The sequence below is a fragment of the Terasakiella brassicae genome, from assembly GCF_014641495.1.
In the GTDB taxonomy this organism is placed as follows: domain Bacteria; phylum Pseudomonadota; class Alphaproteobacteria; order Rhodospirillales; family Terasakiellaceae; genus Terasakiella; species Terasakiella brassicae.
The window spans coordinates 171,645-257,881 of the sequence record NZ_BMHV01000001.1; the positions used below are offsets into that span (position 1 = coordinate 171,645).

85 protein-coding genes, 3 tRNA genes and 1 pseudogene (1 of these 89 only partly in view) are annotated in these 86,237 nt (G+C 48.6%); 70 read left to right on the top strand and 19 right to left on the bottom strand.

Translation table 11 applies throughout. The annotated features are described in order from the left end of the window. The 25 genes from lon to IEW74_RS00905 form a co-directional block, all read left to right on the top strand. Window positions 1-1,506: the 3' portion of an endopeptidase La gene (lon, locus tag IEW74_RS00785; protein ID WP_188660038.1), read on the top strand. It extends 906 nt beyond the left edge of the window; the window shows 1,506 of its 2,412 coding nt (coding positions 907-2,412); its start codon lies off the left edge, out of view; its stop codon occupies window positions 1,504-1,506. A 287-nt stretch (window positions 1,507-1,793) separates the two neighbouring features. Then, the gene (gene hbs, locus IEW74_RS00790; protein ID WP_069185710.1) at window positions 1,794-2,066 is read left to right on the top strand and encodes a non-specific DNA-binding protein Hbs; all 273 of its coding nucleotides are present in this window, start codon (window positions 1,794-1,796) and stop codon (window positions 2,064-2,066) included. Between the two features lie 136 nt (window positions 2,067-2,202). Beyond that, window positions 2,203-2,279, top strand: a tRNA-Val gene (locus IEW74_RS00795). A gap of 30 nt (window positions 2,280-2,309) precedes the next feature. Beyond that, window positions 2,310-2,386: transfer RNA gene (locus IEW74_RS00800), tRNA-Val, on the top strand. Between the two features lie 343 nt (window positions 2,387-2,729). Next, window positions 2,730-2,806 (top strand) — tRNA-Asp (locus IEW74_RS00805). Window positions 2,807-3,061: 255 nt separating this feature from the next. After that, window positions 3,062-3,427, top strand: a complete 366-nt coding sequence (locus tag IEW74_RS00810) for an NADH-quinone oxidoreductase subunit A (protein ID WP_188660041.1) — start codon at window positions 3,062-3,064, stop codon at window positions 3,425-3,427. Further along, window positions 3,418-3,972 (top strand): NuoB/complex I 20 kDa subunit family protein, encoded by a 555-nt coding sequence (locus IEW74_RS00815; protein ID WP_188660045.1) that lies wholly within the window; start codon window positions 3,418-3,420, stop codon window positions 3,970-3,972. Before IEW74_RS00810 ends, IEW74_RS00815 begins: the two co-directional genes overlap by 10 nt. 18 nt (window positions 3,973-3,990) lie before the next feature. Next, complete coding sequence (locus IEW74_RS00820; protein WP_188660048.1) at window positions 3,991-4,599, top strand: NADH-quinone oxidoreductase subunit C; 609 nt, start codon at window positions 3,991-3,993, stop codon at window positions 4,597-4,599. Beyond that, window positions 4,599-5,789 (top strand): NADH-quinone oxidoreductase subunit D, encoded by a 1,191-nt coding sequence (locus IEW74_RS00825; RefSeq protein ID WP_188660051.1) that lies wholly within the window; start codon window positions 4,599-4,601, stop codon window positions 5,787-5,789. Before IEW74_RS00820 ends, IEW74_RS00825 begins: the two co-directional genes overlap by 1 nt. Then, a complete protein-coding gene (gene nuoE / locus IEW74_RS00830) occupies window positions 5,786-6,379 on the top strand; it encodes an NADH-quinone oxidoreductase subunit NuoE (RefSeq protein WP_188660054.1) in 594 nt (197 codons plus the stop codon). The genes IEW74_RS00825 and nuoE overlap by 4 nt, the downstream gene beginning before the upstream one ends. After that, the gene (nuoF, locus tag IEW74_RS00835; protein WP_188660057.1) at window positions 6,379-7,662 is read left to right on the top strand and encodes an NADH-quinone oxidoreductase subunit NuoF; all 1,284 of its coding nucleotides are present in this window, start codon (window positions 6,379-6,381) and stop codon (window positions 7,660-7,662) included. The genes nuoE and nuoF overlap by 1 nt, the downstream gene beginning before the upstream one ends. 11 nt (window positions 7,663-7,673) lie before the next feature. Next, the gene (gene nuoG, locus IEW74_RS00840) at window positions 7,674-9,722 is read left to right on the top strand and encodes an NADH-quinone oxidoreductase subunit NuoG (protein WP_188660060.1); all 2,049 of its coding nucleotides are present in this window, start codon (window positions 7,674-7,676) and stop codon (window positions 9,720-9,722) included. Further along, entirely contained in the window at window positions 9,715-10,722 is a 1,008-nt protein-coding gene (gene nuoH, locus IEW74_RS00845; RefSeq protein WP_188660063.1) for an NADH-quinone oxidoreductase subunit NuoH, read from the top strand. Before nuoG ends, nuoH begins: the two co-directional genes overlap by 8 nt. Window positions 10,723-10,735: 13 nt before the next feature. Continuing rightward, a complete protein-coding gene (nuoI, locus tag IEW74_RS00850; RefSeq protein WP_188660065.1) occupies window positions 10,736-11,224 on the top strand; it encodes an NADH-quinone oxidoreductase subunit NuoI in 489 nt (162 codons plus the stop codon). A 75-nt stretch (window positions 11,225-11,299) separates the two neighbouring features. Then, window positions 11,300-11,914, top strand: coding sequence for an NADH-quinone oxidoreductase subunit J (locus IEW74_RS00855; RefSeq protein ID WP_188660068.1), 615 nt, complete (start codon window positions 11,300-11,302; stop codon window positions 11,912-11,914). Then, window positions 11,914-12,225: an NADH-quinone oxidoreductase subunit NuoK gene (gene nuoK / locus IEW74_RS00860; RefSeq protein WP_188660071.1), complete on the top strand. Its 312-nt coding sequence runs from the start codon at window positions 11,914-11,916 to the stop codon at window positions 12,223-12,225. Before IEW74_RS00855 ends, nuoK begins: the two co-directional genes overlap by 1 nt. 9 nt (window positions 12,226-12,234) lie before the next feature. Beyond that, window positions 12,235-14,190 (top strand): NADH-quinone oxidoreductase subunit L, encoded by a 1,956-nt coding sequence (gene nuoL / locus IEW74_RS00865; RefSeq protein WP_188660074.1) that lies wholly within the window; start codon window positions 12,235-12,237, stop codon window positions 14,188-14,190. 7 nt (window positions 14,191-14,197) lie between these two features. After that, window positions 14,198-15,712 carry an NADH-quinone oxidoreductase subunit M gene (locus IEW74_RS00870; RefSeq protein ID WP_188660076.1) on the top strand — a complete coding sequence of 505 codons (1,515 nt, stop codon included), beginning with the start codon at window positions 14,198-14,200 and terminating at the stop codon, window positions 15,710-15,712. A gap of 12 nt (window positions 15,713-15,724) precedes the next feature. Next, entirely contained in the window at window positions 15,725-17,215 is a 1,491-nt protein-coding gene (nuoN, locus tag IEW74_RS00875; RefSeq protein WP_188660079.1) for an NADH-quinone oxidoreductase subunit NuoN, read from the top strand. Beyond that, window positions 17,215-17,985: a biotin--[acetyl-CoA-carboxylase] ligase gene (locus IEW74_RS00880; RefSeq protein WP_188660082.1), complete on the top strand. Its 771-nt coding sequence runs from the start codon at window positions 17,215-17,217 to the stop codon at window positions 17,983-17,985. The genes nuoN and IEW74_RS00880 overlap by 1 nt, the downstream gene beginning before the upstream one ends. Window positions 17,986-18,008: 23 nt before the next feature. Beyond that, complete coding sequence (locus IEW74_RS00885; protein ID WP_188660085.1) at window positions 18,009-18,785, top strand: type III pantothenate kinase; 777 nt, start codon at window positions 18,009-18,011, stop codon at window positions 18,783-18,785. Beyond that, window positions 18,782-20,449 carry a ribonuclease J gene (locus IEW74_RS00890; protein ID WP_188660088.1) on the top strand — a complete coding sequence of 556 codons (1,668 nt, stop codon included), beginning with the start codon at window positions 18,782-18,784 and terminating at the stop codon, window positions 20,447-20,449. Before IEW74_RS00885 ends, IEW74_RS00890 begins: the two co-directional genes overlap by 4 nt. 20 nt (window positions 20,450-20,469) lie before the next feature. Further along, a complete protein-coding gene (gene mce, locus IEW74_RS00895; RefSeq protein WP_188660091.1) occupies window positions 20,470-20,874 on the top strand; it encodes a methylmalonyl-CoA epimerase in 405 nt (134 codons plus the stop codon). A 49-nt stretch (window positions 20,875-20,923) separates the two neighbouring features. After that, the gene (locus tag IEW74_RS00900) at window positions 20,924-21,157 is read left to right on the top strand and encodes a hypothetical protein (protein WP_188660094.1); all 234 of its coding nucleotides are present in this window, start codon (window positions 20,924-20,926) and stop codon (window positions 21,155-21,157) included. Then, window positions 21,154-21,711: a DNA-3-methyladenine glycosylase I gene (locus IEW74_RS00905; RefSeq protein WP_188660097.1), complete on the top strand. Its 558-nt coding sequence runs from the start codon at window positions 21,154-21,156 to the stop codon at window positions 21,709-21,711. Before IEW74_RS00900 ends, IEW74_RS00905 begins: the two co-directional genes overlap by 4 nt. Here IEW74_RS00905 and IEW74_RS00910 read toward each other — a convergent pair whose 3' ends face one another. Then, window positions 21,712-21,951, bottom strand: coding sequence for a histidine kinase (locus tag IEW74_RS00910; protein WP_188660100.1), 240 nt, complete (start codon window positions 21,949-21,951; stop codon window positions 21,712-21,714). A 96-nt stretch (window positions 21,952-22,047) separates the two neighbouring features. On the opposite strand from IEW74_RS00910, the gene IEW74_RS00915 reads away from it, so the two are divergent. From IEW74_RS00915 to IEW74_RS00930, 4 genes are all read left to right on the top strand, one after another. Continuing rightward, a complete protein-coding gene (locus IEW74_RS00915; protein ID WP_188660103.1) occupies window positions 22,048-22,452 on the top strand; it encodes a hypothetical protein in 405 nt (134 codons plus the stop codon). A 73-nt stretch (window positions 22,453-22,525) separates the two neighbouring features. Further along, a complete protein-coding gene (proS, locus tag IEW74_RS00920) occupies window positions 22,526-23,839 on the top strand; it encodes a proline--tRNA ligase (RefSeq protein ID WP_188660106.1) in 1,314 nt (437 codons plus the stop codon). A 44-nt stretch (window positions 23,840-23,883) separates the two neighbouring features. Continuing rightward, window positions 23,884-25,128 (top strand): lipoprotein-releasing ABC transporter permease subunit, encoded by a 1,245-nt coding sequence (locus IEW74_RS00925; protein WP_188660108.1) that lies wholly within the window; start codon window positions 23,884-23,886, stop codon window positions 25,126-25,128. After that, on the top strand, window positions 25,121-25,801 hold the full coding sequence (locus IEW74_RS00930; RefSeq protein ID WP_188660111.1) for an ABC transporter ATP-binding protein: 681 nt from the start codon (window positions 25,121-25,123) through the stop codon (window positions 25,799-25,801). The genes IEW74_RS00925 and IEW74_RS00930 overlap by 8 nt, the downstream gene beginning before the upstream one ends. Before the next feature lie 73 nt (window positions 25,802-25,874). Here IEW74_RS00930 and IEW74_RS00935 read toward each other — a convergent pair whose 3' ends face one another. The 5 genes and pseudogenes from IEW74_RS00935 to IEW74_RS00955 form a co-directional block, all read right to left on the bottom strand. Next, window positions 25,875-26,276, bottom strand: a complete 402-nt coding sequence (locus IEW74_RS00935) for a CBS domain-containing protein (protein ID WP_188660114.1) — start codon at window positions 26,274-26,276, stop codon at window positions 25,875-25,877. Further along, on the bottom strand, window positions 26,273-26,623 hold the full coding sequence (locus tag IEW74_RS00940) for a P-II family nitrogen regulator (protein ID WP_188660116.1): 351 nt from the start codon (window positions 26,621-26,623) through the stop codon (window positions 26,273-26,275). The genes IEW74_RS00935 and IEW74_RS00940 overlap by 4 nt, the downstream gene beginning before the upstream one ends. Next, window positions 26,620-27,422, bottom strand: a pseudogene (locus IEW74_RS00945) (DUF1538 domain-containing protein). The gene IEW74_RS00940 and the pseudogene IEW74_RS00945 overlap by 4 nt, the downstream one beginning before the upstream one ends. After that, entirely contained in the window at window positions 27,422-28,102 is a 681-nt protein-coding gene (locus IEW74_RS00950; RefSeq protein WP_229734191.1) for a DUF1538 domain-containing protein, read from the bottom strand. Before IEW74_RS00950 ends, IEW74_RS00945 begins: the two are co-directional and overlap by 1 nt. A 122-nt stretch (window positions 28,103-28,224) precedes the next feature. Next, window positions 28,225-30,060 (bottom strand): adenylate/guanylate cyclase domain-containing protein, encoded by a 1,836-nt coding sequence (locus tag IEW74_RS00955; RefSeq protein ID WP_188660122.1) that lies wholly within the window; start codon window positions 30,058-30,060, stop codon window positions 28,225-28,227. Window positions 30,061-30,179: 119 nt separating this feature from the next. Here IEW74_RS00955 and dnaE point away from each other — a divergent pair, with 119 nt between their 5' ends. From dnaE to gloA, 18 genes are all read left to right on the top strand, one after another. Continuing rightward, entirely contained in the window at window positions 30,180-33,686 is a 3,507-nt protein-coding gene (gene dnaE / locus IEW74_RS00960; protein ID WP_188660124.1) for a DNA polymerase III subunit alpha, read from the top strand. A 2-nt stretch (window positions 33,687-33,688) separates the two neighbouring features. Continuing rightward, entirely contained in the window at window positions 33,689-34,267 is a 579-nt protein-coding gene (locus IEW74_RS00965; RefSeq protein ID WP_188660127.1) for a hypothetical protein, read from the top strand. 160 nt (window positions 34,268-34,427) lie between these two features. After that, window positions 34,428-35,219, top strand: a complete 792-nt coding sequence (rpsB, locus tag IEW74_RS00970) for a 30S ribosomal protein S2 (protein WP_188660130.1) — start codon at window positions 34,428-34,430, stop codon at window positions 35,217-35,219. Window positions 35,220-35,326: 107 nt separating this feature from the next. Then, window positions 35,327-36,250, top strand: a complete 924-nt coding sequence (gene tsf, locus IEW74_RS00975) for a translation elongation factor Ts (protein ID WP_188660133.1) — start codon at window positions 35,327-35,329, stop codon at window positions 36,248-36,250. 162 nt (window positions 36,251-36,412) lie between these two features. Continuing rightward, on the top strand, window positions 36,413-37,132 hold the full coding sequence (gene pyrH, locus IEW74_RS00980; protein ID WP_188660135.1) for a UMP kinase: 720 nt from the start codon (window positions 36,413-36,415) through the stop codon (window positions 37,130-37,132). Window positions 37,133-37,147: 15 nt separating this feature from the next. Then, window positions 37,148-37,717: a ribosome recycling factor gene (gene frr, locus IEW74_RS00985; protein WP_188660138.1), complete on the top strand. Its 570-nt coding sequence runs from the start codon at window positions 37,148-37,150 to the stop codon at window positions 37,715-37,717. 5 nt (window positions 37,718-37,722) lie between these two features. Further along, the gene (gene uppS / locus IEW74_RS00990) at window positions 37,723-38,457 is read left to right on the top strand and encodes an undecaprenyl pyrophosphate synthase (RefSeq protein WP_188660141.1); all 735 of its coding nucleotides are present in this window, start codon (window positions 37,723-37,725) and stop codon (window positions 38,455-38,457) included. Then, the gene (locus tag IEW74_RS00995; RefSeq protein WP_229734192.1) at window positions 38,450-39,262 is read left to right on the top strand and encodes a phosphatidate cytidylyltransferase; all 813 of its coding nucleotides are present in this window, start codon (window positions 38,450-38,452) and stop codon (window positions 39,260-39,262) included. The genes uppS and IEW74_RS00995 overlap by 8 nt, the downstream gene beginning before the upstream one ends. Further along, window positions 39,253-40,419: a 1-deoxy-D-xylulose-5-phosphate reductoisomerase gene (locus tag IEW74_RS01000; RefSeq protein ID WP_188660143.1), complete on the top strand. Its 1,167-nt coding sequence runs from the start codon at window positions 39,253-39,255 to the stop codon at window positions 40,417-40,419. Before IEW74_RS00995 ends, IEW74_RS01000 begins: the two co-directional genes overlap by 10 nt. Window positions 40,420-40,461: 42 nt before the next feature. Further along, entirely contained in the window at window positions 40,462-41,592 is a 1,131-nt protein-coding gene (rseP, locus tag IEW74_RS01005; RefSeq protein WP_188660146.1) for an RIP metalloprotease RseP, read from the top strand. Between the two features lie 29 nt (window positions 41,593-41,621). Continuing rightward, window positions 41,622-43,901 carry an outer membrane protein assembly factor BamA gene (bamA, locus tag IEW74_RS01010; protein WP_229734193.1) on the top strand — a complete coding sequence of 760 codons (2,280 nt, stop codon included), beginning with the start codon at window positions 41,622-41,624 and terminating at the stop codon, window positions 43,899-43,901. A 10-nt stretch (window positions 43,902-43,911) separates the two neighbouring features. Continuing rightward, window positions 43,912-44,466 (top strand): OmpH/Skp family outer membrane protein, encoded by a 555-nt coding sequence (locus IEW74_RS01015; protein ID WP_188660150.1) that lies wholly within the window; start codon window positions 43,912-43,914, stop codon window positions 44,464-44,466. A gap of 4 nt (window positions 44,467-44,470) precedes the next feature. Continuing rightward, window positions 44,471-45,484, top strand: coding sequence for a UDP-3-O-(3-hydroxymyristoyl)glucosamine N-acyltransferase (gene lpxD / locus IEW74_RS01020; protein WP_188660153.1), 1,014 nt, complete (start codon window positions 44,471-44,473; stop codon window positions 45,482-45,484). 14 nt (window positions 45,485-45,498) lie between these two features. Next, a complete protein-coding gene (gene fabZ / locus IEW74_RS01025) occupies window positions 45,499-45,954 on the top strand; it encodes a 3-hydroxyacyl-ACP dehydratase FabZ (protein WP_188660156.1) in 456 nt (151 codons plus the stop codon). Continuing rightward, window positions 45,954-46,739 carry an acyl-ACP--UDP-N-acetylglucosamine O-acyltransferase gene (lpxA, locus tag IEW74_RS01030; RefSeq protein WP_188660159.1) on the top strand — a complete coding sequence of 262 codons (786 nt, stop codon included), beginning with the start codon at window positions 45,954-45,956 and terminating at the stop codon, window positions 46,737-46,739. The genes fabZ and lpxA overlap by 1 nt, the downstream gene beginning before the upstream one ends. Window positions 46,740-46,741: 2 nt before the next feature. Continuing rightward, window positions 46,742-47,557, top strand: a complete 816-nt coding sequence (locus IEW74_RS01035) for an LpxI family protein (RefSeq protein WP_188660162.1) — start codon at window positions 46,742-46,744, stop codon at window positions 47,555-47,557. Beyond that, the gene (gene lpxB, locus IEW74_RS01040) at window positions 47,554-48,714 is read left to right on the top strand and encodes a lipid-A-disaccharide synthase (protein WP_188660165.1); all 1,161 of its coding nucleotides are present in this window, start codon (window positions 47,554-47,556) and stop codon (window positions 48,712-48,714) included. Before IEW74_RS01035 ends, lpxB begins: the two co-directional genes overlap by 4 nt. Before the next feature lie 3 nt (window positions 48,715-48,717). Further along, complete coding sequence (gene gloA, locus IEW74_RS01045) at window positions 48,718-49,116, top strand: lactoylglutathione lyase (RefSeq protein ID WP_188660168.1); 399 nt, start codon at window positions 48,718-48,720, stop codon at window positions 49,114-49,116. 39 nt (window positions 49,117-49,155) lie between these two features. Here gloA and IEW74_RS01050 read toward each other — a convergent pair whose 3' ends face one another. After that, the gene (locus IEW74_RS01050; RefSeq protein WP_188660171.1) at window positions 49,156-50,055 is read right to left on the bottom strand and encodes a LysR family transcriptional regulator ArgP; all 900 of its coding nucleotides are present in this window, start codon (window positions 50,053-50,055) and stop codon (window positions 49,156-49,158) included. A 102-nt stretch (window positions 50,056-50,157) separates the two neighbouring features. Between IEW74_RS01050 and IEW74_RS01055 the strand changes: the two genes are divergently transcribed. Next, a complete protein-coding gene (locus tag IEW74_RS01055; protein WP_188660174.1) occupies window positions 50,158-50,757 on the top strand; it encodes a LysE/ArgO family amino acid transporter in 600 nt (199 codons plus the stop codon). 62 nt (window positions 50,758-50,819) lie between these two features. Here IEW74_RS01055 and gltA read toward each other — a convergent pair whose 3' ends face one another. Both gltA and gltX read right to left on the bottom strand, forming a co-directional pair. After that, window positions 50,820-52,118, bottom strand: coding sequence for a citrate synthase (gene gltA, locus IEW74_RS01060; RefSeq protein WP_188660177.1), 1,299 nt, complete (start codon window positions 52,116-52,118; stop codon window positions 50,820-50,822). A 109-nt stretch (window positions 52,119-52,227) separates the two neighbouring features. Continuing rightward, complete coding sequence (gene gltX, locus IEW74_RS01065) at window positions 52,228-53,640, bottom strand: glutamate--tRNA ligase (protein WP_188660179.1); 1,413 nt, start codon at window positions 53,638-53,640, stop codon at window positions 52,228-52,230. A gap of 52 nt (window positions 53,641-53,692) precedes the next feature. Here gltX and IEW74_RS01070 point away from each other — a divergent pair, with 52 nt between their 5' ends. Next, on the top strand, window positions 53,693-55,807 hold the full coding sequence (locus tag IEW74_RS01070; RefSeq protein ID WP_229734194.1) for a ComEC/Rec2 family competence protein: 2,115 nt from the start codon (window positions 53,693-53,695) through the stop codon (window positions 55,805-55,807). Between the two features lie 3 nt (window positions 55,808-55,810). Here IEW74_RS01070 and lexA read toward each other — a convergent pair whose 3' ends face one another. The 6 genes from lexA to IEW74_RS01100 form a co-directional block, all read right to left on the bottom strand. Then, a complete protein-coding gene (gene lexA, locus IEW74_RS01075) occupies window positions 55,811-56,536 on the bottom strand; it encodes a transcriptional repressor LexA (protein WP_188660183.1) in 726 nt (241 codons plus the stop codon). Between the two features lie 104 nt (window positions 56,537-56,640). Further along, window positions 56,641-57,861 (bottom strand): molybdopterin molybdotransferase MoeA, encoded by a 1,221-nt coding sequence (locus IEW74_RS01080; RefSeq protein WP_188660186.1) that lies wholly within the window; start codon window positions 57,859-57,861, stop codon window positions 56,641-56,643. Then, window positions 57,858-58,337 carry a cyclic pyranopterin monophosphate synthase MoaC gene (gene moaC, locus IEW74_RS01085; RefSeq protein ID WP_188660188.1) on the bottom strand — a complete coding sequence of 160 codons (480 nt, stop codon included), beginning with the start codon at window positions 58,335-58,337 and terminating at the stop codon, window positions 57,858-57,860. Before moaC ends, IEW74_RS01080 begins: the two co-directional genes overlap by 4 nt. 30 nt (window positions 58,338-58,367) lie before the next feature. Continuing rightward, complete coding sequence (trpC, locus tag IEW74_RS01090; protein WP_188660190.1) at window positions 58,368-59,159, bottom strand: indole-3-glycerol phosphate synthase TrpC; 792 nt, start codon at window positions 59,157-59,159, stop codon at window positions 58,368-58,370. A 4-nt stretch (window positions 59,160-59,163) separates the two neighbouring features. Continuing rightward, window positions 59,164-60,183 (bottom strand): anthranilate phosphoribosyltransferase, encoded by a 1,020-nt coding sequence (trpD, locus tag IEW74_RS01095; RefSeq protein ID WP_188660193.1) that lies wholly within the window; start codon window positions 60,181-60,183, stop codon window positions 59,164-59,166. Window positions 60,184-60,188: 5 nt separating this feature from the next. Beyond that, window positions 60,189-60,767, bottom strand: coding sequence for an anthranilate synthase component II (locus IEW74_RS01100; RefSeq protein ID WP_188660197.1), 579 nt, complete (start codon window positions 60,765-60,767; stop codon window positions 60,189-60,191). 206 nt (window positions 60,768-60,973) lie between these two features. On the opposite strand from IEW74_RS01100, the gene IEW74_RS01105 reads away from it, so the two are divergent. From IEW74_RS01105 to IEW74_RS01125, 5 genes are read left to right on the top strand one after another with little or no spacing between them, the layout of a single operon-like run. After that, entirely contained in the window at window positions 60,974-63,088 is a 2,115-nt protein-coding gene (locus IEW74_RS01105; protein ID WP_229734195.1) for a heavy metal translocating P-type ATPase, read from the top strand. After that, window positions 63,085-63,504: a Cu(I)-responsive transcriptional regulator gene (gene cueR / locus IEW74_RS01110; protein ID WP_188660203.1), complete on the top strand. Its 420-nt coding sequence runs from the start codon at window positions 63,085-63,087 to the stop codon at window positions 63,502-63,504. The genes IEW74_RS01105 and cueR overlap by 4 nt, the downstream gene beginning before the upstream one ends. Next, window positions 63,479-64,657, top strand: coding sequence for a divergent polysaccharide deacetylase family protein (locus IEW74_RS01115; RefSeq protein WP_188660205.1), 1,179 nt, complete (start codon window positions 63,479-63,481; stop codon window positions 64,655-64,657). Before cueR ends, IEW74_RS01115 begins: the two co-directional genes overlap by 26 nt. 11 nt (window positions 64,658-64,668) lie before the next feature. Then, window positions 64,669-64,875: a heavy-metal-associated domain-containing protein gene (locus IEW74_RS01120; RefSeq protein WP_188660208.1), complete on the top strand. Its 207-nt coding sequence runs from the start codon at window positions 64,669-64,671 to the stop codon at window positions 64,873-64,875. Then, complete coding sequence (locus IEW74_RS01125) at window positions 64,872-65,153, top strand: TMEM165/GDT1 family protein (RefSeq protein ID WP_188660211.1); 282 nt, start codon at window positions 64,872-64,874, stop codon at window positions 65,151-65,153. Before IEW74_RS01120 ends, IEW74_RS01125 begins: the two co-directional genes overlap by 4 nt. Before the next feature lie 66 nt (window positions 65,154-65,219). Here IEW74_RS01125 and trpE read toward each other — a convergent pair whose 3' ends face one another. Together trpE and IEW74_RS01135 are read right to left on the bottom strand one after the other, a co-directional pair. Further along, window positions 65,220-66,740: an anthranilate synthase component I gene (trpE, locus tag IEW74_RS01130; protein WP_188660214.1), complete on the bottom strand. Its 1,521-nt coding sequence runs from the start codon at window positions 66,738-66,740 to the stop codon at window positions 65,220-65,222. Window position 66,741: 1 nt separating this feature from the next. Continuing rightward, window positions 66,742-68,601 carry a SurA N-terminal domain-containing protein gene (locus IEW74_RS01135; RefSeq protein ID WP_188660217.1) on the bottom strand — a complete coding sequence of 620 codons (1,860 nt, stop codon included), beginning with the start codon at window positions 68,599-68,601 and terminating at the stop codon, window positions 66,742-66,744. 273 nt (window positions 68,602-68,874) lie between these two features. Between IEW74_RS01135 and tpiA the strand changes: the two genes are divergently transcribed. The 14 genes from tpiA to IEW74_RS01205 all read left to right on the top strand — a co-directional run bounded on the left by tpiA (window position 68,875) and on the right by IEW74_RS01205 (window position 83,125). Continuing rightward, window positions 68,875-69,642: a triose-phosphate isomerase gene (tpiA, locus tag IEW74_RS01140; RefSeq protein ID WP_188660219.1), complete on the top strand. Its 768-nt coding sequence runs from the start codon at window positions 68,875-68,877 to the stop codon at window positions 69,640-69,642. Window positions 69,643-69,737: 95 nt separating this feature from the next. Then, window positions 69,738-70,088: a preprotein translocase subunit SecG gene (gene secG / locus IEW74_RS01145; RefSeq protein WP_188660222.1), complete on the top strand. Its 351-nt coding sequence runs from the start codon at window positions 69,738-69,740 to the stop codon at window positions 70,086-70,088. 107 nt (window positions 70,089-70,195) lie between these two features. After that, window positions 70,196-71,827 carry a CTP synthase gene (gene pyrG, locus IEW74_RS01150; RefSeq protein WP_188660225.1) on the top strand — a complete coding sequence of 544 codons (1,632 nt, stop codon included), beginning with the start codon at window positions 70,196-70,198 and terminating at the stop codon, window positions 71,825-71,827. Window positions 71,828-71,842: 15 nt separating this feature from the next. After that, entirely contained in the window at window positions 71,843-72,706 is an 864-nt protein-coding gene (gene kdsA / locus IEW74_RS01155; protein WP_188660228.1) for a 3-deoxy-8-phosphooctulonate synthase, read from the top strand. Between the two features lie 195 nt (window positions 72,707-72,901). Next, window positions 72,902-74,179 (top strand): phosphopyruvate hydratase, encoded by a 1,278-nt coding sequence (eno, locus tag IEW74_RS01160; RefSeq protein ID WP_188660231.1) that lies wholly within the window; start codon window positions 72,902-72,904, stop codon window positions 74,177-74,179. Window positions 74,180-74,332: 153 nt separating this feature from the next. After that, on the top strand, window positions 74,333-74,647 hold the full coding sequence (locus IEW74_RS01165) for an FtsB family cell division protein (protein ID WP_188660234.1): 315 nt from the start codon (window positions 74,333-74,335) through the stop codon (window positions 74,645-74,647). A 13-nt stretch (window positions 74,648-74,660) separates the two neighbouring features. Beyond that, complete coding sequence (locus tag IEW74_RS01170; RefSeq protein WP_188660238.1) at window positions 74,661-74,993, top strand: antibiotic biosynthesis monooxygenase family protein; 333 nt, start codon at window positions 74,661-74,663, stop codon at window positions 74,991-74,993. A gap of 581 nt (window positions 74,994-75,574) precedes the next feature. Further along, on the top strand, window positions 75,575-76,588 hold the full coding sequence (gene pdhA, locus IEW74_RS01175) for a pyruvate dehydrogenase (acetyl-transferring) E1 component subunit alpha (protein WP_188660241.1): 1,014 nt from the start codon (window positions 75,575-75,577) through the stop codon (window positions 76,586-76,588). Window positions 76,589-76,613: 25 nt separating this feature from the next. After that, window positions 76,614-77,987 (top strand): pyruvate dehydrogenase complex E1 component subunit beta, encoded by a 1,374-nt coding sequence (locus tag IEW74_RS01180; RefSeq protein WP_188660244.1) that lies wholly within the window; start codon window positions 76,614-76,616, stop codon window positions 77,985-77,987. A 22-nt stretch (window positions 77,988-78,009) separates the two neighbouring features. Then, window positions 78,010-79,311 carry a pyruvate dehydrogenase complex dihydrolipoamide acetyltransferase gene (locus IEW74_RS01185; protein ID WP_188660247.1) on the top strand — a complete coding sequence of 434 codons (1,302 nt, stop codon included), beginning with the start codon at window positions 78,010-78,012 and terminating at the stop codon, window positions 79,309-79,311. A gap of 19 nt (window positions 79,312-79,330) precedes the next feature. Beyond that, window positions 79,331-80,734, top strand: coding sequence for a dihydrolipoyl dehydrogenase (gene lpdA / locus IEW74_RS01190; RefSeq protein ID WP_188660250.1), 1,404 nt, complete (start codon window positions 79,331-79,333; stop codon window positions 80,732-80,734). Window positions 80,735-80,854: 120 nt separating this feature from the next. Next, window positions 80,855-81,691, top strand: coding sequence for an arsenite methyltransferase (locus IEW74_RS01195; RefSeq protein ID WP_188660253.1), 837 nt, complete (start codon window positions 80,855-80,857; stop codon window positions 81,689-81,691). Between the two features lie 32 nt (window positions 81,692-81,723). Then, the gene (lipA, locus tag IEW74_RS01200; protein WP_188660256.1) at window positions 81,724-82,668 is read left to right on the top strand and encodes a lipoyl synthase; all 945 of its coding nucleotides are present in this window, start codon (window positions 81,724-81,726) and stop codon (window positions 82,666-82,668) included. A gap of 16 nt (window positions 82,669-82,684) precedes the next feature. Next, window positions 82,685-83,125: a type II toxin-antitoxin system RatA family toxin gene (locus IEW74_RS01205; protein ID WP_188660259.1), complete on the top strand. Its 441-nt coding sequence runs from the start codon at window positions 82,685-82,687 to the stop codon at window positions 83,123-83,125. Here the strand turns inward: IEW74_RS01205 and IEW74_RS01210 are convergent. Both IEW74_RS01210 and IEW74_RS01215 read right to left on the bottom strand, forming a co-directional pair. Next, window positions 83,107-83,592 carry a CinA family protein gene (locus IEW74_RS01210; RefSeq protein WP_188660262.1) on the bottom strand — a complete coding sequence of 162 codons (486 nt, stop codon included), beginning with the start codon at window positions 83,590-83,592 and terminating at the stop codon, window positions 83,107-83,109. The two genes, IEW74_RS01205 and IEW74_RS01210, sit on opposite strands and share 19 nt — an antisense overlap. Before the next feature lie 4 nt (window positions 83,593-83,596). Beyond that, window positions 83,597-84,091, bottom strand: coding sequence for a phosphatidylglycerophosphatase A family protein (locus tag IEW74_RS01215; RefSeq protein WP_188660265.1), 495 nt, complete (start codon window positions 84,089-84,091; stop codon window positions 83,597-83,599). A gap of 254 nt (window positions 84,092-84,345) precedes the next feature. Here IEW74_RS01215 and IEW74_RS01220 point away from each other — a divergent pair, with 254 nt between their 5' ends. Continuing rightward, entirely contained in the window at window positions 84,346-85,656 is a 1,311-nt protein-coding gene (locus IEW74_RS01220) for a M23 family metallopeptidase (protein WP_188660268.1), read from the top strand. Then, on the top strand, window positions 85,640-86,101 hold the full coding sequence (locus tag IEW74_RS01225) for a bactofilin family protein (protein WP_188660270.1): 462 nt from the start codon (window positions 85,640-85,642) through the stop codon (window positions 86,099-86,101). The genes IEW74_RS01220 and IEW74_RS01225 overlap by 17 nt, the downstream gene beginning before the upstream one ends. The last annotated feature ends 136 nt before the right edge of the window (window positions 86,102-86,237 follow it).

Sequence of the window (86,237 nt, forward strand, 5' to 3'; positions counted from 1 at the left end):
AAAAAACGTTCAAAAATCAAAAATGATCTCGAACTTGCCGAAAAGATTTTGGATGAAGATCACTATGGCCTTGAAAAAGTCAAAGAACGCATTCTGGAATATTTGGCTGTCCAACAACGTACCAAGAAAATGAAAGGTCCGATCATGTGTTTGGTCGGTCCTCCCGGTGTCGGTAAAACCTCCCTTGGCAAATCCATCGCGCGCGCAACCGGGCGAAAATACGTACGCATGGCCCTTGGCGGTGTGCGTGACGAGTCTGAAATTCGGGGACACCGCCGGACTTATATCGGGTCCATGCCGGGTAAAATCGTTCAAGGGATGAAAAAAGCCAAAGCATCCAACCCGCTTTTCCTGCTTGATGAGATTGAAAAAATGGGCAACGACTTCCGGGGCGACCCGGCATCCGCCCTGTTGGAGGTTCTGGACCCGGAACAAAACAGCAAGTTTCAGGATCACTATATGGAAGTGGACTATGATTTGTCTGATGTCATGTTCGTGACAACAGCAAACTCATTGAACATGCCGCAACCGCTTTTGGATCGTATGGAGATTTTGCGTTTATCTGGTTATACAGAAGACGAAAAGGTCGAAATTGCCAAACGTCACCTGATTACAAAACAAATGAAGGCCGCAGGTTTAAAAGATGAGGAATGGTCTATTTCCGAATCAGCAATCCGTGATTTAATCCGTTATTATACCCGCGAAGCCGGTGTACGGAATTTAGAACGCGAAATCGCTATGCTTTGCCGCAAAGCAACCCGTGATATTCTATTAAAGAAAGCGGATAAAGTTGCATTAACAACCCGCAATCTTGAAAAATACGCCGGTATCAAAAAATTCCGCTATGGCGAAGTCGAAGAACAAGACCTTGTCGGTGTGGTTACCGGACTTGCATGGACCGAAGTCGGTGGTGAGATTTTATCGATCGAAGCCGTTGTGACACCGGGTAAAGGGGCGGCCCTCTTTACCGGGAAGCTTGGCGATGTGATGAAAGAATCTATTCAGGCCGCGACAACATATGTTCAGTCGCGCTGCCTGACTTTCGGGATTGAGCCAACGGTTTTTCGCAAAAAAGACATCCACGTGCACGTGCCGGAAGGTGCCACCCCGAAGGATGGTCCCAGTGCAGGTGTCGGCATGGTCACATCTGTGGTCTCCGCCTTAACCGGGATTGCCGTTCGCAAAGATGTCGCCATGACGGGCGAGGTGACTTTGCGGGGTCGCGTTCTTCCCATTGGCGGATTAAAAGAAAAACTTTTGGCGGCACACCGGGCTGGTATTAAATTGGTCCTCATTCCTAAAGATAATGAAAAAGACCTTAAGGAAATCCCGGATAATGTAAAACGGGGCCTTGAGATCGTGCCGGTCCAATGGGTCGATGAAGTTCTTGAAAAAGCCCTTGTCGCACCCTTGGTGCCCATCGAATGGGATGAAGAAAAAGAGAATCAAGCCGAAATTGCAGCGGCAAAACAGGATGAAGATGCCAATGGCGTTGTAACTCACTGAAATTCTAACTATGATTCTTAAAGAGAAGCCGCCTGAAAAGGGCGGCTTCTTTGCGTTTGGACGGGAAATTCAACCCCAGCATGATGGATTAGCCTCCTGGTTGTGCCCCCTAGGCAACATCCTGCATTGCAACAACGCAAAAAAGTGAAAAAACTGCGATTTTCTGCGCATCTCCGATTGACTGTAGGAATATGCGTCAGTAAACTTTGCCCGTCTTCGACAATTGGATGGAAACATCTAAGAGTCTTCGCTTTTTAAATAATAACCAACTTTTATAGGGGGCCCAGGTGAACAAGAACGATCTTGTGGCTGCAGTTGCTTCTGGCACCGGTCTGTCAAAGGCTGATGCATCAAAAGCAGTTGACGGCGTTTTCGGCGCTATCACTGATGCACTAAAATCTGGCGATGAAGTTCGCCTCGTAGGTTTCGGCACTTTCTCTGTTGCACAACGCGCAGCATCTGAAGGTCGCAACCCGCGTACAGGTGAAAAAATCCAGATTCCGGCTTCTAAGCAGCCGAAATTCAAGGCTGGTAAAGGCTTGAAAGACGCTGTGAACTAAGAATTTTTAGTTCTGGAATCCTGTAAAACCGGTTGTCTGTTGGCAGCCGGTTTTACTTTTTAAAAAACATGTCATTTTTTATAAAAATAACTGTTGCATCGCTAAAAAATTCGATTATAAACACGTCAACTTCTTGGGGCGACTAGCTCAGCTGGTTAGAGCACCTCGTTTACACCGAGGGGGTCGGGAGTTCGAATCTCTCGTCGCCCACCATCATCGCAAGATGAAAATATATACCTGAGAGGGCGACTAGCTCAGCTGGTTAGAGCACCTCGTTTACACCGAGGGGGTCGGGAGTTCGAATCTCTCGTCGCCCACCACTCAGGATACAAACCGCCAATCCGGCGGTTTTTTTGTGCCTTAAAAACAGCTTAAGCGGCTCTTGCGAACCATTCCTAAGGACTCGCATTTTATTCGACAAATGCTTAATCCCATCATTTCGGTGTCATTTCCCAACGATATTTAAAAAATAATTTTCCTAAAACCTTCATATAAAACAAATTTAAATATTAGGGTTTTCTTTTATAGTAACGGTATCAACGCTTTTCCCAACATCACGCATTTTTTGCAGGAAAGGACAATTGGTCACACCAAAAACCTACGTTTTCCATTTACTTGACAGTGGTTATGGCTTCATCTAAAACCCCAAATCACTGCGTATGCGGGGGTGTAGCTCAGTTGGTTAGAGCGTCGGCCTGTCACGCCGAAGGCCGCGGGTTCGAGTCCCGTCACTCTCGCCAGTTTATTATTGCCGGTTTGCCTTTTTATATTTGAGGTAACGGCGCAACGAGAACGCATATCTTGCGTTGAAGTAGAAAGGGGAGGTTCTTACTTTTCAAAATTTGCTTGTTGCGACGTTTGATCACCGGATTTCTCTTTAGAAATTTATTTGTTTGTTAAACGGCCTTGCACGGTTGCCCCCCTTTGAACGGGTTCCCATATGAGGGGACTTAGTTTAAAAGATCGGTCTGTCAAGGCATTAAAGGAACGCTACAATGGAAGCACTCCTGCAAGAATATATGCCGATTATCATTTTCCTCGTAATTGCCATCGGGCTTAGCGCGGTATGTATCGGCGGTTCCTATCTCGTGGTGCCACAGCGCCCGGATACGGAAAAGAACGCCGCCTTCGAATGCGGCTTTGCAGCCTTTGAAGATGCACGTACGAAATTCGACGTTCGTTTTTATCTGGTTGCCATCCTTTTCATCATCTTCGACCTTGAAGTCGCCTTTTTGTTCCCGTGGGCTATCTCGCTGGGATCGGTTGGCGTTTTCGGTTTCTGGTCCATGATGGTGTTCCTTGGTGTTCTCACCATCGGTTTCGTTTATGAATGGAAGAAAGGAGCTTTGGAATGGGAGTAAATTCCAAGCCCGGTTCTCAAGCTCTTGCCCCCATCCCGCAAGGGACGGAACAAGACGTACTTTTGAAAGCGGTAAGCGACGAAATCCAGGATCGTGGTTTCGTCGTTGCGCAATTGGACAAAGTGGTGAACTGGGCCCGTACCGGTTCGCTTTGGCCGTTGACTTTCGGTTTGGCCTGCTGTGCGGTTGAAATGATGCACGCCGGTATGTCACGTTATGACCTTGACCGTTTTGGTATGGTTTTCCGACCAAGCCCGCGTCAATCTGATGTGATCATCGTGGCCGGTACTTTGACCAACAAAATGGCTCCGGCGTTCCGGCGTGTTTATGACCAAATGGCAGAACCGCGTTACGTGGTTTCCATGGGGTCTTGTGCCAACGGTGGTGGTTACTACCACTATTCCTATTCTGTCGTGCGCGGTTGTGACCGCGTTGTTCCGGTCGATATTTATGTGCCGGGCTGTCCTCCAACCGCTGAAGCACTGCTGTACGGTCTTCTTCAATTACAGAAGAAAATCCGCCGTACTGGCACGCTGTTCCGTTAAGGGAAGGGGGTAAACGCTATGAGTGAAGCCTTAAAAGAACTTGCCGAAATCATATCGGCAAAACTGGCACAGGAAATTACATCTACGGAAATTCAAAACGGCGAGTTGATCCTCAACGCACGCCGTGATGCCGTTTGTAAGGTTCTGACTTTCTTGCGCGACGATGCAAACTGTCAATTCAAACTGTTGATGGATGTTTGCGGTGCGGATTATCCGGCACGTGATGAACGTTTTGATGTGGTCTACAACCTCCTTAGCATCAGATATAACCTGCGTGTGCGTGTTAAAGTCACCACGGATGAAGATACGGCTGTTCCCAGCGTAACGGATGTTTTCAGCGCCGCTGGCTGGTTTGAGCGTGAAACCTGGGATTTGTTTGGCATTTATTTTGACGGACACCCGGACTTACGCCGCATTATGACCGATTACGGTTTTGAAGGTCATCCATTGCGCAAAGATTTCCCTCTCACAGGGTATGTCGAATTGCGCTATGACGACGAACAGAAACGTGTTGTCTATGAACCGGTTAAATTGACACAGGATTTCCGCAGCTTCGACTTCCTGTCACCGTGGGAAGGCATGCAAGGCCAACTGCCGGGTGATGAAAAAGCGGAGGGCAATGCCTAATGTCAAACAATCAGATCAAAAACTATAACCTGAACTTCGGTCCGCAACACCCTGCGGCTCACGGGGTGTTGCGTCTTGTTCTCGAACTGGACGGCGAGGTTATTGACCGCGCAGATCCGCATATCGGTCTTTTGCACCGGGGTACGGAAAAGCTACTCGAAAATAAAATCTATATTCAGGGCACGCCGTATTTCGATCGTCTTGATTACGTTGCGCCGCAAAACCAGGAACATGCGTTCTGTCTGGCGATTGAAAAGCTGACCGGTATGGAAGTGCCCAAACGTGCACAATATATCCGCGTTCTTTATGCTGAAATCGGTCGTATCCAGAACCACCTGATGAACATCTGTTCCTACGCGATGGACGTTGGTGCGATGACCCCGTTCCTGTGGGGCTTCGAAGAACGTGAAATTCTTTATGAATTCTGCGAACGCGCCTGTGGTGCCCGTATGCACATGAACTACTTCCGTCCCGGCGGTGTCGCACAAGACATTCCGGCTGGCCTGACGGATGACGTTCGGGCATGGGCGGATCGTTTCCCGCAAGTCGTTAAAGATATTGAGACACTGTTGACGGAAAACCGTATTTTCCGCCAGCGTACGGTTGATATCGGCGAGATTTCGCTGGAAGATGCACAGGACTGGGCTTTTTCCGGCCCGAACCTGCGCGGCTGTGGTGTTCCGTGGGACTTGCGTAAAAGCCAGCCTTACGATTCTTATGAAGAATTTGATTTCGACATTCCGGTCGGCAAAGGTAAAAACGACTGTTTTGCCCGTTACTACCTGCGCATGCTGGAAATGTACGAAACCTGCAAAATCATCAAGCAAGCCTGTGACAAACTGGATGCTTGTGTCGGTGAACCGATCAAATGCACAGACAATAAATTCACACCGCCCAAACGTGCGGAAATGAAAACGTCTATGGAAGCGTTGATCCACCACTTCAAACTGTTCACCGAAGGCTTCAAGGTGCCTGCGGGCGAGACATACTGCGCGGTTGAAGCACCGAAAGGCGAGTTTGCCGTTTATCTCGTTTCTGATGGAACCAACAAACCTTATCGTTGCCACATTCGCGCACCGGGGTTTGCTCACCTTCAGGCTATGGATTTCCTTTCCAAAGGGCACATGCTGGCCGATATTACGGCTAACATCGGTTCTCTGGATATCGTTTTCGGTGAGATTGATCGATGAGTAATATGAATATTCAACAACCGGACAGTTTCGAGTTTACGCCGGAAAATCTGGAACTTGCCAAGCAACACATTGCTAAGTATCCGGAAGGTAAACAACAAAGCGCCTGTATGCCGCTGCTGGATCTGGCACAACGCCAGTACGGCTGGTTGCCGACTGCCGCAATGGATGTCGTTGCCGACATGCTGGGCATGGCACCGGTGCGGGTTTATGAGGTTGCAACCTTTTACACCATGTTCAACAAAGAACCTGTCGGGAAACATCATGTACAGGTTTGCACCAACATTTCATGCTGGCTGCGTGGGTCTGACGATATCGTCAAGGCCATTCAGGAAACAGCAGAAATCCAGACAGGTGAAACATCGGTCGATGGCCTGATCACACTGGCTGAAGTGGAATGTCTGGGGGCCTGTTCGAACGCACCGATGATGCAAATCAACGACGACTATTACGAAGACCTGACAGGTGAAGATGCCGCCCGGATCATTAATGATCTGCGTTCCGGCAAAACACCGAAGCCGGGCCCGCAAAATGGTCGTAACGGGGCTGCACCGCTTGGTGAGCCGACCAGCTTGACGGGAGATGCTTAATGCTTAGTGATAAGGATCGCATTTTCACGAATATCTATGGCCTGAAAGACAAAAGTCTTAAAGGCGCGCAATCCCGCGGTTGCTGGGACGGCACAAAAGGTATTCTTGAAAAAGGAAAAGACTGGATCATCGACGAAATGAAGGCTTCCGGTCTTCGTGGGCGCGGTGGCGCAGGCTTTTCAACTGGTATTAAATGGAGCTTCATGCCGAAAGAAGTCGGTGATCGCCCGCATTATCTGGTGATCAACGCCGACGAAGGTGAGCCCGGTACCTGTAAAGACCGCGAGATCATGCGTAATGATCCGCACACTTTGATCGAAGGGGCTTTGATCGCTTCCTTCGCTATGCAGGCACATGCTTGTTATATCTACATTCGTGGTGAATTTGTCCGTGAAGCAGAAGCTTTGCAGGCCGCAATCGACGAATGTTATGAAAACAAACTGATCGGTAAGAACAACGTTCACGGATGGGATTTCGATTTCTACGTACATCGCGGTGCCGGTGCTTACGTTTGCGGTGAAGAAACCGCCCTGATCGAAAGCCTGGAAGGTAAAAAAGGTCAACCGCGCCTGAAACCGCCGTTCCCGGCAGGTTCCGGTCTTTATGGTTGTCCGACGACTGTAAACAACGTTGAATCTATCGCGGTTGCCCCGGAAATCCTGCGACGCGGCGCGTCCTGGTTTGCCGGCATTGGTCGCCCCAACAACTCCGGTACCAAGCTTTACGGTATTTCCGGTCATGTTGAACGCCCCTGTGTTGTTGAAGATGCAATGGGGATTACCCTGCGTGAACTTCTGGAAAAACACTGTGGTGGCGTCATCGGCGGTTGGGACAATCTGATGGCTGTTATTCCGGGTGGGTCCTCCGTTCCGGTCATGAACAAGGAACAATGTGATAACGCAATCATGGATTTCGATGGTCTGCGCGAACATGGTTCCGGTCTGGGGACAGCAGCTGTCATCGTGATGAAGAAAGACACTGACGTGATCAAGGCGATTACCCGTTTATCTGACTTCTATCATCACGAAAGCTGCGGTCAGTGTACACCGTGTCGTGAAGGTACCGGCTGGATGCAGCGTATGATGCACCGCATGGTCATTGGCAATGCCACAGTGGAAGAAATTGATTTGCTCGAAGCTGTCACACGACAGGTTGAAGGCAACACGATTTGTGCCCTCGGCGATGCCGCTGCCTGGCCGATCCAAGGTCTTATCAAGCATTTCCGTCCGGAAATGGAAGCTCGTATTGCTGCCTATCAGGCAGCAAAGAACGCAGCAGCTTAGGAGATTAATGAATGCCCAAGCTGACAATTAACGGTAACGAAATCGAAGTCGAAAACGGTTTGAGCGTGCTGCAAGCATGTGAACAAGCCGGTATCGAAGTTCCGCGTTTCTGTTACCACGAGCGTCTCTCCATTGCAGGTAACTGTCGTATGTGCCTGGTTGAAATGGAAAAAGCGCCGAAACTAATTGCCTCCTGCGCGATGCCGGCAGGCGAGGGGATGGTCATCAACACCGATAACGAACGTGTCAAAAAAGCACGTGAAGGTGTGATGGAATTCCTGTTGATCAACCACCCGCTTGACTGTCCGATCTGTGATCAGGGCGGTGAATGCGACCTGCAGGATCAGGCGATGGCTTACGGCGGCGATAAAGGCCGCTACACAGAAGCCAAGCGTGCGGTGCCGGATAAAGACTTCGGTCCGATTATCCGTCCCTTTATGACCCGTTGCATTCACTGCACACGTTGCGTGCGTTTCACCGAGGAAGTCGCCGGTACATCCGATATGTGCGGCACCTACCGTGGTGACTACACCGAAATCGGAACGTATGTAGAAAAAGCAATTGAAACGGAATTGGCCGGTAACCTTGTTGACCTGTGCCCGGTTGGGGCCTTGACCAGCAAGCCTTACTCTTACACCGCCCGTCCGTGGGAATTGAAGAAAACCGAAAGTATCGACGTGTTCGACGCTGTTGGGACAAACATCCGACTGGATGCCCGCAGCAACGAGGTTCTGCGCGTTCTGCCGCGCTTGAACGAGGACGTCAACGAAGAATGGCTGGCTGATAAAGGCCGTTACGCCATTGACGGTTTGACCAAACAACGCCTTGATCGTCCGTATGTACGCAAAGACGGTAAGCTTCAGCCCACGACATGGGAAGAAGCCTTTGCGGTTATCGCGGACAAATTAAACGGTCTGGATGGATCCAAGTTTGCTGCACTGGCCGGTGATATGGTTGATGCAGAAGCCATGTTCGCGCTGAAACTTCTGGCCGAATCATTGGGTTCTAAAAATATCGATTGTCGCCAAGATGGTGCGAAACTGGATGCAAGCGTTCGCGCAAGCTATCTGTTCAACACCACCATCGCCGGAATTGATGAGGCGGATGCCTGCCTGATTATCGGGTCCAACCCACGTTGGGAAGCACCGATTATCAATGCACGCCTTCGCAAACGTTACATCAATCACGGTTTCAAACCGGCCGTTGTTGGCCCGAATTTCGATCTGACATACAAAACAGATTATCTGGGTGACACAGCAGACGTTCTTCAAGCTATTCTGGACGGGTCCAACCCGTATGCGGAAACCTTGAAAAACGCATCCAAGCCGATGTTGATCCTTGGTCAAGGTGCACTGGCCCGCGAAGACGGCGCTGCAATCCTCGCCTTGGTTAAGGAAATTGCCGATAAATATGGCTTTGTCAGTGATGAGTGGAACGGCTTTAACGTTCTGCACACTGCAGCAGCCCGTGTTGGTGGTTTGGAAATGGGCTTTGTGCCTGCAGAAGGTGGATTGGATACCGCCGCAATCGTCAATGGCGGTGCGGAAGTCGTTTACCTGCTGGGTGCCGATGAAATCGACACAACGAAGCTTGGCAATTCTTTCGTCATCTATCAAGGTCACAACGGGGATGCTGGTGCACAATGCGCAGACGTTATCCTGCCGGGTTGTGCCTATACGGAAAAAGACGGGACTTACGTCAATACCGAAGGCCGCATGCAATATGGTTACAAGGCCGTCTTTGCACCGGGTGAGGCGAAAGAAGACTGGACGATCCTGCGAGCACTGTCCGAAGTCATCGGCAAAAAACTGCCGTTTGATAATCTGGTACAGCTTCGCGCCAAGCTGGTAGAAGTCAGCCCGACATTTGCAACCCCGGATGAAGTTCAGCCCGCAAAGTGGGAAAACTTCGGTGTCAAAGGCGATATCGCGGCAACACCGCTGACTTCACCCATTCATAACTATTACATGACGGACCCGGTCAGCCGCGTTTCCAAAACGATGGCAGAATGTACCGAGGCCCTGATCAACCCGAAACAAAGGACTGGTACAAATGGCTGAGTTCTGGGACGGTTATCTTTGGCCGACGGTCTGGACCGTTATTAAGGTTCTGGCCATCGTTCTTCCGCTGTTGGGTGGCGTTGCTTACCTGACATTGGCTGAACGTAAAGTCATTGGCTCCATGCACCTGCGTCGCGGTCCGAACGTTGTCGGCCTGTGGGGCTTGCTGCAACCGCTGGCCGATGGTCTGAAACTTTTCCTTAAGGAAATCGTTATTCCGACCGGCGCCAGCCGTGGCGTCTTCATCATCGCACCGATGTTGACCTTGATTTTGGCCCTGATTGCCTGGGCGGTTATTCCGTTCAGCGATACTTTGGTCCTGTCAAATATCAACGTGGGTGTCCTTTACCTGTTTGCGGTTTCCGGTCTGGGTGTCTACGGCATCCTCATGGCGGGTTGGGCTTCTAACTCCAAATACGCCTTCCTCGGTTCGCTTCGTTCAGCTGCGCAGATGGTCTCTTACGAAGTCTCTATGGGCTTCATTATCATCACCGTGTTGGTCTTCACCGGTTCTTTGAACCTGAATGACATTGTCGAAGCACAACGAGGCATGTGGTACATGTTCCCGCTGCTGCCGATGGCTGTTATCTTCTTTATCTCCGTTCTGGCGGAAACCAACCGTCACCCGTTTGACCTTCCTGAAGCGGAAGCCGAACTGGTCGGTGGGTATAACGTTGAATACGGCGGGATGGCATTTGCCCTGTTTTTCCTGGGTGAATACGCCAACATGATTATGATGGCCGGGTTCACTGCTGTTCTGTTCATGGGCGGTTGGTTGGCACCGTTCGGGATGGATTTCATCCCCGGTCCGATCTGGTTGATCCTGAAGGTCTGCTTCTTGCTGTTTATCTTCATCTGGGTTCGTGCGGCTTATCCGCGTTATCGTTACGACCAACTGATGCGTCTGGGCTGGAAAGTCTTCCTCCCGACTTCGTTGATCGGTGTCATCTTTTATGCCGGCGTTGCCTTCTATGGCGGTTTCGCACCGGGTATGCAGTAAGGAGAACTGAAAGATGAGTTTAATGTCTCGTACAGCTCGCGCGTTCTTCATGAAAGAACTGCTCGAAGGTCTGTGGATCACTTTTCGCTATATGTTTAAGCAGAAAGTGACGCTGAACTATCCGTTTGAAAAAGGTCCGTTATCACCGCGTTTTCGCGGGGAACACGCCCTTCGTCGTTACCCGAATGGTGAAGAACGCTGTATTGCCTGTAAATTGTGTGAAGCGATTTGCCCGGCACAAGCCATCACCATCGAAGTTGAACCGCGTGACGATGGCTCTCGTCGCACCACGCGTTACGACATCGACATGACAAAATGTATCTACTGTGGTTACTGTGAAGAAGCCTGTCCCGTAGATGCCATTGTCGAAGGTCCGAACTTCGAATTCGCCACCGAAACACGTGAAGAACTGATGTATAACAAACAGAAGCTTCTTTTGAACGGTGAGCGTTGGGAAACTGAACTTGCAGCCCGCATCTCCCTTGATGCGCCGTATCGCTAAGAAGGGGGTTGGGAAAAGAAATATGATTTTATTTGTAAATATCCTGAATAGCCGGAAAACCGGCCAGGGGGTCGCATGGTAGTACAAGCGCTCGCTTTCTATCTTTTCGCGGCGATGACCGTGGCAAGTGCCGTCATGGTTATCACTGCGAAAAACCCGGTTCACTCGGTTTTGTTCCTCGTTCTCGCCTTTTTCAATGTGGCCGGCCTGTTCGTCCTCTTGGGCGCTGAATTCCTCGCCATGTTGCTGGTTGTCGTTTATTGCGGCGCGGTCACGGTGTTGTTCCTCTTTGTGGTTATGATGCTCGACATCAACTTCGTGGAACTGCGCCAAGGCTTCTTGCAATACATGCCGTTGGGGGCAACGATCGGTATTATTCTGCTGGCTGAAATTGCCGTTGTTGCCGGGGGTTGGCATTTTGCGCCCGAAGCTGCAAAGGCGGCAGCAGCCCCCATACCGGCAATTGAAACCATGACCAACACACATGCGTTGGGTGCGATCATTTATACGGACTATGTCTATCTCTTCCAATCTGCCGGTTTGATCCTGCTGGTTGGGATGATCGGCGCAATCGTTCTGACACACCGCAAACGCGCAGGCGTTCGCCGTCAGGTTATTGCCGATCAGGTGAACGTTAATGTTGCTGATGTGGCCGAGTTCAAAAAGGTCGAAACTGGAAAGGGTGTATAATGTTTGAAATTGGTCTCGCACATTATCTCAGCCTTGCAGCTATCCTTTTCACACTTGGGGTACTTGGTATCTTCCTGAACCGGAAGAATATGATTGTTATCCTCATGTCCGTGGAATTGATCCTCTTGGCCGTGAACATCAACCTGGTTTCCTTCTCCTCATTCCTTGGGGATCTGGTTGGGCAGGTCTTCTCGATTTTCGTTCTGACTGTTGCTGCTGCCGAAGCTGCGATTGGTCTGGCGATCCTTGTAGTCTTCTTCCGTAACCGTGGTTCTATCGCGGTCGAAGATATCAACGCGATGAAAGGGTAGGGCTAGGGTATGTATACTGCAGCTATTTTCCTGCCTCTCGTCGGCTTCTTGATCGCAGGCACGCTTGCGCTCTTTACGCCGGAAGACGAGAAAAAGCGAAAAGCAAATGACCGTTTGGCGCAGATCGTGACCTGTTCAGGTATGTTGATCTCTGCCGCACTGTCTATTGCGATCTTCTTCGACGTTGGCCTTCACGGTAACGCGAAGACGGTTCATCTTTTCACATGGATTCAATCCGGTACATTCGACGTTTCATGGGCTCTGCGTTTCGATACGCTGACAGCTGTTATGATGATCGTTGTCACCGGTGTCTCCTCTATGGTGCATGTTTATTCTTGCGGCTATATGTCGCATGACCCGAACATCCCGCGTTTCATGGGGTATCTGTCCCTCTTTACCTTCTGCATGCTGATGCTGATCACAGCCGACAACCTGCTGCAACTGTTCTTCGGTTGGGAAGGTGTAGGTCTGGCCTCTTACCTGTTGATTGGTTTCTGGTATCACAAACCGTCTGCAAACGCGGCGGCGATGAAAGCTTTCCTCGTCAACCGTGTGGGTGACTTTGGTTTCTCTTTGGGTATTTTTGCAACCTTCCTGTTGTTCGGTTCTGCCGATTTCGACACAATCTTTACAGCTGTTCCTGAACATGCCGATACGGTTATCACCTTGTTTGGTACCGAATGGCACGCCATGACAATCATCTGTCTGCTGTTGTTCGTCGGTGCTATGGGTAAATCAGCCCAGCTAGGCCTGCATACATGGCTGCCCGATGCGATGGAAGGTCCGACACCTGTGTCTGCCTTGATCCACGCGGCAACAATGGTTACGGCCGGTGTCTTCATGGTCGCGCGTCTGTCGCCGATGTTTGAATATTCAGACACAGCGCTGAACGTGGTAACCATCGTTGGGGCTTCAACCGCGTTCTTCGCTGCGACAATCGGTTGCGTACAGAACGACATCAAACGCGTGATTGCCTATTCCACCTGTTCGCAGTTGGGTTACATGTTCTTCGCCTGTGGTGTTTCTGCTTACTCTGCTGGTGTGTTCCACTTGATGACGCACGGCTTCTTCAAGGCGCTGTTGTTCCTGGGTGCAGGTTCTGTCATTCACGCCATGTCCGACGAACAGGATATGCGTAAAATGGGCGGTATCTGGAAAATGATCCCGGTGACTTACGCATTGATGTGGATCGGTAACCTTGCTTTGGCTGGTATTCCGCCCTTTGCCGGTTACTTCTCCAAAGATATCGTGCTCGAAGCGGCTTATGCCTCTCACACTTCCGTTGGCGTTTTCGCTTACTGGATGGGGATTGGCGCGGCCTTTATGACGGCTTTCTATTCCTGGCGTCTGCTCTTTATGACCTTCCACGGCAAATCCCGTGCAGACGAGGTCGTCTTGGCCCACGTTCATGAAAGCCCGAAAATTATGATCCTGCCGTTGATCCCGCTGGCAGCCGGTGCCTTGTTTGCCGGTTGGTTGGGGTACGAAAACTTTGTTGGTCACAATGCGACCGAGTTTTGGAACAACGCCATCTTGATCTTGCCGTCTCACCCGGGTCTTGAAAATGCGCACCATGTGGCTGCGTGGGTTAAATACCTGCCGCTGGTTGTCGGTGTGATCGGTATCAGTCTGGCTTATGTCCTGTATCTGGCTGCACCGGGTCTTCCGGGAAAACTGGCCAGTACGTTCTCCGGCCTGTACAGGTTCCTGCTCAACAAATGGTACTGGGATGAATTGTACGACTTCCTGTTTGTCCGTCCGGCCTTTTATCTGGGTCGCGGCTTCTGGAAGGGCGGTGATGAAGAACTTATCGACGGTGTCGGTCCCAACGGCTTTGCCCGTGCGACAAAGGCGATTGCCGGTAAGGCATCCCGACTGCAAACCGGCTACCTCTACCACTATGCATTTGTCATGCTGGCAGGTGTCGCTATCCTGATCACCTGGTATCTGTTTACGAAGGGCTGAAAGTAAGATGAGCAATATTCCTCTTCTCAGTGTTATCACCTTTCTGCCTCTCGTAGGTGTCGCGCTGATCCTGTTACTGGTTCGCGGCGATGTAAAAGATGATAGCAAAAGCGCAAAACAAATTGCGCTTCTGACCACAGTCGCAACGTTCCTGATCTCTTTGGGGATCTGGACAGGTTTCGACAATTCAACGGCGGATTTCCAGTTCGTTGAAAAAGCCGAATGGCTGCCGGGTGTCGGTGTGAACTATCACATGGGTATCGATGGTATTTCCATGCTGTTTGTGCTGCTTTCCACTTTGCTGACACCGATTTGTATCCTGTCAGCTTGGGAAGCTGTTACCAAACGCGCCAAAGAATATATGATCTCCTTCCTCATTCTTGAGACGATGATGATCGGTATGTTCTGTGCCTTGGATATGATGCTGTTCTACATCTTCTTCGAAGGTGTCCTGATCCCGATGTTTATCATCATCGGTGTTTGGGGCGGTCAGAACCGTATCTATGCGGCATTTAAACTGTTCCTCTACACCTTGTTGGGATCCGTTTTGATGCTGGTTGCCATGATGGCGATGTATTGGGAAGCCGGCTCTTTCGACATCCCGACATTGATGGCTTATAACTTCCCGGCACAAATGCAAACATGGATCTGGCTGGCTTTCTTCGCATCTTTCGCGGTGAAAGTCCCAATGTGGCCGGTTCATACATGGTTGCCGGATGCACACGTACAAGCCCCAACAGCCGGTTCCGTTATTCTGGCTGGTGTGCTGTTGAAAATGGGTGGTTACGGCTTCCTGCGTTTCTCCATCCCGATGATGCCGTTGGCCAGTGCAGACTTCACACCGTTGATTTACACTTTGTCTATCATTGCCGTGATCTATACCTCGCTGGTTGCCCTGGTGCAGGAAGATATGAAAAAGCTAATCGCTTATTCCTCTATCGCCCACATGGGTTTTGTCACCATCGGTTCTTTCACAGGCACGGTACAGGGTGTTGAAGGCGGTATCTTTACCATGCTGTCACACGGTATCGTTTCTGCCGCGCTCTTCTTGATCGTCGGCGTCATCTACGACCGTATTCACACCCGTGAAATTTCTGCTTATGGCGGTCTGGTTGATCGCATGCCGAAATATGCATTGATTTTCATGCTGTTTATGATGGCCTCTGTCGGCCTGCCGGGCACATCCGGTTTCGTCGGCGAGGTTCTGGTTCTGGTCGGTGTTTTCCAAGTTGATCAATGGGTTGCCGCCTTGGCTGCAACCGGTGCTATCCTTGGTGCGGCTTACTCGCTGTACCTCTATCGCCGCATCGTTTTCGGGACACTGACCAAAGAAAGCCTCAAGGCTATTTTGGATATGAACCGCCGCGAAGTTCTGGTTTTCGCACCGTTAATCATCCTGACGATTTATGCGGGGGTTTACCCGCAGCCGTTTCTGGATGTGATGCATGCATCTGTCGAAAACCTCGTCAACAACTACCACGCTGCTTTGGACGCTGCAGGCGTTCAAGTGGCCACCCAATAGGAGTAGGCATCCATGAGTGAGCTTCCAAATCTCACCCCGGCCTTGCCGGAAATCTTCATGGCAGCCGTTGCTATGGCCCTCTTGATGGTGGGCGTCTTTATGAAGGCCGAAGCCAAAACGGTTACCCGTACGGTTTCTTACCTTGCAACAGGCGCCATGATACTGGCGTTGTTGTTGGTGACGACTTTCAGCACGCAAGCAGGGACAACGTTTAACGGTCTGTTTATAACCGGGACTTTCAGCGCCTTTGCCAAGGTGCTGATCCTTGGTGCCAGTGCCCTGACATTGTTGATGTCACGCGATTTCTTTGATCGCGTGAACGTCAGCCGCTTTGAATATCCGATCCTCGCAATTCTCGCGACTTTGGGTATGATGATGATGGTTTCTGCCAACGACCTGATTGCCCTTTATATGGGGCTGGAACTGCAATCCCTGTCTCTGTATGTAATGGCTTCCATTATGCGCAATGACCTGCGTTCCACAGAGTCGGGCTTGAAATACTTCGTCCTTGGCGCTTTGGCTTCCGGTATGTTGCTTTACGGGTCCAGCCTTGTTTATGGCTTTGCCGGTACAACAAACTTTGAAGTTATGGCGGACATCTTTGCAAATCAACATGGCGTACATGGCCCCAGCACGGGCTTGATCTTCGGTATCGTCTTTGTCATGGTCGGTCTGGCATTTAAAGTTTCCGCCGTACCGTTCCATATGTGGACACCGGACGTTTACGAAGGTGCCCCGACACCGGTTACGGCCTTTTTTGCGGCTGCACCAAAAGTTGCTGCCCTTTCGCTGTTTATCTCTGTGATGGTTGGTGCGTTTGGCGAACTGGCTGGGCAATGGCAACAAATCATTATTTTTGTTTCCGTTGCTTCTATGGCGTTGGGCGCATTTGCCGCTGTTGCACAAACAAATATCAAACGTCTGATGGCTTATTCATCCATCGGTAACGTGGGTTATATGTTGATCGGTCTGGCGGTCGCCGGTTCGGTTGCCAGTGGTGCAGAAACACAGCAAAGCGGTATTGAAAGCATGCTGGTCTATCTGACCATTTATGTGATTATGACGTTGGGCACATTCGGCTGCATTTTGGCTATGAAACGCAATGGTCAAAACGTTGAAAACATCAGCGATTTGGCTGGTTTGTCCAAATCCAATCCTTTGATGGCCGCTGCTTTGGCGATCTTTATGTTCTCAATGGCTGGTATTCCGCCGCTTGCCGGTTTCTTCGGTAAGCTCTATGTCTTCCTAGCTGCCTTGGAAGCAGGGTTGGTTACGCTGGCCGTTTTGGGTGTCTTGACTTCCGTTGTCGGTTGTTTCTACTATATCCGTCTCATTAAAATCATGTATTTCGATGATACGGAAGAAGCATTGGACCGCAAGGTTGGTACGGAGATCAATATGGTTGTTGCTGCGGCTGCAATCGTAATTCTGGCCTTCTTCATCTATCCGTCCCTGATTACAGACGGTGCGGCGGCTGCCGCAGCTAGCCTGTTTGCCGGATAATGAAGACGTCGAACTTTTTCGAACTCAAAAAGCCGTCAGCGTTTACGCTGGCGGCTTTTGAGTCTCTGGACAGCACCAATGATGAACTACGCCGCCGCGCTATAAATGGGGCTGATGCCTATAGTGTTGTTTGCGCATTGGAACAAACCAAGGGCAGGGGACGGCGTGGTCGCACATGGGTTTCGCAATCGGGAAATCTGTTTTGTTCGATCTTGATGAAACCGCGCGTCCCCATTGCAGAAGCATCCAAATCAAGTTTTGTCAGTGCATTGGCTATTCACGATGCCATCCAGGAAGCTGTTCAAGGTTTTGATTGTGATGTTGCCTGTAAATGGCCCAATGATGTGTTGATCGACGGCTATAAAGTCTCCGGTATTTTACTGGAAACACAGGCACAACCTAAATCGATTGAACCGGATTGGCTTATTATTGGAATCGGAATAAATCTCGCGCATTCTCCCGCTGATACACCTTATCCAAGCGGATATATCAACGCATACCGCGATCAGGTGATCAAAGCCCCTGAAATGCTTGAAATCCTGCTTCGACATTTCCAGGTCTGGTGGGAACGCTGGGAAACATTGGGGTTTCAGGCTATTCGCAATGCATGGCTGGATCGTGCAAAAGGGGTTGGCGAAGAAATAATCGTCAATTTAAGCACTGAGTGTATTAGCGGAATCTTTGAAAGCCTTGACCACGATGGGGCGCTTGTCTTACGAACCACAGAAGGACAACGCCATATCACAGCTGGCGATGTCTTTTTTAAATGAGAAAATAATAAAGGTTTCAGTCCATGTTACTGGCAATCGATTCAGGAAACACCAATACGGTCTTTGCCGTTTTTGATAAAGAGGGCAAAGTGCTCGGGGAATGGCGCAGTTCCACCAACCCGAACCGTACCGCCGATGAATATGCCGTTTGGCTGTCTCAGCTTATGAGCTTTGAAGACATCAAACCTGTCGATATTACAAATGCAATCATTGCAACGGTTGTCCCGGCTATGTTGTTTAATTTAAAAACACTTTGCCGAAAATACTTCAAAGTCGACCCGTTAATCGTTGGTGACGAAAACGTCGATCTGGGCATCAAAGTCTTTTTGGACCGTCCCGAAGAAGTCGGGGCAGACCGTCTCGTCAACGCGATTGCCGCCCATGAAATGTTTAGCGGCCCGATGATTGTGATCGACTTTGGAACGGCAACCACCTTTGATGTTGTCGATAAAGATGGTAATTATTGTGGAGGCGCAATTGCCCCCGGGATTAACCTTTCGCTGGAAGCCTTGCACATGGCAGCCGCAAAATTACCGCGTGTCGCCATTGGAAAACCGGACAAAGCAATCGGGAAAGGCACGACAACAGCGATGCAATCAGGTATCTTCTGGGGATATATCGGCATGATCGAAGGATTGACCCAGCGTATGAAAGAAGAATTCGGCTCAGACATGACCGTTATTGCAACAGGTGGTCTGGCAGCCCTGTTTGCAGAATCTACTGATGTTATTCAACATAACGACACCGACCTGACCCTGCGTGGTTTGCTTGCCATTTACAAAAGAAATCAAAACGTATGAAGAATAAAGAAGAGCTTATCTTCGTTCCGCTAGGCGGGGCAGGGGAAATCGGTATGAACCTCAACCTCTATGGCTATGGAAAGCCGGAACAGGAAGACTGGATCATCGTCGATTTCGGCATTACATTCGGTGACGATATGGCACCGGGGGTTGATGTTATCCTCCCCGATCCAACCTTTATTGAACAGCGCCGCGACCGCCTGAAAGGGATGGTCATCACCCACGCGCATGAAGATCATGTCGGCGCACTTGCCTATATATGGGACCGCGTTCAGTGTCCGGTCTATTGCACACCGTTCACCGCCCATATTGCCCGTGAAAAACTAAAAGAAGCCGGGTTCGGTCATCTTGATATCGTCAAGGAAATTCCCTTGGGCGGTCGTTTCCAACTCGGCCCCTTTGATGTGGAATTCATCACCTTTACCCATTCTATTCTGGAACCCAACGCCCTTGCTATACGCACACCAAAAGGCACCATCGTTCACACCGGGGACTGGAAACTGGATGACGGCCCTGTTGTCGGGCGTACAACAGATACAGACGCGCTTGACCGCTTGGGCAAAGAAGGCGTTCTGGCAATGATTTGCGATTCAACGAATGTCTTCAGCGAAGGCAAGACCGGATCGGAAGAAGACCTTGAACCCAGCCTGATAGAACTGATCAGCCGTTACGAAGGTAAAGTCTGCGTCACCTGTTTTGCCTCCAACCTTGCACGTCTGCACACCATTGCCGTTGCCGCCAAGGAATGCGGGCGTCAAATCGTTGTGTCCGGTCGCTCCTTTGGGCGCATGATGGATGCCGCACATGCCAACGGATATATGCTCGATACCCCCGATTTTTTACCGGAAGACGAAGCCCATCATATACCTGATAATGAATTACTGATTATCTGTACCGGATCCCAAGGCGAACCACGCGCAGCCCTTGCCCGTATTGCCAGTGGTCAACATAAAAACATCTCGCTTGGGGATGGCGATGTGGTGATTTTTTCCTCCCGCACCATTCCGGGCAACGAAAAATCCATCTATCGCATCCAAAACGAATTGGCCCGCAAAGGTATTGAAATCGTCACCTCGCATGATCATTTCGTTCATGTATCCGGTCACCCGGCACGTGATGAACTGCGCGAACTTTTCCGCCGTGTCCGTCCGCAATATGCTGTCCCGGTTCATGGTGAATTCCGTCACCTGCAAGCCCATGCGGCGTTGGCAGAGGAATGCGGTGTGCAAAAAGCCTTCGTCATTGAAAATGGCCATGTGGTTAAACTTGAAAAAGAAATGCCCTGCATTATTGATGAAGTTGAAACCGGACGTTTGGCATGGGAGGGTCGCCGCGCTGTCCCGATGAAATCCGAAGTCGTCCAAAGCCGCAAACGCGCCTTATTCAATGGTTCTGCCGTTGTCTCGATTGCCGTAAACAAAGACGGACATATCCTGAGCGAGCCCATTGTCACCACTGAAGGCTTACTTGATCCCGATGGGGATGATGATCTATGGGATGCCTTGTTCGATATTATCTATAATACTGTTGAAAGTATGCCCAAGCGTGACCGCACAGACGACGTGGTTTTGGAAGAAGCCTTGCGCCTGAACGTGCGCCGCTGGTTTAGAAACATTTTCGCAAAACGTGCTATCACCCATATTCACCTTATGAGAATAAAATAAATAGAAGGAGTTCAAGAAACATGATTGGTCGTCTTAATCACATTGCAATCGCCGTTCCTGATTTGGAAGCTGCTGCCAAAACCTATTCCCAGACATTGGGGGCAAAGGTCAACCCGCCGCAGGACGAACCCGACCACGGTGTCACTGTTGTTTTTGTGGAACTTCCCAACACAAAGGTCGAATTGCTGTACCCGTTGGGTGAAAATTCCCCGATCCAAGGTTTTTTGGATAAAAACCCGGCTGGTGGCATCCATCATATCTGTTATGAAGTCGACGATATCATCGCTGCACGCGACAAGCTGAAAGCAGCAGGCGCACGCGTTCTGGGCAATGGGGAGCCGAAAATCGGTGCCCACGGCAACCCGGTTCTGTTCCTCCACCCCAAAGATTTCAACGGGGCTTTGGTTGAACTGGAACAAGCCTAAGACAAAGGTGCCCCTGTGAGAGCAGGGGCTTTTCCTTAAGGGGAATGCAATGACTTTCGGTCAAACAGAAGCCATCCTGCTGGTTGCCTACCTCGTCTTATGGTGGCTGTTCTATTTCGGCGTCAAAATGCGTGCCGATCAGAAATATCTGCAAAGCGATCTTGCTGAAGATATGCGCCCGTGTCAGGGCTGTATCATCACCCAATCAGCCATGATGGCTGCTGCCACACTCGCCATTATTTATGGGGCGATTTTAATGGACTGGATCGGGATTAAACAATGAACTGGTATTGTGACGTTGCACCGGGACACGAATTTCACGGCCCCTACCATGAAAACGAATACGGTTTTCCTATTGATGATGACAACAAGCTGTTTGAACGGCTCTGCCTTGAAATCATGCAAGCCGGATTATCATGGCTCACAATCCTGAAGAAAAAAGATAATTTCATCAAAGCGTTTGATGGTTTCAATCTGGATATCGTTGCGGCTTACGGAGATGACGATATTACCCGTTTACTTGATGATGCGGGGATTATCCGCAACAAATTAAAAATCAATGCCATTATTGAAAATGCGCGCCGTATTCAAACATTACAGGCAGAATACGGCAGTTTCGCCAACTGGATTGCCAAACAGCACCCAAAGCCAAAGTCCGATTGGGTCAAACTGTTTAAAAAGACCTTTAAGTTTACCGGTGGCGAAATCACTGGCGAATTTCTAATGAGTATCGGCTACCTGCCGGGCACCCATCGCACAGATTGCCCGGTCTATGACGAGATTGCAAAAATCAACCCACCCTGGATGCAGGTTGATCCGATGGTTTATGAGGCATAATCACCCCTGATTTTTCCCATAAATGCGCTGCATCACTGCAGAAGAGGCCTCGGCATGGGCGATAATTTGTTCCATTAGGCCCAAAATATACATGTTGTTTGCCATAACTTCCTGAATTTCGGGGTTATGATCATCTTGCATGTCATTGCAGCGTTTTAAAATATCACCACGGATCATGCGAAAAACCGCTTCCAAGGTATGACCGTTGGGATTGTCTTTCGATACGAGTAATTTTGTCATCTTTTCCTCCCTAAAAAATCAGGAATGACTATATACTGTAGAACATTACTTTTTTCTTACTTGGGGTTTTATGCCCTTCATTGAAAGGAAAGTTTCATGCGCCTGTTTTTCTTTACTCTTCTCTTGATCTCCGGTCCGGTGATGGCACAGGATGTGGAAAGTGCGCTCAGCATTACGCAAAAAGAATGTATGAAACTCATTCGCATGAATACCGTCAATGGGGCAGATTATGTGCCCGGGGTCGATGCGCATGGCAACAAGGTTGTCGGGGCTGATGTCCATGAAGACAGCAAACTGGACCTGCCCGAAGAAATTACCTTTGATCTCGGAATCGATCTGGCCGAAAAATATAATTTTGGCCCCGGGTTTCAGGGGAAAGCCAAATTGGGGGAGGTCAAAATAAAGGGCCGGGATGTCTATTGGAACGGCAAAAAACTCTATAAAGACGAAAATCAAGCTGTTCTGGATGCCTGTTTGGCGCAATATGGACAAAAAGAATAACGATTTCGTTGCGTTTGTGCGGTGCATTAACTAAAGTCAGTCCAACATAAATTAACCTGTTTTGAGGACGACTATGCGCCTTTCGCAATATTTTCTGCCTACACTAAAAGAAAACCCTTCCGAAGCCCAAATCGTTTCGCACCGTTTGATGTTGCGCGCCGGTATGATCCGCCAGTCTTCTGCCGGTATTTATTCATGGCTGCCGATGGGACTGCGCGTCTTGCGCAAAATCGAACAGATCGTTCGTGAAGAACAGGATCGGGCCGGTTGTCAGGAAGTTCTGATGCCGACCATTCAACCGGCTGAGCTTTGGCAACGCAGTGGCCGTTATGACGATTACGGCAAAGAAATGCTCCGCATCAAGGATCGCCATGACCGCGATATGTTGTATGGGCCGACAAACGAAGAACAAATCACCGATATCGTAAAGATGGAATGTCAAAGTTACAAAGACATGCCCAAAATGCTTTATCATATTCAGTGGAAGTTCCGCGACGAGGTTCGCCCGCGCTTTGGGATTATGCGCGGTCGCGAGTTTTTGATGAAAGATTCATATTCTTTCGACATGGATTATGAATCCTCCAAACGCGCCTATAATAAAATGTTTGTCGCTTACCTGCGTACGTTTGACCGCCTTGGGATCAAGGCTATTCCCATGCGTGCAGATACAGGCCCGATCGGTGGTGACTTGTCCCACGAATTCCTTGTTTTGGCTGAAACAGGTGAGTCCGGCGTTTTCGTTCATAAAGATGTTCTGGAATTTGATATTCCGGGCGAAGATATCGATTACAATGGTGATTTGCAGCCGATTGTCGATAAATGGACGTCCCTGTACGCCGCAACCGATGAAAAACACGAAGAAAGCGCCGAAGCTGAACTTGGCGACAAACTGTTGGCCGCGCGTGGGATCGAAGTCGGTCATATTTTCCACTTCGGGACTAAATATTCCAAACCGATGGGCGCCACCGTTACCGATAAAGACGGCAATGAGATTGACTTGCAAATGGGGTCTTACGGCATTGGGGTTTCCCGCCTGATCGGGGCGATTATCGAAGCCAGCCACGATGACGGCGGTATTATCTGGCCCGAAAGTGTTGCCCCCTTTAGCGTTGGTCTGATCAACCTGAAATCCGGTGATGCCGATTGCGATAAAACATGTGCAAAACTGTATTCTGATTTGAATGCCGCTGGTGTGGAAACTTTGCTGGATGATACAAACGAACGGGCCGGTGCCAAGTTCAACAATATGGATTTGATCGGTTTGCCGTGGCAGGTTGTCATCGGTCCACGTGGTTTGAAAAACGGTGTTGCGGAAGTTAAAAACCGCAAATCCGGCGAAAAAGAAGAAATCGCAATTGATCAACTGGTTGCGAAATTTTCTGCCTAAGCACATATCACGACAGCCGATAAAATACACACAGGGAAAACCGTATGTTCAAAGCATTTGAATGGATGATGGCGGCGCGCTATCTCAGGGCGCGACGACGCGAAGGTTTCGTTTCCGTCATCGCATGGTTTTCCCTGTTGGGTATTGCCTTGGGGGTTGCAACCCTGATTATCGTCATGTCCGTTATGAATGGATTTCGCGAAGAATTACTGAGCCGTATCCTCGGCATCAACGGTCATATCAATGTCTATGGACAGACGCGTGACTTAACGGATTACACGTCACTTAGTGAGCGACTTTCTCAAATCGATGGTGTCGTCAGCGTAACGCCAACTATCGAAGGGCAGGTCATGGCAACCGGGCAGGGCGCATCCAGCGGTGCAATGGTTCGCGGATTAACCGGTGACGATTTCAAGAAACGCAAACTCCTGTTTGATAGCCTCAAGGCCGGGTCGATGGACCTTTTCAATCAGGATCAAGGCGTTATTGTCGGGGCGAGATTAGCCCAAAAATTAGGATTATGGGTCGGTGACAAAATCACCCTGATTTCCCCTAAAGGCAATATAACCGCCTTTGGAACCGTGCCGCGCATGCGCAGTTTTACAATTGCCGCAACGTTCGATGTCGGCATGTATGAATATGACAGCAGCTTTATCTTTATGCCCTTAAACGCTGCGCAAAATTATTTCCGCATGAAAGGTGTTAATTACCTTGAGGTCATGGCCCCCAATGCCGACAGTACGGATCAGGTCACCTATAATATCATGACAGAACTGGGTCGTTTCGGTGTCAATCCAATTGATTGGAAGCGTACAAATTCCAGCTTCTTCAATGCGTTGCAGGTTGAACGCAACGTCATGTTCATGATCTTGACCCTGATTATTATTGTTGCGGCCTTCAATATTATTTCCGGTCTGATTATGCTGGTTAAAGATAAAGGCAAGGATATCGCCATCCTGCGTACAATGGGGGCAAGTCGGGGCAGCATTATGCGTATTTTCCTGATTGCCGGGGCAAGTGTTGGTGTCTTTGGCACAATCCTTGGTTTTATTTTGGGCCTCGCCTTTGCCGAAAACATCGAAACCATCCGGCGTTGGATTGAAACCCTAAGCGGTAATGACCTGTTTGCGGCTGAAATCTATTTCCTGTCCAAACTACCCGCAATTGTTGATTATGGCGAAGTCAGTCTGGTTGTCGCAATGGGATTGGGCCTGTCTTTCCTGGCAACTCTTTACCCATCGTGGCGGGCCGCCCGTCTCGACCCGGTGGAGGCATTGCGTTATGAATAAGGCTGTTCTCGAACTTCAACGCCTCAATCGTAGCTTTTTACAAGGCCATGATCGGCTGGATATCCTGAAAGAAGCCAGCCTTACGATCCATCCCGGTGAAATTGTGGCTTTGGTTGGTCCAAGCGGGGCCGGGAAATCCACCTTGCTGCAAACCGCAGGCTTGCTGGAACGCCCGGACAGTGGCGAAATTTTGATTGATGGTGTGGAAACTACAAAACTGAGCGATCGTGAAAAAACCCGACTTCGCCGCAATCATTTGGGGTTTGTCTATCAATACCATCACCTGCTGCCCGAATTTTCGGCTCAGGAAAATATTGTTATTCCGCAAATGATCAATGGCAAAACGAAGCAAGAAGCGCAAATCCGCGCACAAGAACTGCTGGAAGCGGTTTCCTTGGCCAAAAGAGGGCAACACCGCCCTGCTGAACTATCGGGTGGGGAACAACAACGTATTGCGATTGCGCGTGCCCTTGCCAACAAGCCGAAGCTTTTATTAGCAGATGAACCGACGGGAAACCTTGACCCGGCAACATCTGATCATGTGTTTAACCTGTTGCTGGATGAAGTACGCAAAGAAGGCCTCGCCGCGCTGATTGCAACACATAACCCGACCTTGGCGCAACGCATGGACCGGATTGTAAAACTGGAAAACGGTAATCTCATCACACAATAAGATCAGATAAACAAAAGGCGGCTTTCAAAGAAAAACCGCCTTTTTCTATTCAGGTCCATCAGTGATAAGTTTATCAATCTTCCTTATAACCCAGTACCATATCGCGTAACGTGATAATCCCGATCGGATTGCGTTCGTGATCAACAACAACTGCACGTGACACCGCATATCGCACCAACAGGCGCACCGCGTATTTGATATTCATTTCCGATGCAACGGTCAAAACCGGCTTGGTCATAATCTCATAGACACTGGTGCGCATCGCAGGGCGATCCGTTGCCACAACTTCACGGGCAATATCGCGAATGGTCAACATGCCGAACTCATCACTTTCGTCATGGCGTTCCACAATCAGGGAGCTAACCCCTTCATCCCTGATGATATCAATGGCTTCGGCAATGGTTGCAACGCGCCCGATTGTTTTGACATTCGGGGTCATAATATCGCTTACGCTGACATAACTTTTCTCAGTCATACTTCACCTGCAATTTCTTCCATGATTTTAGGCAATTGGGTCTTCAATCCGACTGCATCTTCAAGATCAATCTGAAAAGCCAGTCCTGTTCCCGGTTCCTCATCAAATTTACCGGCAGTACAAATGGCTTCCAGAATTTTACGCGCTTGTGTCCCGGCAACTAAAAACAGGATAACGTCACGCTGGGCGGTTAACTCCAATCCCATAAATCCTTTTTCCGGTGTCAGGCCTTCGCCGCGCACAGAACTGATGGTTGTGGCACCTGTCGCACCCGCTTCACGGGCCGCATCAATCACGGTGTTTGTGATCTCATCGGCCACCATCGCAACAATAAGTTTTAAATTCATGCTTCACTCCCTGATGAAGACGCGACCTTTTTGGTCTTCGCACGCTTTGCCACTTTTTCGGCAATCAATGCATAGGCCAAAACGGACATAATTGGAAAAACACTCGCAAACGCAATTAAACCAAAACCGTCCAGCAACGGACTTCGCCCCGGTACAGTCGAAGCCAACCCAAGACCAAGGGCGGCAACCACGGGGACCGTCACAGTCGAGGTTGTTACCCCCCGCTGTCATAGGCCAGAGGAATAATTGTTTTGGCAGCAAAAAATGTCTGGAGAATGACGATTATATATCCAACCATAATATAGATGGGCAGGGGAGTCCCCGAAACGATACGATAGGCCCCCAGCGAAACCCCAATCGCAACCCCGATTGCCACAGCGGCACGTAACCCCCATGCGCTGATACTGCCCCCTGAAATTTCCTCCGCCTTAATCGCAACGGCAATTAACGACGGTTCCGCAACGGTTGTCGAAAAACCAATGGCGGCGGCAAAAATATAAACCCAGTAATAATCATGCCATTGCAAGGTTTCAGGCTGGCCTTTTGCCCCCAGAAAATCGGGATCTGATAATTGGGTTGCCATTGTTTCGCCCAGTGGGAACAACGCTTGTTCCAATCCGACAAGGAACAAGGTCAAACCAAGCAGTACATAGACAAAACCAATAATGATTTTTTTAAAATTCGGGACTTTTTTACGAATGACCAGAAACTGAAAGCCCAGCAAAATAGCAAGGATCGGCAACACATCCCGCCCGGTCGAGATAGCAGCATGAGCAATATTTATAATCCAATCCAGCATCACATAATCATCCCGAACAAAAGGACAAAGATCATGGGCGTGAGGCTGGCGAAAGCAATCAAGCCAAACCCATCAATCATGGGATTGCGCCCCTTAATGGTGGAAGCCAGCCCAACACCAAGTGCTGTTACCAAGGGCACCGTCACGGTCGAGGTTGTCACCCCGCCGCTATCATAAGCAATGCCGACAATTTCCGGTGGGGCAAAATTTGTAATCACAATAACAAGAATATAACCGCCAATAATGAAATACTGAATGGGCCAGCCTTTTAAGATACGATAGACACCAAGAATAATGGCGCATCCCACAGATAGGGCCACAACCATGCGTAGCTCAAAAGCATACGTGGCCTGCGCTTCTGTTGTTAAAGGTATCTGCCCCCCTTTAGCGGCAATCTCGGCGGCTTCTGCCGCGACAGCGATCAAGGCCGGTTCAGCCACAGTTGTCCCAAACCCCAAACAGAAAGCAAAAGCCAGCAGCGCGATTAAGCTGCCCTTACGTGCAAACGCATTGGCCATTGATTCACCAAGGGGGAACAACCCCATCTCAAGTCCCTGAATAAAAAGGGCCAGACCCAAAACAACAAATAACAGACCCGGAATAACTTTATCCAGATTTGGAAAGGGTTGCTGTAGAACGATAATTTGGAAAAAGGCAATAACCAGAATAATGGGTGCCAAATCGCGCAAAGCCCCCACAAATAAACCTAAAAATCTTTTTAATCCGGGATTCATAAATCTATTTCGCGCCCCCTGTTTTTATCATTACATATGTCTTAATGTATCCAACGACAAAGAACAAGTTACGTTTTTGGAACATAAAGACGAACCCGGCCATTTAGACCACGCACTGTGGTTGTTCCAATCGTGCGCAGTTCAATGTTTTTCACATTCTGGGCAGTGGCTTCAGAAATAAGGATATTTGTCCCAAATTCCTTGTTCAGATTTTCAATTCGCGAGGCCAGATTTACAGCATCCCCATGAACCGTATAATTCAGGCGGCCTTGCGCACCAACGGCCCCGGCCACCACAGTTCCGGTGTTCAATCCAATTCGGCTTTTTAAATAAATACCATCAAATGTTTTTGTATCGAGTGTGTTGCAGATTTCCAAGGCCGCACGCAACGCACATTCCGCATGATCCGGTGCTTTAATCGGGACATTAAAGGTTGCTAGTACCGCATCGCCTTGAAACTGCGTTACAACACCGCCATAACGTTCCAGAATCTCAACCACTTGTGAGAAATATTCATTCAGGATCGCCACAATGCGTTCCGGCCCGACTTCTTCGGTTAATTGGGTAAAGCCTTCCAAGTCAGAAAACAGAATTGTGGCCTGTGTCGAAATCGGTTTCAGCTCTCCGCTTTCCTGCATTAAAGAAGCCGCAACCGATTCAGGAACGTAACGACCAAAAACTTCGCGGATCATGTCGCGTTCGCGCATTCCTTCGACCATTTCATTAAACGCCAAAGCCGCTTGGTCCAGTTCGCGCAAACGGCTGCGGGGTAAGGGTTCTATATCTTCAAACTTCCCAGAACGGACCTTTTTCGCCGTATCTGCCAATCGAATAATGGGACGCGCCAGTTTTTTACCGACCTTCAGCGATAGAACAATCGAAATCACAAGGATAAGAAAACCGGCCCCGGCCATTTCAAACAACTGTGTCCCCGCATTTCGATCCGACTTTTCGGTATTGATGTAAACCCCGGTAATCCAGGGTGTTTCCCCAAAACGTTCCAATTTACGCGTTGCAACGACATAAAGATCATCTTCAATACGTGCCCGGTTTACCTCGACATCCTGGATCGGTGTAATCAACCCGGCCTTGATAACCGGCCCGGCAATCAATCGATTAAGCTTGCTGTCCTGAAAATCGACCAAACGGGGCAGGGGAACTTCACTTTTACCTTCCAGCCAGTCGGTCCCCCGGCCAATTTCATCAGACACTGTACTGCCATGCGTTAACAGTGGATGTGCCAATAAATGTTTCGTACCGTACAAAATAAAAGGGGTCAGAAACTCGTCTGTAGAGGTCGTAAGAATGGTCTTTGACAGATCGGCAACCGTCACACCAATAAATAAAACGCCTTTTAGTTCCCCGTTTTGATAAAGGGGGGCACGCATATTCACAACCGTTTGTTTGCGTTCTTCATACCAGAAAAAACGGCCCCAAACATTTGTTTTGACCTTATCCATCAGTTGGAAAAGCTTAACGGTTTCCTCCGGCGTTGCGTCCAGATCTTCGCGCCAAACATTTTCATCGCGCAGCAGGTATCTGGCAACACCATCAGGGTACTGGATCCCCACGCCGGTCACGTTTGGGGTGGCACTGATAACACCCCTGAAAAACGTTTGTACCTGAGCATGGTTTTCAATATCAAGATTCCCGATCTTAACTTGATCGCTTATCCAACGGGCCTGATTTTCAACAGGGAATAACAGGTTTTCAACCTCATCAGTTAGCCTGTTGAGCGCCGTTTCGATCAAAAGATGATTGTAATCTTTTGTCAGTTTTGTCGTGAAGTTCAAACCCAGATATAAAACATGCGCCACAGCAAACAGAATCAAACCACCGAAAGCGAAGAATAAAACGCTTCGGATAGGTTGCCTTGGAAAAGTGATTTTTTTCCATAAATTCATAAGCTTACAATCACCTTTTAAGGCAAATTCATAAAAACAAACTATTGGCCTGCGTGAAAAACATGTTTAGGATAAGGAGTCTGAGCATAAAGTTTCTCTCTTCACAAGTTTTTATAGCCATGTCCCACGCAGATTTCATCCACTTGCGCATTCATACCGCTTACTCTCTATCAGAAGGCGCAATTCGTATCAAAGAGCTTCCCAAGTGGGTTGAATCTGAACGTATGCCTGCCATCGCGATGACGGACACAAACAATATGTTTGGCGGGTTGGAATTCTCCCAAACCATGTCCGGGGCGGGAATCCAGCCGATTATCGGATGTCAGCTCTCGTTGACACCGCAAGACAAAGATGAGCAGTCCGGCGGATTAAAAGGGCGCAGCGTTGGACCGGCCGCACCGGAACCTATTGTCCTGATTGCCCAGAACGATCAAGGCTATCGTAACCTGATGCATCTGGTCAGCCGTGCCTTTTTAAACTCACCTGAAGGCCACGACCCACAAGTTCCTCTGGATGATGTGCTGGATTTCCATGAGGGTTTGATCCTTCTCACCGGGGGGCATCTTGGCCCGATCGGGCAACTTCTTCTTGATGGTAAAAAAGAAAAGGCTGAATCGTTATTATCTAAAATAAACAATAAATTAAAAGGAAGAGTTTACGTTGAACTTCAACGTCACAATCTGCCGGAACAAGACCAAATCGAAGAAGACTTTATTGACCTTGCCTATAAACTGGATATTCCGCTCGTTGCAACGAACGAAGCCTTTTTCCCGGACCGCAAGATGTATGCGGCCCACGATGCCCTGATTTGTATCGCGGCAGGTAGCTATGTCGATCAAACAGATCGACGGAAACTCACACCCGAACATTATTTAAAATCCGCCGCAGAAATGCGCGAGCTGTTTGCAGACATCCCCGAAGCCTGTGATAACACCCTCGTTATTGCCAAACGATGCGCCATCAAGGTTGAAAATATTGACCCGATCCTGCCACCTTTTGACTGCGGGGAAGGACGAAACGAAGAAGACGAGCTGCGCAGAATGGCTGAAGACGGCCTGAAATTACGCCTTGAAGAAGGTGTTTTTGAAGAAGCCATGCCCCCGGAAGAACGCGATACAATCGCCAAACCGTACTGGGAACGTCTGGATTACGAGCTTGGTATCATTAATAAAATGGGCTTCCCCGGTTACTTCCTGATCGTTGCTGACTTTATCCAATGGGCAAAAGAACATGACATCCCTGTTGGACCGGGCAGGGGGTCCGGGGCGGGGTCACTGGTGGCCTATGCCCTGACCATTACCGACTTGGACCCGCTGAAATACGCCTTGCTGTTCGAACGTTTCCTCAATCCCGAACGCGTGTCCATGCCTGACTTTGATATCGATTTCTGTCAGGACCGCCGGGAAGAGGTTATTAAATACGTTCAGGACAAATACGGCTACGACCATGTCGCCCAGATTATTACCTTTGGTAAATTACAGGCCCGTGCGGTGTTGCGCGATACAGGGCGCGTCCTGCAAATGCCCTTTGGTCAGGTTGACCGAATTTGCAAATATGTTCCCAACGATCCGGGTAAAGCCCTCACCGTCAGTGAAGCTCTGGACCAAATCCCGGAATTCAAACAAGAAGTCGAAGAAGACGAAACCGTTGCCCGAATGGTTGGTATCGCAAAACAACTGGAAGGCCTGTTTCGCCATGCCTCGACCCACGCTGCCGGCGTGGTAATCGGGGATCGGCCACTGGATAAACTGGTTCCGCTTTATCGCGACCCCAAATCAGATATGCCCGTCACCCAGTTCAACATGAAATTCGTTGAACAAGCCGGCCTTGTCAAATTTGACTTTTTGGGCTTGAAAACACTGACCGTTATCGCAACGGCCCTGAAGTTCATTAATGAAAAACGGGATGTTCCACTGGATATTTCAAAAATTCCACTGGATGATCAACGAACATACGAAATGCTGGGACGCGGCGAAGGCGGCGGCGTCTTCCAACTTGAATCCGAGGGGATGCGGGGCGTTCTGCGTTCCATGAAACCCAACCGACTTGAAGACCTGATCGCGGTTGTGGCCCTGTACCGACCGGGGCCGATGGATAACATCCCCAGCTACATTAAACGTAAACACGGTCAGGAAAAGCCGGATTATCTGTATCCCACGATTGAACCGATCCTAAAAGAAACCTACGGGATTATGATCTATCAGGAACAGGTTATGCAGATCGCGCAGGTCATGGCTGGATACAGTCTGGGCGAAGCGGATTTGCTGCGCCGCGCGATGGGTAAAAAAATCGCCGAAGAGATGGAAAAACAACGAAAATTGTTTGTTGACGGTTCTGTTGAACGCGGCGTCCCCGATAAAAAGGCCAGTGAAATTTTCGACATCATGGCGAAATTTGCCTCCTACGGTTTCAACAAATCGCACGCCGCTGCCTATGCCTACGTTGCTTATCAAACCGCCTATCTTAAAGCCAATTTCCCGGCGGAATTTATGGCGGGCATCATGTCGCTGGATTTAAACAACACCGACAAGCTTAACCTGTTCCGCCAGGAACTTGACCGAATGAAAATTCCGTTACTTCAACCTGACATCAATAAATCCGATGTCATTTTCAGTGTTGAAGAAATACCGAACCCAAATGAAGATATCGGCGGCACAATCAAAGCCGTGCGTTACGCCTTGTCCGCTGTGCGTAATGTGGGGGATGCCGCGATGGCGGCCCTTGTTGCGGAACGTAAAACCAATGGTCCGTTTACAGATCCGTTTGATCTGGCCAACCGGGTCGATAGCAAAGGAATGAACAAACGGATTTTGGAAAACCTTGTCCGTGGCGGCGCATTTGACAGCATGAACAGCAACCGCAGACAGGTCTTTGACGGTATTGAAACCTTGATCAAGCATTCAAACCTTGCCGCATCAGAACGCAATTCAGACCAAATGGGCTTTTTTGGTGCTGATGACAATGCAATGAAAAAAGCCGCACAACTGCCCAATGTGCCCGACTGGCCCCTTATGGACAGACTGCGCGAAGAAGCCTCGGCCATTGGCTTTTATCTGTCGGCGCACCCTCTGGACGCTTATAAAACGACCTTAAAACGCATTGGCGTTAAGTCCTACGTTGATATTTTTCAAAACGGTATTTCCGGTCCTGTCAAAATCGCGGGAACCGTAATCAGCAAGCGTGAAAAAATATCACAAAAAGGCAATCGTTTCGCTTTCGTTCAACTTTCCGATTCATCTGCCGCTTTTGAAATTGCTGTTTTCAGCGAAGCTTTGTCCGTCAGCCGTGACTACCTTGAACCGGGACAATCGGTTTTTATTATGGCTTCGGCACAATTTGAAGAAGAAAGCCTTCGCTTTATCGCAAACACAATCGAATTGCTTGACGTCAAGGCAGCCAAAGCAACAGCGGGATTAAAAATATTCATTGAAGATCAAACCGCCGTTCCCCTGACTAAGGAACTGTTGGAACGCGAAGGAAAGGGGCGAGGCAACGTTGTCATCATGGCCCGAATTGATGCAACAACAGAAGCTGAAATACATTTAAATCAAGGATACCGGATCACACCGGGCTTATTACAGGCTGTCAAAGCCGTTCCCGGAATTGCAGAAGTACAGGAAATTTAATCATGTCAGGCCTTTTTTACCCTCATTTCATCGATTTTGAAGCAAGTGGATTTGGCGAAGATTCATATCCGATCGAGGTTGCCTGGAACGGTGCAAGCGGGACTGTGGAAAGCCACCTGATCAACCCGGATACGATCAAAGCCTGGACCTATTGGGACAAACATGCCGAGGTGGACGCCCACCGGATAAGCCGCGAAAGCTTATCGCAACTCGGAACCTCCCCCCAAACCATTGCCTTAAGAATGAATGATACCCTTGCCGGGCAGGTTCTTTACAGTGATGCGCCGCAGTTTGATGGTTTTTGGCTCGCCCGCTTGTATGAAGAGGTGAACCTAAGTCCGACCTTTAAACTTGGTTCCGTTATGGACCTGTTCGATCTTAAAATCGATGAAGGCCAAAAACTTCAAGGCAGTTCCCCGGAACATGTTCAAAAACGTTTTGACACTATCATCGATACATTGGGACTACAGGCGTGGGAAAACATTGGTTTGCGCCCCCATCGTGCAGGTAACGATGTCCGTCACCTGATGGAAACCTATCGTTTATTGAATGAATGTGGTGGAATTATCCCAAAAAACTAAAAAAGTCTTGCTTTTGCTTTAAAAAAGGCATATCAAGCGCGCCTTAACTTCACACGTGGAATTCACGCAAGTGTGGGGAGACATCCCATACCTTCGATCCGGTGTTCGATTTTCGAACTCTATCATTCCACGGAGGATCAACCGGAAAAGGAAATGAATAATGGCACTGCCAACCTTTACCATGCGCCAGCTCTTGGAAGCTGGTGTTCACTTCGGCCACAACACACGTCGCTGGAACCCCAAGATGGATCAATATCTCTTCGGGGCACGTAACGGCATTCACATCATCGACCTCGGTCAAACTGTTCCGCTTCTGCACCAAGCTATGGTTCAGGTTCGTGATAAAGTTGCCAGTGGTGGTCGCGTTCTGTTTGTAGGTACAAAACGTCAAGCGTCTGACATTGTTGCAGAATCTGCTAAAAAATGTGGTCAGTACTACGTAAACCACCGTTGGCTCGGCGGCATGCTGACAAACTGGAAAACGGTTTCTGGTTCTATCAAACGCCTGAAAACACTAGAAGCACAGCTTGAAAGTGGTATGCAAGGCCTGACCAAGAAAGAACAGCTCAACCTGACACGTGAGTGTGAGAAACTGGAACGTACCCTTGGTGGTATTAAAGAAATGGGCGGCCTGCCCGATGTCATGGTTGTGTTTGACACTCAAAAAGAAGCCATTGCAATCAACGAAGCCAAAAACCTTGGCATTCCGGTTATTGCGGTTCTTGACTCAAACAGCAGCCCGTTGAACATCACGCACCCGGTACCAGGCAACGACGATTCAATCCGCGCCTTGAAACTGTACTGCGATCTGTTTGCCGGTTCCGTTCTTGACGGTATCCAGAGCCAAATGTCTGCTGCCGGCATCGACGTTGGCGCACAAGCCGAAGCACCGGTGGAAAACCTGCCGGAAGCTGAAGCTTCTGACGAAGCGGCTGTTGCTGCCGAAGCTTAATCGCACTGTGACAGCGGAAGAATGACTTCTCCCGCTGTCATCGCTTTGACACATAAGACGTGTAAAAGCATTTGAATTTTAGCTCTACTGAACAAGAGGATTTCCCTATGGCACAGATTACTGCTGCGCTCGTAAAGGAACTGCGCGAAACTTCCGGCGCAGGCATGATGGATTGCAAAAAAGCACTGAACGAAACGGATGGCGACATTCAGGCTGCACAAGACTGGTTGCGTCAAAAAGGTCTCGCGTCTGCGGCGAAAAAAGCGGGCCGTATCGCAGCTGACGGGTTGGTTGCCGTTGCTTCCGGTGACAACATTGCTGCCGTTGTTGAAGTAAACTCCGAAACTGATTTCGTTGCGAAAAATGATCAATTCCAGTCATTCGTAAAAGCCGTTGCTGGCGTTGCTCTTGAAGCTGCCGATTTAGATGGCTTGAAAGCCGCAAACTTCCCCGGTTCTGACAAGTCCTGTGAAGATGCACTGAAAGAACTGGTTGGCACAATCGGCGAAAACATGAACCTGCGCCGTATGGAAAAACTTACAGTATCCAATGGCGTTGTTGCTTCTTATATGCACAATGCCGCAAGCGAAGGCCTTGGTAAAATTGGCGTTTTGGTTGCACTGGAATCCGAAGGCGATAAAGGTAAGCTGAACGCACTGGGCAAGCAAATTGCCATGCACGTTGCGGCAACCAACCCGATCTCTTTGGACCGTGATTCTGTTGACGCTTCTGAAATCGAACGTGAACGTACCGTTTTGATCGAACAAGCGAAAGAAGCCGGCAAGCCGGAAGAAATCGCCATCAAAATGGTTGAAGGCCGTATGCGTAAATTCTACGAAGAAAACTGCCTCGTTGAACAAGCTTTCGTTATCGACCCTGACAATTCTGTCGGCAAAACAGTTGAAAATCTCGCCAAAGAAATCGGTTCAGAGATTAAACTGACCGGCTATGTTCGCTTCGAACTGGGCGCAGGCCTTGAGAAAAAAGAAGAAGACTTTGCTGCTGAAGTTGCTGCTGCTGCCGGTAACTAAGTCAAGCAAAGCTTTGCTTTTAGATGAAAACAAGGACGGTTTGGAAATTCCCAGGCCGTCCTTGTTTTTTTTAACGACAAAGACAAACAGGCGTTGATTATTGATGCTGAGCAGGGTATGTCTAGCTCTCCATTCAAATATGGTTCATATGGACGAATAATAATGTCGGATACCCCCGTTTTTAAACGTGTTCTCTTGAAGCTTTCCGGTGAAGGCCTCATGGGGAAAAAACAATTCGGTCTAGATACTGAATATGTTGATCAAATTGCCAGCGAAGTGGTCAAAGTACACAAGCTTGGTACTCAAATTTGTCTCGTTATCGGAGGCGGCAATATCTTTCGTGGCATTTCAGATGCCGCTGCGGGTATCGATCGCACCAGTGCTGACCATATGGGGATGCTGGCAACCGTAATGAATGCCTTGGCCATGCAAAGTGCACTGGAACGCCAAGGTGTGCAAACCCGTGTTCAATCCGCCATTCCCATGCAAAGCGTTTGTGAACCTTACATCCGCCGCCGCGCCATTCGCCATATGGAAAAAGGCCGCATCGTTATTTTTGCCGCTGGTACAGGCAATCCGTTCTTTACAACCGATACAGCCGCCGCCTTACGCGCTGTTGAAATGAACTGCGATGCCATCCTGAAAGGAACACAAGTTGACGGCGTTTATAGTGCCGATCCGAAAAAGGATCCCAATGCCCAACGCTATGACCGACTTAACTATAAAGAAGTTTTAACGAAAGATCTGAAGGTTATGGACGCAGCCGCCATTACGCTGGCGCGTGAAAACAGCCTGCCGATCGTTGTATTTTCCATGCATGAACCCGGATCCTTTGCAAATGTTGTCAATGCGCAGGGGCTCTTTACGGTTATCAAAGATTAACAGAGGGGAAGACACGTGTCTGACGTTGATTTCAAAGCCATTAAAAAAGATCTTCACACCAAAATGGACAAGGCAATCGAAGTACTTCACAACGAATTCGCCGGTCTGCGTACAGGTCGGGCATCGACAAGTTTGCTTGATCCAATCATGGTTGATGTCTATGGTGCCAAAATGCCGATCAATCAGGTGGGCACCGTCAGTGTACCGGAAGCCCGTATGCTTTCGGTACAGGTTTGGGATAAAACCAATGTAAAAATGGTTGAAAAAGCCATTCGCGATGCAGGTCTCGGCCTCAACCCGCAAGCAGACGGCACATTAGTGCGCATTCCGATCCCGCCGCTCAACGAAGAACGTCGTAAAGAACTGGTTAAAGTGGCCGGTAAATATGCCGAAGATACCCGTATTGCCATTCGCAACATTCGACGCAACGGCAATGACGAACTGAAAAAACTGGAAAAAGACAACGCCATTACTGAAGATCAACACCGTGATTTCGGAAAAGAAATTCAGGATGAAACAGATGCCGCCATTAAGAAAGTCGATGAAACTTTGGCGCATAAAGAAGAAGAAATCATGCAAGTATAAATCGCATGAACCAAGTTTCTTCACACCTCCAAACCGATATAACCCCAGTGCATGTTGCCATTATTATGGATGGCAACGGGCGCTGGGCCAAGAAGCGTATGCTGCCACGAACCGCCGGTCATAAAAAGGGGGCCGATGCGGTACGTCGTGTTATTGAAGCCTCTGTTGAATTAGGCGTCACTCACTTAACGCTGTTTGGGTTTTCCTCAGAAAACTGGCAACGTCCAAAGGAAGAAGTCGATGCCCTCATGGGATTGTTGCGCTATTATCTGAAAAGTGAAATCAAACGCCTGCATAAAGAAGGGGTTCGTATTCGTTTCATTGGGGACCGCGATACACTTTCAGATGATATTGTGCGTTCGATTGAAGAAGCGGAAACTCTGACACAAAATAATAAGCAGCTCGTGTTAACAATCGCCTTGAGCTATGGCGCACGTGCTGAGTTGGTGCATGCGACAAAGCAAATTGCACAAAAAATCAAGGATGGAACTCTCGACATTGATCAAATCAATGAAGATCAATTAACAAATGAGTTGTATGCCCCGGATTTGCCGGAACCGGATTTACTTATCCGCACGAGTGGCGAGCAACGCGTCAGCAATTTTCTGCTTTGGCAACTGGCATATACGGAATTCTTTTTTACCGATGTTCTCTGGCCTGATTTCAACAAAACACATTTGAAAGAAGCCTTGGGTGAATTGTCAAAACGTGACAGACGATACGGAATGATCAGTGGCTAAATCGCTTCCCAAAAACTTGCTTCAACGTATTATTTCGGCGATTGCTCTTGCACTTCCGGCGCTGGCTTCAATCCAATTCGGCGAGCCTTATTTCAATATTTTTATCGCTGTATTAGGCGTTTTAATGGCTTGGGAATGGTCTCGCCTCTGTCAGGGCAAATTACAGGCTGGCGGGATTGTACTGATCCTGTTTATCGGTCTAATCCCCTTTTTACCGATCAGTGGCTTGGCGTTGCAAGAAGCCATTTTAGTTGCCCCGGTCATCTGCGCCTTGCTCTTTGCCTTGGCACAACGCCAAAACGGGCGCATTTTATTTTCTGTGGGTGTGCTCTATCTCGCACTTCCCATCTGCGCCTTTATTTTCCTGCGAAATAGCCTGGAAAACGGTGTTGAATTTGTCTACTGGCTGGTTCTGGTTGTTGTGGCAACCGATACAGGCGGCTATGGTTTTGGCCTGACAATCGGCGGCCCCAAAATGGCACCTCGCATTAGCCCTAAAAAAACGTGGGCGGGTCTTCTCGGGGGGATGTTATGCGCCTGTATCATGGGCATTGGCATGTCCCATCTTTTTGACTGGAACGAGCCGTTTTTTGTCGGCGCGTTCAGTGCACTCCTTGCCATTGTTGCACAAATTGGCGACTTGTTTGAATCTCATGTAAAAAGAACATTTAACGTCAAGGATTCCAGCAATATCATCCCCGGACATGGCGGTGTCCTTGATCGCATGGATGGCATGCTAACCGCTGGCGCAGCCTTTGCAGGCATCATCTTGATGAGCAACGGACATATTTTATCATGGTTTTAAAAAAATCCGTTTCCATTCTCGGCTCGACCGGATCAATCGGTACAAACACCATTGACCTGATCCATCGCAACCCAAATAAGTTTAGAACTGTCGCATTAACCGGAAACAGCAATATCCAATTATTGGCGGAACAGGCGCGCGAACTAAATCCCGAATTCGTCGCCGTTGCAAATGAAGCAAACTATCAGTCTCTCAAAGACGCACTGGCCGACACGGATATAGAAGTCGGGGCAGGGGAAAACGCAATCATCGAAGCCGCCCTTCGCGATGCTGAATGGGTCATGGCGTCAATCGTTGGTTCAGCCGGATTAGCCCCCACCTTAAAAGCGATTGAACGCGGAGCCACCATTGGTCTGGCGAACAAAGAAAGCCTTGTTTGCGCCGGTGAACTTATGATGCAAGCCGTTGCAACCCATAAGGCCACCTTACTCCCGGTCGATTCAGAACATAACGCCATTTTCCAAGTTCTAGACCGCCAAAATGCCAAAGCCGTCGATAAAATAATCCTAACCGCATCAGGCGGCCCTTTTCGCACCTTCAGCATAGAAGATATGTGCAAAGTAAGCCCAAAAGAAGCGGTTGCCCATCCGAACTGGTCAATGGGTGCAAAAATTTCTGTTGATTCAGCAAGCATGATGAACAAGGGACTGGAACTTATTGAAGCCTACCACCTTTTCCCTGTAGACGAATCTCAAATAGACATTCTGGTTCACCCTCAATCTGTCGTACATTCAATGGTTTCCTATATTGATGGCTCAGTTCTTGCCCAAATGGGCACACCGGATATGCGCACCCCGATTGCCTATGCTCTGGCTTGGCCGGAACGCATGATTGCACCATCCGCAAAACTCGATTTATCTGAAATTGCACAATTGAATTTTGAAGAACCAGACCCTGTGCGTTTCCCGGCATTGCGTCTTGCACGTGAGGCTCTGAAATTTGGAAAATCTGCCCCGGCGGTCCTGAATGCAGCAAACGAAGAGTCTGTCGGTGCCTTCCTCAAAGAAAAAATTGGATTTTGTGATATCACCGCTATTGTCGAAGAGGTTTTATCCCGCTTTGACCACCAGGAAATAACACATATTGACGATATTCTGGCCACAGATAAAAAAGCACGCATTTGTGCGCTGCAAGCCATTGAAAAAAGAAGCCGATAGGCCTATTTTAACGCATACTTTTAAATTATTGGTTTTTCCCATATGTATGATCTCCTTTTTGCCAATCCGATTGTCTCCTTTATTTTTGCGCTTAGTGTGCTGGTTTTCTTCCATGAACTCGGTCACTATTGGGTCGCACGACGCAATGGTGTAAAGGTCGAAGTTTTTTCAATCGGCTTTGGGCCAGAACTTTTTGGCTGGAACGATAAAGCTGAAACACGCTGGAAAGTCTGCGCAATGCCCTTTGGCGGATATGTCAAAATGTTCGGGGACAGCGATGCAGCCAGCAGCGGCGTAAATGAAGACGAAACTCGTCCTTTCACAGAACAAGAAAAAGCCGTTTCCTTTCACTATAAATCCCTAGGCGCACGTGCAGCAATCGTTGCAGCAGGCCCGATTGCAAACTTTATTTTGGCCGCCATCTTGTTCGCCTTGCTTTATATGGCAGTTGGCGTTCCGGAAAAATTCCATGCCGGCATTGGCGAAGTCGTCAGTGGCAGTGCAGCCGAAGAAGCCGGCCTGCAAAAGGGGGATCTAGTCGTCAGTCTGGCTGGAAAGAAACTGGATAGCTTTGATGACTTGCGCACCATGATTATGGAAAACCCGTCAACTCAGCTGGGCGCTATCGTCTTGCGAGACGGGAAAGAATTATCACTGACAATCACACCCAAAGCAAAAGAAAGCGGTGATAAAACCATTGGATTGCTGGGTGTTCGTCCTGACCCGGATCAGGCCGAATATATCCGCTACAACCCGGCTACAGCCGTCTGGATGGGGGTGGAGCGCACATACACCATGTCGGCCGAAATTCTTTCGCACCTTGGCACTTTAATCAGTGGCGGGGGCAGCATGAAAGACCTTGGCGGCCCCTTGCGTATTGCTCAGGTTTCCGGTGATGCGGCAAAATCCGGTTTCGATAATTTGATTTATTTGATGGCGGTACTTTCTGTTAACCTTGGTCTGATAAACTTGTTTCCAATTCCAATGCTTGATGGGGGGCACCTCGTGTTTTACGCTTTTGAAGCCATTCGCGGTAAGCCTTTAAGTGAAAAGGCACAAGAATATGGTTTTCGTTTGGGGCTAACTCTGGTATTGGGTTTAATGGTCTTTGCGACTTGGAACGACCTTGTACAGTTGAAAGTATTCGATTTTATCAAACAGCTCTTCACCTGAGCAAAAAAACTCAATAACGGGGGACAAAGGTGAAATATCGTCAACGCATGGCATCAATCGGTGCAGGACTGGCATTTGGTGTAACGGCAGCACTTGTAAGTGCACCTGCTCTCGCTGCAGGTTTGATCGAGGAAATCACGATCGTCGGCACACAACGTGTCGAACCGGAAACAGTTAAAACCTATCTGACTTTTCAGGAAGGCGACACATTTAACTCTCGCCAGTTAAACCGTTCATTGAAAAAGCTGTTTGACACAGGGCTCTTTGCCGATGTTATCTTCAAACGCGAAGGCGGGAACCTTGTTATCAATCTGGTTGAAAACCCCGTCATCAACCGAATTGCGTTTGAAGGTAACCGCAAAATCAAGAATGATACCTTAGAAACAGAAGTCACTTTACGTCCTCGCGTGGTCTATACGCGGACGCGTGTTCAACAGGATGTTGAACGTATTCTCACGCTTTATCGTCGCAGCGGTCGCTTTGCCGCAACCGTTGAACCAAAAGTCATTCAACTCGACCAAAACCGGGTCGATCTTGTCTTTGAAATTAAAGAAGGCCTGCCCACCGGGATTGAAAAAATCCGCTTCGTCGGTAACCATGAATATAGTGATGGTAAGCTTGGCGAAGTCGTGCGAACAAAAGAAACGCGTTGGTATAACTTCTTAACAGCCGATGACAATTATGACCCGGATCGCTTGAATTACGACAAGGAACTTTTGCGTCGTTTTTATCTTGCTCGCGGTTTTGCCGATTTTAAGGTTACGTCTGCCATCGCTGAACTCAGCCCATCGCGTGAAGAATTCTTCATTACTTATACCATTGATGAAGGTATTCGTTATGAAATCGATCAGGTAAACATCAATAACACGCTCGAAGGTTTTGATGAAAAAACCGTTGCCGACATCCCCACTTTGGAAAACGGTGATTGGTATAATGCCGATGAAGTCGATAGCTCAATTGAAGATTTAATTGATTCTATCGGCTTTCAAGGTTTCCCCTTTGTTCGTGTCACACCTTCCATTGACCGGGATGTCGAGAACAGAAAAATCAATCTCACCTTTAATGTCGAGGAAGGCCCGCGTATATTCGTTGAACGAATTGATATTAAAGGGAACTTCCGTACCTTGGATGAAGTGGTTCGTCGCGAATTCCAACTCGTCGAAGGGGATGCGCTCAATACTGCCAAATTAAAACGCTCGGAAAAACGCATTAACGACTTAAACTTTTTTGAGAAAGTTGAAGTCTCACGTTCCCCGGGAAGCGCACCTGACCAAACCGTTATTGACGTAACCGTTGCAGAAAAATCAACTGGTTCCTTATCAATCGGTGCCGGATATTCAAGTTCCGATGGCCCACTTGCTGATTTTGGAATTTCCGAAGGCAATTTATTGGGTAAAGGGCAACGTCTCTCCTTTAGCGCCAGCATTGCTGCAGAGAAAACGCGCTTTAACATCGGCTTTACAGAGCCTTATTTTCTGGATCGTGAAGTTGCTGCCGGATTTGACCTTTACAAGATTACGGAAGAACGACAAGACGAAAGTTCTTATGACTCTTCAAGTGTCGGTTTTGCACTTCGTGCCGGATATCCAATCGGTGAGTATTTAACCCAAAGCTGGAGCTATGGACTGGACCAAACCACCGTTGAAAATGTTCCAACTTCAGCCTCTCGACTTATCAAAAGCCAAGAAGGCGATGAAATTACCTCTTCGATTTCTCACGCTCTGACATATGACGTTCGTGATAGCAAAATCCTCCCTACGGAAGGGTACAAAATTTCCCTTTCCAACAAAGTCGCAGGTCTTGGAGGGACAACTTATTATCTCAGAAATCAGATGAATGGTGCATACTATTACCCTATTGGCGACCAATGGATTGTAAGTACAAAAGCAACCTTGGCTCATATTTTGGGATTAGGGGATGACGTTAATATGCAAGACCGTTTCTTCCTTGGCGGTCAGAACTTGCGCGGCTTTGAAGATAATGGTGTTGGCCCGAGAGATTCTGCTTCAACAGACTCTTTGGGTGGCGAATATATGTTTAACGGCAGTACAGAAATGCGTTTTCCCTTGGGCTTGCCCAGCGAATATCAAATCGCAGGCACACTCTTTGGTGACTATGGTATATTGACAGAATTAACTCCTAAAGATGCCAACACAATTGATAAAAATGCCTTGCGCGCCTCAGTTGGCGTTGGGATATCCTGGGTCTCTCCGATGGGGCCAATTGGTCTGGATTGGGCATTCCCTGTCCTTAAAGAAGACCACGATAAAACCGAATCTTTCCGTTTCTCTTTTGGAACCCGTTTCTAGGATCTGATATATGACTTTTCTACGGCAACTACCTGTTCTTACTCTTCTCTGTGTTCTTATTTCAGGTGTTTTCTCTGGTGCGCAAGCGCAACAGCAAGTTCCTTTAAATATCGCAATTGTAAATATTGATAAAATTCTGGGAACAGCTGCTGCACCCAAAAGTATCCTCGCACAGATTAAACAAATCCGAGATACTTACCGTCAGGAAGTTCAAAAAGAAGAAGAAGCTCTTCGTCAAGCAAACCAGGAACTTGCCCAAAAGCAAAGCCTGTTAAGCCCGGAAGCCTTTAAAGAAGAACGCCGCAAGTTCGAACAAAATGTACTGGCTGTACAAAAAAAGGTTCAACAAAAAAACCTGAGCTTGCAGAACGCACAACAAGATGCACAAAATCAGGTGCAATCTGCCCTGCGTGATGTTGTTCTCGAGATTTCCAAAGAAAAAGGATACACATTGGTCTTGCGCCGCAATCAAACCGTAATTGTTGCCGATCCGCTTGATATTACGGATCAAGTTATTGCTGCGCTGGACAAGAAGTTGCCTAAAGTCACAGTGTCACCGAAGTAATCCAATGGCTGACGACCGATTTTTTAAAAAACAAGGGCCTTTTACAGCGCAGCATCTTGCAGAAATTGCATCTGCTGAATTACGCGGCGATGCGGATTTGCTTATAAATGATGTTGCCGCTTTGGATCAGGCCGGTTCAGATCAACTTTCTTTTTTAGATAATAGAAAATATCTGGAAACCTTTTGTAACAGCCAAGCAGGCCTTTGCCTTGTTCATCCAGACCTTGCCGACAAAGCCCCTATGGGAATGGCTCTCCTGATTACACCAGAGCCCTATATGGGGTATGCAAAAATTGCATCGACCTTTTACCCGGTTCCTCATGTTGATGGATTTATCTCTGAGCGGGCAAGTGTTGCCGCAAATGTAGAAATTGGGGAAAGTGTGCGCATTGACGCAGGGGCTTATATTGGCGAAAACGTAAAAATTGCGGCAAATAGCTGGATTAAAGCAAACGCAGCTATCCATGACGGTGTTGAAATTGGCAGCGATTGTATTATTTCATCCAATGTCACCATTAGTCATGCCATTATTGGCAACGCGGTCACAATTCACCCCGGCTGTCAAATCGGACAGGATGGGTTTGGCTTTGCCAGTGGCCCGCAAGGTCATGTGCGTATTCCCCAACTGGGGCGTGTCATCATTCAGGACCACGTAAATATCGGGGCCAACTGCACAATTGACCGTGGTGCCGGGCCTGACACCATTATTGGTGCCGGGACCCAAATTGATAATCTGGTACAAATCGGTCACAATGTCCAACTTGGTATGGGATGCGTTATCGTGTCGCAAGCCGGTGTTTCAGGCAGTACAAAGGTCGGGAATTTTGTTGTCATTGCAGGCAAAGCCGGGATCGGTGGCCACTTGACAATCGGCGATGGCGTTACAGTTGCCGCCTGTGCCGGCGTAATGAGAAATATTGAAGCCGGGCAAACCGTTGGTGGTTTTCCTGCAATTCCGCAAAAAGAATGGTTACGTCAACAGGCAATGATTGCCCGATTGACAAAAGGTAAAAAATAAAGAGGGCACCACTTATGTCTGAGCAAGAAGTTACATCCGTCGATATCATGCGTATCATGGAAATGATCCCACACCGTTATCCTTTTCTTTTGGTTGATCGGGTCGAAGATATCGTTTCGGGCGAAAGCGCAACCGGTATTAAAAATGTTACAATCAATGAACCGTTTTTCCCCGGCCATTTCCCATCAAAACCCGTTATGCCCGGTGTTTTGATCGTTGAAGCAATGGCCCAGACCGCTGCGGTACTTGTCGTTCATACAGAAGGCAAAGACATTGAAGGTAAATTGGTTTACTTCATGTCGATTGATGGCTGTCGTTTCCGCAAACCCGTTGGCCCGGGTGATACATTGAATATCAAAGTGCAAAAAGAACGTCAGCGCGGCAATATCTGGAAATTTAAAGGCGAAGCCTATAGCGCAGGAAACCTGATGGCCGAAGCAACCATCACAGCAATGATCGTGAACGAATAATGGCTGAAATCCACCCAAGCGCCGTTGTCGCCCCGGAGGCAAAACTCGCCGATGGTGTAAAAATTGGTCCTTTCTGTATTGTGGGGCCTGACGTACAACTTGGTGAAAATGTTGAATTGCTTTCCCATGTGGTTATCGAAGGTAGAACAACCATTGGGAAAAACAACAAGATTTTTCCGTTTGCCTCAATCGGACACTGCCCACAGGACCTGAAATACAATGGCGAACCATCCCGATTGGAAATTGGCGATAACAACACCATTCGGGAACATGTAACAATCAATCCAGGGACCGAAGGCGGCGGAATGCTGACTAAAATCGGCAGCAACTGCCTGATTATGGTCGGTGCCCATGTCGGCCATGACTGCCAGATCGGGGATCATGTTATTTTGGTCAACAATGCCACGTTGGCCGGACATGTGATTATTGAAAACTGGGCCATTATTGGCGGACTTTCTGCAGTTCATCAGTTCTGCCGGATCGGCCAACATGCCATGATCGGTGGTATGTCAGGCGTTGAAAATGATGTCATTCCTTATGGTTCAGTCACGGGCAACCGGGCACGATTGGGCGGGCTGAATATTGTCGGTTTAAAACGCCGCAATTTCGACCGCGAAGTTATCCATTCCATGCGCACGGCTTATCGTTTGTTGTTTGCCCAAGAAGGAACGATGGCAGAACGTGTTGAAGATGTTTATAGTATGTACAAAGACATCGAACCCGTCATGGAAATCGTGAAATTTATCCGTCAGGATTCTTCGAGGGGCGTTTGTACGCCGAAATAATCATGGCGGAAAAACTTGGATTACTAGCCGGTCGCGGCGACCTTCCCAAACGCATTATTCAACAATGCCTTAAAGAAGGTCGCCCTTTTCATATTGTGGCTTTTAACGGACAAACCGAACCGAAACTGGTTGATAGCTATCCCCATACATGGGTGCGTCTTGGCGCGGCTGGTAAAACACTGTCTGTTTTAAAAGAACAGGGTGCCAAAGACATCGTTATGGCAGGACGTATCAAGCGTCCTTCCATTGCAGCCTTGCGTCCCGATGCATGGACCTTGAAATTTCTGGCGAAAACCGGGGCAGGGGCATTTGGTGATGATGGTCTGCTCAGTAAACTGATTGATGCCTTGGAAATAGAAGGCTTTCACGTTGTTGGTGCACATGAACTGTTAGATGACCTATTGGCGCCTGCAGGCATCCTTGGACAGACTGAACCCGATGATCAGGCCAAGCGAGATATTGAAAAAGGTTTTACCATTGCGCACAACCTTGGTGATTTGGATATCGGCCAAGCTGTTGTTTTACAAGACGGCCTTGTTTTGGCGGTTGAAGCCATCGAAGGAACAGATGCCATGCTTTCGCGTTGTGCAGAACTTAAGCGTGAAGGCCTCGGTGGTGTATTAATAAAAGCCAAAAAGCCCAATCAGGAAAACCGCGCCGATTTACCTACGATCGGAGTTAGAACCATAGAAAACGCCCATCGCGCCGGATTGCGTGGCATCGCCGTAGAAGCCAACGCAACCATCATTGTCGATTTGCAAGGGGTTACTGACAAGGCGGACGAGCTGGGGCTCTTTCTTATAGGTGTCGAAAAATGACAGCGCCGCTAATCTATCTCATTGCGGGTGAACCGTCCGGTGATTTGCTGGGGGCACGTCTCATGCGCGCCCTTAAAGATAAAACCGGCGGAAATGTGCGGTTTTGCGGTGTTGGTGGCCCACATATGTGTGCCGAAGGCATGGAAAGCCTGTTTGATATGGCTGAATTGAGCGTCATGGGATTAACTGAAATTCTCCCGCATATTCCCAAGCTTTTAAATCGTATCAAGCAAACTGTTCTTGATGTTGAAACGCAAAAACCAGACTGCCTTATTACAATTGATGCACCGGGTTTTACCTTCCGCGTTGCCAAACAATTGAAAGGCAAGGGGATACCGCTTGTTCATTACGTTGCCCCAACCGTATGGGCCTGGAAACCGGGACGCGCCCAAAAAATCGCACAGTTTCTGGATCATTTAATGGTCTTGCTGCCGTTCGAACCACCTTATTTTGAAAAAGAAGGGCTCGCCACAACATTCGTCGGTCACAGTGTAATTGAAAGTAGCTTGGAAAGTATCGATGGGAATGCCTTTAAAGAACGTCACGGCATCCCGCAAGACGTCCCTCTCCTGTGTCTTTTGCCCGGTAGTCGCATGAGTGAGACCAGTCAGCTTTTGCCTGTGTATAAAATTGCCTTGAAGCAATTGAAAGAAAAGTTTCCGACCTTGCGTATCGTATTACCCACAGTCTCGAGCGTTGCACGTTATGTGAAAGAAACCACGGCTGACTGGGGCATCCCCATCCTGATTGTCGAAGGAAATGACGAGAAGTTTGGCGCTTTCAAAGCAGCAGATGTCGCATTGGCCGCATCGGGAACAGTCAGTCTGGAACTGGCCCTTGCAAAAACGCCCAGCGTGATTACATATCGTCTGAAAAAAATCACGCATTTTATTGCCAAACGACTTATTAAGGTAAAATACGCGAGTATCGTAAACCTGTTGCATAATAAGTATGTCATGCCGGAATTATTGCAAGACGAGTGCACACCGGATAACATCGTGCGCGAAGTCAGTCACATTCTGTCCAATCACGACAACAGCAAGACACAGTCAAATGAATTGGACAGCGCAATGAAGATGTTAGGACTAGGGAATGAGCAAAAACCCAGTGAACGGGCAGCTGAGTGCGTTCTGAACATTATCAATAAGGAAAGATAATCAATGTCCGATTTCCGTTTTCTTCATACGATGATTCGTGTTTTTGACTTGGACAAGTCCATTCAGTTTTATACCGATATCCTCGGCATGACGCTTTTACGAAAAAATGACTACCCCGATGGGCAATTTACACTTGCCTTTGTCGGGTACGGTGACGAAAAAGACCACACCGTTATTGAACTGACCCATAACTGGGACCAAAATGAACCTTACGATCTCGGCAATGCCTTTGGGCATATGGCTTTGGGTGTTCCTGATATTTATAAAACGTGTGAAGATTTACGTAAAATCGGGGCAAAAATTGTTCGTGAACCCGGCCCAATGAAACACGGAACAACCGTCATTGCCTTCATTGAAGACCCAGACGGGTATAAAATAGAACTGATTGAAACAAAACAATAAACGGATAAAGCCCTTTCAACATACGAGAGGGCTTTTTCTTTACTCTTTAATTTTTGCCAATTCCATCATGGCAATCGCTTGTGTAACATTCACCACCGCTTTTAACATCTGGCTATCAATATTGTGATAATGCAGGTACAACGGGCGCGTTTCCAGTTTGTCACAAATTTTAATCAATTCGCCACTTTCCAGATACGGTTTTACCTGATTTTCCGGCACCAAAGCATAAGCCATACCGGTACGGGTTACATTTACAAATCCTTCCGATGACGGAACGACATGCGTTGGAAATTCCCCGGCTGCAATACGGTAGTTCTTTTTCAGAAATCGTTGATGCAAATCATCATCACGCCCAAAAATCACCGCAGGAGCTTTTCGAAGGGCACTTGGCGTTACCCCATCCGGGAAATAACGCTGGATAAAATCCAGTCGGGCAACAGTAACATATCGCATCGCGCCCAACGCCTTGACCTTACAGCCTTGAATACGTTTATCCTGCGTACTGACCGATGCCATGACCGTCCCTTGTTTTAAGAGGTCCAATGTATTTGTCTCATCGGCAACAGACAGATCTACAAGTAGATTATAATCCAAGAATAAAACTTCGGCGACCCGGACAAACCATGTTGCAAGACTATCGGCGTTAACCGCTAAAGAAACCCCTCTGAAATGGGTGTTTTCCAGACTGTCAGGCAGGTCTGTCAGAATTTCCTGTTCCAATAAGTTGACATGCTGAAAATGGCGATACAAGCGTAAACCTGCATCCGTTGCCTTAATCGGTTTAGAACGCACGACAAGCGGTTGTGCAACCCGTTCTTCCAACAGCTTTATGCGTTGAGAGACAGCCGATTGCGTCATCCCCAATTCCTGAGCGGCCTTTTCAAAAGAGCCCAAACGAATGACCGCAGAGACGGCCTCAACCAATTTATAATCCAGCATTTAATAAGCTCATCTTATCGACATTAAGCACTATTCACTTCTATTTATAGGACCAATTGGTTAAAAATCTATCTACAAATTAAGTAAACCAAAGGGTTAAGTATGATTTCAGCTTTTGTTTCCGGGTTGGCGATCGGTGCGGGGTTAATTATTGCAATCGGGGCACAAAATGCCTTTGTGCTGGGCCAAGGCTTACGCCGCCAATATCATATTATGGTCGCGGCTATCTGCGCAATCTGCGATATTCTTTTGATTTCCGCCAGTGTTGCCGGCTTAGGTGCCTTAATATCGGCAAGCCCCGTCTGGACAGATATCATGGCGTGGGGTGGGGCACTTTTTCTGGGGTGGTACGGCTTCCAAAGTTTCAAAAGCCTTTTCCGTGACCACAAGCTTAAACAAGACAAGTCACACGGGAAATCACGCCGCGAGATCTTCTTCTATACCATCGCCGTCACCCTGCTTAATCCGCATGTCTATTTGGACACTGTCGTGCTCTTGGGGGGAATTGCGGCACAATACGACACACAAGAACGCCTCTATTTCGGATTTGGGGCCATCTGTGCAAGCATTCTCTGGTTTTCCCTGATCTCCCTTGGGGCGGCATGGGCATCGCCTCATCTGCAACGCCCGATCACATGGAAAGTCATCGATGCGGTCACGGGAGTTATGATGTGGAGTGTCGGTTTATCGTTAATTTTATAAAATAAAAAAGCCGCCCGAATGTTCGAGCGGCTTTTTATCAGAACAGAAAGCTTGTTCGTATTTTAGCGTTGGTGCAACGGTACGAAATCACGATCTACTTCACCTGTATAAAGCTGACGCGGACGACCGATACGCTGAGACGGATCTTCGATCATTTCGTTCCACTGTGCAATCCAGCCGGTTGTACGGGCCAGTGCAAACAAGACAGTGAACATAGATGTCGGAATACCCATCGCTTTCAAGATGATGCCGGAATAGAAATCAACGTTCGGGTAGAGTTTCTTCTCGATGAAGTAATCGTCTTCCAAAGCAATCTTTTCAAGCTGCATGGCAATCTCCAACAGCGGCTCATCCTTGATGCCCAACTCGCCGAGAACTTCATGGCAGGTTTTCGCCATGATTTTCGCGCGCGGGTCAAAGTTTTTGTAAACGCGGTGACCAAAGCCCATCAGACGGAACGGATCGTTCTTATCTTTCGCTTTCGCAACGAATTCACCAACACGATCCGGCGTACCGATTTCTGTCAACATATTGAGAACAGCTTCGTTCGCACCACCGTGTGCCGGCCCCCACAGGGACGCGATACCCGCAGCGATACAAGCAAACGGATTTGCACCGGAAGATCCCGCCAAGCGAACAGTTGATGTAGACGCATTTTGTTCGTGATCAGCATGCAAGATCAAGATACGGTCCATCGCTTTTGCCAGTACCGGATTCACTTTGTAATCTTCGCACGGTACAGCAAACATCATATGCAGGAAGTCTTCTGCATAACGCATATCATTGCGCGGGTACATGAAGGGTTGACCTACAGAATATTTGTAAGCCCATGCCGCAATTGTCGGCATTTTGGCAATCAAACGATAAGAGGCAACCATACGCTGGTGCGGATCGTTGATATCCAGTGAGTCGTGATAAAAGGCCGACAACGCGCCAACAACACCGACCATAATCGCCATCGGGTGGGCATCGCGACGGAAACCGTCATAGAATTTGTGCAGTTGCTCATGCACCATTGTGTGCATGGTGATGTCGGTTTCAAATTTGGCTTTTTCGTCGATGTTGGGCAATTCACCTTTCAACAACAAATAAGCAACTTCCATGAAGTCACAGTTTTCAGCCAGGTCTTCGATAGAGTAACCACGGTGTTGCAAAATACCTTTGTCACCGTCGATGAAAGAGATTTTAGACTCACAGGAACCTGTGGAGGTAAAACCCGGGTCATATGTGAAATGGTCGGTATCTGCGTAGAACTTGCGAACGTCAACAACGCTCGGCCCAACGGACGCATCCATAACCGGCAATTCGTAACTTTTCCCAGACTGATTATCTGTAAGAGTAAAGGACTTCTTAGAACTCATTAGAGACATCCCCTTATAAATGTTGCTCGGACCTAATTGTCCAAGACAAGGTGAACTGACTTAACATAATATTGGTGCAGACTTTACTGCTTGTTAGTCAAAAAAACAATTATTCTCCTTGATTGGCAGGCTCACACGTTAATCGCTTCACGGTTTCATCACGGCCTAAAACGGCCATAACTTCGAAAACGGAAGGCGAAACGGTGGATCCCGTCAAGGCAACGCGGATTGGCTGGGCAATTTTGCCAAGACCGACTTCTTGACTTTCTGCCAAGGCTTTAGCCGCATTTTCAAGGTTTTCCTGCGTCCATTCAGACACAGTTTCAAGGCCCGCAACAAACTGCTCTAGCAGCTCTTTTGCGTTGCCTTTATTGATAAGTTTCAAAGCTTTGTCATCATATGTGAACGGCAGGCTGCGCAGATAAAACGCGCTGCTGTCTGCCAGTTCCAACAAAGTTTTGGCACGTTCTTTTAAGCCGGGCATACCGGCCTGAAGCCAAGCGGTCCCGTCTTTATTAAACTCATCCCCCAGATTGTTTTCAATCAAGGGCAAGACAAGTTCTGTCAAACGGGCATCATCGGCCTGACGCATATATTCAAAATTCAACGCGGTCAGCTTGACGGTGTCAAAACGGGCAGGGGATTTCCCGATGCCGTCCAGATCGAACCATTCAATCGCTTTTTCACGCGGTATAAATTCATCATCGCCATGCCCCCAGCCCAGACGCAGCAGATAATTGCACATGGCTTCGGGCAGGAAACCATCATCGCGGTAACTGGATGCAGCCAAAGCCCCATGACGCTTGGACAGTTTTTTTCCATCAGAACCGTGGATCAGTGGAATATGCGCAAAAGTCGGTGTTTCCCAGCCCATTGCATCATAAATTACTTTTTGTCGGAAGGTATTGGTTAAATGGTCGTCACCACGAATAGCATGGGTAACCCCCATATCGTGATCATCGACAACCACAGCCAACATATAAGTCGGTGTACCATCACCACGTAACAGGATCATATCATCGATCTTGTCATTTGCGACTTTCACTTCACCCTGTACGGCATCAACAACGGTTGTTTCACCTTCCAGCGGGGCTTTCAGGCGAACAACCGGTTTAATACCTTCCGGCGGGGTCGCATCAGAATCACGCCAACGACGATCATAAGCCACCGTGCGGCCTTCTGCGCGGGCTTTTTCGCGCATCTCGGTCAATTCATCCGGTGTGCAATAACAATAGTACGCTTTGCCTTCCGCAAGAAGTTGCTGCGCAACCTCTGCATGACGATCCCGGCGTTCAAATTGAGAAACGACATCGCCATCCCAATCAATGCCGAGCCAGTTCAAGCCGTCAAAAATTTTATCCACTGCATCGTCCGTTGAACGTTCACGGTCAGTATCTTCGATACGTAGAAGGAATTTTCCGTTATGATGACGGGCGAATAGCCAGTTGAAAAGAGCCGTACGCGCCCCACCAATGTGGAGGTAGCCGGTCGGAGAAGGAGCAAATCGTGTTACGACAGTCATGTAGCCAAAATCTTTGTTGTTTCTTTAGTTGGCGGTTGTGTACCATATAAAAATGAGATGTGCATTAGTTGCTTTTGAAAAAATACTGTCAAAAATCCGACACAAATATCAAAAGCTTTATTTTTCAACGCCTTTTAAGCTCTTTTTAACTCAAGAAAAAGATCATTTTTTCTTGTGGATTCCGGTTCTACTTGCCGTTGGAATTGCTTTTTATTTTGGTATCACCACAGAACTCCCTACTTGGACAGGGTTAACTTGCCTATTTATAAGTGGTCTGACCACGTATTATTTACGTGATTATTACATTGTATTCTTAAGTACTTTGTCACTGACTATAATATTCGTCGGTTTTTCATCAGCACAATTGAGAACACTCTCTGTTGATACCAAAGTACTGCCATACAGTGTTGGCGCCACACAAATTCAAGGACGAATCGCTAAAATTATCCCCGAAGAAAAGGGAATAAAACTGGTTCTTGATAACTTGCAAATCAGCCGTTTACGTGCCGATCATATTCCCAGTCGCGTGCGATTACATGCAAACAGCCCCATTTCCAACTTAAAAACAGGCCAATGGATTAAGACACGCGCGGTCTTGAAACCACTTCCGCAACCTGTCAGCCCGCATGCCTTTGATTTTCAGCGATACGCCTATTTTAAAGGCATCGGTGCCATCGGTTTTATCTATGGCAACCTTGAAATCTTAAAAAATACAGAAGATGGACAGTACGATTTGTTTGCAGAACTGAGACAATCTGTACAAAATCGCTTAACAGAATTTTTCCATAAACCAAAAGACAAAGACACCTTAAGTCTCGCCACCACTTTCCTGACTGGAAGCAAGGGATTGATTAACGAAGAGACAATGGAAAATGTTCGCAAATCCGGGCTGGCGCATCTTCTTGCCATTTCAGGCCTGCATATCGGTTTGGTCTGCGCTTTGTTTTTCTTTTGTGTCCGTTTCTTATTGAGCCTTATCCCAGCTTTGGCCTTGCGATATCCCACGAAGAAATGGGCGGCTGTCTTTGCCATTGCAGCAACCTTGTTCTTTACCCTTTTAACCGGGGCGAGTGTGCCCACCATACGTGCCTTTATTATGAGCACCATTGTTTTGGTTGGCGTTTTACTGGATCGAAAAGCCATTTCCCTGCGAAGTGTCGCTTGGGCGGCCATTTTTATTTTGATCTTGTTCCCCGAAAGTTTGATGGGCGCAAGCTTTCAACTTTCGTTTGCCGCCGTTACCGCCTTAATTGCTTTTTACGAACATCGCAAACCCAGCCCCAGTCGCCCGAAAATAATTGGCTATATTGGTGATATTTTTTCATCCAGCCTGATCGCCACTTGCGCAACAACACCTTTTGCGGCCTATCATTTCAACCGGGTGGCGCTATGGGGGATTGGGGCAAATCTGTTGGCGATTCCGCTAACCGTCTTTCTGATCATGCCGTTTGGATTGGCCGCACTCATTCTCATGCCTTTCCATCTGGAAGCATTCCCCCTCTGGGTCATGGGGAACGGCATTTCTGCGTTGTTATGGGTTGCCAATGAAACTGCCGGGTTACCTTTTGCGCAAATCAATATATCAGCCCTCAATGACTTTTCCCTGATTTTTCTGACGCTTGCGGGCTTATGTCTTTGTTTATTAAAATCAAAAATCCGCTTTCCTGCATTTGCTATTGCAAGCTTCATCGCGCTTATCGTCATTTACAATAACAAACAACCCGATATTTTAATCAGCGGAGATGGTCGAATTTCTGCCATTCAAACAGAAAGCGGGGAAGTCGTTGTCTCACAATTACGACGCGCTGCTTATACGCGCGAGAACTGGTTGCGCCGTTGGGGGAAGGATGAAAACCAGCTCAATTCATTCGAACAACAACTGGCCTGTGACCGTCAAGGCTGCCTGTTACGAAACCGAAACGGCTATCAGATTATCTTCAACCGTCACTCTATGGCCTTGAATGAAGATTGCCAACGCGCCGATATCTTAATCACGCCCCAACATAGTCCTGCGGTTTGCACAGAACCTCAATTGATTATTGATCAGCATAGCCTGAAACACAGCGGCGCACATGCTATCTATATCGACACAACGGGTCAGATTGAAATGGAAACCACCCGTGATGTCAGAGGGCAGCGCCCCTGGACCATTTACGGCAATCATTAAACCTTAATATTTGCGGATCAAACCGACAAGACGCCCCTGTATTTTCACACGGTCCGGCGGCAAAATGCGGGTTTCATAAGCCGGGTTCGCCGGTTCCAGCGCAATTGAGCCTCCTTTGCGGCGCAATTTTTTCAAAGTTGCTTCTTCCTGATCGACCAGCGCAACGATAATCGCCCCATTTTCTGCGGTATTGCAGCGTTGAATGATCACCGTATCCCCATCGTTAATCCCGGCCTCAATCATGGAATCGCCTTCGACTTCCAACGCATAGTGGTTCCCCAGTCCCAACAGACTGGCGGGAACATCCACATGATTGCTATCATCCTGCAAGGCGGCAATCGGTGTACCGGCAGCGATTTTGCCAACAAGGGCAAGCTGCACAGCTTCGGAGTCCGGTAAAATATCCGTATTTGCGCGTTTATTACCGTCTATACCGCCCACTTGATTGCGCATTTCCTGTAAGTCATGGACCTTGGAGCTATCAGAACGCAAAGGCGCATCAAGCTGATCCTGATTTTCAGGAACACGTAAAACCTCAACCGCACGGGCGCGGTGGGGAAGACGGCGGATAAAGCCACGTTCTTCCAATCCCGTAATCAAACGGTGAATGCCTGATTTGGACTTCAGGTCCAGCGCTTCTTTCATTTCATCATAAGAAGGAGAAACACCTGTATCCTTAAGACGTTTCTCAAGGAACAAAAGCAGGTCGTATTGTTTTTTCGTCAGCATGGCTGTTCACCCTCCCGAAGTGGAACAAAAGTAAAACACATTATATGTTCTACTTTAGTTCCGCAAACAGGTCAAGAACAAAACAAGTTCTTACAGAATAGGCATCAGACAGAAAGCAAAGAGTCCCGAACGTAAATCACGTTTGTTTCATCGCCTTTATCCAGGGCCGGTGCGTTAACCGGGCGAATGATGAAACCTTCGCAATGGGCAAGGTTCGCCAGCATGGCACTGTCTTGCTTATCGTAAGGGGTTGCGACAAGTTGTCCGTTTTCGTTATGAGCAAAGACCGCGCGCATAAATTCCTGTCGCGCCCCATTGGCTTTCACAGCGCCGCCCAGAATGGCCCGAATAGGTTTATCCTGTTCAAACGGCAAACCTTGCATTTTCTTTAAAGCAGCACGCAGAAAAATAAAGGCGGTGACATAAGCCGATACCGGGTTACCCGGCAGCCCCATAGCGGGTTTATCTTTGATGCGGCCAAACATAAACGGCTTACCGGGCTTAATAGCAATCCGGTAAACATCAATATCCAGACCTTCTTCACCCAAGACATTGCGAACCAGATCATATTCACCAACAGAGACACCACCGGACGTCACCAGCAAATCCGCCCCGTCCACACCAGCGAGCATGGATCGCAGGGAACTTTCGCTATCATCCGCAATTCCCAGATTGATGGCTTCACCGCCCATCGCAGTGACCATTGCCCCAACCATCAGGGAATTGGATGAAATAATCTGGCTATCGCGCAACGCTTCACCAGGCATAACCAGTTCATCACCCGTTGCCAAAATCGCCACACGGGGTTTGCGATAGACATGGACCCACGGCACATTCATCGCACACAACAACCCGATATCACGTGCGGACAGAATTTGGCCTTTCTTAATCAGGATATCGCCTTTGGAAAAATCCAGCCCGGCACGGCGCACGAACTTACCTTCAAACGCGACTTCCTTAAAGGTAATCAGATCGCCATCGACCTCGGTATCTTCCTGCATGATGACCGCATCCGTACCTGCAGGTAAGGGCGCACCTGTGAAGATACGCACACATTGCCCAGACTGTACCGTCCCCATAAACGGCCCACCGGCTTGTGATTCCCCAATACGTTTAAGGCTTACAGGATGTTCAGGGATATCAGAAGACACCACCGCATAGCCATCCATTGCAGAAACCGGGGCAGGGGGCTGGGTCAGGCGCGCCGCAACATCTTCAGCCACCACACGGCCCAAGGCATCGGCAACAGAAACCATTTCAGCAGGCAGGGTGCGAATACCTTCTTCAACTTTGGCAAAGGCATCGTTTAAGGGGATTAAACTCATTGTGCGACGAACTTTCCTGATTTGCCGCCTTCCTTATAGGTAAGACGCACATTCGTAATCGTCATTCCCTTATCAACGGCCTTACACATGTCATAAACGGTGAGACAGGCAACAGAGACCGCTGTTAAGGCTTCCATTTCGACGCCGGTACGACCCTTAAGCTTGCAGGTTGCCTCCACATCCACAGCATTACGTTCGGGCACACAGACCAGTTCCACTTTTACCGATGTCAACGCCAGCGGGTGACATAACGGAATTAAGTCAGGCGTTTTTTTCGCCCCCATAATGCCCGCCAGTTGCGCAACACTGAGAACATCACCTTTCTTCATGGTGCCGTCCATAATGCGTGCCAGCGTTTCGGGCTGCATAATAACACTGCCTTTTGCGGTGGCGCTGCGTTCGGTAATGTCTTTTTCCGAGACATCGACCATCACGGCGTTCCCGTCCTGATCGAAATGCGTGAACTGATCGCCCATATGTTCCTCTTAAAATCGCGTGTTTAGATGTCAGCGGGCCAAAAGTGCTTGTGTTGCGGCTTCCACATCGTCCTGTCGCATCAAAGATTCCCCAACAAGGAAACAGTTGGCATTGACTTTGGACATGCGGGCCAGATCTTCCGGGTTAAAAATCCCGCTTTCACAAACCAGCAATCGATCTTTTGGGGCCATTGGGGCCAGACGTTCCGTTGTCGTCAGGCTGATTTCCATCGTCTTCAGGTTCCGGTTATTCACGCCGATTAATTTGGATTTCAATTTCAAGGCACGTTCCATTTCTTCTTCATCGTGCACTTCAATCAGACAATCCATCCCGTAAGAGATGGCTTTTTCTTCCAACTCCGCTGCCAGATCATCTGACAACGCCGCCATAATCAGCAAAATACAATCTGCGCCCAAGGCACGGGCTTCCGTGACCTGATAGGTATCAATCATAAAGTCTTTGCGTAAAACCGGCAGGGATACGGCATTGCGCGCCACAACCAGATATTCGTCAGCCCCTTGAAAATAGGGAACATCCGTTAAGACAGACATACAGGCCGCACCACCTGCTTCATAGGCTTTGGCAATCGCCACGGGGTCAAAGTCGGGACGGATCAACCCTTTGGACGGGGATGCCTTTTTTATTTCCGCAATCAACCCATATTGTTTTGCACGCACCCGTGTTTTCAACGCACTGATAAACCCGCGTGGTCGTGAGGCTTGCTTGGCTGCAACTTCCAAAATGTTCAGGCTTTTGCGTTTTTTACAATGTTCAACGTAGTCCCGTTTATCGGCACAAATTTTTGCCAGAATATCACTCACTGACTTATTCTCCGTTTGTGGCCTTGACCAAATTCGCCAAGGCTGCTTTTGCCTTACCTTGATCAATTGAATCCGCAGCCATTGCCATGCCATCCGTCAGACTTGTGACTTTATCTGCCACCATCAAAGAGGCAGCCGCATTTAACAACACAACATCGCGATATGGGCCGGTTTCACCATCAAACAAACGATGGATCGCTGCCGCATTATGGGCCGCGTCACCGCCTTTAAGGTCTTCTTCACTGACCAGTGACAAACCAAAATCGCTTGGATTAATTTCAAATTCACGGACTTGACCGTTTGCAAACTCCGCCACATAAGACGGACCCGTTGTTGTGATTTCATCCATGCCGTCGCTGCCATGCACGATCCAGACTTTCTCGCTGCCCAAACGCCCCAGCACCTCTGCCATTGGGCGCACCCAGCGTTTATCAAAAACCCCGGTCATTTGGCGTTTCACACCTGCCGGATTGGACAACGGTCCGACAAGGTTGAAAATCGTACGCGTGCCAAGCTCCACCCGGTGCGGACCGACAAAACGCATGGCGGTATGATAAAGCGGGGCCATTAAAAAACCGATCCCGACTTCGGCAATGGCTTTTTCCACTATGGGCACAGGGGCTTCCATATTCAATCCAAGACTGGACAGAACATCTGCGGCCCCCGACTTCGAAGACAAAGCCTTATTACCGTGTTTTGCAACCGTCACACCACACCCCGCCACCACAAAAGCTGTCGCGGTTGAAATGTTCAACGTTCCTTTGGCATCCCCGCCTGTGCCGACAATATCAATCGCATCGGCCGGTGCCTTGATCGGGCGCATTTGTTCGCGCATGGTCGTCACGGCGCCTGTAATTTCATCCACAGTTTCACCACGCACACGTAACGCCATCAAAAAACCGCCAATTTGTGCCGCACTGGCTTCACCTGTCATAATAATATCAAAGGCGGCTTTGGCTTCTTCCTGCGTCAAGGACAAGCCATCGGCAACCTTGGCAATAAGGGGTTTCATCGCGTCACTCATCTGGCTTATCCCTGTTTTTCTGCGAGTTCTAAAAAGTTTTTCAAAAGCTGATGCCCATGTTCCGAAGCAATGCTTTCAGGGTGGAACTGCACACCGTGAATGGGCAATTCTTTATGTTGCACCCCCATAATGACGCCATCCTCAGTTTGCGATGTCACCTCCAGACAATCGGGCATACTTGCCGGATCGATGGTCAGAGAGTGATAGCGCGTCACAGCCAGCGGCGAGGGTATATTGGCAAAAACGCCTTTGCCTTCATGATGGATCGCACTGATTTTTCCATGCATAGGTTCAGGGGCGCGCACAATCTTTGCCCCAAAGGCCTGACCAATGGATTGATGCCCCAGACAAACCCCGAAAATCGGCAACTTGCCAGATGCCTTTGCAATCAATTCCAAACAAATACCAGCCTGATCAGGATCACAAGGACCGGGGGACAAAATGATCCCTTCCGGATTTAAGGCCATCGCCTCATCCGCGCTGAGCACATCATTTCGCCGCACGACCATCTCCGCCCCCAGTTCCCCGAAATAGTGAACGAGGTTATAGGTGAAGCTATCATAATTATCAATTAACAGAAACATATCAGCAACTTACATGTAAAAGTTCAGGTGTCACACAAAGCATATACCCCAAACAAAATTCTTTATGGACGCAGAATGCAAGCAGACTGCCGTAAGGTCAAGGTGAATATAGCCATAAAATGTCGTCAAATTCGAATAATTTATCCCTTGACCTTGCCCTTACTGGAAAGACCATATAACATTACAGTTAGATGGAAGGTAAAGCCATGACAGAGTATAAACTGAACATCACCGGAATGACGTGTGCGTCTTGCTCCAGTCGCATTGAGAAAGTTCTCAACCGCATGGACGGAGTGAAAGAGGCAACGGTTAATCTCGCCATAGAACAGGCTCATGTCAATGTAAGTAACGACCAGTTATCGGTTGGTGATTTGATTACCAAGATCGAAAAAGCCGGATTTGGTGCCACTGAAATACGTGACGATACATTTGAGCCGGAAGAAAAGCCCGATAATCGTGAAAAAGGGATTTTGATCTTCTGTTTGCTCCTGACCATCCCCTTGGTTGCCCCGATGGTGTTGATGCCCTTTGGGATCACTTGGCATTTAAACGGCTATGTTCAGCTTTTACTCGCAACCCCGGTGCAACTGGTTGCCGTTTATCGATTTTATGGATCAGCCTGGGCCGCACTTAAAGGCTTGACAGGGAATATGGATTTACTTGTTTCCCTTGGCACAACGGCGGCCTTTGGGCTCAGTCTCTATGAATTATTTGCCCCATCCGGCAATCATCAAGCCCTGTATTTCGAAGCTGCGGCAGCCGTGACCAGCTTAATCCTGTTGGGGAAATGGCTGGAAAATCGTGCCAAACACGGGGTTACACAAGCCATTCGTGCCTTGATGCATCTGCGCCCGGAAACCGCCCGCAAGCAAGAAGGTGACACAGAAAAAACTGTCTCTATCAGGGATATTCGCCTTGGTGACCTTATCATTGTCAAACCCGGTGAGAATATCCCGGTTGATGGAAAAATTATCAAAGGTCACAGTGAGCTGGATGAATCCATGCTCACCGGAGAAAGTATGCCCGTTACAAAATCCATAAATGACGAGGTAACGGGGGGAGCCATTAACGGTTCCGGCCTGCTGGTTATTGAAACAACAGCAATTGGTCAGGAAACTGTGCTGTCCAAGATTATTGAGATGATCCAGGGCGCCCAAGCCAGTAAAGCGCCCGTGCAGAAACTCGCAGACCGTATTGCCGCCATTTTTGTCCCCATTGTCTGTGTTATCGCCTTATTTACCTTGGTTGGATGGCTGATTTATGGGGTCAGCATTGATATTGCCATTATTAACGCCGTAACAGTACTGGTTATCGCATGCCCTTGCGCCCTTGGTTTGGCCACGCCCACTGCGATTATGGCGGGAACCGGGGTCGGCGCACGTCACGGTATTTTGATTAAGGATGCGCAATCACTGGAACTTGCCCACAAGATCGATACTGTTATTTTCGACAAAACAGGAACGTTGACCGAAGGCAAGCCCGAATTGATTGATCAAAGCGGTGATTTTCTTTTTATCGCTGCCAGTTTGCAACAAGGCAGCGAGCACCCCTTGGCAAAAGCCTTTATCACCAATACGAAATTATCAGAAGTTTACGATTTTCAGGCGACCACAGGGCAGGGGATCAGCGGACAAATCGACAATGTTGTCTATCGCTTGGGCAATCGCAAACATATGCAAAACGCGCTTGCCCCCTTTGAAAATCAGGCCCAGAAATGGGAAGAACGTGGTCACACGGTTGTTTGGCTGGAAAATGATGAAAGCGTCCTCGGTATTTTTGCCATTGGCGATAAAATCAAAGCCAGTGCCAAACAAGCAATTGCCACCTTGAAAGAAAAAGGCATTACGCCAGTGCTCCTTAGTGGGGATAACAAAAAAACGGCGCAAAGCGTTGCCCAGCAAGTCGGCATCGAAACCGTTATTGCGGAAGTCCTGCCCGCAGATAAAGCCGATCAGGTCAATCAATTGAAAGCAAAGGGCGCAACGGTTGCTATGGTCGGTGACGGTGTCAACGATGCCCCCGCCTTGGCAGCCGCCGATGTTAGTTTTGCAATGGGCACCGGATCGGACGTTGCCATTCACAGTGCAGGCATAACGTTGATGCGCGCAGACCCGGCACTGGTGGCGCAGGCCATTGATATTTCCAATGCAACCTACAACAAAATCCGCCAGAACCTGTTCTGGGCCTTTTTCTACAATGTCGTTGCCTTACCGGCTGCGGCGCTTGGTTTACTTAATCCGGTAATTGCCGGTGGTGCAATGGCGCTCAGTAGTGTAAGTGTGGTCACCAACTCCTTGTTATTGAAACGGTGGAAGCCATGAATATAAGTAAGGTCTCCAAATTAACCGGCATCAGCGCCAAGACCATCCGTTATTATGAAAGCATTGATCTGATGCCCGAACCGGCACGCGCGGATAACGGCTATCGCGATTATTGCGAACGCGATGTTGAAATCCTGCGTTTTATCCAAAGTGCCCGCAAAATGGGATTTCCACTGAAAGACGTCGGTAATCTTCTGGAACTTTGGCAAGACAAAAACCGTGCATCGCGTGATGTGCGCGAACTTGCCAAACGTCATATTGACGAAGTCGAAAACCGCATCAAGGAACTGGAAGGCATCCGCGATACCTTGAAAAATCTGGTCGATTGCTGCCACGGGGATGATCGCCCGGATTGCCCGATCCTAAACAGCTTTTTAAAGGAAGACAGCTGTGGCTGCGCCGAAACCACGGAATAGGAAAAAGAAAAAAACAAATCTGGGACCGCTGATCGGCGCATTGCTGATTGGCGGACCGCTGGTTTATGGTGCCGTCTATTTTAAAGACCGGATATTCAGCGATAATCCGCCACAAAAGGCACAAGGCCAAGCGTGGTACAAAGAACATGCCCAAGCCCCTGAAATGATCCGTCTGCCTGATGCGCCGCTTATTCTGGCCGCAAAGGAAGCCGAGATCGACCCCCATGTGCGTGAGTTGCTCCCCAAACGCCCCTTAAAAAAACAGATCCCTTTCACAGTGCAGCCACGCGTCAACAGTGTGGATATGACTGCAAAACCCCAGCCACCTGCCGCTGTTTATGAAGAAGCTTTGCCTCAGGACGTGTATACGCCTGCAATTGTTCCAAATACAGAACGCGCCCCCGTCATCGTTGCCCCGCAACACTTACAACCGCGTTGGATGCAATATGCTTTAAAAATGGATGTGCCGACCAATAAACCCATGATCGCCGTTGTTATTGACGATTTGGGATTAGACCGTAAACGCACAGCGCGCACACTCGCTTTACCCGCCCCGTTGACGATGGCTTTTATCCCTTATGCCAAAAGTCTGGATAAACAAACCGCAACAGCGCGCAACAACGGACACGAACTTTTAGTTCACCTTCCAATGGAACCTTTGAATGAAAAATTGGATGCGGGCCCGAACCATTTAAACACCCATCTTGCCCATGAAGACCTGCAAGACCGTATTCATTGGAATTTGGAACGTTTTGGCGGCTATGTCGGTGTTAACAACCATATGGGCAGTCGCGCAACAACTGATAAGACAGTAATGAGCGCCCTCATGGCGGAATTGCGTAATCGCGAAATGTTATTTTTAGATTCCCGCACCAACGCAAAATCTGTTGGCGGTGAAATGGCCGCGCAGGAAGGGGTTCCTTTTGCAGAACGCAATGTCTTTCTAGATAACGTAAACGACAAAACAGCCGTGCTCAAACAATTAAGCTTATTAGAAAGAGTTTCACGAAAAACAGGCTTTGCCGTCGGTATCGGGCATCCGCGCGACGGTACCATTGACGCCTTAAAAGAATGGCTCCCCTTGGCGCGTAGCAAGGGGTTTAGCCTTGTTCCCATCTCGCAAATCGTATTAAAGAAACAAGAACTGAGTTAAGGAGTTCCCGGATGACTAATACATATATCGTTGACGGCATGACATGCGGCCATTGTGCACAAGCTGTCACAAATGCCCTTAAATCCTTAAACGACACCGCAGACATTCAAGTGGACCTGGAAAAGAAAACCGTGACAGTCAGTGGTATTGACGATGATGCAGCCATTTCAGAGGCCGTCGAAGACGCAGGCTTTGATTTTAAAGGAAAAGCGGAATGAACCTTGGTTACCTGCTCCCCATTTTTGTCACTGTTTTTTTAGCAGAACTGGGGGATAAGACCCAATTGGCAACGGTTTTATTCGCATCGGATAAAAACCATAGTCCGCTGTTTGTTTTTATTGCCGCTGCCGCCGCTTTGGTGGCATCAACCGCAATAGCCGTTATTCTGGGCGCTGCGGCAGGAAAATATCTCGACAATATACCGCTGAAACTGATTGCGGGTATCGGCTTCATCGCCATCGGCGCATGGACAGTCTTTGATCACTTCAAAGCATAAAAATAGCGTCGATCCAACAAGTTATCAGGATCGACGCTATTATATTTTTTAATAATTTGAATAAAATCAGTTTCGTTGCTTATCATCAGAAGCAAATTTATAGGCTTCTTCTGCTGCGCGAACCAAGGCACGTGCCTTGTTGATACTTTCCTGATATTCACCTTCCGGACTGCTGTCGGCAACAACACCACCACCGGCTTGAACATACATCTTGCCATCTTTAAGCAAGGCCGTGCGCAAGGCAATGGCGGTATCCATATCACCATTGGCCCCGAAATAGCCGATACATCCCGCATAAAAACTGCGCCGTTCCGGTTCCAGCTCATCAATAATTTCCATCGCCCGGACCTTCGGCGCCCCGGAAACGGTCCCTGCAGGGAAGCCACCGATCAAGGCATCCATATTGTCAAACCGATCTGTATCCAGCTCACCGACCACATTAGACACGATATGCATCACATGGGAATAAAGCTCGACAATCATTTTATCCGTAACTTTAACCGTCCCGATTTTGGCAACACGTCCGACATCGTTGCGCCCCAGATCCAGCAACATTAAATGTTCGGCCAATTCTTTGGGGTCAGACAGAAGATCTTCCATCAGGGCTTTATCTTCAGCGGCATCCTTGCCACGAATACGCGTTCCAGCAATCGGACGAATGGTCACTTCACCATCGCGTTGACGGACCAAAATTTCAGGACTGGACCCCACCAGTGAAAATTCCCCAAAATTAAGGAAGAACAAAAACGGTGACGGGTTTAATCGACGCAAGGATCGATACAGTGCAAAAGGTGGTAATTCAAAGGGCAGGGTAAAGCGTTGCGACAACACAGCCTGAAAAATATCACCGGCCAGAATGTATTCTTGTGCCTTATGAACCATGCCATGAAAATCTTCACGGCTCATATTCGACACAGGTTCCGGCAATTCACCAATATTTTCGTTAAAGTCGCGGCTGATCCGCAAACTGGATTGCAATCCATCGACAATTTCCTGCAAACGATCCAGTGCTGCATCATACGCATCCTTGGCGCTTAATCCCATCTGCGGGCGCACAGGCGTGACAATCGTGACCACATCTTCGATGTTATCAAAGGCGGCAATGATCGTCGGGCGCATAAATACCCCATCGGGAATGCCAAGCGGATCTGGGTTGTTATCCGGCAGTTTTTCCATCAAGCGCACCGTGTCATAGCCCATATACCCCACAAGGCCAGCAGCCATCGGGGGCAGGGGGGCCGGCAGATCAATCGCGCTTTCGTCAATCAAGGCACGCAAGGAATCCAGTGATGTTTTATCACAAGGTTCAAAGGTATCACGTGTCAATCCGGCATTGCGGTTGATCTCTGCCTTTTCCCCGAAACACCGCCATGTCACATCGGGTTTCAAACCCAAAAATGAATAACGACCACGCTTGGCACCGCCTTCAACAGATTCCAGCAGGAAACTATCGGGCTCACCTTGCGCTAACTTCATCATCGCAGAAACTGGCGTTTCCAGATCGGCGACCTGTTTGGTCCACACAACCTGTGCCGTTCCATTTTGATAAAGTTTTTCAAAAGCGGAAAATTCGGGGAAAGCAATCATATTATTGAGACTCTGACACAAAGAGACGATTAACCATTGCACGGTCGACATTGACGCTGTAGCGACTGCGCAGGGCGTTTACGAATTGGGTCTGCATATCATTGGAAACCGCGTTCACCATTTCCCCACGTAACGCTTCGATTTGGGATTTATCGGCGTCACCGTCTGTAGATTTGATTTCACTCAGTACGGCAATGACTTGACCGTTTTGCGTTGCCCCAATCGCCGTATCGCCAACGTTGCTTTCAAACAAAGTTTTAACAACGTCTTTGGGCAATTTCGCATCCATGCGGGTGAAGTTCATTTCACTGGTCAATACCAGTCCTGCTTCTTCAGCAACTTGAGCAACCGGTGTACCTGATTTGATTTTGGCAACGACTTCTTCTGCTTTTTTCTTGGCAGCATCAAATTTCTTCAAATCAAGAACGAAAGATTCAACAGCCAGTTTCACATCCTCAAACGGACGCGCTTTACTGCTGGTGATATTATCAACGCGCACCATGAAATAACCGCCTTGGCCGTCATCTTTCATCACCGGTTCAGCGTTCATATCCAGTTGGAAGGCTTCATCCAAAATAGCTTGCTGCCCTTTTAATGCATCTACCTTCTTGTAATCTTTGCTGTTGGCACGATCATCAGTTGATGCAATGCTCACAACATCGAAACCGACAACTTTTGCCGCCTCTTCAATTGTCGCACCGCCGCCCAAGGCATCTTCAATCTGATTTGAAATTGCGAACACTTCTTCCGTTGCCAGTTCAAGGGCAACGGCATCACGTAGCTCATCTTTCAAGTCATCAAATGTCGGATCAACCGCTTCCACCGCATCACTGACATGGACGATGTGCCAACCAAGCAATGATTGAACCGGCGCACTGGCTTCGCCTTTGGACAAGGCAAAGGTAACTTCGCGCAAATCTTCCGGCAATTCTTCTTTCGTCACATCGCCGAGTTCCAGCACCTCGCCACCTAATTCAGCAAAGGCTTTACCCTCGGCCAGTTCTTGTGCGGCTTTCTTGGCGTCTTCTTCATTTGCGAAAACAATTTGTTCAACGGTACGGCGCGCCGGTTTTTTAAATTCAGCATGGCGGGCACTAAACGCATCTTCGATCTTTTCAAGCGGAACGTCGATTGTTTTGGCAATTGCCGCAGGCGTGATATGCAACAGGGTCAAGCCGCGATATTCCGGTGCCATAAATGAATCGATGTTGTCTTCGTAATATTTACGAACTTCTTCTTCTGTCGGGGCGGGAACATCGCCAACCGTATCCAGACCAACTGTCAAAACATCTGCAGAACGTTTTTCCTGTAAATAAACATACAGGTCCTTGGCGGCACTGCCCGGCATATAAACGCCACTATTTAAAACACTGATGACTTGTTCGCGGGCAAGATCACCGCGCACAAGTTCAATATATTGCGCTTCGTTCAGGCGGTTGGAAAACATAACTTGTTCAAACCGTGCCCGGCTGAATTTGCCGTCTTCCAAAAACATGTCGGTGGATCTGATTTCCTTGGCGACTTGTTCATCGCTAATCGCAACATCCAGATCATCGGCGTTCACCGCCAAAAGGGTCCGATTAATCGCACGATCCACCACACTGCCGCCAATGGCCTTAGACAGGTTTTCATCAATCCCCTGATCCCCGGTCAACTGACGCATACGGGCCATTTCACGCTGGAAATCATTATAGACTTCCTGTGCCGAGATTTCCTTGCCATCGACTGTTGCAACCGAGTTACCAGTTGCTGCGGGGCGCAACATATCCCCAATCCCCCATGCCGCGAAACTCGCGATCAACAGGAATAAAAGGGTTTTAACGACTATAGAATTAGAGTGTTTGCGAAAACCATCGAGCATGATGAAGACAATCCAACGATTAAGAGGAGTTATAAATTTGGTGCGCATCATAAGTAAGGAAACACGACCTCGCAACAGCTTAAACACCCAAAATTTGCCAATATTGTGACAATTTACCTCTTTTCATCGACAGAACGCAGAAAACGGACGAAACCACGTCTTAAGATTGACCATTTTTTTGATTATCTTCTGGCTCTTAATAGGCAAATTGTGTAAAAGCAGGGCAAATTTTAAACATCATTTCCTATGACAAAATGAATGAGGGTGGACATTATGAGTGCACGACGTCCGTTAATTGCCGGTAACTGGAAAATGAATGGCCTGCGTGCAGATGCACGTGCCTTGGCCGACGAAATCGGAACCCTGCGGAAAAACAAATCCCAGGATGCGTTTGATTTATTGATCTGCCCGCCCTTTAGCGTCATCGAAACCGTTGGTCATGTCCTTGATAGCACGGGTATCTTTTTAGGGGCACAAGATTGCCACACCGCAGAAAAAGGTGCCCATACAGGTGATGTTAGCGCTGCCATGTTAAAAGATGCCGGATGCAGTCATGTTATTCTCGGTCACTCAGAACGCCGCACCAATCATAAAGAGAGCAACGAACTGGTAAAACAAAAAGCCATTGCAGCGCATAATGAAGGGCTCATTGCTATTATATGTGTCGGTGAAACGGAAACTGAGCGTGAAAACGGCAAAACACTGGAAGTCGTCACGGCACAGATTAAAGATTCTGTACCGGAAGGGGCACGCGCGGACAATACGGTCATTGCCTACGAACCTGTTTGGGCAATCGGCACAGGTAAAGTCGCGACTCCAGACGATGTACAGAACGTACATGGTGATATTCGTAAAACTTTGGCGGCAAAACTTGGTCAAGAAACAGCTGATGGCATTCGTATCCTCTATGGTGGGTCGATGAAACCTGAAAATGCCAAGGAATTACTGGCTCTGCCTGATGTTGATGGCGGGCTGATCGGTGGTGCGGCCTTAAAAGCAGAAGATTTTTGGGCAATTGCGCAAAGTTGTCCTAGCCTTTAGGGAAACTTCGCGCTAAAAGAAGCGCCAAGATTTTTTCGCGGGCGTAAATTTTGCGCTCGCTCGATTTGTTTGAATGTAAGGATGGAAGAGAAGCGATGACAAACGTACTTCTCGTTATTCATTTGATCTTGTGCCTCGGCCTGATCATTCTGGTTTTGATCCAACGCTCTGAAGGTGGCGCATTAAGCGGCCTTGGCGGTGGTGGCGGCGGTGGCGGTATGAGCGGTCTGATGACCGGACGTTCCACCGCAAACTTGCTGACACGCGCAACGGGGCTTATTGCTGGCGGTTTTATGCTGACAAGCCTGATCCTGTCATTGCTTGCCAATGCAGAGCGCAACACCACCTCTATTTTAGATACGGGCACAGGTGCACCGGCAGCAGTAGAACAATCTGCACCGGCACCGGAAAAGTCCAATGAGCCGGGTGCGCCTCTAGCAAAATAAGTTCTTGCTTTTGGTTTAAAAGCAAGCTTGAAATTGGATGAAAGAGGCGGTCAAATGGCTGCCTCTTCTTCTTTGAATGAATTTGATCGACGATTAGGTTGTTTGATATGACACGTTATATTTTCATCACGGGTGGTGTGGTTTCATCCCTGGGTAAAGGTCTGGCTTCAGCTGCGCTGGGCGCCTGTCTCCAAGCACGCGGGTTTAAAGTTAGGTTGCGTAAACTTGACCCTTATCTGAACGTCGACCCCGGCACCATGAGCCCGTATCAACATGGCGAAGTTTTCGTCACCGATGATGGCGCGGAAACCGATTTGGACCTTGGTCACTACGAACGCTTTACATCGGTGAATGCCATGCAAAGTGACAATGTAACGTCCGGGCGCATTTATTCCACCGTCATTCAAAAAGAACGCGCTGGCGAATATCTGGGCGCAACGGTACAAGTTATCCCGCATGTGACCGAAGCCATTAAAGAATTTACAAAAGCCAATGTGACCGACGAAGATTTTATCCTCGTTGAAGTCGGCGGCACGGTTGGTGATATCGAATCGCTGCCATTTTTAGAAGCCATCCGCCAAATGGGCAACGAGTTGGGACGGGGACGCACTATGTACCTGCACACAACTCTAGTCCCCTATATTCCTGCGGCGGGTGAATTAAAGACCAAACCGACCCAACATTCGGTCAAAGAATTACTTGGCCTTGGTATCAGCCCGGATGCTTTGTTGTGTCGTTGTGATCGCGAAATCCCGGCAGGCGAGCGTCGCAAGATCGCCCTGTTCTGTAATGTTGCCGAAGATGCCGTCATTCCGGCACTGGATGTGGACACCATCTACCGCGTGCCGCTTTCCTATCACGAAGAAGGGCTGGATACGGTCGTTCTTAAACACTTCGGCATGGCTGCACCGGAACCGGATCTTTCCCAATGGGAAGAAATCGTTCACCGCGTTCTGGAACCGGAAGGCGAAGTTAACATCGCTATTGTCGGAAAATATACAGAACTTCTGGAAGCCTATAAATCATTGGCCGAAGCCATGACCCACGGTGGCATCGCCAATAATGTCAAAGTCAACCAGCACTGGATTGATGCCGAAAGCCTTCTCGAAGAAGGTGGATTGACGCAATTGGAAGATAAAGATGCGATTTTGGTTCCCGGTGGGTTCGGTGAACGCGGTGCAGAAGGCAAAATTGCCGCCATCAAATATGCCCGTGAAGAAAAAGTCCCTTATTTCGGGATCTGTCTCGGTATGCAAATGGCTGTTATTGAAACCGCCCGTAACATGGCAGGCATTGACGGGGCAGGGTCTTCCGAATTCGGCGCCTGTAAAACACCGATCGTCGGATTGATGACCGAATGGGCAAAAGAAGACGGCAGCAAGGAAAAACGCAGTGAGGATGGTGATCTGGGTGGCACCATGCGCTTGGGCGCTTATCCGTGCACACTTGTGCCCGATACCTTGGCCTACAATATTTACAACGGTGCGAAAGAAATTTCAGAACGTCACCGTCACCGCTATGAAGTCAACGTCGATTTCAAACAAAAACTTGAAGATGCCGGCATGAAATTCTCCGGCCTGTCGCCCGATGGTATTTTGCCTGAAATCGTTGAATTGCCGGGACATCCGTTCTTTATCGGCGTGCAGTTCCACCCGGAACTGAAATCACGTCCGACAAACCCGCACCCGATCTTTAAAGCCTTTATCAAGGCCGCGATCGAACAGAACCGTTTGGTATAATCAAGGGAAACAATCATGGTTGCGCAAAAACACGTTCAAGTCGGCAATGTCACCTTTGGCAATGATCTGCCTTTTTGCCTGATCGCCGGACCTTGTTCTATGGAAGGGCGCAACCATGCCCTTGAAATGGCCCATGCCTTAACAGAAATGTGTTCTGACCTTGGTATCGGCCTGATTTACAAATCTTCATTTGATAAAGCCAACCGTACATCGGTGGCAGGCAATCGCGGTATCGGCATTATGCCTGCCCTTTCCATCTTTCAGGAAGTCAAAGACACATACGGTTGCCCGGTGATTACCGATGTCCATACCGAAGATCAATGCGCGGTTGTGTCTGAAGTTTGCGACATGATGCAAATTCCGGCCTTTTTATGCCGTCAAACCGATCTTCTTTTGGCAGCAGGCCAAACGGGCAAAGCGGTAAACGTTAAAAAAGGCCAATTCCTTGCCCCTTGGGATATGCCCAATGTCTGCAAAAAAGTGGCCTCAACCGGTAATGAGAATATTTTAATTACCGAGCGCGGTTCCAGCTTTGGCTACAACACCCTTGTGACAGATATGCGCGGCCTGCCGCAAATGGCCCTTGATACCGGCTATCCCGTTATCATTGATTGCACCCATTCTGTCCAACAACCGGGCGGGCAGGGCAATAGCTCCGGCGGTCGTCGCGAACTGGCACCGGTCATTGCACGTTCCGCCATTGCCTTGGGCATTGCAGGTGTTTTTGCTGAAACACACAACGACCCGGACAAAGCCATTTCAGATGGCCCCAATATGATCCCGGTTCACAAGCTGAAAGGCGTTCTGGAAACACTGAAAGCCTTGGATGAAGTTGCAAAAGCCAATCCGGTCGATCTGGTTGGTATGGCAACTTATTAAGTTATTACCTGCCTAAGCGATACCATGTTCAGACAATTTAACTTTTGCTGACAAAACAAGACAGTTATAAATTAGACCTTCTCCATGATTAAGCAATAATCAGTGCCCCAAAAAGCTTGCATTTCTGCGCTCAACGCAGTATCAAACGGGCACTATTTTCCATTTTGTTTCTGATCTTCCGAGAGGGCTTTTTTAATGAGCGCCATTATCGATATTCACGGTCGCGAAATTCTCGACAGCCGTGGCAATCCTACTGTTGAAGTTGACGTTTTGCTGGAATCAGGTGCGTTTGGTCGCGCTGCCGTTCCGTCCGGTGCCTCCACCGGTGTCCACGAAGCCGTTGAACTGCGCGATGGCGACAAAGAACGCTACCTCGGCAAAGGGGTTGAGAACGCTGTTGAATCCGTCAACGGTGAAATCTTCGATGCGCTGTTGGGTATGGAAGCTGACGAACAGTTGTTGATCGACCAAACCATGATTGATCTGGATGGCACAGAAAACAAAGGTCGTCTGGGTGCAAACGCTATGTTGGGCGTTTCAATGGCGGTTGCACGTGCGGCTGCTGAAGAAGCTGGCCTGCCGCTTTATAAATATCTCGGTGGTGTCTTTGCGCGTGAATTGCCGGTACCGCTGATGAATATCATCAACGGTGGCGCCCATGCGGACAACCCTGTTGATATTCAGGAATTTATGATCATGCCGGTTGGCGCATCGTCCATTCGCGAAGCCATTCGCATGGGGGCCGAAGTTTTCCATGCGCTCAAAGCCGCGCTCAAAGCCGCAGGTCACAACACAAATGTGGGTGACGAAGGTGGTTTTGCACCGGCTGTCGGTTCTTCTGAAGAAGCGTTGAGCTTCATCATGACCGCTATTGAAAATGCAGGTTACACAGCCGGGGACGATATCGTTCTGGCCCTTGATGTTGCCTCTTCTGAATTCTACAAAGATGGCAAATACGAATTGGCGGGCGAGGGTAAATCCCTGTCTTCTGCTGAAATGGCTGATTATCTGGCAGACTTGGTCGAGAAATTCCCCATCGTGTCCATCGAAGACGGCATGGACGAAGATGACTGGGAAGGTTGGAAAATCCTGACCGATAAAATTGGTGATAAATGCCAATTGGTGGGGGATGACCTGTTCGTAACAAACCCGAAACGTCTGGCTGATGGTATTAATCAAGGCGTTGCCAATTCCATTCTGGTCAAGGTTAACCAAATCGGCACCCTGTCTGAAACGCTGGAAGCTGTCGAAATGGCACAAAAAGCGAAATACACAGCTGTCATTTCGCATCGTTCCGGTGAAACAGAAGATTCGACAATTGCCGACATCGCGGTTGCAACAAATGCCGGTCAAATCAAAACAGGTTCTCTCAGCCGTTCTGATCGTATTGCGAAATACAACCAACTGATCCGCATTGAAGAAGAGCTTGGTTCTTCTGCCGTTTACGCAGGTCGTTCGGTTCTGCGCTCATAAAAGAAACATTTTTCGTTTTTTAAAAAGGCCGTCTCTGGTGAACTGGGGGCGGCCTTTTTCTATTTATTTGTCGAACAATCACAATCCATATAGAATTTGTTTACCAATTGTGTGCATAAAAAGAAGATCGGTACTTCTTTTGGATAGGACAAAATGAAAGCTTGGCACACCATAAGGACCAAGTTTCAGCCGGGGGTTTTTCTTCCGGTTCTTGGCGTGTGCGTGGTTCTTAATTTTGCCTATCATTTTGTGCAGGGCGATGGCGGCATCCGGGCCTTACTTGATTATCAAAACCGCATTGAAAAAACCCGGTTCCAATTGGACCAAATCCGGGCAGAACGCCAACAGCTTGAACATCGTGTTTATTTGCTGCGTTCCGATAGTTTGGATCCCGATATGTTGGAAGAACGTGCGCGTGCCGTTCTCAATTTTGCCGCACCCAACGAATTTGCCATTGTTATTGAATAGGACAGACACAGCCATGACTGCAAAAAATTTACCGAACCCGCCATATTACGCAGTCATTTTTGTCAACCAACGTACAAATGATGATGCAGAAGGATATGGTCAAATGGCGGACCGTATGGTTGAATTGGCACAACAACAATCCGGTTTTCTGGGCATGGAAAGTGTGCGCGAACCCGCAGGCAAGGGCATTACTGTTTCCTATTGGCAAGATCTGGAAGCGATCCAAAACTGGAAAGAAAACCTCGAACATATCGAAGCGCGCAAACTTGGTAAGGAAAAGTGGTACGAAGATTATCAATTGCAGGTCGCAAAAATTGAACATGGTTACCGCTGGATTAAAAGTTAGATTTATCTAATCTAACTACCTCTTGCCTCCATTACAGTCAGTTTTAAACTTTCAACCTCTCCTCAAAATGCACAATCACGCGAAGAATTGACGCTCTGCGCAGATTCAGCCCTCTGGTAACTATGTGGTTTACGCAAAAAAAACAACCCGGCTAAGTCCCCTTTAATTTTCCACAATATGAAATCACAGCTTCTACGAATCTGGATGCTTGTCTGGTATTCAAATACCGCCTTCTTTCTTTTTTTCTATTTTTGCACCGCAATAAGTGCAATTACCCTAAAAAGTACACTTATTGTTTCTATTACAAACAATATACACCATAAAAATATTAATATGTTTTTAGTTAATTTGAAGGTTTCACTAGGGCCTTGATGGTAGCACCGCTAATCAAAGTCAACCCAAACCACAGCATAAGATACACCCTATAATTAACTATTAAAAAGTTAATTATAGTTTTTGCACTGCAATACAAACAGTTACACCCCTTGAAAAACTTGCGTCACAGCCCCTTTTCAGGTTTTAACAGGGTATAAATTTGCTTCGCATCTATTGCCTATCATGGTCAGCCAAGGGGAGCCCTTATGGCAACACAAACAAAACGTACAACTCGGGGTAAGAAAAAGTCACCTGAGTCCACACCTGAAGAACTTATCAAATTCTATAAGGACATGTTGTTAATCCGCCGCTTTGAAGAAAAAGCCGGTCAACTGTATGGCATGGGCCTGATCGGTGGTTTCTGCCACCTTTACATTGGACAGGAAGCCGTTGTCGTTGGCATTCAATCCATTGCCAACCCACAAGACACATTGATCACATCCTATCGCGACCACGGTCATATGCTGGCCTGCGGCATGGACCCGGACGGCGTTATGGCTGAATTGACAGGGCGCGAGGGCGGCTATTCCAAAGGGAAGGGCGGCTCGATGCATATGTTCTCCAAAGACAAAGGATTCTACGGCGGTCACGGGATCGTTGGGGCACAAATCCCGTTGGGAACCGGTCTTGCCTTTGGTCACAAATATAAAGAAGATGGCGGCGTCAACTTTGCCTATATGGGTGATGGCGCGGTCAATCAGGGTCAGGTTTACGAAGCCTTTAACATGGCGGCCCTATGGAAATTGCCGGTTGTTTATGTCATTGAAAATAACCAGTACGGCATGGGTACGAGCTTGGAGCGTGCATCCAGCAACACCAACCTGTCTCAACGTGGGGCCGCACACGGCATTCCCGGCGTTCAAGTCAACGGCATGAGCGTTCTTGAAGTCCGCGAAGCCGCCCGTGAAGCGGCTGAAAAATGTCGCCGTGGCGAAGGTCCGGTCATTCTGGAAATGAAGACATACCGTTATCGCGGTCACTCTATGTCCGACCCGGCGAAATACCGCCCCAAGGAAGAGGTCCAGAAAGTCCGTTCAGAAAGCGACCCGATTGATTTCGTTCGCAATCTCTTGATCGAAGGCAATCACATGGACGAAGCCGGTCTCAAAGAGATCGACAAAGAAATTAAAGCCATTGTGACAAAGTCCGCCGAATTTGCCCAAACCAGCCCGGAACCGGCGGAAAGCGAGCTATGGACCGACGTATTGGTCGAAGCCTAAGCGTTTAAGAGATAGAGGAAAAAATATGCCTATTGAAATTCTTATGCCTGCGCTTTCTCCGACCATGGAAGAAGGCAATCTTGCAAAATGGTGCAAGTCAGAAGGTGATAAAGTTGAATCCGGTGATGTGATTGCCGAGATCGAAACCGACAAAGCCACAATGGAAGTCGAAGCCGTCGATGAAGGTATTCTCGGCAAAATCGTTATCCCAGAAGGCACACAAAACGTTAAAGTAAATGAACTGATTGCCTTGCTGCTCGAAGATGGTGAAGATGCCGCCGCAGCCGACAATTATTCAGCAGGTGGCGCCGCTGCCCCGGCAGTACAGGAAAGTGCCCCGGCGCAAAGTGAAGCAAGTGCCGCACCGACCGCATCAGCCGCCCCGGTTGCCGTTGCAGAAGACGCCTACACAGGCCCGACCGAGGCCATGACCGTCCGCCAAGCCCTCAACACCGCTTTGTTTGAAGAATTCCGCCGTGATGAAACCGTTTTCATCATGGGTGAAGAAGTGGCCCAATACCAAGGCGCTTACAAAATTTCTCAAGGCTTGCTGGAAGAATTTGGCGACAAGCGCGTTGTTGATACACCGATCACCGAAATCGGCTTTACTGGCTTAGGTGTCGGTGCGGCATGGTCCGGTTTGAAACCCGTTGTCGAATTTATGACGTTTAACTTTGCCATGCAGGCGGTTGACCATATCATCAACTCTGCGGCTAAAACACTTTATATGTCCGGTGGGGAAATTCCCTGTCCGATCGTCTTCCGTGGATGCAACGGGGCCGCTTCGCGCGTTGCGGCACAACATTCACAATGTTATGCGTCCTGGTATGCACACTGTCCGGGCCTTAAGGTCGTTGTGCCTTATTCCGCCGAAGATGCAAAAGGGTTGCTCAAGGCCGCCATTCGTGATCCAAACCCGGTGATTGTACTGGAAAACGAAGTTCTTTACGGCAAGACATTTGATTGCCCAACAGACGAAGATTTCGTTGTTCCCTTCGGTAAAGCCAAAATTGAACGCAGTGGTACAGACGTCACATTGGTGGCTTATTCCATCACGGTTGGTTGGGCATTGGAAGCAGCAGAAAAGCTTGCCGAACAAGGCATTTCAGCCGAGGTGATCAACCTGCGTTCCTTACGTCCGCTGGATACACATACCATCGTTGAGTCTGTGAAAAAGACAAACCGTCTGGTTACGGTCGAAGAAGGCTGGGCTTACGCCAACATCGGTTCTGAAATCGCCGCACAGGTGATGGAACATGCATTTGATTATCTGGATGCACCGGTTACCCGTATTGCCGGTGCCGATGTGCCGATGCCATATGCCGCTAACCTTGAAAAACTTGCCTTGCCGCGTATCGACGACATCGTCAATGCCGCCAAAGCAGTTTGTTACAAGTAACCTCGGATAAAGGAACAGCATTATGCCTATTCAAATCCTGATGCCTGCACTTTCTCCGACGATGGAAGAAGGTAATCTGGCAAAATGGTGCGTCAAAGAAGGCGACACCGTTGAATCCGGTGACGTAATCGCCGAGATTGAAACCGACAAAGCCACGATGGAAGTCGAAGCCGTTGACGAAGGCGTTATCGGTAAAATCCTTGTGGCTGAAGGCACACAAGGCGTGAAAGTCAACGAACTGATCGCCCTGTTGCTGGAAGACGGCGAAGACGAAAGCGCCCTTGAAGGGGCAGACACCGCCGCACCGGCCCCCAGTGCCCCGGCACAAGCAACGGATGCACCGGCAAAACCCGATGCAGCCCCAGCCCCGACACCGGCAGCCCCCAGCACAGAGAAGGGGGATCGCATTTTCTCAAGCCCCTTGGCACGCCGTATTGCTGCCCAGGAAGGTTTAGACCTGAAAGCCCTGTCTGGTACAGGCCCGCGTGGTCGTATCGTCAAACGCGACATTGATGCGGCTCTGGCTGCTGGTACAGGCAAAGCGACACCAGCAGCACCGGAAGCGAAAGCTGCACCCACAGCAGTCGCCAGCGAAAACAAAACGATTAGCGTTGATGATCCGATCTTTAAATTGCTGCCGGACTACGATGCGATTCCAAATTCAAACATGCGCAAAACCATTGCCAAACGTTTGACGGAATCAGCCCGTGACATCCCGCACTTTAACCTGCAAGTGGATGTGGAAATCGACAAGTTGATGGCTTTGCGTAAAGAACTCAACAGCCGTGATGGTGCCGATTACAAGATCTCGGTTAACGATTTTCTGGTTAAGGCCACCTCTTTGGCCCTGACACGTGTCCCGGATTGCAATGTGGCTTTCACTGATGGGGCGATTTTGAAATTTAAACGGGTCGATATGGCAATCGCCGTTGCCGTTGAAGGCGGCCTGATCACACCGATCATTAAAGATGCAGCTTCCAAAGGCCTAGCGACATTGGCAAACGAGGCCAAAGATCTGGCTGCGCGTGCCCGAGATGGCAAGTTGGCACCGGAAGAATATCAAGGCGGAACATTTACTATTTCCAACCTTGGTATGTTCGGGATCAAGAGCTTTAATTCCATCATCAACCCACCGCAAGGCGGCATCCTGTCCGTTGGCGCAGGCGAGCAACGCCCTGTTGTTAAGGGCGGGGCACTTGCCGTTGCAACCGTTGTCACCCTGACACTGGCAGTTGATCACCGTTGTATTGACGGGTCCACAGGCGCAGCCTTCATCAAGGAGCTTAAAGCCTTGATCGAAGATCCGATCGCATTGATGCTTTAACCCGGGAAAGAGAGAAAAGATGTCCGATACAAATTTTGACGTCATTGTCGTCGGCGCAGGCCCGGGTGGCTACGTCGGTGCAATTCGTGCGGCACAACTGGGGCTGAAAACAGCCCTCGTTGAAGCCAAGCATCTGGGTGGAATTTGCCTGAACTGGGGCTGTATCCCAACCAAGGCACTGCTGCGTTCGGCAGAAATCTACGAACATATGAAACATGCTGCCAACTTCGGTCTGGGTGCCAAGGATGTCTCCTTTGACCTCGCCAAGATCGTTGAACGTTCGCGCGGTGTGTCCAAACAACTGTCCGGTGGCGTGGGCCATTTGTTAAAGAAAAACAAAGTGCAGGTGTTTGACGGATACGGCAAGTTGCTGGGCGGCGGTAAACTTTCTGTCGAAAAAGACGGCAAAGTCTTTACAACATTATCATCCAAAAACATCATCATGGCCACAGGCGCACGTGCGAAATCCTTCCCCGGACTGGAGCCGGACGGCAAACAGGTCTGGACCTATATGGAAGCCTTGGTGCCCAATGAAGTCCCTAAATCCCTGCTGGTCATCGGCAGTGGTGCCATCGGGATTGAATTTGCCAACTTCTTCCATACTTTTGGTGCGGATGTGACTGTTGTCGAAGCTTTAGACAGCATTATGCCAGTCGAAGATGCCGAAATTTCTGCATTTGCTAAAAAAGCAATGGAAAAACGCGGCATGAAGTTCAAAACAGGGACACTTGTTAAAAAACTGGATAAAGCGGCGGACGGTGTCACCGCAACCTTGGAAAAAGGTGGCAAGACCGAAACGATTAAGGTTGATAAGGTTATTACGGCTGTCGGCGTGGTTCCAAACGTGGAAAATATCGGTCTGGAAGCTGCAGGTGTGAAACTGGACGAACGCGGTTTTGTCGCCATTGACGGTTATTGTAAAACATCGGCTGACGGTGTTTACGCAATCGGTGATGTGGCAGGCGCGCCGTGTCTGGCCCACAAAGCATCCCACGAAGCCATCATCTGCGTTGAAAAAATTGCAGGCGTGAAAGATGTTCACCCATTGGATAAATCCCTTATTCCGGGTTGTACATATTGCGAACCGCAAGTGGCATCCGTTGGTTTGACTGAAAAAGCCGCCAAAGACAAAGGCTATAAGGTGAAAGTCGGTCGTTTCCCGTTCATGGGCAACGGCAAGGCCATTGCCTTGGGCGCACCGGAAGGACTGGTTAAAACCGTCTTTGATGAAAAGACCGGCGAATTGCTGGGGGCCCATATGGTCGGGGCTGAGGTAACCGAACTGATCCAGGGCTTTGGTGTTGCCAAAACACTGGAAACAACGGAAGCCGACCTGATGCATACGGTCTTCCCGCATCCGACCTTGTCGGAAATGATGCATGAATCGGTTTTGGATGCTTACGGTAAGGCCATCCATTTCTAGTTCATGTCGTGTCTTTCAAAAAAAATGATGGACACACGCTTTTGTGAATTGATCAAGACGGGGAGGGGGCTTTAGTTTCTTCCCTGTTTTTGTCTTCACAATTATTTTAAGAGGTTTTCCATGTCCAGTTGCTGCGGTCCACAAACACAAATTCAATCAGAAGACGATGTGCGCAAAGCTGTTTCTGAAAGCTATGCTGCAATCGCCAATTCCGGTGGCAATGCGGGCTGCTGCCTGCCTGCAACAGGTGGCGCCGATGTGCCGAGTGCGGAAGAATTCGCCAAAAATTTTGGCTATAGCGATGAAGAACTTGCCGCCGTTCCCGATGGGGCAAACATGGGACTGGGATGTGGTAATCCATCTACCATTGCCGCGATGAAACCGGGTGAAACCGTTGTGGATCTTGGCTCCGGCGGTGGTTTTGATTGCTTCCTCGCCGCCCGACAGGTTGGTGAAAACGGACAAGTGATCGGGGTGGATATGACACCGGATATGTTGCGCAAAGCCCGCGATAACGCACAAAAAATCGGGGTGACAAATGTTGATTTCCGCTTGGGCGAGATTGAAAACCTGCCGATTGCAGACAATATGGTCGATGTCATCATTTCCAACTGTGTTGTGAATTTATCCCCACGCAAAGATCGTGTTATCACAGAATCGTTTCGCGTTTTAAAGCCCGGCGGGCGCATTGCGATCTCCGACGTTGTTCAAACACATGATATGCCTGAAGACATTCAAAAAGATACGGAACTTCTATGTGGTTGCGTTTCCGGTGCGGCCTCGGTACAAGATTTGACACAATGGTTGGAAACAGCCGGGTTTGAACAGATTAAAATCGACGTCAAAGAAGAAAGCCGCGCGTATATCAAAGACTGGGCACCGGGGCGTGGTATCGAAAAATATGTGGCATCGGCTACAATCGAGGCTATAAAGCCGTCAAAGACTTGCTGTGGGTAGGAACACCTGAAGCGTTAAAAGGATCAAAAAGCATGAGTGAAGCACAAAAATTGCGTCACCCCGAGAAACAGAAGAACCCGGACAACCCGATCCAGCGTAAACCCGACTGGATTCGTGTAAAGGCACCTGTTTCCAAAGGTTACAAAGAAACACGCGACCTGATGCGCGATAAAAAACTGCATACGGTTTGCGAAGAAGCTTCCTGCCCCAATATCGGGGAATGTTGGGAACGCAAACATGCGACCTTTATGATCCTTGGCGAAATTTGTACACGGGCCTGCACCTTCTGTAACGTTATCACGGGCAAACCCAACGCACCGGACCCGATGGAACCTGAAAACGTTTCCATTTCGGTTGCGACAATGGGGGCAAAACATGTGGTGATCACTTCTGTTGATCGGGATGACCTAGATGATGGCGGGGCAGACCAGTTTGTACAATGCATTGAGCGCATCCGTGAAAAATCACCCGGCACCACCATTGAAATCCTGACACCGGATTTTCGTGGTAAAAAAGGGGCATTGGAACAGGTCGTGGCAGCCAAGCCCGATGTGTTCAACCATAACCTTGAAACCGTGCCACGCCTGTTCCCGTCTGTTCAATTGGGGTCACGTTATTTCTACTCTCTGCGCGTCTTACAACAGGCAAAAGAGATTGATCCGCATATCTTTACCAAGTCCGGCATTATGGTTGGTCTGGGTGAAACAAAGGAAGAAGTCATTCAGGTAATGGACGATATGCGATGCGCCGATGTTGACTTTCTCACCATTGGGCAGTACTTAGCACCCACACCGAAGCACGCAGCGATTGATCGTTTTGTGACGCCGGAAGAGTTTGAAGAATATGCAAAAATCGCCAAACGTAAGGGGTTCTTGCTGGTTTCTTCAACCCCGCTGACCAGATCGAGCTATCACGCAGATCACGATTTTGCAAAGCTGCGCGCCGCCCGTGAGGAACTTTTGGCGAAACAAAAATAGTTTTTAAATCGAATTCATGCCGACACATGCAGAAATAAAATATAGCCCTTATTCGGCGGCGCAGATGTATGCACTCGTCGCCGATGTGGCCTCCTATCCAGATTTTCTGCCTTGGTGTCTGGCGACCCGTGTGCGTTCTGTCGAAAATAACGTGATGATTGCCGATATGGTGATCGGCTTTAAAATGATCCGTGAAAAATATACATCCGAAGTGACGCTTGATCCCGACAAAGAAGTCAAGATCGTCTATAAGAATGGCCCGTTTAAATATCTGAATAGTCACTGGAAATTTACAGACAAGCCGGGTGGGGGCTGTGAGATCGACTTTTTCGTCGATTTTGAATTTCGTTCCGCCTTATTGCAAAAAGTCATGGGCGCTGTTTTTAACGAAGCTGTTCAATTGATGATGTCAGCCTTCCAAAAACGGGCCATCGAACTTTACGGCACCAACGCCTGAATTTTCAACAGTTCCAACGCGCGCTTGACTGTCTGAAAACGCACCTGATCGCGTTCTCCTTCAAAAACATGGCGTTCCACAATCGGGGCACTATCTTTTTTGGCACAGGCCAGATAGACCAGACCAACAGGTTTTTCTTCACTGCCGCCCCCGGGCCCGGCAATTCCTGTCACCGCAACACATAAATCCGTATTAGCCGCTTTCAGTCCACCTTGGGCCATCTGCAAGGCGACAATTTCACTTACCGCCCCCTGTTGATCCAATGCATCGGATTCCACGGATAGCAGATCCATTTTAGCTTGGTTGGAATAGGTGATAAACCCACGATCCACCACATCGGACGACCCGGCAATGGCAGTTAACGCCGCCCCGATCATGCCGCCTGTGCAGGATTCTGCGGTTGCAACCGTTAAATGATGGTCCCGACAAGCCTGTAATGTTTGCATCGCCAATTGATCCAGTTTCATAAATTTACATCCCTGCAAGCTGGATATTCAAAAAATATAAGACAATCAGCCCATAAAGGGCCGCGATAACATCATCCAACATGATTCCCAACCCGCCATGTACATTCTTGTCAAACCAGCAAGCTGGCCACGGTTTAAAAATATCAACCAGACGGAACAAGGCAAACCCTACGAGATAAAGTAACGGATCCAGACCAGCGGGTAAAAGGACCAGCCATTGCCCGGCAACCTCGTCAATCACAACCGCACCCGGATCTTTAACGCCGGATTCCGCCTCAAAAACATGGGCGGCCCACCAACCGACCAGAAAAACAACAACGGTGGCTGCTGCCAAAGCCTGCCAACCGCCCCAATATTGGATGCCCCATGCAAAAGGCAAGGCCGCCAAGGATCCCCATGTTCCCGGTGCCTTGGGCAAAAGGCCGGAAAAAAACCATGTCGCTAAAACACCTGCCGGGGAAAAAATAAATTTTTTATTTAATTTCTTAACGTTAGTCACAAGCTTATACCGAATTTAAAAAATAACATCTTTTTAAGACTCTTCGCCTATCATAGGAACACCAAATGATCTTGGAAAGAAATTACATTTTTTTTATTATTGACGTAGCGTTACACTTCAAACCACTGTATAAAAGCGGTGGATTGGTTGGAGGTTTCCAGCCTTATCACCGACAAATATTTGAGATAAAAACCTGTTAAAGGTTTAAAAATATTACGTTACATTCAGGGCTGTCTAACAATACTCAGGGGCACATGAGCAATTCTGAAACACGCTACAGAAGTTTTGTAGAAAAAACGAAAGCGTTTACCGACAAGCATTTCCCCGAACGTCAACTGGTCTTGCGCACCGATGGTGACGTCAAATACTTCTGCATCTCCAAACGCTTTCAAATGAGTGTCAGCGCCGGGGTTCTGGCCTTCCTGACCTGGTCTGCCTTTACGAGCGCGACCCATTTTATGCACGATTTTGAACTCCTCGCCAAGGATAAGGAAATTCTTAGTGTTCAAGTGGCTTATCGCAGCCTTCTTAGCGAGGTGACAGAGTACCAAAGCAAATTCACGAATATCAGTAACGAGTTGGAAGCCAACCATTCTAAATTGGTGGCAAGCCTTGATCAAAATATCCTTGAAAACAAAGATCGTCTGGTATCAGCAGAAGCCGCCCGAAAAGAGGCACAAGTTGCACGTCGTCAGCTAAACTCGCAGCTTCATTCTATTGAAGAATCCATGCGTGAACTCGCCAATCGCAACTATTCCCTTAAAGGTGACCTTTCCCTGAAGGAAATGGATTTGCAGACGGCCCTGGCTGAACGCAACACCGCGCGACTGCAAAAACAACGCATTGAAGAAAAATTACGTGCTGCCGAGATTAAAATGGCGCACCTCAATCAAAGCCAGGAAGAATTGATTAAACGCGTCAGCGATCAGGCCAGTGAAGAAATCGCATATATCGAAAACATCTTGACGATTGCCGGCCTTGACCCGGATAAAATGCTCAGCAACATGGATCAGGATACCACGGCATCCGGTGGACCGTTCATTGCCGCAACAGGCAAAGCATCGGACGAAATGCCCGCACCTGAAGAAATCCAGTTAAACGCAATTGATCGACACCTCGCACGCTGGCAAGGCTTGCAAGGGATTCGACAATCCTTGCCTTTGGCACAGCCTCTGGATTATTATTATATCAGCAGCCGTTACGGTAAACGCCGGGACCCTGTGAACAAAAGATGGGCTGTTCATTATGGTCTAGATATGGCAGCATCGAAGAAATCGCCCGTTTATGTGACCGCCCCCGGTAAAGTTACTTTTGTCGGCTGGAAAGGAAACTATGGTAATTTCATCATGGTGGACCACGGAAACGGGATTGAAACACGATATGGTCACCTTCACAAGACACTCGTGAAAAAAGGTGATACGGTCGATTATAGAACCAAAATTGGACTGGTCGGCAGTACTGGTCGCAGCACGGGGGCACATTTACACTATGAAGTGCGTGTAAATGGCACAAACGTTGACCCGTTCAAATTCATAAAGGCAGGACGTAATGTTTTCCAAGGCTAGTAAAAAAAGGTCCACACCCACAACCGGTTCTACGCCAAACAAACGTGTACCGCCGTCCATCATCAGTGAAGATTTGACGATTACCGGCAACATGAAAAGTGATGGCGAAATCCAAATTGACGGTAAGGTCATCGGTGATATTCAAAGCCACGACCTGCTTGTCGGGGATACAGCGCATATCACGGGTGAAATTGTTGCAGAATCCATTCGCGTACATGGCAAAGTCGTCGGACAAATAAAAGCCCGCAACGTCAGTCTTGCCAAAAGCGCCCACGTGGTCGGTGATATCTTGCATGACAATCTGTCAATTGAGACAGGTGCCTTCCTTGAAGGCCATTGCAAACGATTGGCCGAAGGCGAGTTTAAGCTGAGCGTTAAGGTTGAACCTGCACCAAATACGGTAAAACCCACACAAGTGGATACCAAAGCCAAAGTATCCGCCTAGGCTACGGCTGACAAAGTGTTTTTAGTAAATAATTGACCAAAAGCCGTCATCAACTCTCTTGAGCAAACACTTCGTCACGTATTTTTGCGTTGATGATGACGATCAGTTTTCTCATGGCGGCTGTTAAGGCCACAAT

What these genes read in the sequence shown, in the direction of transcription:
- IEW74_RS00905 (WP_188660097.1), top strand. Translation starts at nt 21,154, where the DNA reads ATGAACTGGTATTGTGACGTTGCACCGGGACACGAATTTCACGGCCCC.
- nuoN (WP_188660079.1), top strand. Translation starts at nt 15,725, where the DNA reads ATGAGTGAGCTTCCAAATCTCACCCCGGCCTTGCCGGAAATCTTCATG.
- IEW74_RS00880 (WP_188660082.1), top strand. Translation starts at nt 17,215, where the DNA reads ATGAAGACGTCGAACTTTTTCGAACTCAAAAAGCCGTCAGCGTTTACG.
- gloA (WP_188660168.1), top strand. Translation starts at nt 48,718, where the DNA reads ATGTCCGATTTCCGTTTTCTTCATACGATGATTCGTGTTTTTGACTTG.
- IEW74_RS01165 (WP_188660234.1), top strand. Translation starts at nt 74,333, where the DNA reads ATGAAAGCTTGGCACACCATAAGGACCAAGTTTCAGCCGGGGGTTTTT.
- IEW74_RS00810 (WP_188660041.1), top strand. Translation starts at nt 3,062, where the DNA reads ATGGAAGCACTCCTGCAAGAATATATGCCGATTATCATTTTCCTCGTA.
- IEW74_RS00930 (WP_188660111.1), top strand. Translation starts at nt 25,121, where the DNA reads ATGAATAAGGCTGTTCTCGAACTTCAACGCCTCAATCGTAGCTTTTTA.
- lpdA (WP_188660250.1), top strand. Translation starts at nt 79,331, where the DNA reads ATGTCCGATACAAATTTTGACGTCATTGTCGTCGGCGCAGGCCCGGGT.
- nuoL (WP_188660074.1), top strand. Translation starts at nt 12,235, where the DNA reads ATGTATACTGCAGCTATTTTCCTGCCTCTCGTCGGCTTCTTGATCGCA.
- IEW74_RS00915 (WP_188660103.1), top strand. Translation starts at nt 22,048, where the DNA reads ATGCGCCTGTTTTTCTTTACTCTTCTCTTGATCTCCGGTCCGGTGATG.
- IEW74_RS01015 (WP_188660150.1), top strand. Translation starts at nt 43,912, where the DNA reads ATGACTTTTCTACGGCAACTACCTGTTCTTACTCTTCTCTGTGTTCTT.
- nuoH (WP_188660063.1), top strand. Translation starts at nt 9,715, where the DNA reads ATGGCTGAGTTCTGGGACGGTTATCTTTGGCCGACGGTCTGGACCGTT.
- nuoK (WP_188660071.1), top strand. Translation starts at nt 11,914, where the DNA reads ATGTTTGAAATTGGTCTCGCACATTATCTCAGCCTTGCAGCTATCCTT.
- lexA (WP_188660183.1), bottom strand. Translation starts at nt 56,536, where the DNA reads ATGCTGACGAAAAAACAATACGACCTGCTTTTGTTCCTTGAGAAACGT.
- IEW74_RS01000 (WP_188660143.1), top strand. Translation starts at nt 39,253, where the DNA reads ATGGTTTTAAAAAAATCCGTTTCCATTCTCGGCTCGACCGGATCAATC.
- IEW74_RS00885 (WP_188660085.1), top strand. Translation starts at nt 18,009, where the DNA reads ATGTTACTGGCAATCGATTCAGGAAACACCAATACGGTCTTTGCCGTT.
- nuoG (WP_188660060.1), top strand. Translation starts at nt 7,674, where the DNA reads ATGCCCAAGCTGACAATTAACGGTAACGAAATCGAAGTCGAAAACGGT.
- IEW74_RS01100 (WP_188660197.1), bottom strand. Translation starts at nt 60,767, where the DNA reads ATGTTTCTGTTAATTGATAATTATGATAGCTTCACCTATAACCTCGTT.
- IEW74_RS00820 (WP_188660048.1), top strand. Translation starts at nt 3,991, where the DNA reads ATGAGTGAAGCCTTAAAAGAACTTGCCGAAATCATATCGGCAAAACTG.
- IEW74_RS01120 (WP_188660208.1), top strand. Translation starts at nt 64,669, where the DNA reads ATGACTAATACATATATCGTTGACGGCATGACATGCGGCCATTGTGCA.
- moaC (WP_188660188.1), bottom strand. Translation starts at nt 58,337, where the DNA reads ATGGGCGATCAGTTCACGCATTTCGATCAGGACGGGAACGCCGTGATG.
- IEW74_RS01125 (WP_188660211.1), top strand. Translation starts at nt 64,872, where the DNA reads ATGAACCTTGGTTACCTGCTCCCCATTTTTGTCACTGTTTTTTTAGCA.
- IEW74_RS00825 (WP_188660051.1), top strand. Translation starts at nt 4,599, where the DNA reads ATGTCAAACAATCAGATCAAAAACTATAACCTGAACTTCGGTCCGCAA.
- IEW74_RS01055 (WP_188660174.1), top strand. Translation starts at nt 50,158, where the DNA reads ATGATTTCAGCTTTTGTTTCCGGGTTGGCGATCGGTGCGGGGTTAATT.
- uppS (WP_188660141.1), top strand. Translation starts at nt 37,723, where the DNA reads ATGAACCAAGTTTCTTCACACCTCCAAACCGATATAACCCCAGTGCAT.
- IEW74_RS00935 (WP_188660114.1), bottom strand. Translation starts at nt 26,276, where the DNA reads ATGACTGAGAAAAGTTATGTCAGCGTAAGCGATATTATGACCCCGAAT.
- gltA (WP_188660177.1), bottom strand. Translation starts at nt 52,118, where the DNA reads ATGAGTTCTAAGAAGTCCTTTACTCTTACAGATAATCAGTCTGGGAAA.
- IEW74_RS00925 (WP_188660108.1), top strand. Translation starts at nt 23,884, where the DNA reads ATGTTCAAAGCATTTGAATGGATGATGGCGGCGCGCTATCTCAGGGCG.
- pyrH (WP_188660135.1), top strand. Translation starts at nt 36,413, where the DNA reads ATGTCGGATACCCCCGTTTTTAAACGTGTTCTCTTGAAGCTTTCCGGT.
- IEW74_RS01205 (WP_188660259.1), top strand. Translation starts at nt 82,685, where the DNA reads ATGCCGACACATGCAGAAATAAAATATAGCCCTTATTCGGCGGCGCAG.
- IEW74_RS00955 (WP_188660122.1), bottom strand. Translation starts at nt 30,060, where the DNA reads ATGAATTTATGGAAAAAAATCACTTTTCCAAGGCAACCTATCCGAAGC.
- trpD (WP_188660193.1), bottom strand. Translation starts at nt 60,183, where the DNA reads ATGAGTGACGCGATGAAACCCCTTATTGCCAAGGTTGCCGATGGCTTG.
- IEW74_RS01195 (WP_188660253.1), top strand. Translation starts at nt 80,855, where the DNA reads ATGTCCAGTTGCTGCGGTCCACAAACACAAATTCAATCAGAAGACGAT.
- IEW74_RS00890 (WP_188660088.1), top strand. Translation starts at nt 18,782, where the DNA reads ATGAAGAATAAAGAAGAGCTTATCTTCGTTCCGCTAGGCGGGGCAGGG.
- IEW74_RS01225 (WP_188660270.1), top strand. Translation starts at nt 85,640, where the DNA reads ATGTTTTCCAAGGCTAGTAAAAAAAGGTCCACACCCACAACCGGTTCT.
- kdsA (WP_188660228.1), top strand. Translation starts at nt 71,843, where the DNA reads ATGGTTGCGCAAAAACACGTTCAAGTCGGCAATGTCACCTTTGGCAAT.
- IEW74_RS00870 (WP_188660076.1), top strand. Translation starts at nt 14,198, where the DNA reads ATGAGCAATATTCCTCTTCTCAGTGTTATCACCTTTCTGCCTCTCGTA.
- IEW74_RS01185 (WP_188660247.1), top strand. Translation starts at nt 78,010, where the DNA reads ATGCCTATTCAAATCCTGATGCCTGCACTTTCTCCGACGATGGAAGAA.
- IEW74_RS01210 (WP_188660262.1), bottom strand. Translation starts at nt 83,592, where the DNA reads ATGAAACTGGATCAATTGGCGATGCAAACATTACAGGCTTGTCGGGAC.
- IEW74_RS01180 (WP_188660244.1), top strand. Translation starts at nt 76,614, where the DNA reads ATGCCTATTGAAATTCTTATGCCTGCGCTTTCTCCGACCATGGAAGAA.
- IEW74_RS00965 (WP_188660127.1), top strand. Translation starts at nt 33,689, where the DNA reads ATGTCAGGCCTTTTTTACCCTCATTTCATCGATTTTGAAGCAAGTGGA.
- IEW74_RS01220 (WP_188660268.1), top strand. Translation starts at nt 84,346, where the DNA reads ATGAGCAATTCTGAAACACGCTACAGAAGTTTTGTAGAAAAAACGAAA.
- IEW74_RS01080 (WP_188660186.1), bottom strand. Translation starts at nt 57,861, where the DNA reads ATGAGTTTAATCCCCTTAAACGATGCCTTTGCCAAAGTTGAAGAAGGT.
- IEW74_RS01170 (WP_188660238.1), top strand. Translation starts at nt 74,661, where the DNA reads ATGACTGCAAAAAATTTACCGAACCCGCCATATTACGCAGTCATTTTT.
- lpxB (WP_188660165.1), top strand. Translation starts at nt 47,554, where the DNA reads ATGACAGCGCCGCTAATCTATCTCATTGCGGGTGAACCGTCCGGTGAT.
- mce (WP_188660091.1), top strand. Translation starts at nt 20,470, where the DNA reads ATGATTGGTCGTCTTAATCACATTGCAATCGCCGTTCCTGATTTGGAA.
- IEW74_RS01035 (WP_188660162.1), top strand. Translation starts at nt 46,742, where the DNA reads ATGGCGGAAAAACTTGGATTACTAGCCGGTCGCGGCGACCTTCCCAAA.
- IEW74_RS01070 (WP_229734194.1), top strand. Translation starts at nt 53,693, where the DNA reads ATGAGATGTGCATTAGTTGCTTTTGAAAAAATACTGTCAAAAATCCGA.
- dnaE (WP_188660124.1), top strand. Translation starts at nt 30,180, where the DNA reads ATGTCCCACGCAGATTTCATCCACTTGCGCATTCATACCGCTTACTCT.
- trpE (WP_188660214.1), bottom strand. Translation starts at nt 66,740, where the DNA reads ATGATTGCTTTCCCCGAATTTTCCGCTTTTGAAAAACTTTATCAAAAT.
- tpiA (WP_188660219.1), top strand. Translation starts at nt 68,875, where the DNA reads ATGAGTGCACGACGTCCGTTAATTGCCGGTAACTGGAAAATGAATGGC.
- IEW74_RS00815 (WP_188660045.1), top strand. Translation starts at nt 3,418, where the DNA reads ATGGGAGTAAATTCCAAGCCCGGTTCTCAAGCTCTTGCCCCCATCCCG.
- pyrG (WP_188660225.1), top strand. Translation starts at nt 70,196, where the DNA reads ATGACACGTTATATTTTCATCACGGGTGGTGTGGTTTCATCCCTGGGT.
- lipA (WP_188660256.1), top strand. Translation starts at nt 81,724, where the DNA reads ATGAGTGAAGCACAAAAATTGCGTCACCCCGAGAAACAGAAGAACCCG.
- IEW74_RS00910 (WP_188660100.1), bottom strand. Translation starts at nt 21,951, where the DNA reads ATGACAAAATTACTCGTATCGAAAGACAATCCCAACGGTCATACCTTG.
- fabZ (WP_188660156.1), top strand. Translation starts at nt 45,499, where the DNA reads ATGTCTGAGCAAGAAGTTACATCCGTCGATATCATGCGTATCATGGAA.
- eno (WP_188660231.1), top strand. Translation starts at nt 72,902, where the DNA reads ATGAGCGCCATTATCGATATTCACGGTCGCGAAATTCTCGACAGCCGT.
- cueR (WP_188660203.1), top strand. Translation starts at nt 63,085, where the DNA reads ATGAATATAAGTAAGGTCTCCAAATTAACCGGCATCAGCGCCAAGACC.
- secG (WP_188660222.1), top strand. Translation starts at nt 69,738, where the DNA reads ATGACAAACGTACTTCTCGTTATTCATTTGATCTTGTGCCTCGGCCTG.
- IEW74_RS01105 (WP_229734195.1), top strand. Translation starts at nt 60,974, where the DNA reads ATGACAGAGTATAAACTGAACATCACCGGAATGACGTGTGCGTCTTGC.
- gltX (WP_188660179.1), bottom strand. Translation starts at nt 53,640, where the DNA reads ATGACTGTCGTAACACGATTTGCTCCTTCTCCGACCGGCTACCTCCAC.
- proS (WP_188660106.1), top strand. Translation starts at nt 22,526, where the DNA reads ATGCGCCTTTCGCAATATTTTCTGCCTACACTAAAAGAAAACCCTTCC.
- IEW74_RS01135 (WP_188660217.1), bottom strand. Translation starts at nt 68,601, where the DNA reads ATGCTCGATGGTTTTCGCAAACACTCTAATTCTATAGTCGTTAAAACC.
- IEW74_RS01050 (WP_188660171.1), bottom strand. Translation starts at nt 50,055, where the DNA reads ATGCTGGATTATAAATTGGTTGAGGCCGTCTCTGCGGTCATTCGTTTG.
- rpsB (WP_188660130.1), top strand. Translation starts at nt 34,428, where the DNA reads ATGGCACTGCCAACCTTTACCATGCGCCAGCTCTTGGAAGCTGGTGTT.
- nuoI (WP_188660065.1), top strand. Translation starts at nt 10,736, where the DNA reads ATGAGTTTAATGTCTCGTACAGCTCGCGCGTTCTTCATGAAAGAACTG.
- IEW74_RS00900 (WP_188660094.1), top strand. Translation starts at nt 20,924, where the DNA reads ATGACTTTCGGTCAAACAGAAGCCATCCTGCTGGTTGCCTACCTCGTC.
- pdhA (WP_188660241.1), top strand. Translation starts at nt 75,575, where the DNA reads ATGGCAACACAAACAAAACGTACAACTCGGGGTAAGAAAAAGTCACCT.
- nuoF (WP_188660057.1), top strand. Translation starts at nt 6,379, where the DNA reads ATGCTTAGTGATAAGGATCGCATTTTCACGAATATCTATGGCCTGAAA.
- rseP (WP_188660146.1), top strand. Translation starts at nt 40,462, where the DNA reads ATGTATGATCTCCTTTTTGCCAATCCGATTGTCTCCTTTATTTTTGCG.
- IEW74_RS00855 (WP_188660068.1), top strand. Translation starts at nt 11,300, where the DNA reads ATGGTAGTACAAGCGCTCGCTTTCTATCTTTTCGCGGCGATGACCGTG.
- IEW74_RS00940 (WP_188660116.1), bottom strand. Translation starts at nt 26,623, where the DNA reads ATGAATTTAAAACTTATTGTTGCGATGGTGGCCGATGAGATCACAAAC.
- lpxD (WP_188660153.1), top strand. Translation starts at nt 44,471, where the DNA reads ATGGCTGACGACCGATTTTTTAAAAAACAAGGGCCTTTTACAGCGCAG.
- lpxA (WP_188660159.1), top strand. Translation starts at nt 45,954, where the DNA reads ATGGCTGAAATCCACCCAAGCGCCGTTGTCGCCCCGGAGGCAAAACTC.
- nuoE (WP_188660054.1), top strand. Translation starts at nt 5,786, where the DNA reads ATGAGTAATATGAATATTCAACAACCGGACAGTTTCGAGTTTACGCCG.
- tsf (WP_188660133.1), top strand. Translation starts at nt 35,327, where the DNA reads ATGGCACAGATTACTGCTGCGCTCGTAAAGGAACTGCGCGAAACTTCC.